66 protein-coding genes, 1 pseudogene and 1 riboswitch (2 of these 68 only partly in view) are annotated in these 115,343 nt (G+C 47.4%); of the genes and pseudogenes, 54 read left to right on the top strand and 13 right to left on the bottom strand.

The window, feature by feature from the left end; all coding sequences use genetic code 11:
- Positions 1-728 carry the 3' portion of an EcsC family protein gene (locus ACXHJ1_RS01175; RefSeq protein ID WP_457905442.1) on the top strand. 196 nt of this gene lie to the left of the window's left edge, so 728 of the gene's 924 nt are visible here — the last part of the coding sequence; its start codon lies beyond the left edge, outside the window; it ends in the stop codon at positions 726-728.
- A gap of 84 nt (positions 729-812) precedes the next feature.
- On the opposite strand, the gene ACXHJ1_RS01170 is transcribed toward ACXHJ1_RS01175, so the two are convergent.
- Entirely contained in the window at positions 813-2,081 is a 1,269-nt protein-coding gene (locus ACXHJ1_RS01170) for an MFS transporter (RefSeq protein WP_025679454.1), read from the bottom strand.
- 416 nt (positions 2,082-2,497) lie between these two features.
- Here ACXHJ1_RS01170 and ACXHJ1_RS01165 point away from each other — a divergent pair, with 416 nt between their 5' ends.
- From ACXHJ1_RS01165 to ACXHJ1_RS01145, 5 genes are all read left to right on the top strand, one after another.
- Entirely contained in the window at positions 2,498-4,267 is a 1,770-nt protein-coding gene (locus ACXHJ1_RS01165) for a phosphatase PAP2 family protein (protein WP_457905441.1), read from the top strand.
- Between the two features lie 276 nt (positions 4,268-4,543).
- The gene (locus tag ACXHJ1_RS01160; RefSeq protein ID WP_457905440.1) at positions 4,544-5,950 is read left to right on the top strand and encodes a sucrose-specific PTS transporter subunit IIBC; all 1,407 of its coding nucleotides are present in this window, start codon (positions 4,544-4,546) and stop codon (positions 5,948-5,950) included.
- Positions 5,951-5,979: 29 nt separating this feature from the next.
- Complete coding sequence (bglX, locus tag ACXHJ1_RS01155; RefSeq protein ID WP_457905439.1) at positions 5,980-8,238, top strand: beta-glucosidase BglX; 2,259 nt, start codon at positions 5,980-5,982, stop codon at positions 8,236-8,238.
- Entirely contained in the window at positions 8,231-9,622 is a 1,392-nt protein-coding gene (locus ACXHJ1_RS01150) for a glycoside hydrolase family 32 protein (RefSeq protein WP_457905438.1), read from the top strand. The genes bglX and ACXHJ1_RS01150 overlap by 8 nt, the downstream gene beginning before the upstream one ends.
- A 214-nt stretch (positions 9,623-9,836) precedes the next feature.
- On the top strand, positions 9,837-10,670 hold the full coding sequence (locus ACXHJ1_RS01145; protein WP_457905437.1) for a helix-turn-helix domain-containing protein: 834 nt from the start codon (positions 9,837-9,839) through the stop codon (positions 10,668-10,670).
- Positions 10,671-10,801: 131 nt separating this feature from the next.
- On the opposite strand, the gene queF is transcribed toward ACXHJ1_RS01145, so the two are convergent.
- From queF to ACXHJ1_RS01115, 6 genes are all read right to left on the bottom strand, one after another.
- Positions 10,802-11,299, bottom strand: coding sequence for a preQ(1) synthase (gene queF, locus ACXHJ1_RS01140; protein WP_017426398.1), 498 nt, complete (start codon positions 11,297-11,299; stop codon positions 10,802-10,804).
- A gap of 430 nt (positions 11,300-11,729) precedes the next feature.
- On the bottom strand, positions 11,730-12,593 hold the full coding sequence (gene queE / locus ACXHJ1_RS01135) for a 7-carboxy-7-deazaguanine synthase QueE (RefSeq protein ID WP_107734070.1): 864 nt from the start codon (positions 12,591-12,593) through the stop codon (positions 11,730-11,732).
- A complete protein-coding gene (gene queD, locus ACXHJ1_RS01130; RefSeq protein WP_107734069.1) occupies positions 12,586-13,077 on the bottom strand; it encodes a 6-carboxytetrahydropterin synthase QueD in 492 nt (163 codons plus the stop codon). The genes queE and queD overlap by 8 nt, the downstream gene beginning before the upstream one ends.
- On the bottom strand, positions 13,070-13,753 hold the full coding sequence (gene queC / locus ACXHJ1_RS01125; RefSeq protein WP_107734068.1) for a 7-cyano-7-deazaguanine synthase QueC: 684 nt from the start codon (positions 13,751-13,753) through the stop codon (positions 13,070-13,072). The genes queD and queC overlap by 8 nt, the downstream gene beginning before the upstream one ends.
- 135 nt (positions 13,754-13,888) lie before the next feature.
- A riboswitch (PreQ1 riboswitch) is annotated at positions 13,889-13,932 on the bottom strand.
- Between the two features lie 85 nt (positions 13,933-14,017).
- Positions 14,018-14,722, bottom strand: coding sequence for an AIM24 family protein (locus ACXHJ1_RS01120; protein WP_318300955.1), 705 nt, complete (start codon positions 14,720-14,722; stop codon positions 14,018-14,020).
- Between the two features lie 25 nt (positions 14,723-14,747).
- Positions 14,748-15,188, bottom strand: coding sequence for a hypothetical protein (locus ACXHJ1_RS01115; RefSeq protein WP_457905436.1), 441 nt, complete (start codon positions 15,186-15,188; stop codon positions 14,748-14,750).
- 309 nt (positions 15,189-15,497) lie between these two features.
- Here ACXHJ1_RS01115 and ACXHJ1_RS01110 point away from each other — a divergent pair, with 309 nt between their 5' ends.
- The 3 genes from ACXHJ1_RS01110 to ACXHJ1_RS01100 all read left to right on the top strand — a co-directional run bounded on the left by ACXHJ1_RS01110 (position 15,498) and on the right by ACXHJ1_RS01100 (position 17,699).
- Positions 15,498-15,653 (top strand): hypothetical protein, encoded by a 156-nt coding sequence (locus ACXHJ1_RS01110; RefSeq protein WP_016821329.1) that lies wholly within the window; start codon positions 15,498-15,500, stop codon positions 15,651-15,653.
- Positions 15,654-15,876: 223 nt separating this feature from the next.
- The gene (locus ACXHJ1_RS01105) at positions 15,877-16,644 is read left to right on the top strand and encodes a hypothetical protein (RefSeq protein ID WP_016821328.1); all 768 of its coding nucleotides are present in this window, start codon (positions 15,877-15,879) and stop codon (positions 16,642-16,644) included.
- Between the two features lie 71 nt (positions 16,645-16,715).
- Positions 16,716-17,699 carry a helix-turn-helix transcriptional regulator gene (locus ACXHJ1_RS01100; protein ID WP_016821327.1) on the top strand — a complete coding sequence of 328 codons (984 nt, stop codon included), beginning with the start codon at positions 16,716-16,718 and terminating at the stop codon, positions 17,697-17,699.
- 41 nt (positions 17,700-17,740) lie between these two features.
- Here ACXHJ1_RS01100 and ACXHJ1_RS01095 read toward each other — a convergent pair whose 3' ends face one another.
- From ACXHJ1_RS01095 to ACXHJ1_RS01080, 4 genes are all read right to left on the bottom strand, one after another.
- Positions 17,741-18,412: a 3'-5' exonuclease gene (locus ACXHJ1_RS01095; RefSeq protein WP_016821326.1), complete on the bottom strand. Its 672-nt coding sequence runs from the start codon at positions 18,410-18,412 to the stop codon at positions 17,741-17,743.
- Between the two features lie 244 nt (positions 18,413-18,656).
- Complete coding sequence (locus ACXHJ1_RS01090) at positions 18,657-20,555, bottom strand: 5'-nucleotidase C-terminal domain-containing protein (protein WP_457905435.1); 1,899 nt, start codon at positions 20,553-20,555, stop codon at positions 18,657-18,659.
- A 194-nt stretch (positions 20,556-20,749) separates the two neighbouring features.
- Positions 20,750-21,175 (bottom strand): ImmA/IrrE family metallo-endopeptidase, encoded by a 426-nt coding sequence (locus tag ACXHJ1_RS01085; protein WP_017426406.1) that lies wholly within the window; start codon positions 21,173-21,175, stop codon positions 20,750-20,752.
- 11 nt (positions 21,176-21,186) lie between these two features.
- Positions 21,187-21,660 (bottom strand): helix-turn-helix domain-containing protein, encoded by a 474-nt coding sequence (locus tag ACXHJ1_RS01080; protein ID WP_013369769.1) that lies wholly within the window; start codon positions 21,658-21,660, stop codon positions 21,187-21,189.
- 275 nt (positions 21,661-21,935) lie between these two features.
- Between ACXHJ1_RS01080 and ACXHJ1_RS01075 the strand changes: the two genes are divergently transcribed.
- From ACXHJ1_RS01075 to ACXHJ1_RS00980, 20 genes and pseudogenes are all read left to right on the top strand, one after another.
- Positions 21,936-22,412, top strand: coding sequence for an ArpU family phage packaging/lysis transcriptional regulator (locus tag ACXHJ1_RS01075; RefSeq protein WP_017426408.1), 477 nt, complete (start codon positions 21,936-21,938; stop codon positions 22,410-22,412).
- A gap of 116 nt (positions 22,413-22,528) precedes the next feature.
- Positions 22,529-23,377 (top strand): annotated as a pseudogene (gene ant(6) / locus ACXHJ1_RS01070) (aminoglycoside 6-adenylyltransferase).
- A gap of 345 nt (positions 23,378-23,722) precedes the next feature.
- Complete coding sequence (locus ACXHJ1_RS01065; RefSeq protein ID WP_457905434.1) at positions 23,723-24,691, top strand: hypothetical protein; 969 nt, start codon at positions 23,723-23,725, stop codon at positions 24,689-24,691.
- Between the two features lie 10 nt (positions 24,692-24,701).
- Positions 24,702-24,920 (top strand): hypothetical protein, encoded by a 219-nt coding sequence (locus tag ACXHJ1_RS01060; RefSeq protein WP_016821321.1) that lies wholly within the window; start codon positions 24,702-24,704, stop codon positions 24,918-24,920.
- Between the two features lie 2 nt (positions 24,921-24,922).
- Positions 24,923-26,389, top strand: coding sequence for a phage tail sheath family protein (locus ACXHJ1_RS01055; protein ID WP_457905433.1), 1,467 nt, complete (start codon positions 24,923-24,925; stop codon positions 26,387-26,389).
- A gap of 122 nt (positions 26,390-26,511) precedes the next feature.
- Positions 26,512-26,919, top strand: coding sequence for a phage tail tube protein (locus ACXHJ1_RS01050; RefSeq protein ID WP_016821317.1), 408 nt, complete (start codon positions 26,512-26,514; stop codon positions 26,917-26,919).
- 100 nt (positions 26,920-27,019) lie between these two features.
- Positions 27,020-27,454, top strand: a complete 435-nt coding sequence (locus ACXHJ1_RS01045) for a phage tail assembly chaperone (protein WP_250267639.1) — start codon at positions 27,020-27,022, stop codon at positions 27,452-27,454.
- A gap of 23 nt (positions 27,455-27,477) precedes the next feature.
- On the top strand, positions 27,478-27,609 hold the full coding sequence (locus ACXHJ1_RS01040; RefSeq protein ID WP_016821314.1) for a hypothetical protein: 132 nt from the start codon (positions 27,478-27,480) through the stop codon (positions 27,607-27,609).
- 21 nt (positions 27,610-27,630) lie between these two features.
- Positions 27,631-29,382, top strand: a complete 1,752-nt coding sequence (locus ACXHJ1_RS01035) for a hypothetical protein (protein ID WP_457905432.1) — start codon at positions 27,631-27,633, stop codon at positions 29,380-29,382.
- Positions 29,383-29,418: 36 nt separating this feature from the next.
- Complete coding sequence (locus ACXHJ1_RS01030) at positions 29,419-30,060, top strand: LysM peptidoglycan-binding domain-containing protein (RefSeq protein WP_164964690.1); 642 nt, start codon at positions 29,419-29,421, stop codon at positions 30,058-30,060.
- Positions 30,057-31,034 (top strand): XkdQ/YqbQ family protein, encoded by a 978-nt coding sequence (locus ACXHJ1_RS01025; RefSeq protein WP_102998618.1) that lies wholly within the window; start codon positions 30,057-30,059, stop codon positions 31,032-31,034. The genes ACXHJ1_RS01030 and ACXHJ1_RS01025 overlap by 4 nt, the downstream gene beginning before the upstream one ends.
- Positions 31,027-31,434, top strand: a complete 408-nt coding sequence (locus ACXHJ1_RS01020; protein WP_013369781.1) for a hypothetical protein — start codon at positions 31,027-31,029, stop codon at positions 31,432-31,434. The genes ACXHJ1_RS01025 and ACXHJ1_RS01020 overlap by 8 nt, the downstream gene beginning before the upstream one ends.
- On the top strand, positions 31,421-31,891 hold the full coding sequence (locus ACXHJ1_RS01015; RefSeq protein WP_081338585.1) for a DUF2634 domain-containing protein: 471 nt from the start codon (positions 31,421-31,423) through the stop codon (positions 31,889-31,891). Before ACXHJ1_RS01020 ends, ACXHJ1_RS01015 begins: the two co-directional genes overlap by 14 nt.
- Positions 31,891-33,042 carry a baseplate J/gp47 family protein gene (locus ACXHJ1_RS01010; protein ID WP_457905431.1) on the top strand — a complete coding sequence of 384 codons (1,152 nt, stop codon included), beginning with the start codon at positions 31,891-31,893 and terminating at the stop codon, positions 33,040-33,042. The genes ACXHJ1_RS01015 and ACXHJ1_RS01010 overlap by 1 nt, the downstream gene beginning before the upstream one ends.
- Positions 33,035-33,709 (top strand): YmfQ family protein, encoded by a 675-nt coding sequence (locus ACXHJ1_RS01005; RefSeq protein ID WP_457905430.1) that lies wholly within the window; start codon positions 33,035-33,037, stop codon positions 33,707-33,709. Before ACXHJ1_RS01010 ends, ACXHJ1_RS01005 begins: the two co-directional genes overlap by 8 nt.
- 1 nt (position 33,710) lies before the next feature.
- Positions 33,711-36,254: a hypothetical protein gene (locus ACXHJ1_RS01000; RefSeq protein WP_457905429.1), complete on the top strand. Its 2,544-nt coding sequence runs from the start codon at positions 33,711-33,713 to the stop codon at positions 36,252-36,254.
- Between the two features lie 13 nt (positions 36,255-36,267).
- Complete coding sequence (locus ACXHJ1_RS00995) at positions 36,268-36,879, top strand: hypothetical protein (RefSeq protein ID WP_457905428.1); 612 nt, start codon at positions 36,268-36,270, stop codon at positions 36,877-36,879.
- A gap of 58 nt (positions 36,880-36,937) precedes the next feature.
- On the top strand, positions 36,938-37,204 hold the full coding sequence (locus ACXHJ1_RS00990; protein WP_126666100.1) for a hypothetical protein: 267 nt from the start codon (positions 36,938-36,940) through the stop codon (positions 37,202-37,204).
- Between the two features lie 84 nt (positions 37,205-37,288).
- On the top strand, positions 37,289-37,735 hold the full coding sequence (locus ACXHJ1_RS00985; RefSeq protein WP_016821295.1) for a phage holin family protein: 447 nt from the start codon (positions 37,289-37,291) through the stop codon (positions 37,733-37,735).
- Between the two features lie 152 nt (positions 37,736-37,887).
- Positions 37,888-38,853 (top strand): glycoside hydrolase family 25 protein, encoded by a 966-nt coding sequence (locus tag ACXHJ1_RS00980; RefSeq protein ID WP_457905427.1) that lies wholly within the window; start codon positions 37,888-37,890, stop codon positions 38,851-38,853.
- A gap of 177 nt (positions 38,854-39,030) precedes the next feature.
- Here ACXHJ1_RS00980 and ACXHJ1_RS00975 read toward each other — a convergent pair whose 3' ends face one another.
- Positions 39,031-43,521, bottom strand: a complete 4,491-nt coding sequence (locus ACXHJ1_RS00975) for an amino acid adenylation domain-containing protein (RefSeq protein ID WP_457905426.1) — start codon at positions 43,519-43,521, stop codon at positions 39,031-39,033.
- Between the two features lie 587 nt (positions 43,522-44,108).
- Between ACXHJ1_RS00975 and ACXHJ1_RS00970 the strand changes: the two genes are divergently transcribed.
- The 21 genes from ACXHJ1_RS00970 to ACXHJ1_RS00870 all read left to right on the top strand — a co-directional run bounded on the left by ACXHJ1_RS00970 (position 44,109) and on the right by ACXHJ1_RS00870 (position 106,860).
- Complete coding sequence (locus ACXHJ1_RS00970) at positions 44,109-47,204, top strand: cyclic peptide export ABC transporter (RefSeq protein WP_457905425.1); 3,096 nt, start codon at positions 44,109-44,111, stop codon at positions 47,202-47,204.
- 39 nt (positions 47,205-47,243) lie between these two features.
- Entirely contained in the window at positions 47,244-50,159 is a 2,916-nt protein-coding gene (gene uvrA, locus ACXHJ1_RS00965; RefSeq protein WP_457905424.1) for an excinuclease ABC subunit UvrA, read from the top strand.
- A complete protein-coding gene (locus tag ACXHJ1_RS00960; RefSeq protein WP_457905423.1) occupies positions 50,156-51,187 on the top strand; it encodes a class I SAM-dependent methyltransferase in 1,032 nt (343 codons plus the stop codon). Before uvrA ends, ACXHJ1_RS00960 begins: the two co-directional genes overlap by 4 nt.
- A gap of 12 nt (positions 51,188-51,199) precedes the next feature.
- Complete coding sequence (locus ACXHJ1_RS00955; RefSeq protein WP_457905422.1) at positions 51,200-52,606, top strand: condensation domain-containing protein; 1,407 nt, start codon at positions 51,200-51,202, stop codon at positions 52,604-52,606.
- Positions 52,607-52,608: 2 nt separating this feature from the next.
- Positions 52,609-53,757 carry an archaeosine biosynthesis radical SAM protein RaSEA gene (locus ACXHJ1_RS00950; protein WP_016821281.1) on the top strand — a complete coding sequence of 383 codons (1,149 nt, stop codon included), beginning with the start codon at positions 52,609-52,611 and terminating at the stop codon, positions 53,755-53,757.
- A gap of 73 nt (positions 53,758-53,830) precedes the next feature.
- Positions 53,831-61,453, top strand: a complete 7,623-nt coding sequence (locus ACXHJ1_RS00945) for an amino acid adenylation domain-containing protein (RefSeq protein WP_457905421.1) — start codon at positions 53,831-53,833, stop codon at positions 61,451-61,453.
- On the top strand, positions 61,450-66,372 hold the full coding sequence (locus ACXHJ1_RS00940) for a condensation domain-containing protein (RefSeq protein ID WP_457905420.1): 4,923 nt from the start codon (positions 61,450-61,452) through the stop codon (positions 66,370-66,372). Before ACXHJ1_RS00945 ends, ACXHJ1_RS00940 begins: the two co-directional genes overlap by 4 nt.
- A gap of 31 nt (positions 66,373-66,403) precedes the next feature.
- Entirely contained in the window at positions 66,404-67,615 is a 1,212-nt protein-coding gene (locus ACXHJ1_RS00935; protein WP_017426436.1) for a pyridoxal phosphate-dependent aminotransferase, read from the top strand.
- A 5-nt stretch (positions 67,616-67,620) separates the two neighbouring features.
- Positions 67,621-69,645, top strand: coding sequence for a non-ribosomal peptide synthetase (locus tag ACXHJ1_RS00930; RefSeq protein ID WP_457905419.1), 2,025 nt, complete (start codon positions 67,621-67,623; stop codon positions 69,643-69,645).
- 3 nt (positions 69,646-69,648) lie between these two features.
- Complete coding sequence (locus tag ACXHJ1_RS00925) at positions 69,649-73,683, top strand: type I polyketide synthase (RefSeq protein WP_107734048.1); 4,035 nt, start codon at positions 69,649-69,651, stop codon at positions 73,681-73,683.
- Positions 73,684-73,725: 42 nt separating this feature from the next.
- The gene (locus ACXHJ1_RS00920) at positions 73,726-75,360 is read left to right on the top strand and encodes a carbamoyltransferase N-terminal domain-containing protein (RefSeq protein ID WP_090888125.1); all 1,635 of its coding nucleotides are present in this window, start codon (positions 73,726-73,728) and stop codon (positions 75,358-75,360) included.
- Between the two features lie 37 nt (positions 75,361-75,397).
- Positions 75,398-82,531, top strand: a complete 7,134-nt coding sequence (locus tag ACXHJ1_RS00915) for an amino acid adenylation domain-containing protein (RefSeq protein ID WP_457905418.1) — start codon at positions 75,398-75,400, stop codon at positions 82,529-82,531.
- 13 nt (positions 82,532-82,544) lie between these two features.
- Positions 82,545-83,792: an ACP S-malonyltransferase gene (fabD, locus tag ACXHJ1_RS00910; RefSeq protein ID WP_017426440.1), complete on the top strand. Its 1,248-nt coding sequence runs from the start codon at positions 82,545-82,547 to the stop codon at positions 83,790-83,792.
- Positions 83,793-83,825: 33 nt separating this feature from the next.
- Positions 83,826-95,144, top strand: coding sequence for an amino acid adenylation domain-containing protein (locus ACXHJ1_RS00905; protein ID WP_457905417.1), 11,319 nt, complete (start codon positions 83,826-83,828; stop codon positions 95,142-95,144).
- Positions 95,145-95,148: 4 nt separating this feature from the next.
- On the top strand, positions 95,149-99,018 hold the full coding sequence (locus ACXHJ1_RS00900) for a non-ribosomal peptide synthetase (RefSeq protein WP_457905416.1): 3,870 nt from the start codon (positions 95,149-95,151) through the stop codon (positions 99,016-99,018).
- A 501-nt stretch (positions 99,019-99,519) separates the two neighbouring features.
- Positions 99,520-101,175, top strand: a complete 1,656-nt coding sequence (locus tag ACXHJ1_RS00895; protein WP_025364248.1) for an ABC transporter substrate-binding protein — start codon at positions 99,520-99,522, stop codon at positions 101,173-101,175.
- A gap of 29 nt (positions 101,176-101,204) precedes the next feature.
- Entirely contained in the window at positions 101,205-102,209 is a 1,005-nt protein-coding gene (locus ACXHJ1_RS00890) for an ABC transporter permease (RefSeq protein WP_340864387.1), read from the top strand.
- Positions 102,210-102,244: 35 nt separating this feature from the next.
- Complete coding sequence (gene nikC / locus ACXHJ1_RS00885) at positions 102,245-103,156, top strand: nickel transporter permease (protein WP_019686396.1); 912 nt, start codon at positions 102,245-102,247, stop codon at positions 103,154-103,156.
- 264 nt (positions 103,157-103,420) lie between these two features.
- Positions 103,421-104,836, top strand: coding sequence for a deoxyguanosinetriphosphate triphosphohydrolase family protein (locus ACXHJ1_RS00880; protein WP_430210774.1), 1,416 nt, complete (start codon positions 103,421-103,423; stop codon positions 104,834-104,836).
- Between the two features lie 71 nt (positions 104,837-104,907).
- Positions 104,908-105,852 carry an MsnO8 family LLM class oxidoreductase gene (locus ACXHJ1_RS00875; RefSeq protein WP_107734041.1) on the top strand — a complete coding sequence of 315 codons (945 nt, stop codon included), beginning with the start codon at positions 104,908-104,910 and terminating at the stop codon, positions 105,850-105,852.
- A gap of 21 nt (positions 105,853-105,873) precedes the next feature.
- A complete protein-coding gene (locus ACXHJ1_RS00870; protein WP_107734040.1) occupies positions 105,874-106,860 on the top strand; it encodes a TRM11 family SAM-dependent methyltransferase in 987 nt (328 codons plus the stop codon).
- Positions 106,861-106,864: 4 nt separating this feature from the next.
- On the opposite strand, the gene ACXHJ1_RS00865 is transcribed toward ACXHJ1_RS00870, so the two are convergent.
- Positions 106,865-107,821 (bottom strand): D-2-hydroxyacid dehydrogenase, encoded by a 957-nt coding sequence (locus ACXHJ1_RS00865; protein WP_107734039.1) that lies wholly within the window; start codon positions 107,819-107,821, stop codon positions 106,865-106,867.
- Positions 107,822-108,048: 227 nt separating this feature from the next.
- Here ACXHJ1_RS00865 and thpR point away from each other — a divergent pair, with 227 nt between their 5' ends.
- From thpR to gltB, 4 genes are all read left to right on the top strand, one after another.
- Positions 108,049-108,615, top strand: coding sequence for an RNA 2',3'-cyclic phosphodiesterase (gene thpR / locus ACXHJ1_RS00860; RefSeq protein WP_447249916.1), 567 nt, complete (start codon positions 108,049-108,051; stop codon positions 108,613-108,615).
- 111 nt (positions 108,616-108,726) lie between these two features.
- Positions 108,727-109,539, top strand: coding sequence for a cell wall hydrolase (locus ACXHJ1_RS00855; RefSeq protein WP_457905415.1), 813 nt, complete (start codon positions 108,727-108,729; stop codon positions 109,537-109,539).
- Between the two features lie 169 nt (positions 109,540-109,708).
- The gene (locus tag ACXHJ1_RS00850; protein ID WP_025364253.1) at positions 109,709-110,392 is read left to right on the top strand and encodes a metal-dependent hydrolase; all 684 of its coding nucleotides are present in this window, start codon (positions 109,709-109,711) and stop codon (positions 110,390-110,392) included.
- Between the two features lie 461 nt (positions 110,393-110,853).
- Positions 110,854-115,343 carry the 5' portion of a glutamate synthase large subunit gene (gene gltB / locus ACXHJ1_RS00845; protein WP_044785745.1) on the top strand. 109 nt of this gene lie beyond the right edge of the window, so the window shows 4,490 of its 4,599 coding nt (coding positions 1-4,490); the start codon lies at positions 110,854-110,856; the stop codon falls past the right edge of the window.

Genomic DNA, 115,343 nt, shown 5'->3' with positions numbered 1-115,343 from the left:
GCTTCATTCAAAATGGTGGCAAATATTTGGTGAAAGAAGAAACAGTCCTGAGTAAGCTGAACAAGACGGCCCGTGAATATATGATTCAGCAAAATGGTGCAGCTTCCGCCTCGGATACGGAGAATCAGCCCCATTCCGGGGAAAATGCAGATGCAGAACATAGTGCCGAATCCACGTGGGATTTGAAGCAGGCGGCTGAGCTTCCGCTAACGATCATGGATCAGACTGCGGACGAGATGACGTCGGGTCGCATTACCTTTGCCACCGCTCAGGGAGCAACCACGGGAATTGGCGGTGTATTTACAATTGCGGCGGATATCCCTATTTTGCTTGGCTTGTCACTCAAGGTGCTTCAGGAAATCGCTTCGTGTTATGGATTTAACCCCCATGATAAGCAGGAGCGCATTTTTATTATTAAATGTATGCAATTCGCTTCATCTGATATTGTGGGGAAGAAAGCTGTATTAGAGGAACTGGCCTTATTCGATGATCCTTCACGTCAGGCACAGGTTTTTTCCCAGATGCAGGGTTGGAAAGAGGTCATTAACACCTATCGTGATCAGTTTGGATGGAAAAAGCTGCTGCAAATGGTCCCGATTGCGGGCATTTTGTTTGGCTCCATTGCCAATCGAAGCGCTATTAGTGACGTAGCTGAAGCAGGGAAAATGCTATATCGGAAGCGTCGTATTTTGATGCGTTTGGCAGAAGAAGAGAATGAATTGGAGTAGAAGTGGGGAATTACGTTACTTTGCTACAAAACCTTTGCTATAAAGGTGTGCAGCGGCCAATGATGGCCGCCACACGGTTGCCTGTTATACTTCGGCTCCATTTTCTTCCGCCCAGCGATTCAGGGTTTTATCTGTAGGAAGCAGGAATGTTAAAATGCCGAGCAGTGGTAAAAAGCCACACAGGAACATGATGTTGGTGATGCCTACTTTGTCGATCCAATTGCCGAGCACGAGTGCGCCCACACCGCCCAGACCAAAAGCCAGGCCTGTAATGAGACCGGACACCGTCCCGATTTTGCCAGGCACGAGCATCTGTGCATATACGACTGTGACCGAAAAGCTGGACAACATAATAAATCCGATAATCGCCAGCAGGATCGCCGTCCAGAATTGGTTGGCATAAGGCAATAGCAGCGCCAGCGGTGCAGCTAATACCATGGACAGAAAAATCATATTGCGTTTACCAAAACGGTCTGCCAGCGGGCCGCCAAAAAAGGTGCCCAGCGCTCCAGCTCCGAGGAACAGGAAAATGTACAGCTGTGCGTCAGCCAATGGCATTTTAAATACTTCCATCAGGTAAAACGAATAGTAACTGCCGACCGAGGTCGAATACCACGAACGAACAAATACCAGCAGAATGAGGACAATCATGGCAAACATAATACGGCTGCGCACTTCGGGTTTCATGCGGCGTGTCGCCGTTTTTTTGCGTGCAATGCCTTCTGTACGCAGGACGTTACCGTACCAGCGGGCAATGAATGATTGCACTACAATCCCGGCTGCCGCAATACCTGTGAACCAAATAGCGCCAAATTGCCCCAACGGAATAAAAATCCAGCTTGTGAGCATCGGTGCCAGCGATTGACCTGCATTGCCGCCAACCTGGAAAATGGATTGTGCCAATCCCCGGCGTGATCCTGCCGCCATATGGGACACGCGCGAGCCTTCCGGGTGAAAGGCTGCTGAGCCCAGACCTACGAAGATGACTGCGATCAGCACCGCTTTATAATCGGCAGCATAGGCGAGCAGCAGCATGCCGGTCAGCGTAAAGCCCATACCGATGGGAAGGATAGCGGGCGTAGGTCGTTTGTCCGAAAACAAGCCAATGACAGGCTGCATGATCGAAGCTGTAAAGTTGATGGCGAATGAAATCCAGCCGATCTGCGTGTAGCTCAGGCTCATAGATTCCTTCAGGATCGGAAAGATCGCTGGAATGACCGATTGAATCGAGTCATTGAACAGATGGACGAAACTGATCGCAATCAGAATCGCAAAAACGGTACCTTTCGCTTGCGGCCCCTGGAGGGGGAGCGATTGGCCCGTTTCTTTTTTTGTAGCAGATTTAGTAGTCATGGCAACCTCCGGATATGTATGTATATTTTAAGATATAGGAAGCAATCCATTTGCAGCAAATGGCTGAAAGTGGGATAAAGTCCCTATTTACTCATCGCTGCTTGCCCATCCTGCTGGATACTCTTTATTGCTCGATCCTTTAATTTACAACAGATTATCTCGCTCTGAGTGTATGGTATCTGTATAAGATATCCTTTACTTATCATTTTACTCTCTAACATGCATGAGTTGGTTCTCGGTTGAATGTTGTTGATATTCCTCTTACATATAAATAAGCAAGAAGAATTTAACAAAACTAGGCTCTTTATTTAACAAACTTAAGATATGATTCTTTATGTCATACAACTTGTTGTATAGATAATAGCTCCGTAGAAACAGGATGAAGAGCACAAGAGAAGAGAGGATCTGATTTGAGAATGAAATTGCTAAGAAAACCACTATCAGTTGCATTATTATCTGTACCATTACTTCTAGGTTCTCTGGGTGGAAATTACGCGAGTGCAGCAACCTTGCCAACAACAGTAACTCCAACAGAACCGTCGTGGGGATATTTCGTAGATCATTACAAAAATAATAGTTCTGCTAATAAGACGGAAAGCTCCAATCCGACTCTCGGGTTGCTCTCTGAATTTAATAAGCTTTGGACTCCTGGCGCTACCTGGGACACAGGTACCAAACTAAACAGCAGTGTACTGGACGCTAATATTCAAAAAGTGATTGATATTGCTGCCCGTCGAACTTCCAGTGAGGCCGATGCGGCTTATTTGGACGACCGCCGAAATCAGAGCTACAGTGTAATCGACGGTCTGGGTTTGCTGACTGATATATATCGAAAGAAGGCAGGTGCCACGACAACAATCAACGACGTTCCGGCCGATGCCACAACTAAAAAATATGAAGATGAGGGAACGAATGCAGGGGATATAAGCTCCAGTCTCGGCAACGTTGTGAATCTGGTCAATACCTTGCGCGGGGAATACTCTACGACGAACCCGGCCAAATCTTACTTTAGTTATCCTCGTCCGTTCCGTTGGAGCGATAATTCGGTGGTTGTCCCAAGTCTGATCCCCGCTCTCAAATCTGATGCTACTAATGATGGCGGCTTTCCTAGCGGTCATACCAATGCTGCATATCTCAGTTCCATAGCTATGGCCTATGCCATGCCGGAGCGTTATCAGGAATTGCTGACACGAGCTTCGGAGCTGGGCAATAATCGTGTTGTTGCTGGCATGCATTCCCCGCTTGATGTTATGGGAGGACGCGTCATGGCAACGGCGATGGCTGCTGCCATCCTGTCTGATCCAGCCAATAGCAACTTGAAGAAAGCAGCTTACCAGGATGCTCATAAACAATTGCTGTCCCAAAAAGGTACAGCCCCAGATCGTTTCAGCAATTATGCTACGAACAAAAAAAATTATAATGAACGATTAACGTATGGATTTAATCAAATTAACCCAACCACGACGCCAATGACAGTACCTAAGGGAGCTGAAGTGCTGTTGGAGACACGTCAACCTTACCTTGACAGCACACAACGCCGTTGGGTATTGGCCACTACAGGCCTTCCATCCGGTTATCCTGTGCTTGACGATGCCGAAGGATGGGGACGCTTGAACCTGTTTTCCGCTGCGGATGGCTACGGTGCTTTTGCCAATAATGTTACAGTGAATATGGACGCTTCCAAAGGCGGTTTCAATGCATTGGATCGCTGGCGCAACCATATTTCTGGTGTTGGAAAGCTGATTAAAAAGGGAACAGGTACGTTGAAGCTTATGGGTAGCAATACGTATTCCGGTGGTACACAGATCGATCAAGGTATACTTGAAGGTAATTCGGAGACAGCTTTCGGAAGTGGTACAGTTACAAATAACGGGGGAACTCTTCTTAAAAACAATGCTGGAAAGCTGATTGTTGGCAGCAATTACAAACAAACTGCCAAGGGAAAACTTGAACTCAACCTGGGCAGTAAAAATGACGTGCTCAAAATTAAGGGAACCGCCCAACTTAACGGGAAATTACGCCTGAATTTTGCTAACAAATATGTACCAGCTAGCGGTTCGACCATTTTAACCTACGGTAAACGGACTGGAGCATTCTCTTCCATTGAAGTAGCAGGTTTGCCAAGCAACTATAAAGTGAAGGTTGTCTATACAGCTGATCATGTTCAGTTGAAAGTCACGAAGTAACCGAATGGGGCAATAAAAAGTGCACCTTTGGAATACACCGGATAAACCATGAAGTTATCCAGTGACCATTCTGAAGGTGCATTTTTTGTTCCAGTACAAAGCCTATTTTTCGGAGTTATTTATAGCCAAGGGTATAAAAAGGTCAAAATTTGACCTTAATGTAGTAAAATAATCGCACTGTTTGAAAGCGCAGTCATGTTATTCTTAAGAAGCATATTAGTCCAAGTTTTAAAGGTTCAGACTAACTAAGAGGAACAGAGGAAAGGAAGAAGACTGATGAGTCTTGAGAAAGAATACGCTAAAATAGCCCAGGATGTCATTACAGGGCTTGGTGGAGAAGACAATATTATTTCTATGGCACATTGTGCTACACGGTTGAGATTGATTGTAAAAGACAGGGATATTATTGATGATGAATTTATTGAAAATATTGATAAGGCAAAAGGGGTCTTTTTTACCTCCGGACAATATCAGATTATTTTTGGAACCGGTACCGTGAACAAAGTTTACGAAGCGATGGTCGGCCAGAACGTATCTGCTACATCAAAGGCAGAGCTGAAAGAGAAGGCCTCCACGCAAGATGATAACTTTTTCAAAAGAATGATCCGGGTTTTCGGAGATGTATTCGTTCCCATTATCCCTGCATTGGTAGCTACCGGCTTGTTTATGGGAGTTAGGGGCTTGGTAACTCAGCCTGCACTGCTTCAGTTATTTGGACTTACACCGGATGATATTTCTGCGAATTTCATATTATTTACGCAAATACTGACCGATACCGCGTTTGCATTTTTACCCGTGCTGGTCTGCTGGTCTGCATTCAGAGTGTTTGGCGGGTCGCCGATCTTGGGAATTTTGCTCGGACTCATGCTGGTAAGTCCTTCTTTACCTACTTCCTGGGATGTCGCTCAACATGTGAAGGAGCCTCTTTTGTTTTTGGGCTTTATTAAAATCGCAGGCTATCAGGGTTCCGTTCTGCCGGCGTTCATTATAGGGATCGTGGGAGCGATGATGGAGAAAAGAATTAGAAAATCCGTTCCCGAGGCATTGGACTTGATTCTAACACCGTTTCTGACATTGTTGCTCACACTGGTACTGGGCTTGTTCGTGATTGGTCCCATCTTCCATGAGGTAGAGGTTTTAATATTATCGGCCGTTACAGCTATTTTGAAATTGCCATTTGGCATTGGCGGATTTATTTATGGCGGCATTAATCAGATTATTGTCGTTACCGGACTGCACCATGCGCTCAACCTGATCGAAATACAGATGCTGGTGGATGGCGGCTGGAATATGGTTAACCCGATCAGCTCGGCCTCTATTTGTGCACAAGCAGGTGCAGCGTTAGCTGTCGGCCTGAAATCGAAAAGATTAAAAACCAAATCTATTGCCTATCCTTCTGCCGTGTCTGCACTGCTGGGCATTACAGAACCGGCAATTTTTGGGGTGAACATTCGGTATGGTAAACCATTCGTGATGGGCTTGATTGGAGGAGCGGTTGGAGGATTCTTCGCACGTATCTTTAATGTTCAAGCCACAGGCATGTCGATTACAGCTATACCTGGCTTGTTATTGTATCTGAATAATCAAATTTTTCTGTATGCTTTAGTTTGTTTAATCGGTTTTGGTGTAGCATTTGCGTTGACGTGGATCTTTGGATTTAAAGAAAAAATAGAGAACAAATAGAGAATAAATAAAATTTGGTGGAGAAAATCATGGACAACAAAACATTGCTTGAAAAATTGAATAGTCTTTCAATAGAAGAGAAGATCGGCCAGCTCATCCAACTGACTGGTGATTTTTTTGAAGGAGACATGGATACGGTTGTGACGGGTCCTTTAAAAAAATTAGGGCTAAACACGGACTATAATATTTATAACACGGGCTCCATATTAAACATTACCAACCCGGAAAAAATAATCCGGTTGCAAACCGATTATTTGGAAAAATCGGTTCATAAAATTCCACTGTTATTCATGGCGGATATTATCTATGGCTATCGAACCATTTTCCCAATTCCGATCGCTCAAGCATGTAGCTGGAACTATGAGGGGATAGAGAATGCGGCTTCGATTGCTGCTCAGGAGTGCTACGAGGAAGGCATTCATGTAACCTTTTCCCCCATGGTAGATATGGTTAGAGATCCTCGCTGGGGGCGGGTGATGGAATCGCCTGGAGAAGATACCTTGCTGGCGCAGAAATATGCGCAAAGCGTAGTGCTGGGAATCCAGGGCAGCAACTTGGAAGATGGAGCCGTACCAGCTAATAAAATTGCTGCTTGTGTCAAGCATTTTGCCGCTTATGGAGCACCTGTAGCGGGACGTGAATACAATGCCGTGGATCTATCGGAGCATGCATTGCGAGAATATTATTTACCTGGATATCAAGCTGCAATAGAAGCGGGCGCCAAGCTTGTCATGACGGCTTTTAATACCTTGAATGGTATCCCTGCGACTGGAAACGAGTGGCTTAACCGTGACGTACTAAGACAGGAAATGAAGTTTGACGGTGTATTGATCTCGGATTACGCCGCTATTGAAGAGTTAATCATGCATGGTTATGCCGAAGATGAGACTTCCGCCGCCAGACTGGCACTGTTGGCGGGTGTGGATGTGGATATGAAGACGGCAGTGTACGCTAATCAATTGAAGAATGTAATATCTGGTAACGACTATATGCTGGAGCTTCTGAATGAGGCTGTATACCGTGTCTTACAGCTGAAAAATGATTTGGGGCTGTTTGAGGACCCGTTCCGCGGATTACAGGAAATCGTTAAACGTTCAACCAGCAGCATTCTGTCAGACGAACATAAACAAGCGGCACTGTCCTTGGCAGAAGAATCCGTTGTGCTACTGAGAAATGAAAATAATGTATTGCCATTCTCAAAGGAAACGAAGATAGCTTTAATGGGTCCCTATGCAGAAGAAAATTCCACCCTGGGTATGTGGGCGATCAAGGGAGAGCAGACAGACACTATTAATTTGAAAACGGGGTTGTTACAGCTTGTTGGCCCCGACAATCTCTCGGTATGTAGAGGAAGTTATCTGCTACCTCTTGATGCAAGGGAAACCTTCGATAAATATGCGGACAAACTGGCGGTTGAAACAGGCTCCGAGGAAGATCTACTGCAAGAAGCCATTAGGCATGCAAATGAAGCAGAGGTCATTGTCCTTGCTTTGGGAGAAAGTATTTATCAGAGCGGAGAAGGTGGATCACGAACGAATCCGACGCTGCCAGAGCCGCAATTGAGATTACTTCATGAATTAAGCTTATTGGGCAAAAGGATCGTTCTGATCGTATATAGTGGAAGACCTTTGATCCTTACCGATGTTGTTGAAAAGGTTGACGCTATAGTTCAGGCCTGGTATCCAGGAACGATGGGTGGAGAAGCACTGGCTAATATATTGTATGGGAAAGTAAATCCGTCCGGGAAATTAGCAATGACCTTTCCACGTAGCGTCGGTCAGATTCCGGTCTACTACAATGAGCTGAATACAGGGAGACCGAATTTAAAGGAAAATGGATCTTACCGCTTTGCGTCCCGATATATAGATGAAGTGAACGAACCCTTGTATCCGTTTGGCTATGGCCTATCCTATACCTCATTTGAATACAGTCTATTAGCCGTCAGTCAAAAGGAAATAAAAACAAATGAGTCAGTGGATATCCGTATTTCTGTATCCAACACTGGAACGTATGATGGAAAAGAAACGATTCAATTATATATTCGCGATAAATTTGCAAGTGTTGCAAGGCCAGTGAAAGAATTAAAAGACTTTAAAAAAATATTTTTACAAAGCGGCGAGACTACAGTTGTGGAATTTTCAATTGATGAAGACATGCTCAAATTTTATGGGCGTGAAATGGAATACAAGAGTGAGCCAGGTGAATTTGAGGTTTATATCGGTTCAAGCTCACAGGACATTTTGCTAAGCTTTAGTTTTACTTTGTTACCGGAGGATAAACATGAATAAAAGCGACGCTTATCATCTTAAATATCATATTACTCCTCCTTACGGGCTACTAAACGATCCTAATGGACTTGCCTTTTTCAATCAACAATATCATGTGTTCTATCAGTGGAACCCCAAAGGAACCGAACATCGAAATAAATGCTGGGGCCATGTTGTTTCGAGCGATCTGGTGCATTGGCAAAGAAAGGGTGTAGCGCTGGAGCCTTCGGAATGGTATGACAAGGACGGCATTTATTCCGGAGGCGCCATAGTCCATGATGAAAAGCTGTGTCTGTTTTACACAGGAAATGTAATCAGGGATGATGGAGTCCGAGAAAGCTATCAATGCGTAGCCATTTCGGAAGATGGGGAGCATTTCGAGAAAATGGGTCCTTTGTTTGAACATCCACAAGGCTATACCAGACATGTCCGAGACCCGAAAGTATGGAGAGATCGGAACGGGAACTGGTGGCTGATCGTTGGCGCTCAAAGAGAGGATTTGACTGGAGATACGCTTATCTACAAATCTATAGATTTGTCTGATTGGGAATGCCAAGGATCATTTTTGGACCATGATCATGAATTCGGATATATGTGGGAATGCCCTGATCTACTTCAATTTGCGGAAAATGATATTTTTGTGTTCTCTCCTCAGGGCTTACCAGAAGCAGGCGAATATTATAGAAACCCTAACCAATCGGGATATGTTGTTGGGAAATTAACGAGTACAGGAAAATTCAACGGAAACCTTGCCCATTTTAAAGAGCTTGATCGGGGGTTTGATTTCTACGCGCCACAATCATTCAAGGTAAATGATAGAACCATTATGTTCGGATGGATGAGCGCCATGAATGAAGAAGCAGAGAGGGCTGTTCCAACCATTCAGGAAGGCTGGATTCATGCGCTGACTCTTCCTAGAGAAATCGTATTGTCTAACGGTGTGCTATACCAGAAACCATTGCCGGAATTACAATTGCTAAGAATGGACGGTGTGCATTCCAAGGAGAACATTCACAAAAATAGGGTTTGGCTGCTGCCTTCTCTACAGGTGGAGTGCAATGTTCATTTTTCGAAGCTTACAGAGAACTTCAAAATGATAGTCAGAAATGCGGTGGAAATTGACTATGATTCGGAAGAAAACAGTTTAACCGTATGGAGAACCAACTGGTTGACGAACCAGAGAGAGTACAGAAAAGCAACGTTAGCCAGTCAAGTTGCAGGCATGCAAATATTTATAGAAAGCTCAAGTCTGGAGATCTTTGTGAACGAAGGCGAGGAAGTATTTTCTCTGCGTTATTTCCTGGAAGATACGGAACAACGCAGTATGGTGCTTGAAGCAGGAGACAATGAAGGAGAAATTGAGATTTATCAGTTGCAGGAATGTGATGCCATAATCAATCATTAAAACTTTATTCTTATCTTTTACCTGAGAGCTACAAGTAGGCAAGGAAAGGCTGTTCATTTCTCCGTTTGCGAGAAGAACTGCCTTTTTTTGTCTTAGTCGACTGAAGAGATTTCAGCTTGTGTAGGCATTTTACTATCGGTATAGTATGAGTATTAGAGTATATGACTGAATATAATTACTGTTGATTACTCATAGCTGGTTGATGAGGTGTCGTATGAAGAAAATATATGAACATATTGAAATAGACAGAAGAAAAATGATTAACCTCTTTATGTTTCAATCGACAGATACAGAAAGAGTCATCCCTATGCATTTTCACAGTAATATGGAATTAATCTACTGTACAAGTGGAAGTCTTAAGGTGTGGCATGAAGGAAAAATAACCATTTTGATGGAAAAGGATGCACTGTTCATTAATAGCAATGTACCGCATTCCACCCAAAGTATTACGGAAAACCAGGTCGTTGTACTGCAATTTCCAGCTACCTTTTTTTCCAATGAACAAGTATCCATCCAATTAAACACGCAAGAGCAACAAGTTGAACATACTATACTTTCTAAATTAAGAGAGTTATTTATGGATATATATAACCTGCATATTTCCAAAGGGAAATATGACTATATTTTAGAGCAAAGCCGAATTATTGAACTTAAGTATTTGCTTGTTAATCATTTTAGTCAGGCAGCAGACCTACAGCCGGAGGTATTTAGTGAAAAGCAGCAAAAGATAAAGACGATCATGGACTTTATTAAAGAACATTACGCTGAAAATATTAGCCTGGCAAAAACAGCCCGAGTTTGCGGCTATTCAGAGGCCTATTTGTCGAGAATGTTTCATGAATATACAGGTCAGACGTTTACGGAGTACAAGCAAATTCTTTGTCTAGAAAAAGCAATCGATTTATTGGAAACAACGAATAAGTCACTTACAGAAATTTCTTACGAGGCAGGCTTTCCCAACGAAAAATCGTTTAGAAAAGCTTTTAGGGAAGTTATGGGTAAAACCCCTTATGAATATAAAAAATCAAAATTTGATCTGAGTGTGTAAACGACGCCACAAGCGCTATACTCTTATGGATGATTTCGATAGACTAAAAATATGAGGGCTGTCCTTGAGTCATTTTATGACTATTGGGACAGCCCCTTATTTATATTTGTTTGCGAATAGAGGGGATCAGCCTATCGATTATCCACCGTCTCTGGATACATATCATGGTTCATCATACGATGTTCTGCGATTTGCTCATACTTCGTTCCCGGCTTGCCGTAGTTGGTGTACGGGTCGATAGAGATGCCGCCGCGTGGCGTAAATTTGCCCCATACTTCAATGTAGCGAGGGTCCATCAGCTTAATCAAGTCATTCATGATGATATTGACGCAGTCTTCATGGAAATCACCGTGGTTGCGGAAGCTGAATAGGTACAGCTTAAGGGACTTGCTTTCAACCATTTTAATATCAGGAATGTAGCTGATGTAGATGGTCGCAAAATCAGGCTGTCCTGTAATCGGGCAAAGGCTGGTGAACTCTGGACAATTGAATTTTACAAAATAATCGCGGTACGGGTGTTTATTATCAAAGCTTTCGAGAATGGCGGGATCATAGGCAAATGTGTATTGTGTGCCTTGATTGCCAAGTAGGGTAACGTCGGTCATTTCTTCAGGTTTTCTTCCGGTCATGTTGAGTGAGGCTCCTTAAAGTTGGTTTAGTCTGGTAAAAGAGAGAGGGAGTTATGGTGGTGGGGAGGTCGCTTCGCGAAGGATTTGAGCTTCCGATCGCTGTTGAAATGGGATTCTTTCTGATAAAAGATCTATAGGTTAGAATCCCATTTCAAAGGCGAACGCTAACGCTTCTCCAGCTTCAAATCCTCCGCTCCGCTGCTGACCGCCGTCAACACCATAAAGTCCCTACCCGTTTACATGTGGGTTGGGCGGAAATGGAATTTCGCTCCTTATATTTAAGGAGCGATATTTTATTGTGAAACCCCGTCCTCGCGGACGAGCGTTTCTCTCTTTTTATATGGCTTTGGGTGTCGAGGGTGTACTTCGACTAATTTGGTGTATCTTGTGTATCACATACAGACCATCTGGAATATATTGTATATGCATGTTATACACCGCGTTTGTTGCCCCATACGAGGGTGTGGAGCTGCGGGAGTACTCTTACATCGTTGAGCCGGGAATCGTCCATGACGCGGTCGATAAGCCATTCATAACGATGTAAAAGAGACTCTGCGATCTGCCCGGTGTTCTCCGTGTTCACATCTGGATTACCCGTCTGGAGGAACAACGGTACGTGTGGATAGCGCTCATGAACGGTGCGGGCATAGGCGAGATCGGTGTCATCGAAGATGACGACCTTCAGGCTGCATGCTCCAGCATATAGTCTGACCGATTCATTATTTGATTCCTGGGTGCACGTTGTAACTGAGACGTTTGTTGTAGACTTGGACGCTCCAGCCATTTTCCGGTTGGTCAGACGGGCCACGATATCATCCAGCACGTCCCAGTTGGTCGTCATGCCAGAGCTGGGCGGCTTCGGGGATAAGGTCACCTCATCAATATCATACAGCCATTCCTGCCAACGGGAGCCTTGTGTTTCGACAGCTGTGGCAATGCCTTGACTGCGTAACAGGGTAATCAGCGTCCCGAGCTGTGGCAGCAGGGCGGGATTGCCTCCGGAAAGGGTCACATGCGAGAACTGTTCGCCGCCGATGGACTGTAGTTCCTGCCAAATATCAGTGGCACTGAGACGACGGATTTGATCCTTGGCGCTGCCGTCCCAGGTAAAGGCGGAGTCGCACCATGAGCAATGGTAATCGCAGCCTGCGGTACGCACAAACATCGTTTTACGACCAATGACCATACCTTCGCCCTGCACGGTGGGACCAAACACCTCCAGCACAGGAATAGGGGCTGCTTTAGCCCTGTCGGGGGTTGCCATAGGTTGGTGAGTAGTTACAGTATTACTCATCGTACATCCACTCCCGTCGAAATTCGGCGTAGCTGGTAGGTGTTTCGAACAGTCGTACAAATTCGGTACGTCCGCCTTCAACACGATTGCAGTATGCATCCGAGGTCAAGGCTGACTCCATTTGTTCAAAGATCCAGACGACCATATTTTCCGCCGTTGTATTCATTGGAGGAAGCGTTTCATTCAAGTAACGGTGGTCCAGAAAAGGCTCAATTCGCTCTTTCCAGATCGTTTTGATATCACCAAAATCCAGCGTCAGACCTATTTCGCTCGGTATACCGCTTATGCCAAATACGACGATATAAGTATGTCCGTGCAGATTTTTGCATTTGCCTTCGTAACAGTGCAAATGGTGGGCTGCATCGAACGTAAATTGTTTGCTTACGAGTACACGCTTGCGGTGATAACGCAACTGAGAGCGTTCAATGTCTGTCTCGAACTGCTGGAGCTTGTCGACAATACGAAAGGTACCTGGCTCACGCATGGCCTTCAGCTCCTTGGGACGAAGCGCCGCGAACTGCAAGATACTGCTCCAGTCCAGCACGACGAAGATTGCAAGCAGGACATTCGCCACAGCCATCGCCAATGATGCCGTTATAGCACGTTAGTGTACGGGTTCTTACAAATTCAAAAGCTTTCAGCTCATCGGCCATTTGCCAGGTTTCGGCCTTGTTCAACCACATGAGCGGGGTATGAATTACAAAGGGATAGTCCATCGAAAGGTTCAGTGTGACGTTCAGCGATTTAATAAAGGAATCCCGACAATCGGGATAGCCGCTGAAATCTGTCTCGCAAACGCCTGTAATGATGTGGCGCGCTCCTTTTTGCTTGGCGAGAACTGCTGCAAAGCTCAGGAACAAAAGATTACGACCGTCTACAAAGGTGCTAGGCAGTTCGCCTTCCTCTTGAGTAATGTCAATGTCGGTGCGTGTGAGGGCATTCGGGGCAAGTTGGTTGAGCAGGCTCATATCCAGTACCGTTTGCGTAACACCCAGCTCGCTGGCGATTCCGGCGGCAACTTCAATTTCCTGCTTGTGGCGTTGACCGTAATCGAACGTCACAGTTTCTACTTCGGCAAAATGTTTTTTTGCCCAAAATAAACAGGTTGTACTGTCTTGGCCGCCGCTGAATACGACGACTGCTTTTTCGTTTGTAAACATAAAAAAACCTCTCGATCTTCTTGGAATGGTGTAAGACACAGAGTCTTGTCACGTGGAAGAAGGAGAGTTCTTGAACCGGCTTCAACAAAAAACAGGCCTTGCCCCGCAAATTCATTTTTCAATGCGGAGGACAAAGCATCGTTAGTTTTTTATAGAGGGAGTTCGCGAACCTCTCCCATGCGTTATGCATGGATTTTCTTCATTAGCAGCTACCACAAGGACAGACAGCTTCCTTGATAGCATTGCCATTATAGCATGGCAGGGCTATTTGATAAACACTCCACCAAATGGAATGACTTCCCTTAAAAATCGTTTGATCACGCCATCGTCGTTCATATCCTGCTGAAGTCGCCGATGATGCTCACCAGCATGAAATAGTACGGTACCGTGCCCCGTCATTTTAAAATGATAGTTCATATGCTGGCTGGCCAAATGGTTACCATATACGGTTAACTCCAGCTTGGCGTTTTCGGGATAGGCAATGACGCTGCTCGCATCGACGTAGATCGGCTCCGACGGATGAAGCTGTTCTTGACATACCAATCCCTGCGTCAAAATGCCAATGTGGCCGATACCGTCAAATTTCATTTTAATGACATCACGGCTAAACAACATGTTTTTCATGCTTAGCAGCTTGGTACGCATTTGGATGCCGGAGCTGTACCAGAACAGGTTGCGGAAATCGTATAGCAAATCGTCGCTTCCTTCCAGCTTGATCATCTTCAGACTAAAGCCAGGAGGAAGTGCGGCAATTAGCCGGCAAGCGCCTGTGAAATCGGCCTGAATCAGTTTGTGCTTGCGATACATGCCTTTAATATTCATCAGCTTATCACTGCGACCTGAGTTGGGTCCGCGATAGGCGATGATTTGCTGCGGATGCAGAACGTGCAGCTTTTCCCCTTCAGCCAGGTCGAGCGTTACGACCGAACCGACACTTTCATCATGGTGTTGTCCTGCTTGTATGTCCATTCAGACCCTTCATCCTTTCAGGCAGTTAGTATCTTCCCGAGCGTCGACGCATCCCGTAACGTAACAGTCGGATACCTATAAAATAACCGGCCAGCAGAATGACAGCCGTGATGATGAGCATTTTATTTCGGTGTGAAGCCTGATCGCGCTGGGTTTGAAGATTTTTTAGTTCTGTAACGGTGTCGTTCAGCTTGCGATTTTGCTCCAGCAGTTGGGCGTTTTGCTTCTGGTAGGTCTCGATGCTGGTACGGGCCTTTTCCAGGTCTTCCTGTGTTTGGCGGTAGCTTTCCTTGAGCTGATATACATCGCCTGGCAAACGTGAAAACTGCTCAAAGCCTTGATATACATCATCCCAATAAGCAGCATGAGCTTCGGGTACACGGGTTACTCCAAAAATAAACAAAAGCGCTAAAGCAGCGCAGACAATGCGGCGGTACAAAGCAAAGCGATAAGTTGCTCGTGCCAAGTGATGTTCCCCCTTTTGAGAAACCAAGATGTTAGATGTTACAGATCATTACCCACATCACATGGTTACGTACAATATAATGATTTGGATGCAGCTTTTAGAATATATAGACGACAAATACGGGAAAAGATTATCAAAAAAACTCGATTATTAGTTTAAGTGTAACCTAAAACGGGTATATCAAGGAAGCGGCAACATTCCGGCATTTTTCCCAACAAACGAGTTAAGAACCATCCGCACCTGATCAGGGCTTGAACAAAATATATGAACTAGAAATATTAAAATAGATATAGAAGGAGATCTTGAAAGATGAATGAGAGAGAACAAAACTATACAATTTTAAAAATCACTGTAAATGGCAAGCCATTATCGAAGGAGCTTATCGTGGATAGCACTACTTTTGCTCCAATATCCGATATTTGCACAAATACGAAAGTATCTTTAACAGAAACTACGATTTCATAATTTTAAATATAGAAGCAGACTATCATGTAGCCCGGCAAAAGCCGGGCTATTTTTGCGTATTTATGTAATTAGAATGGATGAAAATGTTATTTGCCGAATTAGGTCCCCTTTCATAAAGATTACCATGTATAATTTTCACAATCAAACATATGTTCCCTGACAATATAGTGTCAGATAACACTGTTAATTTAGAGTTACATGTTCTTTTAGGGGGAATTTACCAGTGGTGAAGTCAATGCTCAATGTAACGTACACATGGGACAAAGAGTCTATATCGGCGAATGGGTCCAAACAAGTAAATCTACTGATAGAATGGGGCTATGGGGCTATACGTAAAAGAAAAGGGAATCTAATACCGAAGGCAGCGGGATGTGACCTTCAACTTCAGTTCATTCCAGAAAACGGGGTAAATCTATTAAAAGCTGAAGGGGTGAGGCTCGGGTTTAAACAATCAGAAAACGGAGATTGCATGCTGGTTCACTGTGGTGATGTGCGACGGGGAAAATATAGACAAGCTATTTTAACGTTTTCTATACCGGCTCACGCGTCCGGAAGACATACGATTGGAATGATCGAGTGGAGCTGGCGCAAGCCATCGCAGGAAAAGCGAACGCTGATCCGCACAGACCAGCTTTATATCCATTACACGCATCATCTTGGTCTGCTGAGCATTCCATCCAACCCGAAGGTGGAAAAATACATAAAGCTGAATGAGACGTCCCCAATTGTAAAAAAGGCATTACGTATGTATGAGAAAGGGGAGCCTGAGCGAGGGGCGTTCATCCTTACGAGACAAGCAGATGAATTGCTTATATGTGCAGCTAGAAGCGAAGACATGGATTATCTTGAGGAAGCCGAGTTACTTCTATCCATACGCAATAAATGGAGTGGGTCTTTTGTATCGTTTACTGCGTATAGTTCTAAGGTCTTTTTTAATAAGGAAATATCGTTAGGAGATGTTCGTTTTACGAAGAATAATAGGTTGAGATAGGTAATTGTGCTAGTTTATTTGTGCAAATTAGTGAGTCTAATTTACTATTTTTTTGTAAAGGAGAGACTTCCTTGACTGATCGGTTGATACGTTTAATGCGGATTATTACTATTGTTCAGGCAAATCCAGGAATATTGGCAAGAGAGCTTGCCGAACGTTGTGAAACATCAGAACGTACCATATACCGAGATATGGAGGCGCTAAGCGCTATGCATATTCCGATTACGAATATGGGGCATGGCAAGGGGTACATTTTTATTAGCAATTTTGCTTTGTATCCTCTGAATTGGACAGAAGAAGAGGCAGAGGCTTTTACCAAGCTGGGAGAGATGATGGAAACGATAAAGCCTCTTCTACCGCCAGCTTTTGAAAGTGCTTATGAGAAAGTGATGGCCTCTAGTCAGAAAAAAAAGATGGACCAGACGAGCTTCGCGCAGGAAATGAAAAATATCATCCGGCTCGGCTCGACACTTGATCGGGAAAACCAGCCCTATCTGCTCAGGCTGATTGTTTTGGCGAGTCTTACGCAGCAGACAATTGAAGCGGAATACAGCTCGCCTCAAAATGAAGATGTATCATTGGTGCAAGTAGATCCTTATTGTTTGGTTCCTCAAGATCGGCGATTCTATATGCTTGGTTTTTGTCATAAGCAATCCGCCATGAGAACCTTTCGGATCAGCCGTTTTCGGAATATGAGGATTTTGCCGTATACGTTTCAAAAAAATACATCTGAAATGGAAATGTTTTTTAAAGGCACCTGGTCGGTGACCAAAGGAAATCAAAATATTCGGTTTGTCGTACGTTTCTCTGCCGATTCTGTATATCGGGTCAAAGAAGAGGAGCTGTTCATCAAGCCTCTTCTCAAGGATTTGCCAGATGGAAGTTTGTTGTTTGAGGTGACGGTCAATCATGACCGTGAATTTCTGGATTGGCTCACATCCTATGGAGCTGAGGCCGAGATTCTGGAACCTTTACGGTACCGCAAACGTATGCAAGAAATGCTGCGAACCTGGGGGGCGTTTTACTTCGATAAAAAGGCAGGAAATCAAGAATAACAGGGGGGAGATCCCCCGGAACGGGCCGGGGAGCTATCTGCTTAACGGTCCTTAAACAGGTTGGCGAGATTGCCGAAGGGACTGTACTGCTCCTGTTCTTCTTCTGGTGAGGAGTAGACGAGCTTCGAGCCGCGACTTTCCTCATCGTCGGCAGCATTATGAACTAATGTAAGACGATCAAAATGGTACATGAAAACCTGAGCGGTGTTCACGGCATCATCCAGTGCCCGATGCTGTTGACCGTCAAAGTCAATGTTGCACAATTCCAACGCCTGAGACAGGCTCAACTGACGATATTTTCCATTGGAACTAAACAGACGGGAAATTTGCTTCTGTATATCATTTGTATTATGAATCCAACCGAGATCTACATGATGGGTACGACAATGGGATACCAGCTTCTGACGGTCATCCGGTCCCCATGCGCATAAATAATAGGGCGAATCTGTACCGAGCCAGGCAATAAATTGCTTCACAGCTTCAGGAAAGAGTGGAGCGGCATCAATGTCTCGTTGAGTAATACCCGTGAATTGAACGGTATCTGTAGAGATCACAGGTCGATTCGATGGTCTCACAAAACTGTGAAATGTATCCGCAACGAATAGGCCATCGTCTCCCTGAATAACTTTGACGGCACCGATATCAATAATTTCGGAGGAATATCTGGCGTTACGGCTAACGGTAAATTCAAGATCATAAATAATGTATTGCATATAATGGACTCCTTCCACACACATAACTGATCCCGATGGATACCGGGACAAATGTTCTCTGCCCGAATAACTCTTCTCCATCATACCTCTCGGTTCACAACTTGTCAGCGGTTAAAAGGCTTGCTTTCAAAAAAAATATGCGATGTCCAAATGAGCTTGGACTATCGCATATCTAAAAAATCCTGACATATAGCAGCATCCGAAACCACTTGGATTCCGAATGCTGTTTATGCAAGCTATTGAATTAGGCCGGGAGGTCCAACTTTTGCCCCGGATAAATGCGGTGAGGATTCTTCAACTTATTCAACTGCTGAAGCTGTTGCCAGGTAGTACCGTGTTTGCGGGAAATGTCATACAGTGTATCCCCGGATTTTACAACATATACATGGCTATTTGCAGCTTGTGCAGTAGCCGATGCCTGCTGTGACTTGCTAGTTTGAGACTTCGCAGGTGCCGATTTCACAGGTGCTGGTTTCGCAGCCGATGTGGAATCGGATTGCGGTATCTCCTGCAGAGGTGCTGGCGTCGTGGCTGGAGCAGACGGTACAGCTTGTGTGGCAGGGACAGAAGTTTTTCCGTCTGCCTTGGCTTCTTGAATACGGCCGTCTGCTTGTACTTGCAGGCTGGCAGAGCCCACTTTTTGCATATAGCGGATTAACGCTTCATCCAGCGATCCGAACATACCTGCCTGTGGATATTTAGCGAACATCGTATATTGGTCACCACCTACGGCAGTAAAATCATTGGTAGCCAGTGTGTATGTTGCCTCAGGATCAAGGGCTTTTCCAGCAATCAGAATGGAGTGAACACGGTTGCCTTTGGCTGCTGAGGTGTCTATTTTGAACGAGATACCGGACACTTGCGGGAAGCCCCCGCTTGGTTCCGGGTAGGAGGCTGCGCCATTTTCCAGTGCGGCCTGAAGGTCAGAGCCTTTCACTTTCAGGGTAACGATTTGGTTGCCGAAAGGCAGTACGGTGATGATGTCTCCCTTGGTAACCGTTCCTGCTTTGATGGAAGCGCGGATGCCGCCACCGTTCGTTAAAGCCACGTCTGCTCCCGAAACGTCACGCATAGCATCAGTGAGCAGGTCGCCGAGATTAGTTTCACCCGCACGTACCTTTTCGCGCGCGCCTTCCAGATCTACACTGGTTTGTGCTACAACCTCTTTAAGAATTGGTTCTTGCTCCTTCTGAATGGAGGCGATTAATGCAGCAATTTCAGCGTTGGGCTGCACGTCAGCAGCTTGAGTCGAATCGATCAGCTTCGCTTGCTTTTGGATAACCTTGCCGCCATCGACCCACAGATCCACCACACCTAGATACTTGGTGTATTCACCTGCACTAGCGATTAACGTGCCATGGTCACCGACCAGGCCTTTTTCCAACACGGTATGGCTGTGTCCATCGATGAAAATATCAATGCCAGGCACTTCCTTCACAACCTTGAGGCTGGTGTCTTTGCTGGACGCATCTTGTCCCAGGTGACCCAGAGCAACGACGACATCTACTTTGCTGCGGATTTCGTCTACTGCCGCTTTGGCTTCAGCCGCAGGGTCGGTGAATTGAATGCCCTCCACATTTTTAGGATTGGTTTTATATGCTGTTTCAGGCGTAGTTAGGCCGATAATACCGATTTTAACGCCATCGACTTCTTTAATAGTATACGGTTGGAACAAGCGTGTTCCGTCGGTTTGCTTAATGTTGGCGCTCAGTACAGGGAACTGAATCTCTTTACTCAGCTCAACCAGATGCTTCCAGCCGTAGTTAAACTCATGGTTACCTGGAACCATTGCATCATAGCGCAGCTTGTTGATTACTTTTACGATACTCTCACCATTGACCAAAGTAGCGAAGGTCGTTCCATGAACGGTATCCCCATCATCCAGCAGTAATGTATTGGGATTGGCAGCGCGATATTGATCGATGATACCCGCCAGCTTGGCGAAGCCCATTTCCTTGTCGTTAGCGACCACGTGAGCATGGGTATCATTCGTATGTAGGATGGTGATGTGTTTACCGCTGACTGGAGTCGTTGTTGTCCCCGTTCCCGCAGTAGTAGCTGGGTCCGCTGCTGCTGTACCGAGACATCCGAACAGAAGCGCGGCGGTCGTCAAGATCGACGAGAGTTTTTTCCATGAGTTCATGTTGTTCCTTCAACCTCCCATAAAATGAATGAATTAGAGAAACCGCTTACGTCCACATTTTATCAGATGATTGTAAAAATAACTCTTATTTTATATCAAAGCACTACATTTTTTTGAGATATCGGTTGTTAAACACACCGTCTAGTTACCTATATTGTAGAGGCAGTAATAGACAGCAACTCATAGAATAGGAACTATTGTTCTGTTTTGTGATCAAAAAAAAGGGCAGTCTCTTTGGGCAGCCCGATTCGGGGTAAATAGTGATCCAATGTTTCGTCAGCCAGCGGCGGATTGCCTGCACTCAGCAAAAGCACGGCAAAGCGATTAGCCTGCTGTTCAAATTTTCCTGGAGAAAAGTAGGAATGCTCCTCCATAAAAAAGCGACTAATACCTTTATGCAGTCGGTCATGTCCCAATTCATGCGCACAGACGAACCGTTCCCATTCTGGTGTAAGGCCATTGTGAATGACGATGAATCTTCTGCGCAGCTTGTGATAATACAACCCTTTGGTTGTGGAACCCAGATCGCAGTATCGGATATGGATGCCTAAGGCTTTTGCGATATCAAAGGGGCAATTGGTACGGTATTTTCGGACAAGTTGGTGAATGAGTTCCTTCATACGATCACCTACTATCCCTGATCTTTGCTCGCACCGGGATCTGCGGGCTTTTTATGTTTGTTCATTTGCTTGGCTTCCCAGAACAGGCCTGTCAGTACGTCCTTGATTCGTTGTCGGTCTTTTTCATCCAGCGGAATGCCATCAAACATTAATTCGTCGTCTTCCTCCAGCATTTTTTTAAAATCCCGGCGGTCTTTGGAGTTTGCCCATTCTGGTACAGTAGAACGATAAAGTTCGTGTGGGTTTTGCTCTATTGAATCATCGTCCGCCCAATATCCGGCGGCCTTCATCATTTCGGTATAGGATACGCTGAGCGCGTCCGCTATTTTGCGGAGGGTGGAGGGTTTGGGCACTCCGCGCAGCCCATTTTCGATGCGGGAAATTTGTGAATTACTAATACCTGCGGCATCTGCTAATTGGTTGATGCTCAATTGCTTGTGCTCACGCTGCTGTTTTAGGTAAGTTCCGAATGCTGGCTGTTCCACAATGGAGCTCCTTTCTGCAATAGAATCATAGAATTAGCTTTATTATACCATTAGGCAAATAGTAAAAGCACGTAATATGCCAAAAGGCATAGAAAAGTAGAGCGAATATCCTGTTTTTGGGGCTATATTGCTTTTTTTCACGATGGATACCTATCCTAAATAATGTTATGTTATACTCGAGATACGAACAAAAGGGGAACGAAATGTAAACAAGTGCATTTTTATTTGAAAATACATCATTGTCAAAAGGCATAATATAAGGAGTGTTGCTTTTCATGAGAAATAACTTACCCGAATTAGACCGTCGCAAAACGCAGAATGCATTGGAGGGTGTATTTGAGAAATACCGGATTTATAAAACAATAACCTTTATGGATCGGGAAAGCTTTATTACTGCTGGCTATACGGATCGCCCGAACGGACCCACGAATGTGACAAGCGACCCAACGGCCCGGACTGCTGTATATAATGTAGATGCTCCTGCCGCCCGCTTGGCCTATTGCCAAATGGTGGATGCCGTAGTGAGCCGCTTGAATGAACGTGAACAGTTGCTGATCCGTGAACGTTATTTAAAGGATGATGATGTGTTCGATTACAAGGTTTACAATTATGTGCTGGACCCGCCAGTCAGCAAAGATACGTATACGAAGCTTCGCACACGTGCTTTTTACAAAATGGCGCTAGCGCTGGCAGACCAAGGCGTTCTGAATCTGGCAAACTTGCAAAAGGGTGCGGATCGCAGACTGGGGTAGGTAAATGCATAGGGGTCACAACCTGTGGCTATTAACCTAGACAGCAAGGAGTATGAACCGCAACGGTGAATAAGAAGCATAGGTCTCAATTAAAATAGGAACGGAGGACGGATGTATTGAGAAGTGAACCAGAAATGATGAATATCCTTATAAAGTTTGCTGATAAAAGAATACGATTGGTCACGATGGAAGGATCACGTACAAACTTCAATATTCCTCCTGATTCATTTCAAGATTATGATATTTCTTACTTTGTAACAGATATGGATTCTTTCAAGGAAAGTGATCAATGGCTCCACGTGTTTGGGGATAGGCTTATGATGCAAAAACCCGAGGATATGGAACTTTTTCCATCAGAACTAGGTAACTGGTTTTCATATATCATTCTTTTTGAGGATGGAAACAAATTAGATCTGACACTGATCCCTATAAACGAGGTAGAGGATTATTTTACGAATAGCGATGGCTTAGTTGAGGTTCTGCTCGACAAGGATGTGCTGATCCAAGAGGAAGTGATCGCAAACGACCATCAATATTGGATTAAAAAGCCTACGGCAAAGGAATTTGATGATTGCTGTAATGAGTTTTGGATGGTTTCAACTTATATCGTAAAAGGATTGGCGAGAAAAGAAATCCTGTTTGCTATTGACCATTTGCACGAGATAGCACCACCTAATTTGCTGCGAATGATGGCTTGGAAGATTGGCTCAGAGCAAGGGTACACCTTTAGCGTAGGAAAAAACTATAAATTTATAAATCAGTACCTTCCTAATGAAGACTGGGAAAGTTTACTATCCAGTTACTCTTAAAATGGCTATCGAGAAATGTGGGAGTCTTTACTTACTTGCTATGCATTGTTTAGAAAATACGCTAAGGCTGTGGCCAGAAGTTTGGAGTATGAGTATCCAGATTACGATGAAGCCATCACTAGGTATACTGCAAATATTTATAATTCATTGAATTGAACGATGTAATAACCGCCTTTTTTAAAGGGCGGTTATTTTTTTGTGTGCACATCAACAATGAGATTAAACGCATTTTTAATATAAGAACAAACGTTCGCGATATACCATCTAACTTCATCCCTAGTCTCTACTTTTATCGTCCATTTCCCCGGCAACGCATTCGTTATAAGGGTGTAAGATTATATCATCGGGAATCAAGACAAGAGGACATACCGAAGACACACACCGTCAAACGTTAGCCGGCCAATAGGGCCGGTTTTTTCATGCGGTCATCGTCTTTGTCACTTCCCGGGAATTCGATGTATAGAAAGGAGGAGTCGTGTTGCCTAAGCAAGGGATGCTGCAATGTATGAGTACAAGGCTACGCCGGCTGAGAGCATGGAAGTGGAAAAAAGCCTGGCTAAACAGCCACAGCATGCGAGCACAGGATACGCAAGGGTGGCATGCCACAGGATGAGACAAGCCTTTAAGCAAAAGCTCATTGACATTATTCCGGCGCTGCAAGGGCGTGTATACGATGTTCAACCCCCGTCGCAGACGGCAGAGGAGCCGTATGCGGTTATGGTGCTGGGCGAGGAAATCTGGAAGTCTTCCTGGGCCGGTTACCGGCAGGTTGTCCGCATCAAGCTGTACGCAGGACAAGCGGGGCTGGCGCAGGCCGATGTATGGGCGAATACCCTGATTGCCGGACTGCACCGAGTATCGGTGACAGGTAAAGGTGAGGACACGTCTGCTTTTACCGCGCACTATTTGGGCGTACGGGATGCAGAAATGCTGGACACGGTTACGGGCAAGGCCTATAGAACGCTGCGTTTTGGCGTGTATGTGCCTGAAACAGAAGGTGGATCGGCCGCTTCAGCACCTGGTGCAGCACAGCCGGAAGAATGGCTGGCAGCACTGGTCGGCTGGACGCAGAAGCAACTGGGCGAATTATGGTCGATATACGCCGACGCATGGCCCGCACAGCCGGGAAGCCACGCGGTATTATGGCGGCTGAGCGGCTGTGAAACCCGGATGGCAGGAGCCTCCATGTATGAGCTCCGCAAACGGTTCATCGGGCATATCACTGCTCCGGTCACCACCGAAGAGAACCGCGCAGCTTCCGCGCTGGTCGAAGGCTTTGCCGCTCAAATCCAGCTTCCTCTGGAGCAGGACAAGGGCCGTTATATGTCTACGGCTGAAGCCTCAGCCGATTTGCAGGCGGATGCCATTTTAGACGGTCAGCTTCGGCTGACGCTGGTACAGCGGCGTATGCGTCCGGCTGAGGAAGCGGCATTGATTCGCAGAGTGGAAATTCATCCTATTTTGAAATGAGGTGGTCCGAGTGACCTTGGAAAGCCATGAGAAGACCCCGCTACATAGCGGGCAGGAAGCAAGTGGCCCACGCTATACGCTAGAGGAACTAAAGGAACACGCAGAACAATTGTTTTCTGTAAAAGTAGAAGTGCTGGCAGGCGCCTTTTTTGGCACACAGGACAAGCTGTTTACGGTAGCAGAAGCACACACTAAAATCGAACAATTTATGAAAGCGAAGGTGGATTAATTATGGCAGGCGGAACATGGGAAAACACGAATAAACCGGTATTACCGGGTTTGTATATGAATTTTCAGGCAGCAGCAGCTTCAGCGATTCAAGGTGGATCACGTGGTACGGTCGTTGTACCCGTCAAGGCGAATTGGGGCCCTGTACGTGAGTTTGTAGAGGTGGGCAGCGAAACGGCTATTAGCCAAATCTTCTCCGGCGGCAGTGAGAATGGTGCGACAGCATATTCCACGTTGTATCTGGCTTTGCTGGGCGGTCCGAAAAAACTGCTCGCTTATCGCTTGGCAGATGACACGGCTGCTGAGGCGTCTGTAACGCTGAAAAGTGGTGGCGAGACCCCAACCGACGTGCTGCGTTTGAAGGCTTTGTACACAGGTAGCCGTGGTAATGGTTTTGCCGTAACGGTACAGCCAACTTTGGGCGACGAGCAAGCTCGTGAGGTGCGCCTCTATGAAGGAACCAAACTGCTGGGTACGTACAAAGGCAGCGACGGTACGGCTGCTTCGATTGCCAAAGCGCTGAACGAAAACAGCGAAAACGTATGGGTGAAAGCTGAGGTTGTCGGCGAAGGCGGCATTCCAGCGGATGTCAGCGGCGTACATCTGACAGGTGGCAATAGCGGCAATAGCAAGCTGGTTAATGCCGATTACATCGCCATGCAGGAAGCATTGGAAGGACAGGAGTTTAATGTGCTGGCCCTGGATTATGCAGCCGATCTGGCATTGCTGCAAAGCTTTGCTGCCTGGATCAAACGTGTCCGGAATGAAGGCAAAGGCGTCATCGCTGTATTCGGCGGTTCTGCGGCAGATGATGTGTCCAAAACGGCTGTCAGCTTGGCTTCTGCACGTTCTTTGGCACTGAACCATGAAGGCATCGTAAACGTGGGCACAGGCGTACGTCTGGCAGGTACGGACTACAGCTCCGCCCAAACGGCTGCCTATGTAGCCGGACTGATCGCAGGCCAACGGTTGAACCAATCCGCAACGTATGCAGTTACGCCTTTTGAGGATGTAACCCGCCGCTGGACACGTTCCGAGCAGGAACAGGCTGTCCGTAACGGGGTGTTCCTCATGTTCTTCGATGGCCGTCAGGTCAAAGCGCTGCGTGGAATCAACAGCTTGGTGAACCCGTCTGCCGGACAAAACAATGCGTGGAAGAAAATCCGTTCCATCCGTGTCATGGATGCCATTAACGCTGACTTGCAGCGTGCAGCCGAAGAGACTTACATTGGCAAAATCAACAACACAGTAGAAGGCCGTCTGGCACTCATCGGTGCGATCAAAGAATACCTGGCACAGCTGTCGCTGAGCAACGTGATCGAGGCGGATGGCTACGATGTCATTCTCGATCCGGCTTACTACGGTGATGCGCCAGTCATCAAACCGGAGCCGGATCAAGTGTTCCTGCAATGGAATGTGAAGCTCACCGACGTGATGGAGCAGCTGTTCGGCACATTTTACGTGCAATAAATAAGCATTTTACGTGCATAAGCATTTCGGTGGCGATCAGTAGGATTAAGGTAGCTTTTTAACAACGAGGATTTTGTGAAATCCCGAACTATATTATGAATTATTTTGAGGAGGAAAAAGAAATGTTGGATGCTTCAAGAGTTATTTTAGGTACGTTTGGTCAGGCGCATGTGGACGGGGTGTGGCAGACGAATATCAATAAGCTGGAAGCCAGTGTGGAAATGGAAAAACGCGAACTGAATCTCGTGGGCAATGAGTGGAAGGTGCATAAGCGCGGCATCAAAAAAGGGACGGGGACGATGAGTGGCTACAAAGTTACGTCCGATATGATTCGTCGTGGTTTTAATCGTTTTGAGATTATTACGAAGCTGGATGATCCAGAAGCTTTTGGACATGAAAGTATTCGTCTCATCCGTTGCACTGCTGACAAAATCCAGCTAGCCAACTGGACAGCAGGCGAGGAAGTACAGGAAGAAACGACCTTCACCTTCGAAGGCTATGAGCTGCTGGATCCGATTGTAGCGAACTAAATTGGTTAACGGGGAATTGGGATGCTGTCAGGTGTCCCGTTCCCCAAATATAAATAAGGATTTTTAAAATTCTGAAATTAACAATAAGGGAGAATGACCTATGAGTTTGAATGAGAATATGACAGAAGAACAAATTTTGGACAGTCTGTTTGAAGCCGCTGAGAAACTACCGGAAGAAACGGTTCGTATCAAGCGCCTGGATATGAAAATTGTGCTGCACGGACTGACCTCTAGTAAGGTGGACAGCATTCGTGAGCGTTGCACGATTCGCCGAACCGTGAAGGGTGCTGTAGACGAAAAGATAGATACCGAAACGTTCAACGCCTTGTTGATTTCGGAAGCCACCGGAAAGTTGGAAGTGAAGGGCCTGTCCCTTAATGGTTGGGGAGATCCCCGGATTACAAGCCGCTTGAAGCTGTCCGGTGGCGAACAGTCTGTCCGCCGTATGCTGCTGGCGGGTGAACTGGATGCAGTGGGAGATAAAGTGCTGGAACTGTCCGGTTTTGGCGTTGAGATTGCTGATCTAAAAAACTAATCAGCTCCGGGGGAATGACGACGATGCTGTACCACTTGTGGGTCCGGCACCACCTTCGTCCCGGAGACTTTTGGCGGCTTCCCCGCGGTGAGCGCATGCTGCTGCTGGCGTTTGCCGAACAGGAAATGGATAACATAGCAGCTTCAAAAGTATAAACAAGGAGGTGAACATGATAGATGGCAGAAGCATTAAATTACCGCATGAACCTTGTGATTGATCCTAAAAACGTCATTAAGGCGAACAGAGAATTGCGCGCAATGGAACGCTATTTTGAGCGAATTCAAGGACGTGTTTTGAAAATCGGCCGCACTCGCATGGCCCCGGAAATTGTGCTGAACGATATGGCTTCCAAAGGCTTGGATAATCTGTTGAACAAGATTAACCGGGTTAAATCTCAGATTATTAATGCCTCTGGGAATGTGAATGTGAAGGTAAATAGCGGCACTGCTAAAGCAGACCCGGTCAAGTCTGATAACAATCTGAGTACGGTTTTGAAAGCAAATACTACTGCTGTAGAGGCCAATACGAAGGCTATTGCGGATTTGAGTACTAAATTAGGTTCTCTGAAGATCGGTGGTGAGGCGAAAGAAGAAGAGCCTAAGGGTTTTTTTGAAAATCTTAAAGATACCCTGGGGGGTGTCAAAAAATTTGGCGAAGGTATGAAGGGATTTTCCGAAACAGGATCTAAATGGAGGGGATTGAAGCAAGAATGGTCTAATGCTGGACCAGTTACGGGAAATACAAGAAGGAAAAAATTAGTTAATGGAGCGAAAAAAATATGGAATAATAAAGGCAGTCTAGGTAAGGCTGCTGGTGAACTTATAGAAAGTGTCGGGGGTACTGGAGACATGTTAGAAGGGGTGATGGATTTTTTTAAAGGCGGTGGCGGAATGATTGGGAATATTAAAAGCGGTGGCAGTGCTGCTATAGATGCAGTTTCTAGCGCGGCTTCTAGTATTATAAACCCTAGCACTGCAGGTGCAGCTGAGGAAGCCGGATCAGGCTTGTTCAAAAACCTTTTAAAAGGCGGCGCAAAAAAACTGTTGGGGCCTTTAAGCTATGGAATGGATATTGTGAACATCGCGAAGGCCACCTCTGGTAAAGAACGCGCAGAAGCTATTGGTTCCACGGTAGGCGGTACTGCTGGTTCTGCGTTAGGTGGAGCTATAGGTTCATTTTTGCTGCCGGGTATTGGTACTGTGGTTGGTTCAACACTTGGGGGTATGGCGGGAGATTTTGTCGGAGGTAAAATTGGCGGATTAGTCTCAGATTATGGTCCAGCTATGATGGAAAAAGCGAAGTCCGCCGGTAAATTTCTTGGAGAAAAGGCTTCACAGGTCAAAGGCTGGATTTCGGATAAGGCTGGAGACTTTGGTAAAAGTTTTTCTGATTTCTTTTCTTTCGGTAAAAAAGACGAACCTAAAAAAGAGCCAACTAAGCCACCTGAAGTTCATAAACCTTCAATCCCACCTAATTCAAATATAGGTGCGTCTCTTAAGCCCTTAGCAACTATGCCGCCTTTATATAGTGCATCCGCATTCGTGCCTCCACAACCGGGCGCCAAAGGCGTTCCTAATCCTTACGGACCGATGGCTATCGCTAACCAAGGGGTAAACCCAAGCCCAATGTTGAATACTGCGGCGCATGCTAACAATGGCGCCAAAGCTAAAGGTAAGGCCAACGGTAATCCCACTCCTCAAGTAGTACAGATCAGTCCTGAACAAATGGGAACATTGTCTGGCTTTTTGAAGGATTTTAAAACCGAAACCACCAATCAATTTAATCTTCCTGCGGGGGCTGTACAGGTCACTGTGCATGAGAACAAGCTGGATGTGGATGGTCTTATTACGCAGATTGGCTACCGCCTCAAAGCTGAAATTTTGCGTGCAACGCAGAATACCAAGCCAACGGGCGCTGGAGCTATGTAATGCAGTAAATGGTAGCAGTAGGGAAGGAGGATAAAGATGGAGTTTAGTTTGACGGATGGTAAAGGGAAAAAGTTTCAGTTTCCAGTAAATCCTGAGGAAGTGACGATCTCACGGCAAAAGGGATTTGATACAACGACAATTTTGTCCTACGGGGAGTTTGACTTCCCACAAGGGGAGAAGGTGAAGGAAATCTCCTTCTCTTCTTTTTTTCCGAAAGAATACAATCCAGCATATTGCACATATGAAGACATCCCTGATCCGCAGGAGGCCATGAACACGTTGAATGGCTTTTTGTTATCCAAGAGTCCGCTACGTTTTATCATTACGGAGACAGCTGTGAACGTACCCGTAATTGTAGCTTCTCATAATTCGACCTTTCGGGGCGGGGAATATGGGGATGTGAATTTTGATTTGTCACTGCGAACTTGGAGCGAAATGAAAGTAGCCAAAAAAGCTGGTACCGGTTCGAAGTCTGTGACAGTCAACAAAAAGCCTCGCACGGATATGAAAGAAAAAAAGAAAACGTACACGGTTAAATCGGGAGATTCCTTGTCCAAAATTGCCAAGCTGGAGCTGGGAGATAGTTCGCAATGGAACCGCATTTATCAGCTTAACAAAAAGGTCATCGGGAAAAATCCGAATGCGATTAAACCGGGGCAAAAGCTGGTGCTGTCATGAGCTATAAAGTCATTTTACAGGATAAATATGATCTTTCGCCACTTGTGGAGAACATTAATTTGAGAGATTCGCTGGAGCAAATCGCCTATCAGGGGACGGTCAATTTGGTCGTTACGTCCGATATGCCGACCATTTCTCCAGGGATGTCAATCCGGGTTAGTGGTATTCCTTATGGTAAAAAAGACTATGTTCCTTTGTTATCTCCAGCGGTGATCTGGGAAGTGGAAACCTCCAACAACGGGCTTAAACGTATGACGCTGACGCTATATGACCGTACGGTATATTTGGACAAGTCCGAGGATGAATATTTGCTCCCTGCCAAGCAGACGGCTACCCAGCGTTTTCAGAAATATGCGAGGGATTGGAAGCTGAAAATCGCTTCTTTGCCGGACACAAAAAAGCAGCTCGGGCGCGCCGTATACCGGACGCAGTCCATTTATTCCATGATGCTGGGCGATCTGCGGGAGACGGCCAAGGCGGGCGGCAAGCTGTATCATCCACGTATGATTTCTTCCGGCTTGGAGCTGTACGAACTGGGCACGAACAAAGATGTATATGTTTTGGAGAAAGTGACCGATACGACACAATCCCGTACGTTGGAAGGCGCAGCCACGAGAGTAAAGGTGTTGGCTACGGCGGCCAGTGAAACAGGGAAAGAGGTTCCTTCCAAGGTGATGGCGCTTGAGGAAAAGGACATTGCCAAATATGGAACACTTCAGGTGATCGTACAGGATGACGAGGTGAAATCGGGTGCGGCGGCACGTGAGTTGGCCAAAAGTAAGCTGAGAGGCATACAACAAACGATATCGGTAAATGCGCCAGATATGAATACGATTCGAGCAGGAGACGCGGTAATGTTAGGGAACATGAAGCTGCTGGTGATTTCAGTAAGCAGGGAATTGGGCAACCCTGGCAGTATGTCGCTAGAACTCGGAACGTATGACGATGTAAAAAGGAGGTTTTACCTTGAATAAGGACCCCTACGGGCACTTAGCCACTGCGCTGCAATCTTCATTTCATAAACACACCAAGCAAGCGCTGAGTGGAGTAGGTGCAGTATTAGGTACCATCACTTCCACAGGACTCAAGCTGGATGATTTTAAACATGAGCTTCAGGATTATCTGGTCGCCGAGCTGCCGGGGCTGCTATCTGTACCACGCCATATGTACAAAGGTACCTCAACATCGGTAGAATCAGAAAATTGGGAAGGCAAAGAGCTGAAAACCTCTTTTTATATCGGGGAGGATGAGCTGGAGGATGTAAATCTGAGCCTGAACAAAGGACTCAAGCCCGGGGATCGTGTGCTGGCGGTACGGGTGAATAGCGGTAACGATGTGGTGGTCGTGTGCAAGGTGGTGAATGGACGTGGCTAATTTGTTTCCCGAAACAGATGATATGATCTGGACAGACACAGATATGACCAATCCAGAAGTGCTGGAGGATAACCGTGCGGTATTTGGGCGAAGCTGGAGATTTGATTTTGAAGCTGGGGAGTTTGTAATGAGCCCTAGCCGTAAAATCGTGACTACAGGCGAGAAAGAAGCTTGGGTACAGTGGTGTGAAAAAGCTATACGCACTCCTCGCTACCGTCATGTAATCTATTCGCCTGATTATGGAAGTGAGCTGGAGGAGCTGATTGGCAGCAGCTATGGGCACGGTGTGCAAGAAAGTGAAATTAAGCGCATGGTCACAGAGGCGTTGCTAGCAGATGCACGTACGGCTAGTGTGGATCAGTTCACGTTTCGCTGGGAAGGTGAGGCATGCTATTTTAGCTGCCAAATTACGAACGTGCGGGATGAGACAGAAATTGTGGAAAGTGTGGTGATCTAATGGCAGACTTGCCGGAATATTTGGTAGACCAGACGGAAGAGGAAATTTTAAATCGAATGCTGGAAAAAGTGCCTTCGGACATCGATAAGTCCGAGGGCTCTTTTATTTGGGATGCGCAGGCGCCAGTGGCATTTATGCTTTCTGAAGCGGCAATCTGGGCGCAGGAGCTGCTGCGTCGGGGGTTTGCCAGCACAGCAGCCAGTGATAACCCGGATTTTCGCTCGCCGGAACTGGATTTGCGTACAGCAGAGCATGGAGTGACACGGCGGGAAGCCGTTGCGGCCTCAGGGAAGGTCAAGTTCACAGGCACAGCTGGAACAATCGTCCCGGCGGGAACGTTGGTGGCGACTCCAGCAGATGATGTATCCGGGGAAGCCTCTATTGAATATGCGACCACGGCATCGGTCACGCTGGATGAACAGGGCACCGGGGAAGCGGCCATTCGGGCGGTTAATCCTGGACGCAGCGGCAACGTGCCAGCGGGTGTCATTCAGGTGATGGCTACTCCGATTATCGGGGTTTCCTCCGTGATCAATACGGAGGAAACCAAAAGCGGCACAGACATTGAAAGCGACCAGCTGTTGCTGGAGCGTTTTTATGCCAAGGTGCGGAACCAGGGTACAAGCGGTAACAAGGCGCAGTATACCCAGTGGGCGAATGAGATTGCTGGAGTGGGTGGCGTGGAAGTTGTTCCACTCTGGAAAGGGCCAGGAACAGTGGGGTTATATGTGCTGGATACGGATAAACGCGCTGCCAGCCCGGAAATCGTGGCTGCGGTGCAGAAGTATATCGATCCGACCCAGGATGGGCAAGGCGAAGGGTTAGCACCAGCAGGTCCTGTGGTGACGATCATGCCAGCGGCAGAAGTGGAAATAAACATTTCGGTCAAGGTACAGCGCACCAAAGAGAAGCCGTCCACACTGGATGAAATCAAAAAGCTGATCGAAAACGGTGTGCGGACGTATTTGAAGCAGCTTGCTTTTTACAAGGCAGATCCGTTGGTAAGGTACACCCGGATTTCTGCTGTGCTGTTAGACATTCCAATTATTATTGATTTCTCTGAGCTGAAAATCAACGGACAGAGCAATCAGAATATTGAGATTGGATCAGGTCAGGTGGCCGTGCTGGGGACGGTGAGCGTCAGTGAGTAACAACGGAATAGACAGTTTTGAAGAGTTTTTGAATAACTCTGACGAGGGAAAACGTGTAAACCGTGGTGACACCTTTGCTAACCGGGTAGCAATAGCGAGAGATACAGTAAGCCAAATGAGCAGCCAGCGGGGACGCGAGCTGCTTTCCTATTTGCCTGCCTATTATGAAACCTCACGTGTGATGCGTTCCGATATGGATGCTAAAGGAAGCGAACTGGATGCCTTGTATCTTGCAATGGATGCAACGGTGGGACAGTTTTTCGTACGTACCGCCACCTGGGGGCTGGAACGCTGGGAAACGGAGCTAGGGATCGAAACCGATCTGGGGAAGCCGTTGGATCAGCGGCGCGCAGTGGTGGAATCGAAGCTACGGGGGGCAGGAACCTTTTCAGGCAAGCTTGTCAAAAATGTAGCTGAGGCGTATGACGGAGGCACGGTAGATGTTACTTTTCACCCCGCCGAATGGGGATTTACGGTCAAATTTATGGATACCATCGGAATTCCGCCCAACGTGGAGGATCTTAAAGCAGCCATTGAGGAGATCAAGCCTGCTCATATGGCGGTAGAGTATAAATTACGCTACCTGACCATTGCCGAAGTTGAGTCTATGACACTCTATGAAAATGAACATACAACACAGGATAGATATTTAGGAGGTGGCGCATAACATGGCAAGCGAAAAAACACCGAATCTTGGTTTAAATCAAATTGACCGCACATCGCCCAAAACAACGTATTTTGATCTGGAGAAGTACTTGGATGAAAACTGGCGGTCTGTAGATAAATTTGCAGGTGACGTGAATGACGGTGTAAATGAGATTAAGAAGCGCCTGGATACGACGGAACGTAAGGCAGTCACTTTGGAACCCGGAGTACAGATTGTTCATGCAGAAAAGGCTGCGCCATTTTCGTTGACGGGAATAAGCGGACGTATGTTGGTGAATTTGTTGGGGCGGGCAGGCTCTTGTGACCGAATCGACAGCCTTTTAGGTTGGGAAGCTGATCTTGCAGTGGATACATCTAATAAGGCGCAGGGTACGGGATCTATCAAGGTTACTGCGAAGAATGCTTCCGGTGTATATAACGTGTATAGTACCGGATTAAAGCTTACTGGTGGAAGATACTATATCGCCCTAGCTGATGTTAAAAACATCAATGCCTCAAATAATATCTATGTAAACTTTTCTACAGGTGGTAATAAGGCGCTCAAACAGTCCAAAGATCAGAGTCGATTTGTAACGATTTATACAAAATGTGCACCGACAAACGATACTGCTATCAACTTGGAAGTTGCATCAATTTCAACAGCAACTGGCCAAACTTTTTATGCAGACGCTATTCGTCTTTATGAGATTAGCGCTTCAGATTATGCTGCCTTAGACAGCATGACCGCTGAACAGGTAGTTACCAAATATCCATATGTGGACAGCATAATGCCTGTTCGTAATCCGTATGCGATTAGATATGGGGAGAATATGTTGCCTTCTCTCTTTGAGTGGTCAGCCAAACAGGGAACACCTATTATAGTGGACGAAAAAAGCATTACTGTCACGTTGGATAACAAAATAGTACACACTGTGTCGCCGCTAGTGCCCGGACAAAAGTACACTGTATCAGTTCAATCGGGTGGGGCGACTGGTAGGGTTACGGTTACGGACGATCCTGAGTCCGCTATTATAGTTGAGGCAGTGGGTTCGGGGTTGTTAAGCGCCACATTCACAGCAACGAGTCGAGCTGCTAATATTCGATTGCTAGGGACATCATCAACAGCCGTTACCATGACAAAGCCAATGCTCAACATGGGCAGCACAGCTAAAGCATTCAAGCCGCGCGAGGATTCCATGTTGGCATTGCAAACAGACCTGTACGCTGATCCAGTTATAGGAGTTAATGCGGATACAGTTTTTGAGCGTGATGGTCAATACTTCAAAGTGAAAAGGTTTGAAAGTGTCCTACTAGATGGTAGTAAAATAACTAAAGTGAATAATGTAGTGTCGGGGACAGGCTTCAAAGCCCTTTATCCTGTAGTGCCCGATGTAAATTATGCGTTTGTCGGCAGTGGATCGGCAGTAAAGTTTGACGGTAAGATACTATTGTGGGGTGGTCAAGACACAACAGCCGACAGATGGGGGATAGATGCGACTTCGCCCAATTTTGCCATCTCTGTATCTGTTTCAGACAGTGGATGGGCTGATAGCTACCCACCTACATTAGACGACATCAGAGCCTACTTTTTCGGGTACAAGGCTTATGACGCTAATACCCTAACACCAGCACAAGCACAAGCAGCAACTACGGCAACTTGGAACGGTACGGGTACAAAGTATTGGGTTCAGCGTGTGGGCGCACCTAACTTCACGCAATCCGTACCGCAACAATCCTATGCAGGGTATACGCCGTATCAACTTGTATTCCAGCTTGCAACGCCTACCGTGGAACCTATTGTATCCGAGGGGCAACTATCATTTGTTGAGGGCGACAACCAGGTTGAAGTAGGTACAGGGATGATTGTTAGGGAGGAATCTAAACCATCAATTTCAAGTAACCAATACTGGATTAACGGCGCTTTAGGTGGACTTGGCAAACTTCGTGAAAGACCCAATAAAATTTTCGTTGTTTATAAAAACAGCAAGAACGATAGATGGGGAATAATTACTCATGCCGATGCTGACAAGAGCACATATGGTCTTGTTCAGGCCTATGCTCCTGCCGCTAAGTTTGACCCGTCTGCATCTTACAGCACGACCTATACAACTACCGAAGCCTCGCCAGTCGTACCATTTGTGGGCACATACGCAGCCAACGAAACAACGCTGCTTGTGGACTTGGTAGACAGCGTACAGCAAAACACCGCGCGTGTGAGTGTACTTGAGAACAAGAAGGCTGAAAAAGATAATCCCGCGTGGCTCAAACCTACGTTGATTAATGGGTGGGCTTCTTCATTGTTCGGTTTCATTAAACTTAGCGATAACGTAGTCTATTTCAGAGATTCAATTTCAGGGGGAATTACAACACCTGGAACTATATTGTTCACCCTTCCTCCGCAGTATAGACCTGCTATAAGAACGGAGATACGGGTAAGATCAAACGGCGGAGGTAACGAATCCAGCAATTCCACCGTAGTTATAAACACGAACGGAAATGTACTGATCCAGAACACTATATACACGGCTGTTTGGCTGGATGGGGTTTCGTTTATAGCTGAACAATAAGGAGGTCTAACAAATGAAAGCAGTACCTAAAGTAAATACAAACGGCCTCTATCTAGAGGACGAGCTGGTGGACGATGCCTTTTCAGGTGTCGTCCCTTTTTATACTCTATCTTCGCCTACGCTATCTGATACAAACCAGCAACTAGACACCCATCGGCTTGCTGACAGTAGCTCTAGTACAATAGATGTAACCAATTCAAAAAGCACCCCTGCTGGTTATACAGTAGGGATTCCAGTGCCATCTGGTCTATACCATCCTCGTTTTGACATCCAAGGTTGGCTGGCCTACGAAGCAGAATATGCAGAAAATCTGTTAGAAGCGCAAAAGGCTTTTGATCAGTTAAACAACGAATCCCAAACTTTATTTCAGAAATTGCATGATGAATGGCAAAACAAGCTGGAAAATGAACGCGGGGATGAACCTGTATATTTTGCTCAGACATTTACGGTTCCAGAACGAAGAGATCCAGCGACATTCTGGAGTGAAGGATTGAGTGAGGAAGAAATTAAGGAACTGACTCAAAAAGCGGAGCAACAGCCAAGCGAGACAGATCAACTGAAGCAGCGTATTGCAGATCTCGAAGTGACACTGACCAATCTCTTGCTCGGGAACACAGGAAAATAAGATGTACTGACAATTATATGTAACAGGAAAATTTATAAAAAGAGGTGGAGTCATAACCATGGCAGCTTTAACAGAGGCTCAAATGCGTATTTGTGCTCATGCTTGCATCACCCGCTATGATCGTGGAGAAGGTGATATAGTAACGATCATGGGAAGCTACACTTTAAATGAAGAACAGCGGGGACAAGTAATGAAGATTATTTTATCCACTCGTTCCGATCTAGTACCGGATAACGTAGATGATTCATCATCAACCGATGCTCCGAATGAACAGGAAGAAACGGTTAAATGGTATAACTCTATTTTCCGCAAGAAAACAGTATAGAGAACAAAACAGAAATAATGGGTTATGCCCTTGGATCAACCAAGGGCATTCATTTTACACCTAGGTTCAAAAGGGGGAACAAATATGCATGAAAAGATCGATCAGATTTGGCTGGGGTTTTCCACGGGGACCTTGATCGGTTATTTTTTCGGGGGGTGGACCACAATGTTGACGTTGCTGTGGTGGATGGTCGTGATCGACTTTTTCACCGGATGGGCAGCGGCCTGGATTAATGGGGAGCTGAAAAGCCGCCAAGGATATTACGGTATTTTTCGCAAGGTTACCGTGTTTTTGCTCATTACGGTAGCCCATCTAATCGACGGTATTCTCGGGGATGCACACTATTTCCGGGATGCCGTCGTTTTCTTTTATTTAGCGAACGAGCTGTTGTCTATTATAGAAAATGTGGGCAGAATGGGAGTGCCAATGCCGGATATTTTGCGGAATGCGGTCGCCATTTTTGAGTCCAAGTCGAGTGGGGAAAAAATAAAGCCAACCGATCCTTCTGACAAGCAAAATAAAGCTTTATAAAGTGCTGACTGTTGCCATTACAAAAAAGGAAGACTACCTTATCGCCCTTTTTCGGCGTAAAAATGGAAAAGCCCAGACCGTTTACTTGGTCCAAGCATATATAACAGATACAGAGTGCTACAACATTATGAATGACAAGGAGGGAGCGCCTTATGCAAAATCGCATCCCTAATGCTGCCGAAGGCATTGACGTGTCCCGATATCAGGGAACGATTGATTGGAAACGCGTACGAGCAGATGGTAAATCGTTTGCATTTATTAAAGCAAGTCAAGGACAGCGTTACGTTGACCCAACATTTATCACGAATGCAAAAGGGATCAAGGCAGCCGGGCTTCTGCTGGGAGCTTACCATTTTGTAGATGCAACCAGTGTAAACGCAGCCAAAGCGGAAGCCAGACATTTCGCAGAGGTACTGGATCAGGTGGGAGGCGCGAAAGCGCTCGACTTACCAGCGGTGATGGATTATGAAAACAATCCGGGAAAGCTTAGCTCGGCCGCGATTCATGAGGTTGCGCTGGCATTTTTGACGGAATTTGAACGAGTCAGCGGCCGTAAGCCGATGGTATATACAGGGAATGCTTTTGCTGCCCATTTTAAAGCTCCACTGGGTAGTTATAAACTGTGGATTGCGCGTTATAGTACACGACTCCCTAGTGATACCACAGCATGGAAGCGCTGGGATTTCTGGCAATACAGCGATAGTGGACGGGTTGATGGCATTCAAGGACCTGTGGATCTGAATGTATATGCCGGAACAGAGGCCGAGCTACGCCAAGCATTTGCAGGAGAAGAGGGGGATGAGCCAATGACAGCAGAGGAAAAAGCGGCATTTAAGGCCCTGCAGCAGCAGGTCGCCGCCCTTGAAAACAGCAAAGATGTGCTCAAGCAAACATTAAATGAACAGAGTGCTTATATTAAAAAGGTGGATCAGCGAGTAGCTGAACTGGAGGCGCGTCAGGCTATGCCTGTACCGGCCTGGGCCAAGGAAGCGGTGGCTGCTGCTGTTGCAGTTAATCCGTCAAGTCCGATTGTGGATGCGAAACTGCCAAGCAGTTATGATTTTTATCGCTTACTGGTCGTGTTGAACCGTCTGGGTCTGTTTAAAACAACCAAATAACCTTCGCAAGAACTTATACACTGCCCATCCCACTTTTGTATGAAATGAGTAAAGAAACTACGAGCGAAGCCTAAATAGACAGGCGGTTAAATGCAGCCGCCTGCCCTTATGGTTAAGTGATGTTTTTTATGACCTCCAAACAGGCTGAATCCCAAAAAGGTAAATGCAAAGGCATCTTTATTCGAAAAGCAGTTCAATATCCTCCTGATTGATCTGAGCAGTTTCAAAGTCTGAAGGACTGAAATGGATATTCTGCTGACGAACCGTAAAATCAATGATCTGATTGATTGCTTGGACATACATATGCATAAATTTGGTTATATTTTCCACTTCAAACATTTCCGTGCTGTACATCATATCGATTACTAATTGATCGTTAACAACCAGGCAGTTAACTTCGATGGCGGTCGTTAGATGATTGATGTTATCTACATTTTGATTGTCTATAGTATGCCTATATACATAGTCTGAACTTTGACTTTCGTGATCGAATTGTCCCAGATAATTGAAGCGTATAGGACGAGTGTCTGTATGCTTTTCAATAGCCCCTAGCATATATTTTAAGATGCCATAACCTATACCCTGATGGGGAACACGTCTTCGCAGTTCCTTGACATATGCAAGGATACTGCCTATTTCTGTGCCCGGCATTTGAATACGCAAGGGATATAACGCAGTAAACCAGCCAACCGTTCTGGATACATCTATGTGATCTACACTCCTTCCGTGATGCTCAACCTCATAAGTGAAATCGTCCAATCCGATCCATTCCTTGACACTTAGCGCCAAGGCAGCCAGCAGTAAATCTACAGGTTCGGTACGGTAAGTCTGAGGCATCTCATGAAGCAGTTTGTATGTTTGGACAGGAGACAGATGTTCTTCAACCACAGCGCATGAAGCATAGTTTACGGCAGCGGATGGTAGGCATGTGATGGATGCTGGAAAATGACGACTGCCTCCCTCCATTTCATGCCAAAAATCTTGCTCTTTCTGTAGATCCGTAGTCGTAGAATAGTGGTACAGCTCCTTGGCAAAGGCTTGAACTGAGGCTGTTTTTCTTGGGAAATTTACCTCCTCACCTTCTTTTATAGCATGGTATGCATTCAATAAATCCTCCAATATAATTCTCCAGGAAACTCCGTCTACAACCAGATGATGGGCAGTGATGAACAGTTCCCGAGTTTCCTGTCCGTGATCGAATAGAGCTGCGCGGATAGGAAGACGGTGGGACAGATCGAAACCGGATTGCAGGTTATGCACCAGGTTATTGAATTCATGTTGCCGGGCCTCGGCTGAAATATGCATCATATCGTAACAATCCAGCTTGAACGAGACGGTGGCCAGTTCTGGATTATAAAATAACTTGCCATCAGGCTCCAGGCTCATCCTTAAAGCATCGTGATGCTCGATCACCTTCTGAAAGGCCTTTTCCAAAGCGGAACGATCCATTTCGTTTTTCAGCAGAAGCATGATCGATTGATTATAGTGATGAGGATTGTAAAATGTCTGCGCCATAAACCAACTGGAGATAGGAGTGGGCAGAATTTCTCCGCTGGCTGGAGCTGAATCGTATAGCTGACGCTTTGGACGTGTATAATGAGCAAGCTCCGCGATATTGGGATGCGCTAAAATATCCTGTACGCCTATCTCCAGATCATAGTTATTTAATTTGGATGTCATTTGGATCGCCTTAATAGAGTCTCCGCCCAGTGCGAAGAAATTATCATGGATACCTATGTTAGCCATCTGGAATAGCTCTCCCCAAACCTGTACGAGGATATTTTCAACCTCATTATGAGCTTCCTCATATATGCTCGTTAATCCAGAGGACAAGTCTGGTACAGGAAGTTTACGCTTGTCGACCTTACCATTTGACGTTAGTGGTACGGTATCCAGCCGGATTATATGGCTTGGCACCATGTAATGGGGAAGACAAGCATGTAAATAATGCTTGAGAAGCTCGGGAGAGACAGCAGCATCTGATACATAGTAGGCATACAACATAGGCTGGCTATTGTCTTCGTCCGATTCCACTACATTCACAACAACGTGCTGGATACCTTGATATGAGGATAGCGCACCTTCAATTTCACCCAGTTCGATACGAAAGCCTTTGATTTTGACTTGGTGATCTTTCCGGCCAAGGTATTCAATCAGGCCATTTTCCAGCCGTATTCCCAAGTCTCCGGTTTTATACATTCGTTCTCCTGGAACAAAAGGATTATCGAGAAATCTTTCTTTTGTGAGTTCCGGTCTATTCAAATATCCTCTTGCCACTCCAGGACCGGAAATGTAAATTTCTCCTTTTACCTGTACAGGAACAGGTTTTAAGTACGCATCCAGCACATATATAGCCACATTATCACAAGGTACGCCGATAGGAACGGATCTTCGGATATCTCGGTTCGCATCATAAATATGGATCATGCAGCCTACAACAGTTTCTGTCGGTCCGTACTCATTGTACAGAGTAACATTGCCACCAAATATGTCATGAACGTTCCGGGCAAGACTGACTTTGAAATCTTCTCCACCTACAATGAATTTGCGGACGTTCGATGTACGAATATTCGACTCTTGAAGAAGGGACAAATGGGCGGGAGTAAGCTTCACAATGGTTGTACGCTGGTCTTTCAGAATGCGAAACAATACAAATTCGCTGTAATCGTCATCCCTGTAGAGGCTCATGGCATGACCGCTGATTAATGGGGTGAATATGGAAGTGACGGTCAAGTCAAAGGCTATTGATGAATAACAGGCAAAGACCTCACGTGCGGCGGTAAAGTAGGTTTTATTCGCCCAATATATGTAATTCACAAGTCCCTTGTGGTGGACTGCAACTCCTTTAGGCTTGCCTGTGGAACCAGAGGTATAAATGACATAAGCTAGCTGGTCCGATCCGATTTTCGGCTCCAGATTGGAGTCATCACCATCGTACAGGGATGCATCATCCATACGATAGACTTCTCTGGAAAAAGAGATATCATCATCCAATGGTGCATCGGTGAGCAGCAAGGCAGCCCCGGAATCCTCCAGCATAAAGCTAATCCGGTCAGCTGGATAGTGTGGATCTATCGGCAGGTAGGCCCCGCCTGATTTCAATACAGCTAAGATCGAAATGATAAGTTCGAACGAATGCCCCGCCATGATTCCGACGATACTCTCTTGGCCAATCCCCCTACTTTTTAAAAACCTCGCCAGTTGGTTAGCTCGTTCGTTTAACTCACGATAGGTTAACGTTTGCTCTTCAAAGTAACAGGCAATTTCATTAGCTTTTTCAACGACCTGCTGTTCAAATAACTGAGTAATGGTTAGGGACGAAGGATAGGGGGAGTGAGTTTGATTCAGCTCATAGATTAGCTCATTGTGTTCCTGCGTAGACAGCATTTCAATTTCCGCAATCGGAGTGTATGGCTGCTCGATCATCTCGCGAATCATATGCATGAGATGCTCAAACATTTTGGCAATCTGCATCTCGCTGAAAGCCTTCACTCTATAGTCAAAATCCAGCGTAATTTTTCCGCTCCCCTCCCAATCACGTATAACCAGCTGCAGGGCATAAGGCTGATAACCACTGAATACCTCCTGAACTTCATAGGGGCATCCATCAAATTGGGGACTAAATTTCATATTGTAATAATTAACACACATATCAAACAGGCCGTCATATCCTTTTTGGGCAAGCTCCAAATCACCAGCCAGAAGATCATACGGATATTTTTGATGAAAGTAAAAATTCATTAGCTCTGTTCCCACCTGCTTCATCCAGGAGTAGGCATCTAAAGCTTCATCCACTTGGATACGAAACGGCATTGTGCTGGTGAACATGCCAAACGTATTTTTTTGTTTTTTTCCTGATCTGTTCAGGACAGGTGTCCCGATGACTACATCGGTTTCTTGAGTCGTTCGGTAGATGTAAAGCAGAAGGGCGGATACGAATAACACATTTACAGAAAGCTTGGAGCTTTGGATAAAATTCTGGATGATGCGAGAGGTTTCGCTATCGATGGCAAAGGATGAGCGAACGGCCGAAATATCTTTACTTTTGTTGATGGGTATCATATCAGGTAAGGTTTGAAACTTTTCATTCCAGAACATTTTATTTTTGATAAAACGTTCAGATGCTAGATAGGCTTGTTCTTGATCAATGATAGGTATGTAGGAGTATTCTTCATTAACAGGGAGAGGACGGTGGTTGACTAATAGAGAATAATACTGCGAAATTCGTTCCGACACGATATGTAAAGCCCAACCGTCTGCAATAATATGATGAAATTTACCCAAATAACCAACATCATTAGGTCCCAGCTGAAAGATAACAAAAGAATACAGCTTGGAGTTCAACAGAGGCATCGCTTGTCCGCTGACGGCCTTCAGCCATTGTTCAAAATGCTGTAAAGGATCAGTCTCATGACTAAAATCAAGATATTCGATATTCTCCTTTTCATAGGGCTTAACGTATTGTACGGGTTCTCCATCTTGCTCTTCGATCCGGATACGGAGGCCTTCAGTTCTGGAAATGAAGAGCTGAATTGCATTCTCCAGTGTATCAAACTCTAGATCCTTTTGAATACGTACTAGTCCGGTCAGATTATGCATGGCCGTCGTGCCATGTATTTTTTCGTTATACCAAATTCTTTTTTGAGCATGCGTCAATCCATAGAACATACATTAGCCTCCTCCTTATACATGCAGATTTTGAAAAACGTAGAGTCTACATAAAAATGATGCTATCCGACCAAATAAAAACAATCAAGCAGAAAAATTGTATTTTTATGAGGAAAATAAAACGGATTTTCGACAATTGTATACCAATTTAAACATACGAGTTCCCTTTAAAAGGTTTTTGTAGGTTTACTAGGGAATTTCGAAAAAGTGTGAATTAACTCACTACATCCGAACGGGATGAAATGTTAAGGTGTTAATACAAATTCAATAAAATTGATAATTATTAGTTTATTACGTATTTTTGGCAATTGACTCTCCGAATTAAGATCAATACCTGGTAATCTCCCGATTTTTCGTCACATAAACCCATTCCTATTTAATATATATTCATTATAAATTGCTTAAATATCCATAAAATAAATATAAAATTACGCATATTTATACGCCATATTGAATGCTTCATTTTGAATACTATTTATCCTAGTGTTTTTATATAATTACTAGATAATTAGTCTTACATATATTGGTCAAGCATGCTTTGATTACATATTACAAAGAAAGCTGGAGCGATTATGGAATGTAAAAAGATGATCATGAGAAAAATGGCAGCGGTTATTCTGATTTTCGCTTTAGTGGCAGCATGTATTCTGCCTAATCACGCGGAAGCCGCAGCAGGTTTGGATCAAGCCACGACTCAACGTCTAGAAGCATTTATTCATGAGAAAATGCAGGAAGGTCATATCCCCGGAATGACAGTAGTGGTGGTTCGGGGAAAAGAAACGGCTTACCTCAAAAGTTTTGGGTATGCAAATGTGGACAAGCAAGCTCCTGTTACACCTGAGACAAGCTTTGAAATTGCCTCTTGTTCTAAAGGATTCACAGCACTTGCCGTACTGCAGCTACAGCAGCAGGGTTTGTTGAAGCTGGATGATCCTGTTTCGAAGTATTTTCCATGGTTCCAAGCCAAGTACAAACACCAAAATGTCGAGATTACACTACGACAGTTGCTACACCACTCCAGCGGCATTCCATGGTATACGATTACCGACATTCCGATCTCCAACCGCGTCGATTCACTCGAACAGGTCGTGAGGAATGTGAATGGCTTAGAATTACATAACCGTCCTGGCGAACGCTTTGAATATGCCACCATTAACTATGCCATCGTGGGAGCTGTCATTCAAAAGGTCACAGGGCAGCCTTACGAAGATTATATGAAGGCCCATATTTTTCAGCCATTGGGTCTGCATAAGACCACTCTTTACCCCACAGAAGCCGCACCCACACTGGCAACAGGCTACAAGAACGGCTTTTTTCAAGCACGTGAATATCAATCCCCTGTCTTTAGGGGAAATCGTCCTGCTGGTTATATCATGATGGACGGTAATGACCTCGCTACCTGGCTCAAGTATCAACTGGGCAGCCTGAAATCTCCCATGACTCCATTAATTATGGAAACGCATGCGCCTGACCGCACTGTAGCTCCCAGCAAGTTTGATATGTCGTCTTATGCTATGGGCTGGGCTGATTATCAAAGCGGAAATGGAGAGGTGTCGAAGGCGGGTTTAAATCCGAATTTTTCTGCATATATGGTTTTTCGCCCTCAAGATCAGCTCGCTGTAGGGATCATGGCGAATAACGGTACCACTTTAACGTATATTACGGGTCACGGCCTGATGGATATTTTACGAGATCGTCAACCTGTGTCTCCATATGAAGCGGATCAGAAAACAGATAATGCATGGTCCGTCATTACGATTATGCTGGCATGTTATGTGCTGGCTGTAGGAGTTCTGCTAATTACAGTTGTACGGGACATCATCCGTAAACAACGTGTTTATAAGTCTTTAAATCCAAAAAAGCTGCTCACATGGCTGGTGTTTTTACTTTGCAGTACACCGTTTTTGTATGGAGTTTATTTGGTTCCTACTGCGATGCAGGGGGTTTCCTGGACAACCGCGATTGTCTGGTCTCCGTTTAGCTTTCCGTTTGCGATTGGGGCCTTGGGCCTAGGATTGCTCTTGAGCTTTGTCTACTTGGTGCTGGGTACGCTTTTCCCTAATGCAGATGAAACTAAACGCTCGCTTCCTTTATTGGTGATGATGAGCTTGCTGAGCGGTGCGGCGAATGCCTTTGTCATTTTTATCGTCAATTTCTCGATTGGCAGCGAGATTCCGCTCAAATACCTGCTGTATTATTTCGGGCTGGCGCTGGCAGTATATATTTTCGGCCGCAAGCTGATTGAAACCAAATTAGTGAAGATCACCTATAACATGATTTATCGAAAACGGATGGAACTCATTCAACGAGTGCTACACAGCTCTTATGACAAATTAGAGCGCATGGACAATGGCAAAATTTTAGCCACTTTAAATAATGATACGGAGATGGTCGGTTTCTCGGCTAATGTGGCGGTCGGATTCGCAACCAGCTTGCTGACTGTCATCTGCTGCTTTGTTTATCTCGGTACGATTTCGTTTTGGGGAACAATTCTCTCACTGGTCGTGATTGCGGTGATTGCCGCATTTTATAGCCTTGTCAGCGGTACAGCTAACCGTTATTGGGAAGAGGCGAGGGATACTCAAAACGTATATTTGGGATTTATCGATCACATGCTCAAAGGCTTTAAAGAGCTTAGTATGCATGGTCGCAAAAAGGCGGAGTTCGGGAGCGATATTCAGGATAGCTGTGAACAGTATCGGCAAAAACGCTCGGTGTCCCGTATTAAATTTACCAATGCGCTGGTGCTGGGCGAAACGCTGCTGATTTTAATTTTAGGTGTAGTAACCTTTGTGTTCCCGACGATTTTCCCGAACATAAAGGATTATACATTAATTCAATTTGTTGTCGTGTTTCTTTATTTGATTGGACCGATCAACGGCTTGTTGCAGGCTGTGCCGGAGTTGTTCCAGATTCGGACCTCATGGCGAAGAATTAAAACCTTTATTGCGGAAATGCCAACTAATGACAGTGGAGAAGTACATGATACTGCGAGTGGGGTAGATGAAGAGGTTGCTGTGGAACGCATTGGTTTTCACAATCTTAGCTTTGAGTACAGCAACGTGACTGGAGAGTCCAGCTTTGTGGTCGGACCTATTACACTGGAGGCCGCTAAAGGACAGATCATTTTTATTACAGGCGGCAACGGCAGTGGTAAAACAACGCTTGCCAAGCTAATGACCGCTCTTTACCCGCCACAAACGGGAAACATCACGATCAATGGAGAAGTCATTGACCCACGTACCTCGGGCGAGTATTTCTCCACCGTGTTCTCTGATTTCCATTTGTTTGAGCGTTTGTACGACATTGATTATAAGGAAAAGCAATCTGACATTGAGCGTTATCTGAAAAGGCTGGGATTGGAGGATAAAGTAACGGTTAAGGATGGATATTTCAGCACGCTCAAGCTTTCTGGCGGCCAGCGGAAGCGGCTTGCGCTATTGATCTGTTATCTGGAGAATCGACCTGTATATTTGTTTGACGAATGGGCTGCGGATCAAGATCCAGAGTTCCGAAAGTTCTTTTATCATACACTTCTGCCTGAAATGAAGGCGGCAGGCAAAATTGTGTTCGCCATCACGCATGATGACCATTATTTTCATACCGCAGACCGCCTGCTGAAGATGGAAATGGGACAGATGAAGGAGCTGGAAGTACTGAGTGCTGAAGTTAGTGGCTCATAACCAATCCATTCAAATTTATAAAAAAGTGTGGGCTTAAACATGCAAAACTACATTGTTGTCAAAGGCGCCAGACAGCATAACCTGAAAAATATCTCTTTGCGGATTCCGCGTGATCAATTGGTCGTCTTCACGGGAGTAAGCGGCTCAGGGAAATCGTCACTAGTGTTCAATACACTATATGCAGAAGGACGGCGACGCTTAATGGAGTCGCTGTCCGCATATGAGCGAATGGGCTTGCGAAAAACGGAAGATGCGGATGTGGACTTGATCGAAGGACTGTCTCCGGCAATTGCGATGGAGCAAAAGACGTTGTCGCGGAACCCAAGGTCTACGGTGGGAACATTGACCGAGCTTTCTTCTTATGTGCGGTTATTGTTTTCACGAACAAGTCAGGCCGTTTGTCCCTATTGCCAGGAAGCATTGCCTGTTCAAAGCAGAAAGAAAATCACAGAGCAGGTGCTCCAATATCCATCTGATACATCTATTGATGTATATGCGCCAATTCTTTCCATGCCACATGGCGGGCCTGTAGCGTTGCTGAAGGAAATACGAAAAAAGGGCTATACCCAGTTAAATTGGAACCAAAAATTGCTGGATGTACAGCAAGCAGAAGTTTTGTTCTCCAGCATGTCTCCACAGGTAGTACACCTAGGAAAAGAGTACAACCGGCTGGAGGTACTGGTTGGTCGAGTGACGATTTCAAATTCCGTGGAGCAAGTCAAAGATATTCAAGTTCTGGTAGACAAGGCGCTGGATGTGGGAGACGGATGGATGCAAATTCGACCTATGGTCGATAAACGATCTGCATGTACTCCAAACTCCGGGTGTTGCCGTTGCGGAATGATGGTCAGTGAAATCTCGGCAGGAGCTTTTTCATCCAATAGTCCTCTGGGTGCTTGTCCGACATGTACAGGACTTGGCACACATTATGAAGTGAATCTCGAACGTGTGATTCCTGATCGATCCAAAAGTGTGGCCGAAGGAGCGATCCACCTGCTTGGCTGGCAATGCGAGAAAGAGAAATTTCATAAAAATCGAAAAATTTTAGAGGGACTGGCGACCCGGTATCATTTTGACCTGAATACGGCGGTAAAGGATCTGCCGAATGAGGCGTTATACGCTGTGCTATACGGTACTCAAGGGGAAAAGATTGCCATTGAGAATCCTGCTACAGGTGGCAAGCCAATGCATGAAAAATTTGCGGGCATTGTGAATCTCATTTATGAGCGCTTCAACGCTAATGCCAAGGACGAAATGAGCGCCATGAAAGCGGAAGATAAGGAAGTCATGATAGAACAAGTGTGTCCGAGCTGCGGAGGAGCCCGTTTGAAGGCAGAACGTCTTCTGTATCGTGTAGGGGATCAAACGATCCGTGATTTTTCGAATATGCCGTTAGTTGAGCTACATGCATACTGCGATGAACTACTGCGAACGGCCCCCCGATTTTTCCAGAGTCTTGCGGCTGTCGCACAGCCTATTTTACAGGAAATGAAGACTCGTCTGGCGTTGCTGCTCGACATGGGACTGGACTACTTAAGTCTGAACCGTCCGGTGACGATGCTCTCGGGTGGTGAATCGCAGCGCGTACGCTTGACCACTCAACTAAGTTCAGGACTGATGGGGATGATCTACATTTTGGATGAACCCAGTGTCGGATTGCACCCGAAGGATACCGGCAAAATGATAGCCATGCTTCACAGGCTACGGGATTTGGGAAACACCATCTTGGTCGTCGAACATGATGAAGAGATTATGGCCCAAGCGGATTATCTTGTGGATATTGGACCTGGTGCAGGAGCGCTCGGTGGTGAAATTGTGGCACAGGGGACGGTGGAACAAGTCATGAGCAATCCCAATTCTTTGACGGGACAATATTTGGCCGGCCGGCGAGGCATTCCGTTGCCCTCAAGGCGGAGAAAAGCTCGTGACGGGAAGTATCTGGAGGTGCTGGGAGCGAGGGAAAATAATCTGCAGAACCTGAACATACGTATACCGCTCGGTTGCTTGGTTTGTGTCACAGGGGTATCCGGATCAGGGAAAACCACGCTGGTTCATAACGTTATTTATGAAAAATTGCGTGCTCATCTGGATGGTAAGCCTGCATATCTGAAGCACGATGTAGAGATGAAAGGAGAAGCGTCGATTGATCAGGTGATTTGTATCGATCAGAAGCCAATTGGACGAACATCGCGATCCACTCCGGCTACCTATGTGGGGGTGTTTGACGCTATCCGTAAGTTGTTTGCCAGGACTGAAAGAGCCAGACAGCTGCAACGGAAGGATGCACATTTTAGCTTCAATTCACCGGGTGGACGCTGTGAAGTTTGTTCAGGACTCGGGGTGATCGTCACTGAAATGCAGTTTATGTCTGACGTTGAAATGATGTGCGAGACGTGCCGGGGCAGACGCTACAGCGAAGATATACTGGCCATTACATATCAAGAGAAGAATATTGCGGATGTATTGGAGATGAGTATTGAAGAAGCTGCAGTTTTCTTTGCTGACCAGCCTGTTATTTACAGCAAGCTGAAGCTTATGAACCAACTGGGTCTTGGTTATATGAAGCTGGGTCAGTCTGCAACGACATTATCTGGCGGGGAAGCCCAGCGTATTAAGCTGGTGGAGGAGCTAGGTCAGTTAAAAAAGGTGCGCAGCCAGTTATACATCTTGGATGAACCGACCACAGGCTTGCATCCTGACGACATCCAGCGCCTGCTAACCATCCTTCAACAGCTCGTAGATGAGGGTAATACCGTCCTCATCATTGAACATAATCTACATTTGATCAAAACGGCAGATTATGTGTTGGATCTTGGTCCCGAAGGAGGGACCAGAGGTGGACAGCTGGTGGTGGCTGGAACCCCTGAGCAGGTTGCAGCCTGTGTGCATTCCCATACCGGCTCATTTTTGCGTAATGTCGGGATGGATTTCAACGAGGACGAGGTGAGAGCATGAGTAACAGATTGGACCATTTACGAATTCTTCCGACAGGCCCCTTAAATTATTATTTGCAAAAGCGATACAACGATCTGCCATGGGTGCACAAGTTTGGCTTGGATCATATCAAGGTGAAAGGTGATTTTCTGCTCATTCATGCGTGGAAGCCTGGGTATGTGAAGCTAACACGGGAGCAGGCGAGTCACTTCAAAGCAGCCATTGAAAAAGGAGAGAATCCAGAGGACAAGCTTCCTAAGTTGCCGGAAGCCTGGTTAGTGGGCGGGGAAGATGAACCTGATGTAGAAGGACTCTTGGCTAAGGTTATCGTGCCCGAGTTGTTTGAACTTCTTTCCCCGGAAAATCTTAAAGAGGATGTAACCAGTCCGCAATCCATCCGGTTAAGAGCTATTTTGGAGCAGGTCGCTGAGCATGTACCTGTTTTTCCAGCCATTCAGAATCCCTATGAGCTGCGTCGTTTTCTGGAGGTCGTGAAGCGCCAAAAGCCTAAAACAGTCGTTGAGATAGGAACAGCCAGCGGCGGCGTATTTTATTGCTTAAGCCAACTGGCCGACCCGGAAGCCCTGCTCGTCAGTATTGATTATCCGGGTGGACCGTATGGAGGTGGTCAGGATGACAATGAGGTGCAGCTTTACTCCAGTTTCGGCAGCGCGAAACAGCAGTTTTCTTTTATTCGCGATCGTTCATTTCACTGCTCGACCAAACAGGATTTGAAAAAGGTTCTGGGAAATCGCCAGATTGACCTTCTATTTATTGATGGAGATCATTCCTACGGTGGTGTGAGTTCGGATTTCCGCATGTATCAAGAGCTGGTGGCACCGGGCGGCATGATTGCTTTTCATGATATCAGCATGCGACCTGAGACGTGGGGAAGAGGATACGATGTTGGTGTTTTTTGGGACGAAGTGAAACAAAGTTATCCGTCCTTTCAGGAATTTGTAGACCCAACAGGCTGTCGAGAACCGTTTATCCGTCACCCGCAAGAGGGACTATTCGCATATGGGATTGGCACTATCATTCAAATGTAAGGGGGAACAACCATGAGCCACCGTCCATTGAACAAAACACGTGTGGAGGATGTTATTGGTTTGACTCCCATGCAGGAAGGGATGCTCTACCACTATTTGCGGGACAAGGACACAGGAGCTTATTTTGAACAATACAGCTACACGCTACGTGGCCAACTTGATCTGTCTGTCTGCTGTGAGGCGTGGAAATGGACGATTCAACAGCATGAAGTGCTGAGAAGCGTATTCCGCTGGGAAAAGATCCAGAACCCGGTTCAGATTATCCTAAAAGGACGCGTACTATCTTTCGCTTTCCATGACCTCACAGAAATGGAGGAGATGGAGCAAGAGACGATAATACAGGAACTGCGCGCGGCGGACCGTGCTGTAGGATTTGACCTGTCCGAGGGTCCACTACTGCGGATTACAGTGTTTAGGCTAATGCATGATCGTCATATCATGATGGTCAGCAACCATCATATCGTGATGGATGGCTGGAGTAATGGCATTGTGCTGGGTGAGTTTATCCGCGCATATCATACGCTGCGTGCAGGCCGAGAACCGGAAAAGATAAGCAAGCCGCATTTCCGAGAGTACGTGAAATGGCTTGGAAAGCAGGATAAGAGCGGAAGCAAGGCATTTTGGCAAGCTTATCTGGCTGGATATGAAGCTCAGCCCCTGTACCTGCTTAATACCACTTCTGCCCCAAAAATAAGCGATACGGCTTGCGAATCGTATATATTGCCGCCAGATCTGGTGAGTGAGTTGGAAGTTGTCGCGAAGGAAGAATCGGTAACGATAGGTACCCTTTTTACAGCGGCTTGGGGCGTTCTGCTACAAAGGGTTAGCGGTCGGCAAGACGTGCTTTTCGGCACAACAGTATCTGGCCGCTCCAGCAGCTTGCCTGGAATTGAACGAATGGTAGGTCTTCTGATGAACACGGTTCCTATGCGGTTGCAGTCTGGGAATAGCGATACGCTGCAACAAGCGCTGCTCGATGTTCAGCAAGCGAGTATAGCGAGGCAGCCTTACGAAACAACACCGCTTGTGGATATACAGTCTTACGGAAATTTCAGAAGCACAGAGCCTCTATTTGATACATTGCTCGTGATTGAAAATTATCCGCTGGAGATCAATCGACAAAGTGAATTGACCTTGGAATCCTTTGCCGGGCATAGCGTAACGGATTATTCACTTCTAGTGAGTATTCATCAAATGGAGCAAACAGCCATCCAAATGTTGTATCAGCCTTCAATATATGAAACATCGACAATAGAACTCTTATGTGAACGTTATGTCGCTTTGCTCAGGCTGATGGTTACAGAAAGAGATTGTGCTATTCAGGATATTCACTCCTTGACGGAGATGGAAAAGGGACTGCAAGAGGTCTGGGCGATTGAATTTGATTATAGCCCGGATACTTTGAAAAGGGGTGTATGAAGATGAGAAAGCCGAAGGACTGGGAACAAATGGATTCCTATCAATGGATGACTACGAAGGAAACTGCCCACTATTACCGACTCATTGCTAATTTAATGAAGGAAATTCACGCCAAAATTCCGGATGAACAGTATCATTTGGACAAAGTAGCGACAGAAACGGATATTCGTGAGGAAAACTTTCAAGGGAAAAACTACCAACGCGCAGTCATGTATTTAATGTCGAACGGATGCGAGTGGGCTCTGAAAAATGGAAACGGCTGCACCATGTGCGGTCATTTAGCCAAGCAAACGCGCAAAGACGGCCCTCTATCCGCCCATTATTATTTGGAGCAATTTCGGAAGGAGTTCAATCGGATTGATTTTACCAAATATCCTTTACTCAATCTGTATAATAACGGCTCCATCCTCAACGACAATGAAGTTCCAGCTGAAGCATTGTGGGAGATCATACGCATGGTTGGGGAAAAGCCCGAAATCAAAATGCTGGTTATTGAAACCAGACCCGAGTTTGTAACGAAGGAAAATATGGCGGAAATTAAGCGCCTTTTACCGGATAAGCATGTGGAAGTCGCCATGGGACTTGAAATGATTGATGATTTTTTGCGGTATGTATGCATAAACAAGGGCTTTTCATTAAAACAATTTGACAAGGCCGCCCGCTTGGTGACTCAGGAGCTAAATTTACGCAGCTATGTGTTGCTGAAGCCGCCTTTTATTACGGAACAAGAGGCTATCGAGCATGCCGTACAAACGATTGAACATGCTTTTGAGATCGGTACGACGACTGTTTCACTGGAAAGCTGTACCGTACAGGATTATACACTGGTTCAGTATTTAAGTGATCAAGAGGCCTATAAACCGGCATGGCTCTGGAGCATCGTTGAGGTGGTAAAACGGACGGCGCATTTGGGGAAGATCATCGTCGGATTGTTCCAATTTTATCCTTCTCCTGTCGGGGTGCCTTACAATTGCCCGCAATGCAGTGATCGAGTGATGGAGGCGTTGAAGGAGTATAATCACACTCTTGATCCAAGCGTTCTGGAGCATCTGGATTGCAGCTGCAAGGCGGAATGGGAGAAAGAATTGAAGCACGTGCATCCTCCTTTTGAGGAGAGACTGAGTATTTTGAATAGTGAATTAATCAAGTAGTCCACCAATTAAAGATCATGTGGATTCGTCAGCTCATGAAGGCCGGGAACGGTTGACAGAGAGGGGAGTGTGTATGGACAAGAGTACGCATCTGAAAGACCGGATCATTGAAGAATATTGGATGAAAAAATGGTCTCAAGATCTGCCGCGGGAATTATTGCCTGTAAGCAAAAGCAAGTCTAACTATCAACCGGGAGCACGCAGAGAAACGCTAGAACGGGTTATTCCCAGGGAGACAATCCGCCAACTGGATCAAATGTCGAAAGGCTCGGAACTGGGACGTTTTATTTTGTTCTTGACGGCGCTGTCTGGGCTGCTTCATCGCTATTCGCAGTCAGAAGATATATGTATTGGCACGACGACGCTTGTACAGGCCCAATCCGAGCCAGGGAGTCTGCTTTTTCTCAAGCCTCGGGTTCAAGGAAGTCGAACGTGGCGTGGGCTTAACGAAGACATGAAGGCCGAGTTTTCCCGAACATTGAACCATCAGGCCAATTCTTTGTCCCTTCTCTATGACAAGTGGACATCTCTTCATGGGAGAGAGCTGCAAGAACTGTGGCAACTGGCATGTGTGGATGAGGGATTACAAACGGCGGTTGATGACCTGGATCGATTCGATCTGATAATCAAGCTTGTACCGAACGAAGAAGAAGGTCGGATACTGCAACTCGTTTATCGACCTGAGGTGTACTCGATGTCCTTGCTTGAATCCTTTGCTGCCAACTTGCTGTATGTTCTGGCTCAATGGCCTAAGAAATCAGCGGTTTCTCTGGAGGATGATGCGGCAGATATGCTGGCTCCACAGCAACGAGAGCTTCTAGTAAAGGGCTTAAATCAGACGGCTGTAGAACTGACGGATGTGAATATGCTGCATCAGTTGTTCGAAGAACAGGTGGTACAAACGCCTGAGCAAGCTGCTGTAGTCGAAGCAGAATATTGCATTAGTTACAGAGAGCTAAATGCAAGAGCCAATCAACTTGCCCGTGCTTTACAACGTCATGGAGTGGGTCCAGATGATATTGTCGGCATCATGACTGAGCCGACGGTGGAGATTATCGTGGCAATCCTGGCGGTACTAAAGGCAGGAGGGGCGTATTGTCCGATAGATCCGGCGTTTCCAGCAGAGCGGGTACAGCAGCTTTTTACGGATAGTCGGATGGAGTTGCTGATCTCACCGCCACAGTATGTGGATGCCCATCCTTTTCAAGGAACAGTGCTTGATCTGTCCAATCCCGCCTTCTATACAGGCGAGACGTCCAATCTGCCAGTTCAAGGCAGACCTGATCATATGGCGTATGTCATATATACATCAGGCTCGACTGGAACGCCCAAAGGCGTGATGATAGAGCATCGACATATTGTTAATCAATTGGCTGGGCTGAAACACAGCTATGATTTCCATGAACAATTGAGACATATTTTGATGGCTCCATTCACATTCGATCCTTCTGTGCAGCAGATTTTTTTGCCTTTAGCTACCGGAGGGACACTGTATCTGGTTCCAAAAGAAGCCAAGACAGATCCAAGCGCCTTTTGGGGATTGGTACGGAAGGAACGGATTAATGTGTTAAATACCGTACCTTCACTAATGGAAGTGCTGTTGGAGCAGGCACCGGATATTGAGCATCCCTTTGCTTTTATCATCATGGCAGGTGAGGTTTGTAGCGGGCAACTGGTACAGCAATTACGCGATAAGCTGAACATAGACAAGCTGTTTAACATTTACGGCCCGACAGAAGCGGCTATTAATACGACTTTGTATGAATGCCAACCTGTAGAGCAACGGGCAACTCTACCCATAGGCAAGCCGCTATTAAATTATCAGGTGTATGTTCTAGATCCACAGCAACGCTTGCTGCCCTTTGGGGCGATTGGAGAGCTGTTCATCGCTGGAGCTGGATTGGCGCAAGGATACTTATACAATCCACGCTTGACGGACGAACGCTTTGTGCCGAACCCGTTTGGAACCCAAGCAGAGCGGATGTATAAAACAGGCGATCTGGTGAGATGGTTGCCAGACGGTAATCTGGAGTTTGTCGGCAGGTCGGATGACCAGGTTAAAATCCGAGGGATGCGTGTGGAACTGGGGGAGATTGAGACTATTCTCAGAAGTCATCCGTCCATCAAAGAGGCTGTGGTCATTCCGCATGGATCAGAGCACACCGAGGAGCTTGCAGCCTTTTATACATTGAAAAGGCTGAAGACCTCTAAAGCATCTCCGTTAGGAACCAATGACATCCAATTGTACCTGAAGCAATATGTACCGGACTATATGGTTCCGGCACATGTAGTTTGTCTGGAGTCCATGCCTGTCACGGTAAATGGCAAAGTGGATAAAAAGGAGCTGCCTTTGCAACGGATTGGAGTAGTCCATACTCGTGCATATGTGGCACCACGTAATGAGTTGGAGGAACAACTGGCGGATATCTGGAAGAAGTTGCTGTCCGTGCCTGCCGTTAGTGTGGAGGACAGTTTTTTTGAAGCAGGGGGCAACTCGTTGTCTATCATGCGACTGCAAAGCAGAATCCACCATTTACTGAAGACTCAGCTGACCATTCCGCAGCTTTTTACACATCATACGATCGCGATGCAGGCCCAAATCATTCAGTCCGGCGGTGTGGAGAAACCTATCAAACCCCTTCGCGAAATGGATACAAGACGGCAACATATCCACAGGGCTGAGCTTGGAGCCAAGGGAAGACACGGTGATGTTGCTGTGATTGGTATGGCTTGTCGATTTCCCATGGCGGACAGTTGCGATGCCTTCTGGGACAATCTGTGTCGTGAAGTGGATGCTGTTCGCGACATTCCAACTCATCGGTTACAGGATATAGTTCATGGTTCAGATAATGTAGCTGGACAGTTAGGGTCGTTGCCGCAAGGGGCATATCTGGAGCGAATTGATGGCTTCGATGCATCGTTTTTCCATATAGCTCCTAATGAAGCACGAATGATGGACCCGCAGCAGCGCCTGCTGTTACAAGTTGTTTGGGAAGCAATGATGAATGCGGGATACTCGGAAAAAGCGGTGTACGGATCGAAGACGGGAGTATTTGTAGGAACAGGTACACCGCAATATTTGGACCTGATGCCACAGATTGAGCCCTCTGCTATACCGGGGAATTTACAAGCTGTGATTGCCGGAAGGATTGCTTATGTCTTTAATTGGACTGGCCCGGCAGAGGTCATTAACACGGCCTGTTCCTCTTCACTCATGGCTGTGCATCATGCGGTACAGGAGATCACGTCTGGTAGCTGCGAAATGGCCGTGGCTGGCGGTGTCAATCTGTACCTGTCGATGGTAGATGAAAATCTCTTCAACATGGGAATCGCAGCGCCTGATGGCAAGACGAAAGCGTACGACGCATCGGCGGACGGTACAGGTGGTGGCGAAGGAGTAGGTGCTGTTGTACTCAAGTCACTGGAGCAGGCCGTGGCTGATGGTGATTATATTTACGCAGTGATCAAAGGAAGCGCGGCTAACTCGGATGGGCGATCCAACGGAATGACCGCTCCTAATGCCGCTGCGCAGGCTGATGTGATTGAGGAAGCCTGGAAGCGCGCGGTGATTGATCCAGAGACAATTTCATATATCGAGACACATGGAACAGGCACCAAGCTAGGCGATCCTATTGAAATGGAAGGCATTGCGCGGGCTTTTGGACGTTATACAAATCGTAAACAGTTCTGTGCGGTAGGATCGGTCAAGAGCAATATCGGGCATCTGGATTCAGCAGCAGGGATTGCCGGGTTTATGAAGGCAGTGCTGGCCATGACCAAACGCCAGATTCCAGCATCCCTTCATTTTAAAGTGCCTAACCCGCATATTGATTTTGTCAATTCTCCGGTTTATGTCGCTCCGTCACTTCAGGAATGGATGCCTGAATGCGGGATTCGTCGTGCAGGTGTAAGCTCATTTGGTCTGAGCGGAACGAACTGCCATGTTGTATTGGAGGAATATACGCTCCAAAGAGAAGCTCCGCCTCCGGGCGAAGAATATTTGTTCACTTTGTCTGCCCGGACCGAACAAGCGCTCTACGCTTATGCCGAGAGGTTTGCGGCTTATTTGGGAAATAACCACGAAGCTTTGGCAGACATTTGTTACTGCACCAATATCAGTCGTGGAAACGATGCTTATCGTTTGGCTACCGTCGTCAGCTCGCAGGAAGAATTACAGCGTAAACTCAAGCTGTTTGCAGAGCAGGGCGATCAAAATGCGGCTTCCATATTACTAGATCGCGAACGAATATACGTAAATACGATAGGCAAAACAGGGGGAAATCCAGCGCCGTACAGAGTCCAGCCTGCGGAATCACTGGAACGTTTGGTGGAGGCTTATATGCAGGGCAGTGAGCTGGAGTGGGATGACTATTATCGCGGACAGAACCGGGTGCGTGTCCCTCTTCCAGGCTACCCGTTTGAAGAGAAGCGCTACTGGGTTGAACCTAAAGTTCAGCAATCACCGGATGTACCAGCCAGTGCGGAATTGATCGCTGACACGCAGAAGGGAGCTCCCGATTTCTGGCAGGCTACCGAGATGGTTTTTCAATTCGGTGAACGGTTATTGGAGGAGAGCGGATTCGCGGTAGTCCAGGGATATAAAGAGGCGGTTGATGAATTTGCGGCCCAGCTTATCATCGAACTATTCAGGCAATGGGGGACGCTCACAGAACCTGGAAAAGTATACAAAGAGTCTGAAATGCTGCATACGATAGGGATCACCTCCACATATCAGCGTCTCTTCCGGTTCATGCTGCGTTTCGTAGAGAAGCAGGGCCACGTACGCTTGGACGGTGAAAATATCATGCTGACCGTTGAACAGTCTGTTCCCGACCTGTCGGTGTTATGTACCCAATACATCGAGCAATATCCGGCATTTGCTGGAACCTTCAAGGTGTTGAAGTATTGTCTGGACGCCTATCCGGCTGTGTTAACGGGGAAAAGATCGCCTTTGAGTGTATTGTTTCCCGATGGCACACCGCAATTTCTGGCGGGCTTTGCCAATCAGGGACGTACCCTGGGCGATCTGTGTGAGACGATGGCGCTGGACGCATTAAAGCAGCATATTTTAGCACAAGCGGGAAAACGACTCCGCATTCTGGAAGTCGGGGCTGGCTCGGGAACGGTGGGTAAGGTCCTTTTTCCAGCCATAGCAGGTCTCCAAGTGGAGTATTGCTATACCGATTTGGGACGAGGCATCATTTTGGAAGCACAAAAGCAGTTTGCAGCCTATCCGTTTGTTCAATATCAAACTTTTAATATTGAAGAAGATCCTTTGGCGCAAGGCTTTGTGCCGGAACAGTTTGATATCATTATTGGTCTGAATGTGATTCATGCCACGAGCCGTTTGCGAACCTCCTTGTCCCAGTTGAAAAAGGTACTTGCCCCTGGTGGAGCCCTGTTTATGATCGAAAAGGTGCAGAACGAGCCTGCGGAAAATCTCGTTTGGGGAATGACAGAGGGATGGTGGCTGTTCGAAGATCAGGATATACGAAAGGATTCTCCACTGGTTCCGACGGAAACATGGGAGCAGTTGTTGAAGGAAGAGCAATTCACGGAAGTACGGACCTTCCCTGTGCGTTTGCCAAACCGTACTAAGGCTGAGAACGCACTGATTATCGGTCGAATGAGTGAACAAGCACAGGTGAGTACAATCGAAGATTTAATGTACCGTGTTCGCTGGACTCCAAAAGAACTGAAGAAGACAAGAGAAGGTGCACTAGTTCAGGGAAACTGGCTAATCTTTAAAGACAAGCTGGGAATTGGTGACGAGCTGGCGCTTCGCTTGACGCATTCTGGTCATCAGGTGGTGATCGTAGAGACGGGGCAAATGTTTGAAAAACAGAGCCATCATCAATACACCATCCGGGCGGGTGTAGAAGCAGATTACCTTCAACTCATGAGTGAACTGAGACAACGGAATCAGCGCTTGAACGGTATCGTTCATCTCTGGACCTGCACAGATCCCCCTTCAACTCCAGTCAATATTGAAACTGTTGATGTTGCTTTGGAGTCAGGTGTCTATAGCCTTTATTTTCTGACAAAAGCATTACTGCATCAGGGTTTACATGAAACGCTCGATTTGCGAGTGGTCTCGAACTTTACACAGCGGATTTCGGATGAACAGTATATATCACCTGAAAAATCTGCGATTCACGGTTTAGTGAAGGTTATTTCTCAGGAGCATCCACAATTGCAATGTTTCGGACTGGATGTTGATACGATCCACCACACGAGGGAGCAAGTTGCGGATCTGATCATGACCGAGCTGCAAGAAAATAAAACAGATTCGTTCGTTGTCATCCGTCAGGAACGATATATCCAAGGCATGGCCCGTCTGGAATCGGACATGGTAAGCACCCCGGATACTCGGAATCATCCGAATATTCCAGCTCGGCGTTCCGTCACCATTCGTCCGGGTGCGGTGTATATCGTGACTGGTGGTGCAGGAGGCTTGGGACTTGAGGTCTGCCGGTATTTGTCCCAGCAAGCCCCGATCCATCTGGTCATTCTGAATCGGACAGAGCTGCCGGAAAAAGAGCATTGGTCACAAATTATACATGATCCGGTGGAAAGACAAGCTGATGCTGCAACTTATCGTAAGTTGTCAGCCTTTGTAGAGATGGAGAAACACGGCTCACAGGTCCATTACTACGCGGGAGATGTGTCTGATTTTAGGCAGGTGCAGCTGATTTTTGAAGATGTGCAAGCTCGTTTTGGCCCCATTAAAGGAGTGGTTCATTGCGCAGCAGCTAGCGGCGATACCAGCCGTCCGCTGGAAGTTCAGAATAAGGATGACTTTGGGAAGGTACTTTGCCCCAAAATTCATGGCACGTTAGTACTGGATAAGCTTCTAGCTGAGCGAGAGACAGATTTCTTCGTTCTCTTCTCTTCGGTAGCTTCGCTATGGGGCGGAGCTGGCGGTGGGGATTATGCGGCTGCCAACACTTTTATGGATGCCTTCAGCGCACAGCGGAACATGCGGGGGCAAACGACGTTGGCAATCAACTGGTACGCATGGGAGGGACTTACAGGACCAGGCTGCATGGATTATATGCCTGTACCGGATGCACTGGTTGCTTTCCACATGAGCTTGTCTTGTCCGCTGGATCAAGTGGCCATCGGCAAGTTTGATACACAGAAGCTCCGTGAATGGGCGCCGATGATGAAAATTCAGCTTGCACCGGATATGCTGACGGATCGACATCGAGCTGTACCGCAATCCACTAAGGAGGTAGGAGCTCCGTCATTCGTCAAGCCTAACCGTTTGGTGACAGATGTGAAGGTCAGTCTGAAAGGGAAACCGACAGAACCCTACACAGAATTGGAACAGCAGATTGCTCAAATTTGGGCCGAGGTGCTGGGATACGAGGAAATTGATGTGAGTCAACATTTTTTTGAAATTGGTGGGGATTCCCTGCTTATTTTAAAAGTGCTGAGTCTTCTGAATGAACGGGTTGATCCTGAAGTGGAGGCCGGAGACCTGTTCTCATACGGTACAGTTTCACAGCTGGCGCAATTTATAGAAGGCAGGCTTGCTGCCAGTACGAGAGAAGTGATAACCGAAGGCCCGCAATCATCGGTCAAAGCTTCTGACCTTGACCATGCGGATGAGGATTTGCGGAGTCTGATCAAGCGGGTAAAGGAGGACGCTATTTCAGTGGATGAAGCTATGAAAGGATATGAAAGCATATGAGGGATACGTTTGTTGAAGCCATTTTGCAGCTTGTAGCCAAACAGGAATTATCTGAAGAGCATGCGTATTCTCTGATCAAGCAATATCAAGTTCAGCTCAAAGCTGCGGCATCGTCTGCAGTCCACGAGGGGATAAACCGCAACAGGGATATAGCCATCATCGGCGTAGCTGGACGATTCCCGCAGGCAGATACCAAGGAGCAATATTGGAACAATCTGGTTCATGGTCTGAATGGGATACGAATGTTTCCAAGCTCACGTTTGGAGCAGATCCGACCTTTTTTGGATGAACACAATCAAGGGCCGTATATGCCAGCAGGTTATCTAGACGAAATTGATACGTTTGACGCTGCATTCTTTAATATCCTCCCAGGGGAAGCCAAATATATGGACCCGCAGCAGCGTATGTTTATGGAAACCGGTTATGAGGCCATTGAGGATGCAGGTTATGGCGGAGAACGTATCCGTGGCTCACGGGTGGGCGTATATGTCGGCTATAGTGAAGCGAGGTACAAGGAGCTGATCGAAAGTGATTCATCCACCGCTTTTGTCGGGAATTTTCCGCCCGTGATCGCAAGCCGTCTGGCTTATGCCTTGAATCTATCTGGGCCTGCACTCAGTGTAGCGACCGCCTGCTCTTCCTCTCTTGTCGCTTTGCATCTTGCATGTGAAGGATTGCTTGCTGGAGATTGCAGTATGGCTTTGGTGGGCGGAGTAGCCATTGGCGCTTTACCCACCAGATTGGAACCGGGAGGGCTTGGGATCACCTCGTCGCAAGGACAATCACGCAGCTTCGACGCTGATGCCGATGGTACGGGATGGGGTGAAGGTTGTGGCGTTGTTCTAATCAAGCCATTGGAACAAGCTGAGAAGGATCACGATTATATTTACTCGGTGATTAAAGCAAGTGCTATCAATCAGGATGGTGCTTCCAACGGATTGGCATCCCCGAATGCCCGAGCCCAGGAAGAAGTGATTGTAGAGGCTTGGAAGCGTGCAGGCATTGATCCGTCGACGATCTCTTACATTGAGGCTCATGGAACAGGGACCAAAATTGGAGATCCGATTGAAATCAAAGGGATTACAAATGCTTTTCGCAGGTATACGCAAAAAAGACAATTTTGTGGAATCGGCTCAGTCAAAAGCAATATCGGTCATCTGGATTCGGCCTCGGGCATGGCAGGGCTAATTAAAATGATTCTGGCTTTACAGCATAAAAAACTTCCGCCTACCCTGCATTTTGCGTATCCCAATCCGTTGATGAACTTGCATAGTTCTCCGGTCTATATTCATACAAAGCTAGCTGATTGGCGAAGTGAGGACGGGATTCCGCTGAGAGCGGGTATCAGTTCATGGGGATTAAGCGGTACAAATTGTCACGTGGTGCTGGAGGAGTATCCGGTCAGCAGGCCCTCATTATCATCGTCCTCCGATGTACCCTGCAGTGAGGAACGAGTATTTACGCTTTCGGCATATAGTGAGGATTCACTGCGAAGATTGACTGCCCGATATATTGATTTTTTGGAGAGTGACGATATTCCGTCTTTGGAAAATATCTGTTATGTCCTGAACACGGGCAGAGAGCATCATGCTTATCGATTGGCAATTCCAGTTTCGGATCGGATCAGTCTTTGCTCAAAGCTGCGCCAGGCTTATAACGCATTGGTCTGTCAGGATGGAACAGGGCTGGAGCAACAGGGGATTTTTTGCACTATATATAGCGAGCCCCTGCCCCTGGCAGAAATGACGCTGGATACAGATGCACGAATGATTGCCCGGCGATATGTTAACGGAGAGAACAGACGCTGGTTGGAGGATTATTCGGCAGACGGATGTGCCAAAGTTCCTTTGCCTACATACGCCTGGGACAAGCAGCGCTACTGGGTAGAGCCGCCGATCGAACGTCGAAGCCGTGGTCGTAACGAACAGTTGCCAGCCTATAACGAAGTACGTGTTTCCTTTCGTGATGGGTATGTTCCGACGGAAACGGAAGACAGGCTGGCACGCATTTGGGGACGGATTTTGGGTATTGACGAGCTGTCTATAGATGCTGATTTCTTCGAATTGGGTGGAGACTCACTGCTGGCTACGGATCTGATTACAGCCATCAGTCAGGTGTTCCACACGAGAATTACATTGGTTGATTTGTTTGGACACCCTTGTATTCGTGAGATTGCCAAGCTTGTTTCAGGAGGAGAAACAACGGATTACCCGTCTATTGAACCAGTGTCTCCACAAGCATTTTACCCCGTATCCAACGCACAGCGGCGTCAGTTTATTCTGAAGCAGCTGGCAGAAGATAATTTGAGCTACAACATGCCCGGAGCGGCTATGATCACTGGGCGTTTGGACGTGGAGCGCTTAAAAGACGCATTTGCTGCGATCATTCATCGTCATGAATCCTTTCGGACAGTGTTTGATGTCGCAGAGGATGAAATTGTGCAAATTGTTCTTCCGGAAGCTGAGCTTGCGATATCACTGGGAGTGGCTTCAGAAGAAGCCGATGTGCAAAAGCTGATGGAAGAATTTGTACAGCCGTTTTCCTTGGGAGAGGCGCCTTTACTTCGTGTATGCTTGCTGCGATTAACGGATCAGCGTGATGAAGAGGACAAGCATTTGCTGATGTTTGACATGCATCATATTGTTTCAGATGGTGTTTCCATGGAAATCCTCATTCGGGAATTTACCAGTCTTTATAGCGGGCAGAGCTTGCCACCGCTACGTATTCAGTATAAGGACTATGCAGTATGGCAAAATGCTTTTCTGCACAGCGAGCAGATGCTCCAACAGGAGAAATTTTGGCTGAAGACGTTAACGGAAGGGCGGGAGGCAGGACTACCGATTCTGAATCTGCCCAGTGATTATCCACGGCCGCCTGTGATGTCTTTTGAAGGGGGCATGTATTCGTTCACGATTGACAAGGTAGCTGCTGACCGCTTGCGAGCCCTGGGACAAGAACACGGGGCTACACTATATATGACGCTTCTGGCTGTATACAATGTGCTGCTGTATCAATACACAGGGCAGGAGGATGTCATTGTAGGTTCTCTCATTGCTGGAAGACGTTATACGGGGGTAGAGCATACGATAGGTCTTTTTACGAACTATTTGCCTATTCGTAATACTCCGGCAGGAGAGCGCTGCTTTACAGACTTTTTAAAGGAGGTGGCTCATCGGACTATAGCTGCGTATGATCATCAGGATTATCCATTTGAAAAGATGGTGGAGCACCTGGATCAGAAACGTGATCTTTCGCGCAACCCTATTTTTGACACCATGCTTATTTTACATAATCAGGGGATGCAGAGGACCCAATTTACGATGGGAGATGTGACGCTGGACATGGTGGACTGGGCCAAACACAGCTCAACCATGGATTTGAAGCTCGACATTTTTCAAGGGATGCAGGGAGAGCTAAATTGCACCTTTGAGTATTATTCCCGGTTGTTTCACCAACAGACAATCACTACACTTGCAGGACACTTGCTCAGCCTGATCGACCAGATTCTGGACCAGCCTGAACAAGCTTTGGCGGAGTACCGGATTTTTTCACCTGAGGAAGCGGACAACATGAAGCGGAAACGACGAGCAAAGGACTCCACTTTTGCGATTCCTCCGATTTGCCCTCCACCAGTGACTGAGTGGTATCCTTTATCTTTTTACCAAAAGCAGTTATGGCGACATCGGGGATCAACTCCTCATGTGATCGTTCGTGCAGCGTGGACAGGCAAGGTGGATCAGACGTTATTTGTCAGGGTATTGGAAGAACTGCAAGCCGAACACAGTACGCTCAGAATAATCTTCAGGGAAGAGACCTCCGAGCCGACTCAGCAGGTGAAGACACATCTTCCGTTGGATTACACATTCACGGATGTCATAGAGGAGGATGCGGCTTCTTGGGCGGATTCTAGTGTGGCTGACGAGTATCGTAACCCGTTTGAGCCACGACAAGGGCCGCTGTATCGGGTGCGCTTGGGGTGTGACAACAACGAACGGTGCCAATTGATCGTGGCTGTTCATCCATTACTAATGGAATGTCTGGACATGAAAGGGTGGCTGGAACGACTGTTTATCCGCTATTCCGCCGCTGTTACGGATTCAGTAGTGGATGCAGTCCACACGTTTCAGCCCATACCGCAGATTGACTTTACCTATTGGCAGCATCAGTTGTTGCAGGAAGGATATTTGGAGCCGCAAAAATCGTACTGGACCGAAGCTTTACGAAATCCGCTTCCTCAAATCGGGTTGCCGTTCAAGCGGGGAGAAGATGCTTCTGCAACGTCTGAGTGGGATTCCGTCGAGTTGACCCTCGCCACACAGGAGGCCGAAGCTCTGCACACTTTTGCCTCCAGTCATGATAGTAGTGTTACGGACATTTTATTCGCCTGTTATTTCCTGCTGCTGCGGCAATTGACGCAAGCGGAGGAGCTTTTGATCCATGTCGTTCATCCCGAGGGACATCCGGTGCAGGGGAGCGAAACATCTTTACGTATCCAGCATCCTGTGCCAGTCAGAGTTTCAATGGAGGGGCTTTCGTCGTTTAATCCTTTGCTAGACAAAGTGAAGGACAAGTATCAAGCCGCACTTCAAGCCGTTTTATATCCGTTTCATTTGCTGCTGGACCCTAATGTATTGAAGAGCGGGGCGGAGAATTCCACCCGTTTTAACGTCATCTTTTGCGAAGAGGACTGCACGAGCTCTTTACCTGTGGTAGGGGAAGTGGGATTACGTGTATATCCCTCAGAACCAGCAGCACTGCAACTGTCTGTTGTGAGATTAACAACCGGACTGACCTGTTCCCTGAGGTGGAATACCGCTTTGCTGGAATCTTCCTATGTTCACTCTATGTTGGAGAGGTATCACAAAATAATCAAGACCATTGCGGGTAGTGTGTCTAGCCTGTCCAAAGTATCCCATTAACGTGCGTTTCATTCAAAGGAGGCAATTACAAATGGAATTGAGATCATCTATTGAATTTTACGACAATCGGTTTTTAATGTTCGTTCTGGATCAAATGGCTTATGAATTTGAGAAAAACGGCTCCAAGGAGGTCATTCGGATGACCTTGGGAAAATCCGAGCTACCTTTGCACGAGGATATTATTCAGTCGATGAAGGATGCATTAGATACCTTTGAAAAAAGCTCGCTTGTATTCCCACCGGGCTTGCCGGAATTAAAGGAAGCATTGGCGGAGGAATACAAGAAAACCTACGATCTGGACATTAATCCCAACAATATCTTGATTAATGTGGGCACCAGTGCCTTGTTCCGGAATTTGTTTTATTTATTAGCGAAAGAGGGGGATGAGGTTCTGCTGCCGCGTCCGTATTATTCCCTATATCATTTCTGCGCTCAATTGGTAGGGGCGAACGTTCGCTACTATGATATTAATCTGGATACGCTAGCACTCGATCTGGATTCCTTTAGGGAAAACTTCACGGATAAAACCAAAATTGTGGTGATTAATTCACCTGGCAATCCGTTAGGCAATATTTTAACGAAAGAAGAACTGTACGCCATTGATGAAATCATCGACGGACAGGCTGTAGTCATTAATGATGAGATTTATGCCAATGTTTGCTTTGATGAACGAAGCACCTCGGTACTGGAGCTGACGGATACCAAATCAGCTTTTATTACGACGAATGCTTTCTCCAAAGGATACCGGATGTACAGTCGGCGCGTTGGCTACTGTATCGTTCCTGACGAGCTGGTCACACCGCTTACGGTCATACAGCATCATACCTTGTTGACAGCCGACCCTGTCGTGCAGTTTGGCGCGCTCGAAGCATTGGCGCATCCTGAAGAGATTGAGCAACTGGTCAGCCTGTACAGAGCAAGACGGGATTATACGGTGGAGCGGTTCAATGAGGTTCCACTCGTACGTGCCATTCCTGCTCAAGGCAGCTTTTACTTCACACTCGATTGTGAAAAGTACATGGACGAGCACGGCATTGAGACGAGTTTGGAGTTGGCGGAACAAATTATGAGAGCCAAACAAGTGGCGACAGTGCCGGGTTCTGATTTTGGATTACCGAAAATGCTGCGCCTGTCTTACTCTACAACGCGATACAACGAAGGCATAGACCGATTAGTGGACTTTTTCACAAATAGCTTGGTAGGTCAATCGGCTGGATCTGCTGCAATTCCGGTTCAGGAGTAGCTCCTATGGATCTAGATTTTGATGCATTTGAAATTCTATCGGCAGATGAGGAACGCGTCATTGCGGAGATGAATCAGACCAGCAAGGCTTATGAGGAACAGCTGACGATTCCTGATCTGTTTGTCCGTCAGGTCGCGAAAACCCCTCAGCATACTGCTATCGAAGAATATGGTTCTTCCATCACATATGCCGAACTGGAGGAACAAGCGAACCGAATGGCCCGCCTACTGTACGCAGTAGGTGTGCGGCCTAACCAGCGGGTAGCGGTGGTAGCGGAACGGGGAATTGAGCTTTTGGTGGCTGTTTTCGGTGTATTAAAAGCAGGGGCGGCCTATGTACCTATTGATCCGGATTATCCGAAAAAACGGATTCAATATATGCTGCGCGACAGTGCCTGCAGTGTGCTGATCACCGAGTCTGCCAAGCTGCAGACGATGCTGGAAGATTTGCCGGAGAGTATGACGACCGCTGTCTGCCTCGACGAAACAAAGGTGCAAACAGATAAGCTGACTGTGTATCAACGATCGGATTGGGAGCACCAGGGAAAGGCTTCATGGCACTGTCCTGCCTGTGAAAATGATCTGGCATATCTGATTTACACCTCAGGCTCCACGGGAGATCCCAAAGGAGTCATGATGACGCATAAGGCTGTGCTGAACACGCTTTTTTGGTTGCAGGATACTTTCTGTCTGGCCGCAGCAGATGTGATTGCGCAGAAGACTTCCGCCAGCTTCACCGACTCGGTATGGGAGTTCTTCTGGCCCTTGATTTATGGAGCCAAGCTGTCCATTTTCAGTTCGGATACGGTCAAAGATCCACAAAGGCTCTATGAACAGCTGCGAGATGACAAGGTTACTATTACCCAGTTTGTTCCAGCCCAGATGAGTCTCTTTTTGGATGCGATTCCGACCGATGAGACAGACCATCCGCTGCCGGAACTAAAGTGGGTATTCAATGGAGGCGAAGCCTTGCTCGTCAATGGGGTGCGAGACTGGTACAGCACGTTCCGGGAAGCCAAGATTGCCAACATTTACGGCATGACCGAGTCAGCTATTTATGCAACCTGTTACCTGATTGACGCATCTCCGGCTGAAGGTGAGTTGAGTATTCCATTGGGCAGGCCGCTTGCGAACACGCATGTCTATATTTTGGATAAGGAGGGGCAGGTGTGCCCCTTTGAGGTCAAAGGCGAAATTTGTATCGGCGGCATTGGTCTGACGGCGGGGTACTGGAATAAGCCGGAAGCCACTGACAAGGCTTTTACCCAGCATCCCAAAACGGGCGAAAGATTATATCGTACGGGAGATCTGGGCTTGTTACGACCAGATGGCATCCTGGAGTACAGCGGACGTAAGGATGATCAGGTTCAGGTGCGAGGATATCGTGTAGAACTGAAAGAAGTGGAACGGGCTGTATCTGTCTTTCCAGGGATTAAGGAAACGGCTGTAGTTGCCCAAACTGATGAGTTTGGTGTAACCAATCTTTTATGTTATTTTACATCGCTGGAAAAAGGGCTTGAAGTGGATGATCTGACAACTCACCTGCGTGAATTATTGCCTGAGTATATGATTCCAGGATTTTTTATGGAACTGCTGGAGATGCCGCTTACTCCTAACGGAAAGATTGATCGCAAAAATCTGCCACAGCCGGAGCGGCGAGTTCATCGTTCAACCGCATATGTGGCGCCCCGTAACGAGAGAGAACATATGCTGGCCAAAATCTGGGCCGGAATTTTAAATATAAGTCCGGAGGACGTCGGCATCCATGACAGTTTTTTTGAAATCGGCGGCAACTCCATCTCGATTGTTCGACTGCATCGTAAGATGCAACACGCGCTGGGCAGCAAGGCGACGGTCGCTGAGCTATTCTCCTATCCTACGATTGCGGCGTATATGAATCATTTTGAAAATCAGTCCAAGGATGACGAACAACTGGATCAGGATCTCATGAGCCTGCTGGATCAAATTGAAGATGGCTCACTGGATGTAAGCCAGTCTATACGGGCGCTGGACCATCTGAAGGAGGGATAACATATGAAACGGGTTCAGAATTACTTGCTAGGCCAGGTGGCTGCAAAACATCTCTCCAAAACAGAAGCTCTGCCGATGCTAAAAGAGCTATTCGAAAATGAATCCAAAACGGTAAAAGTCGATGATATTGCTGTTGTGGGGATGGCTTGCCGTTTTCCAGGGGCGAACGGAACGGATGAATTTTGGAATAATCTCGTAAACGGCATGGATGCTGTAAGAGAATTCCCGGAAAGTCGCAGGGCGGATGTAGATCGGCCTATTCGAGATTATTTTAAAGGCAAACGATATGCGCCTGAGATTAAGTATCGCAGAGGAGCGTATTTGGACCATATTGACCGTTTTGATGCGGAATATTTTAATATTACGCCAGCGGAAGCCCGTTGTATGGACCCTTTGCAGCGCATTTTCCTCGAAGTTACCTGGGAAGCACTGGAGGATGCTGGATACGCCGAAAAGGAATTGTATGGCTCACGGACCGGGGTGTACGTAGGGGATACGGATGCCGACTACTTGCAGTTGATACAGAACATGGAGCCTTATGCTTTACCCGGCAATACCATTTCGGTCGTAGCCAGTCGGGTGGCCTACTTGCTGAATCTCGCCAGCGGTAGTCATTTGATTGATACTGCTTGCTCGGCATCTTTGGCCGCTGTACATCATGCGGTTAAAGGGCTGATTACTGGAGATTGCGACATGGCTGTAGCTGGAGGACTAAACCTAACCCTGTTTCCTGTAGACGAGGGGCTGGTGGATATCGGCATTGCTTCTCCTGATTCTGTCGCTCGTACCTTCGATGCTGCAGCGAATGGAACTGTCTGGGGCGAGGGATTTGGAGTCATTGTACTGAAGACGCTGGAAAAGGCCAAGAAGGATCGGGATCATATCTACGCCGTTATTAAAGGGAGTTCCATGAATTCAGATGGAAAGTCCAACGGTATTACCGCCCCAAGTGCCTTGGCTCAGACGGAGCTGATGAAGGAAGCTTGGCGCAATGCGGGCATACCCCCTGAAACAGTAACCTACATCGAGGCTCACGGTACAGGAACTCGTCTAGGTGATCCGATTGAGATCGAAGGCATTACCAATGCCTTCCGCAGCTACACGGACAAGCGGCATTTTTGTGCTCTGGGTGCGGTAAAAACAAACATCGGTCATTTGGACACCGCAGCTGGTATTGCGGGTCTGATCAAAACGGTGCTGTTGTTGCAAAAGAAGGAGATTCCGGCAACCCTACATTTTAACGAGCCGAATCCGCACATTAATTTCATCGAATCGCCTGTATATGTGAATACAGAGCTGGTTCCATGGGAGACGGAGGCAGGAGTACCACGGCGGGCGGGGGTCAGTGCTTTTGGTCTGGCAGGGACCAACTGCCATGTCATATTAGAAGAATATGAGCAGGATGAGTGGAGCCGGTCCGCCAGTGTAGAAGACGTGCCGTACGTATTTACGTTGTCTGCGAAGAGCAAAGCTTCCTTCAATGCTTTGGTTGACCGTTACCGTACATTTTTGGACCGTACAACTCATACACTGCCAGATATTTGTTTCACAAGCAATCAGGGACGCGGGCACTATGCTTATCGGCTTGCAATTGTAGCTACAAGCCTTGATGAGCTTAGGGAAGGGATAGAGCGTTTTGCAAACGCAGATGAAGCTGTGCGTCCAGCTTTGGCGGGAGAGAGGATTTATTATACCCGTCTGACAACCCGTGAAGAGAAAAGCTTTAAGGTGCAGCCCGACACCAGTCTGGAGAAGGTTGTAGATGAATATATGCAAGGTAGCGAGATCAATTGGGCTGCCCTGCATGATTTGGAGCAAAGGCGCCGTGTTCCTTTGCCTGTCTATCCATTTTTAGGAAAGCGGCATTGGGTGGAGTATATTCCCGAGCATGCGCTAGAGCACGAAGCGACTTCTCCAGCCATGAAATCTGAACCGGAGAAACAGGTGGATCATTGGTTTTATGAACTGAATTGGATAGCCAATCCTCTCACGGATTCTACCCTCCCAGAGCGGCCTTCTGCCGGGAAATCTTGGCTTATTCTGGCGGATGAAGAAGGGGTCGCTGATTCACTTGGTGAGTTGATGAAGGCCCAAGGAGAAACGCCGATCATTGTAGAGGCTGCATCTGCTTTTTCGGCCGTAGATCCGGGACATTATCGGATTCGTCCCGGCTTTGCGGAGGATTATGCCAAACTGCTTGCAGCCGTGGCAGAGACCGAAACGCAAGGAGGAGCAGAGCTTACCGGAATCGTGCATCTGTGGACATGTACCGAAATTCGCAGTCGCATGCGACAACTCGATGACTTGAATGAAAGTCAGGAGCAAGGAGCTTTAAGTCTTTTTTATTTAATGAAGGCAGTGCAAGCAAGTTCGATTCATCGCTCGTTAGAAATCAAAGTCGTCTCGAACTACGCACAGCTGGTCGTAGCGGAGGATACATATGTGTTCCCGGAAAAAGCGCCTCTGTGGGGATTGATGAAGGTCGTTTCACAGGAATATAGCCAGCACCGTTGTAGCTGTATGGATGTAGAAACGATCGGACGGGAGAATTCCGACATCGCTCGGGAAATCATGTTGGAATTGAATCGGGATGAAGCAGATCAAGGTTCAGCATGGCGTGGCGGTCAGCGGTATACACAACAGCTGGAACGGATGCGGCTTGCAGCCCTTCCACGTCGCAAAATTACGCTACGCGAGGGCGGTGTCTATTTGATAGCCGGGGGAGCCGGCTCGGTAGGATTAGAAACTTGCCGCTATTTTGCCCGCCAGGCCAATGTAAAGCTAGTGCTGGTCAACCGGACAGAGCTTCCAGACCGGGGAACTTGGCAGGAACGAGCTACGGGACCGGATACTTCTGCGATTGCGAAGAAAATCCGCCGACTGTTGGAGATTGAAAGCCTTGGCTCCGAAGTTAGCTACTACGCAGCAGATATCACGAACCTGGCTTCCATGAAGAAGGTCGTTGAGGATATACAAGCACGTTACGGTCCAATTCATGGGGTTATTAATGCCGCGATGCATTTGGAGGAAATTCGTCTGGAGCAGATGGATACCGCCGCATTTCAGCGAACCATGGAAGCCAAGGTGACCGGAACATGGGTGTTGAACGAGGTGACCAAGGAGCAGACGCTGGACTTTTACATTCTGTTCTCGTCAGTGGCTTCGCAACTGGGAGGCACAGGTTTGGGCAGCTATGCTGCTGCGAATGCATTTCTGGATCAGTATGCCCACTATCAGAGCCGTCGCGGCATGGAAGTGATGGCGATCAACTGGTCGGATCTGGAGATGGGGGATACACCGAACGAACTGATGGATCAACGGATGTTATCTCAGCCGATTTCGTCCGAGGACTATGGAAAGCTGCTTGATCGGCTTTTGCAATATAAGCTGACCCAAGCGGTCATCGCCAACATTCACAGCCAGAAGCTGGCTCAAGTGCTGACGCTGCTCAAGATTCACTTTTCCCCAGACTTAACAAAGGAAATTACAGAGCAAGCACAGGGACATAACGAGCAAGAGTCAGAAGTCTACAGCCATCTGCTGGAGTCCTATCAGGAGCTGAAGCAGTTTATTACTTCAAATGAGGCTCTGAACGATATGATTCAGCGAAATGTGAAGCTGGGTGCTAAATTTGTTTCTTTTGAGGAAGAGCTATTTCATACGCTACAGCCCAAGTCACAGCTTGCGAACACTGGAGTGCATATGCGGCCTCACATCCAAGTGACCTTGATCGGTCGTGACGGAGAGGTCTATTCGGAAACGGAACGGCAGCTAGGTCAGATTTGGGGCGAGGTGCTAGGACATGAGGAAATTAGCATACACCAGGACTTTTTTGAAAATGGAGATTCCCTGATGCTGATGAGTGTCATTGCTAAAATCAAAGACCAGCTGGCCATAGATGTGCCGATTCAGGTCTTTTTTCAGGAGCCGACAGTGGCCGGGCTGGGAACTTGGATCGATGAATCCAATCGCAGCGGTTCTGAAGAGGAAGATATCATTCCGATATTACCACGTCATTTTGCTGAGGCTGAACAATAAAGCGGCTTTGTGTTGGGCTAACAGGTGAGGAGTGAAAGGAACATGTTATTCTGCGGACTGAAATTAACGCATGATGGTAGTGTAGCCTTGATTGAGGATAACAAGCTTATTTTCAGCTATGAAGTTGAAAAATTCAATAACAACAAACGCTACAGCGAAATTCCTGATTTAGATTTTGTTGAAGAAGCACTTAACCTGCATGGCTATACCTCGGCAGATGTGGATCGGTTTGTTATTGACGGCTGGGCCGGATTGAAGGAAAGCAGGGTGGATACGCGTTCTCATGGGCAGGAGCTGTCCCTTTCGGTTGCGCCTTACCGCGAAGTATCGCTTTCAGCGGACGCACTCCAAGCCTATTCGGGCAGTGGACTTGTTATTGGAGAGAAATCCTTCGATTATACCAGCTATATGCATGCAACCACACATATCGCCAGCACCTATTGTGCGAGCCCTTATGCGGTGAACAAGGAGCCGTCTTACGCGCTTGTATACGATGGAGGTATGTACCCGCGTTTTTATTACTTTGATCCAGCGAACGAAAGATTAGAAAACCTGGGCCCTCTCTTCATGTACATCGGCAACATTTATTCACTGTTTTCGCTGCACTTTGAGCCTTTCCTTCGCGGAGGACAAGGACCACGTGTGGATGATCTTTCGGTAGCGGGCAAGGTTATGGCCTATATAGCCAAGGGGCGGGTACGTTCAGAGCTGCTCGAACAGTTTGAGTTGACGTATGCGCGGCATTTTTCACCCTCCATGGAGTTTAACTGGACCTTTTCCCAGGAAATCAAGCGATATGTAGATGAGCATCATATTCCGCATGCAGACGCTTTGGCGTCTTTCCATCAGTATTTGGAGCAGCTTCTTGTAACCTCGCTGGAGGCGAGTGTGACCAAGCATGGGCGCAAAACAAAGAACTTTTGCTTTATAGGAGGCTGTTCTCTGAATATTAAATGGAACAGTGCGATTCGAGAAAGCGGGTTATTTGATGATGTGTTTGTTTCTCCATTTACGAATGACACAGGCTCGGCCATTGGTGCTGCTTGTTGTGAGATGATTCATCAGACAGGTCATCCCCATTTGAATTGGTCTGTATACAGCGGGCCGATGGTCATCCAAAATGATCCAGCGGAAGGCTGGGAATCACGTGCTTGTACGGTGTCACAGCTCGCAGAGCTGCTGCATACGACAGATGAGGCGGTTGTCGTGCTGAATGATCGGGCGGAACTGGGACCACGTGCGCTGGGGAATCGCAGTATACTGGCAGCTGCCGTTCGACCGGATATGAAAGACCGCCTGAATGCCATTAAGCAACGGGAGGACTATCGTCCGGTCTCACCAATCTGTATAGAGGAGCATGCGCCTGCTATTTTTTCGCCAGGAACCCGCGATCCGTATATGCTGTTTGACCATATGCTACGTGACGAATGGGTGGAACGCATTCCGGCAATCCGTCATCTGGATGGCACAGCACGCTTGCAAACAGTAAGTCGGGAGGACAATCCGCTAATTTATGATTTGCTGCATGCGTACGAGAAATTAAGCGGCATTCCAGTTCTGTGCAATACCAGTGCCAATCTGCTTGGCAGCGGTTTTTTCCCGGATGTGCGTTCTGCAACCGAGTGGAACGGAACCCGATATGTCTGGTGCAATGAAACGTTATACGAAAAGCAGTAGCCTATCCTCGAATAATGTACAAGATGGAGGTTTAGACATGGGAGAGAAGCAGACCTATGATCTGTCTCATGGGCAGAAGCGGTTCTGGGTTCAGTCCCAACTGGACGCTCAGAGCAGCGCCTTTAACCAATCGGTAGCCGTTCGGATCAGACAAGCCGTGAATACCGCGTATTTACAGCAGGCCCTCCATATCATCGTTGAAAGGCATTTTATCCTTCGTACAGTGATTACAGTGGTCGAGGGTGTGCCGAAGCAAGTGGTGCTGGAGCAAATGACCTTAAACGTGCCTGTCTCGGATGTGTCGGACAGAGGGGAAGAAACAGCGTGGGCAGAGGTGCAAAAAGAAATACAGACCATGATGGATCAGCCTTTTGATCTGGAGCAAAGCCCGTTATGGCGGGCACAGATCTATAAACTGGCGGAAGATGACTATATTTTTCATATTTGTATGCATCACATGATTGAAGACGGTTGGTCTATGGATCTGTTTTTCCAGGAACTATTCCATATTTATCAGGCGTTGGAGCAAGGAACAAGCCTCCGTTTGCCAGATTTGCCAATTCAGTATATTGATTATGCACACTGGCAAAATCAGCAGGTGCTTACCGGAAAATTAAACTCACAGGAGCAATACTGGAAATCCCGATTGAATGGCGAATTACCAAGTCTTCAATTACCACTGGATTTCCCGCGTCCAACCGTCCGGAATGCTCCGGCAGCAGTAGAAAAGGTCACTCTGGATACGGAATTATGCGCGGGCTTGGAGCAGTTGAATCGTAGGTACGGAACCACCATGTTTATGTCGATCGTGGCCAGTCTGAATGTGTTATTGGCTCGACTAACTCAGCAGGAGGACATTATTATCGGTACTCCTGTGGCGGGGCGGAATCAAAAGCAGGTGCGCAATCTGATCGGTTTTTTTGTAAACACGCTTGTGCTTCGGAATCGACTTTCACGTGACATTTCTTTTTCCCAATTGTTACAGCAAGTTAAAGATGAATGCGCAGGAGCATATGCCCATCAGGACTATCCTTTTGATCAGCTATTGCAGGTATTGAACCGTCCGCGTCGCTTGAATCGTGCTCCGCTGTTTGACGTTCTGATTAATTTTGCAGCTGGGTCTAAAAGTGAAGAGAACTTCGGGGGAATCCCGATGGAGCGAATCAAGCTAGGGAATGGTGCGGAAGCGAATGAATTTGACTGGACTGTGATTGTCGAGTCGGTGAACGACGAAATGGTCATCTCACTCAGCTATGGAACGGATCTATTTACACCTTCAACGATGCGCAGGATTGGAGCATACTTCCGTAATATTATTGCAGGTGCCATTCAGGAGCCGGAGCAGCCCGTTTGGAAAATGGACTATATCGGGGTAGAGGAACGGACCGAAATGAACCGCATTAATGATACGCAGAAGACATATCCGGCTGGAGTCACGATTACATCCTGTATCCAGGAGCAGGTTGCCCGTGCCCCTTATGCAGTTAGTGTCGTGGACGGTAGCAAAGCGGTGACCTATGAGGAAGTGCACCTTCGTTCCAACCAATTGGGCCAATTGTTTAGCCGTTATGGAGTTCGTCCCAACTCGCTGGTTGCCATAATGGGAGATCGGGATGTACCATTGCTCACCGCTATTTTGGGGATTATGAAGGCAGGCGGGGCCTATGTGCCCATTGATCCCGATTATCCGCAATCACGAATAGAGTATATGCTCAACGACAGCTCGTGCCGCGTGCTTGTTACGGATACACGCTATTTCGGGCGGATGTTAAACCATTTGCCTGCCAGCATTGAAACCGTCATTTGTCTGGATGAAACGGTATGGGGAGAATCGGAGTGGATCGTTAGGCTGCGTGAGGTGCGAGGACATGAAGCTTCATTTATTCCTGTTAAGGTGCAAGACATCCCCGTTCATGATCTAGGTTTGGGAAACATTCCAGGCGAGGATGATCTCGCTTATATCATGTACACATCCGGCTCGACGGGACAGCCCAAAGGGGTGATGATGACCCATAAGGCTGTGCTGAATACATTATTTTGGCTGCAGGATACCTTTGCGCTGGGTGCAGACGATGTCATTGCGCAGAAGACGTCTACCAGCTTCACAGACTCGGTGTGGGAATGGTTCTGGCCGCTGATGGTGGGAGCCAAATTAACCATTGTACCCACCGATATCGTCAAGGACCCTGCACAGCTATATCCATTTATGAAGCGGGAAAAGGTAACAGTCACTCAATTTGTTCCCGCGCTTATGAGTGTTTTCTTAAGTGCTGTACGCAGTGCGGGAGAAGCTCATCCATTGCCCAATTTAAAGTGGATTTTTAACGGGGGCGAAGCGCTTCCAGTGAACGTCGTGCAGGAATGGTATTCCCTTTTTCGTACAGCTAAAATCGCCAATCTGTACGGCATGACGGAATCGGCTATCTATGCGACCCAGCATATCATTCAGCGCAAGCCAGATGAAGGTACATTACGTATTCCGTTGGGATTTCCGATTACGAATACTCGTGTGTATGTGCTGGATCAGGACGGACAGCTTGCTGGGTACCATGTTCAGGGCGAGATTTGTATCGGCGGGACAGGACTCGCGAGCGGATATTGGGGCAAGCCGGATTTGACAGCCAGGGCTTTCACTACGCATCCGTTGACTGGAGAACGGCTCTATCGGACAGGAGACTTGGGCTGTCAGACGCCGGACGGACAATTCCAGTATTTTGGGCGTAAGGACGATCAGGTTCAGGTACGTGGGTTTCGCGTCGAAATGAAAGAGGTTGAGCAGGCGCTGGTCAGACTTCCATGTATTCGCGAGGCAGTGGTAATTGCACATATCGAGGAAACGGGATTAACCGGGTTGATCGGCTATTACACATTGCAGTCGCCCGAAATAACGGCAGAACAGGTGCGCGAATATCTAAAGGAACGGCTTCCGGACTATATGGTTCCCGGTCTGTTGGTCCCGCTCGAAGCTATGCCTTTGACCCCTCACGGTAAAATCGACCGTAAGCATATGCCAGAGCCTGAGGGAAGAAGTCTCGCAGGAACAGAATATGTACCCCCAAGGGACGATATGGAGCAAGAATTGTCCGCTATTTGGGGAGAAATTTTGGACATAGCACAAGTGGGTGTGCAGGACCCCTTTTTTGCATTGGGTGGACATTCGCTCAAGATGGCAAAAATGATTTACCGGATTCAGGAGCGCTTGCAAGTGAATGTGACGTTCAAAGAACTTTTTGACCATCAAACGATTCGTGAACTGGCAGATTTACTTCGTCAGAAGACCTCTGTTCATGCGGCTTCTATCGAACCGTTGCCTGATCAGGAATATTACCCCGTTTCTGCCGCTCAAAGACGATTATATGTACTGCATCAGCTGGAAGGAGAAAGCTTGAGTAATCACGTGTTCACTGCCTGGCAATTGGAGGGAGTGATCCAGCGAGAGCAGCTTGAGCGTATTTTTCATACATTATTACTCCGCCATGAGGTGTTTCGGACGGGGTTTACCTTGCTGGAGGGTGAGGTAGTACAACGGATTCACACAGACGTGGCTTGGAAAATGGAATATACCGAAGGGGCGGCGGCTGATATGCCGCGAATTCAGCAATCGTTTTTACGTCCGTTTGATTTGCAACAGCCCCCGCTTTTACGAGTAATGCTCGTTCGACTAGCGGGGCAGAGCCACGTGCTGCTGCTGGATGTACATCATATTATTTTTGATGGTATATCTGCGACAGTGCTTATTGATGAGTTTATCTCCCTAATGGAAGGAAGCCATCTGGAGATACCGCGCATTCAGTATAAAGATTTTACTGCATGGCAGCATACACAGCTCAGCGGGGAACATCTGAAAGAACAGGAAGCATACTGGGTGGGATTGTTCGATGAGCAGCACACTGGACAGGAAGTCCCACTTCTGAATCTGCCAGGAGATTATCCAAGACCAAGGCAACGGAGCTTTGCCGGAGGCTCGTTGGAATTTAGCCTTCCTTCAGCAAGTGCAACAAGCTTGCGAGAGCTGGCCATGGAGAGTGGCGCCACGTTATTTATGGTTTTGCTTGCAGCATACAATGTATTTTTGTCCCGCTACAGTGGACAGGAGGACATCGTGGTGGGTACGCCAGTAGCCGGGAGATCACATGTCCAGCTGGAACGGATGCTCGGTATGTTTGTGAATACACTTGCGTTACGAAATGCTCCCGTACAGGAAAAGACCTTCCGGCAGTTTTTGAACGAGGTTAAAGACAATGCATTGAACGCGTTTGAACATCAGGACTACCCCTTTGATATGCTTGTCAATCGCTTGCATCTTCAGCGGGATTTAAGCCGAAATCCGCTGTTTGACACCATGTTTCGGCTGCAAAACTTTATGGATGTCAGCAGGGAGGTACCAGGGCTACAAGTAAAGCCTTATCCGCTGGAAAGCTCTTTTGCTTCATTTGACTTGATGCTGACCGTTGTGGAGCCGATCGCCCAGAACGAAGGCAATGATGGACAGGCTGGTCTGCATTGTACCTTTGAATACAGCTCGGAACTGTTCAGCGAGCAGACTGTTCGCCAGATGGCGCAGCATTTCATTGAATTGGCGGCTCAACTGGCTTCACAGCCAGACCGTCCTCTATATGCTGCCAGCCTGCTGACTTCTGCGGAGCAATCGCATATTCTTGTCGCTCGCAATGCGACTGAGTTTGCGCTTCCGGCTGACAAGCTGATGCATCATCTGTTTGAAGAGCAGGCTGCACGGATACCGGATGCCATAGCGGTAGAATGTGGGGACCGCCGTATAACCTATGGTGAGCTCGATATGCTGTCCAATCAGATGGCGAGAACCTTGCGTAGCAAAGGAGCGGGCGTGAATACGGTGGTTGCCTTGCTGCTAGAACGATCAGTAGATTTGCTGATAGGGATGCTCGGGATCTTAAAGGCAGGAGCCGCCTATTTGCCGATCGACCCCGATTATCCTGCGGCCCGCATTGCCTACATGCTGGAAGAGAGCGGAGCGAAATGGCTTATAAGTCGGGACACGTTACTGAAAGGACTTGATTTTAGAGGCGAAGTCATTTCATTGAATGATGAGAATATATATCGACAGGATGGAAAAAGGCTGGAGATTACACAACCGGGGCCCAATGACTTGGCGTATATGATTTTCACCTCAGGCTCGACTGGAAACCCGAAAGGCGTGATGATCCGTCAGGAAGCTGTCGTTAACTTGATCTATGGGATTACCGAGCGTATTCCGTTTGCTGAAGGGCAGACCTTCTTTTCGGTAACGACAGCCGCGTTTGATATTTTTGTATTGGAAACGTTGCTGCCTTTGGCAAAAGGGCTAAGGGTAGTGTTATCTACAGCAGAAGAGCAGGCTAATGCTGAACTGCTCCTGGAAGCTATTCGCCGAACAGGTCCGCATTTGCTGCAAATGACGCCTTCGCGGCTCCAGCTTTTGCTTATGCACCCGGCAGCCCAAGAGGGTCTGCACACATTGCAGATCATGATGGTGGGAGGCGAGGCTTTACCACAGTCGCTGCTACGTCAGACACAGGATATGACGACTGCACGCATATTTAACATGTACGGCCCAACTGAAACTACAGTCTGGTCAACTGTGCAGGAGCTTACCCAGCAGGAGCGAGTGACCGTGGGTACGCCGATAACGAACACACAAGTATATATCCTGGATGGTCAGCTTCAGCCTGTACCTGATCTTGTAGCGGGTGATCTTTGGATTGGGGGCAAAGGGCTGTCAGCCGGTTATGACAAGCGCCCTGAACTGACAGCGGAGAAGTTCAAAGCTAATCCGTTCCGATTCGGTGAGCGAATGTTTAAGACTGGAGATCTGGCGCGGTGGCTGCACCATGGCGAGCTTGAAGTATTGGGCCGCATGGATGACCAGGTCAAAGTCCGTGGTTACCGGGTAGAGCTAGGGGAAATTGAACAAGCGCTGCTGGCTCATCCCAGCATTCGGGAAGCTATAGTCATTCAGGACAAATCGGATGAACAGGGGAGCAGTCCTCTTAGTGCCTATTGGATAGGTGAACAGACTTTATCGGTGAGTGAGCTGCGTAATCATTTGCTTGCCCGACTGCCGGAATATATGATTCCGTCGCATTTTATTATGTTGTCGGAGATGCCTTTAACGCCGAATGGAAAAATAAACCGTCGAATGCTGCCTAAGCCGGATCATAACCGCCCTCTTCTCGAAGTGGAATATGCGTCACCTGCTACAGAGGTGGAATTGCAGGTCAGCCGGATTTGGGAAGAAGTATTGCACAGAAGCGAACTTGGCATCCACGATAATTTCTTTGAGCTGGGGGGCAATTCGGTTTTGCTCATTCAAATGAATGTTCGTCTCCAGCAAATCTATCCAGGGAAAATCAATGTGGCGGACTGCTTCGCCTATCCGACGATTGCGAGACTTTCCGATTTTCTGGAACAACAGCAAAAAGAACAAGTATGGACAGATGCAGAACAAGAACGCTATGAGCGTCAGGAGCGCTACTGGCGTCGTTATTTGGTCGAACCGTTACCTTCTATTCTGTGGAATGAAGCGATGCGAGCAGATGGAGGAGCAGATGGTCAGGCTACGTTCACTTTTACCTTACCTGCTGACCTGCTGAGCGTGTTACAGAAAGCCGCTTGGCGTCAGGATTTTGCCCTATCAGACTTGCTACTGGCCGTTTATACGTATGTATTGTCACAAATGACAGGCCAGTCTGAGCTTATAGTGCTTATCGGGGAAGGACACCCATATCCCAATAAAAAACCATCAATGCAACGTGAACCTTCTGTTTACACGGCTGTACAGCCTACCGGGGAGAGCTTGTATCCACTGCGTGTACGATTGATGGAAAATGATGATTTTAGCGTCCTGTGCAAAGAGGTTGCGAGTCATCGCCAAAAAGCGAAAGAGACAGACCTTTACCCGATCCCCGTCATGTTGCCGAATGGGGCAGGAAACGCCGATCCATCTGCTTTTCATCCTTGTGTGTTTTTGAATCACACGCCATCGGGACATGAAGTGACCCGACAATTGGACTGGGTGATTTATATGGATGTGCGTGCAGAGCAGGTACGGTTCCTGTGCGAATATCAAGCTGGAAAACTAAACAAGACTTGGGCGGAACAATTGATGAAGGCCTATGTCCACGTCCTGCACAAGATTGCTGACCTACTATAAGGAGGATGGAACGATGAAAAAATTAGGTTTTTTATTCCCGGGACAAGGCTCCCAATATGTAGGCATGGGTCAAAGCTTATACGATGAATATTCAGTAGCGAGAGAGACCTTTGAAGAGGCCGAAGAAGCACTGGGGTTTGATCTGAAGTCCCTATGTTTCACAGGTTCCATGGATGAGTTGACTCAGACCGCTAATGCGCAGCCCGCCATTTTGACCGTGAGCATTGCTGCTTATCGTGTACTGATGCAGGAATTGAAGCTTGCGCCATCCCTGGTAGCGGGTCACAGTCTGGGAGAATTTTCGGCATTGGTGAGTACAGGGGCGCTTGCTTTTTCGGATGCGGTGAAAATAGTACGTCAGCGAGGTATTCTGATGCAGGAAGCCGTCGCTCCCGGTGCAGGAGCGATGCTGGCGGTAGTCGGGAGTCATGAGCGTGAGGTGGAGGAGGTGTGCCAACAAGCCTCTTCAGGTGGTGTGTCGGTCGGCATTGCAAATTATAATTCCTCCGAGCAGCTTGTTATTTCGGGCCATACTCCGGCGCTGGAAAAGGCCGAAGAGGAATTAAACCGAAGAGGAATCAAAACGATTCGTCTCAAGGTGGGCTTTCCGTTCCATACGAATTTAATGCGGAGCGCTGCGGGCAAGTTTCGGGATGAGCTGGAGAGATATGATTATGGCCGTTTTCAATGGCCTGTGCTCTCTAATGTTACAGCGACACCCTATACGGATCGTCGTTATATCATATCTAACCTAACGTCGCAGATGGCCCAGCCTGTGCAATGGTATAAAAGCGTTCAATACATGTTGAATCAGGGCGTGAATCATTTTATAGAAATCGGTCCCAAAACTGTGCTGAGAAATTTAATGACAGGTATCACTTCCACAGCTCAATCCTTTGCCTTTGAGCATCCCTCCGGTCTGGAGTTGCTAAGGAATGCTGATATGGAGTACAAGCCGGATGGGTTGGGGCTTGTGACCTCCTGCATTGCGATTGCTGTTTCAACCCAAAATCGGAACTGGAACAATGATGAATATGAGCAGGGTGTAGTTGTTCCATATAAAGAATTGCAAAACATGCGCGAACAATTGATCGCGACCGGGACCGAGCCGACGATTGAACAAATGCAGCAAGCTCTGGACAAGCTAAAGTCCATTTTTGAAACTAAATTAACGCCTGCGGAACAACGGGCTGAGCGGTTTGAGCAAATTTTCAGCAATACGCATACACGCGAATTATTTCCCGCGTTTCAGGTCAGCTAATTGCAGCGAACATGAGGAACGGAAGGGGGTACGATGATGACCAAAACAGGATTCAATCTGGCGGCTCTTCAATTTAGTGAACAAGATTTTCTGGATGCAGGTCCGATCGCGGTCAATGAGCTGCGAGATTCGGATATTGCAGTCATCGGAATGAGCTGCAAAATTGCCGAAAGTGAAAATGTAGCTCAGTTTTGGGAGCTTCTACGGGCGGGGCAGGACGCTATACGTCCTTTTCCTGCCAGTCGCAAAAAGGAGCTGGAGAGTCTCTTCCAAGTCGGACTGTTGAATGAACAAACGGCACTAAATGAAGGTGGGTTTTTGGATGAGATCGACAAGTTTGATTATCCCTTTTTTCAACTTTCTCCAGCAGAAGCACGGTTAATGGACCCGAACCAGCGGTTATTTTTGGAGTCTGCTTGGACTGCGATCGAAGATGCGGGATACGGGGGCAACAAGCTCTCTGGTAGCCGGACGGGAGTCTATGTGGGCTACAGTAGTGATTTTGGCGAGGAGTACAAGCGTTTTGTAGCAGAAATGGCGCCTTCCTTAGCTTCCTCAGCGATTCCAGGCAATATCCATTCTATGATTGCCAGTCGAATCGCCTATCTATTGGACTTAAAAGGACCCAGTCTGTTGGTGGATACAGCGTGTTCTTCTTCTCTGGTAGCTATTCACCTAGCCTGTCGGGATTTGCGGCACGGGGATTGCGATACGGCGATTGCTGGGGGAGTAAAAGTTACACTCGTGCCCGTAAAAGAGGGGAAGGGCGGGGGGCTGGGGGTAGGCTCCTCGGATGACCGGACGAGAACATTCGATAGCATTTCGGATGGCACAGGCGGGGGAGAAGGTGTAGCTGCTGTTCTGCTCAAGCCCTTGAAGCGGGCCATTCAGGATCACGATCATATTTATGCTGTCATTAAAGGAAGTGCTGTGAACAATGACGGGACTTCCGCCGGGATTACGGCGCCCAATTCGCTGGCCGGAGAGGATGTCATTGTACGGGCCTGGAAGGATGCTGGGATTGACCCGGATACCATTACATATATCGAAGCTCACGGGACAGGCACCAAGCTGGGTGATCCAGTAGAGATTGATGGTATACGGAGAGCCTTTCGACAGTATACCGACCGGAAGCAATTTTGTGCCATAGGCTCAGTCAAAACTAATGTGGGTCACTTGGATAACAGTGCGGGAATCACGGGCTTTTTGAAAGCAGTACTTGCTTTGAAGCATACAGAAATCCCGGCGAGCCTGCACTTCACTTGCCCGAACCCGAACATCAACTTTATTGATTCACCTGTATATGTGAACGATAATCTGCAACCTTGGCCTAAGGAGAATTTTCCGCGACGCTGCGGAGTAAGCTCCTTCGGTCTAAGCGGTACGAACTGCCATGTCGTTCTGGAGGAAGCCCCGGCTTGGGCTGACATGCAGGACGGTGGTCAGTTGGGACAGGGAACCGCAGAGACGATTCAGCTTTTTACGTTGTCCGCCAAAAATGAAACCGTGCTTGCAGCCTATGTGAAGCAATATCAGAAATATGTCACAGAACCCCAAGCCTATCCGTTACGCGATCTTTGTTACACCGCCAATACGGGACGGGGGCACCATAGCTATCGTTTGGCGATTTTGTGCCAAGACTGGGCTGATCTGGGGGCAAAACTGGATCAGATTCAGACCTCTGCCTTCGGCTTCAGCGGACAAGCACAACAAGGAGAGCTTATACCGGGCGTATATTTTGGGCGTCATAAGGTGGTATCTGCCCAAAAGGAAAAAGAAGCGGGTGAGCTTACGCTAGAGGAAGCCAGAAATCTGACAGCTTCAGCCCAAGAGAAACTGACCCAGTCCCCAATCGAATTTTACACCCTGAATTCTCTGTGCCGTATGTATGTTGAGGGGGCAGATGTGGAATGGGAGAGGTTATATGAAGGCAAAGCTTGCCACAGACGCAGCATTCCCACCTATCCTTTTGAACCTAAGCGATGCTGGGTGGAAGTAGAGGAAAAAGCTATAGCCTCGCAAGCTTCCCAAGTTCGTAAATTCACAGAGTTGGAAAAAATGCACCCGCTTTTGGATCGTTGTTTGGCAGAAACCGAGGGACAGGATATTTATCTGACACGCTTCTCTGTGGGGAGTCATTGGGTACTAAGCGAGCACAAGATAATGGAAAGCTGTATTGTACCGGGAACCACTTATCTGGAAATGGTTAGATCAGGGCTGGAAAAATACAAGCGTCCAGGCAAGGTGCTGGAACTGTATGACGTTCAGTTTATTTCTCCGCTCATTTTGGAAGTAGAGGAAGAAAGAGAAGTACACACCATTTTGCAGCAGGAAGGTGAGACGTTTTCGTTTAAGGTGATAAGCCGAACGGGACTCTCAACTCAGCCGTGGGAACAGAATTGGGTAAGACATGCACAGGGGCGGGCGATGTTTGTACAGGCTAGCCACCCTGTTATGAATCTGGACGATATTCGGACTGAATGTAACGACCAGGAAGTAGTAGTGGGCGAAAATCACGCTGAAGCAGCCGCTGCCTTTTCATTCGGACCGCGATGGGAGACATTGCGTACGATTGCAATTGGAACAGACCAAGTGCTGGCTAGACTGGAGCTGCCCGCAGCCTATCATATGGACTTGAGACAATACGTGCTCCATCCGGCTTTGTTGGATGTGGCAGTCGGGGTAGCAAGCCAGAGCTTGGGAAATGGTCTGTTCTTGCCATTTTCATATCAAAAGCTGCGTATTTACGACTCACTCCCACAGCATTTTTACAGCTATCTGCGTAAAAAAAGCAAGGTTAGAGAAAGTGGAGAAATTTTAACGGTAGATGTGCTCATTCTGGATGCTGAAGGTCAGGTACTGGTGGAAATTGAAGACTATGCTGTCAAACGAGTGCACGAGGCGGATTTCAAACGAAATCGGTACACAGAACATCATAAATATCATCAGCTTGTATGGAAAAAGAAAGAAGAAGCACACGCCAGGCAAGAAGCAGATACAGTAACCCGGACCACAAATGATTCGGTATTCCCCACGCCGCTGGAAACGATTTTATTATTCACAGATAACCGTTCAATCGGTGTAACGCTGCGTGGACAGTTGGCCCAAGAAGGGTATGATGTGGTCGAAGTAAAGCGGGGAGCCAGCTTTGCTAAACTGTCAGACCATGCTTACTTTTCTAATGGTACCGAGGAAGATCATATACACCTGTTGACAGAGGTGCGATGCCGGAACGCTAAGAAACTGATATATCTCTGGAGCGGGCAGTCTATGGTTCAGCTATTTCATCTGGCCAAGGCAATCACACAGACCAAGCCTGCTGTTCAGGAACTGACAGTGATCGCTGAGCAGGCTTATCAAGTGAACGGATTGGAAAATGAATTAAAGCCGGAACATGCGGGCTTGTTTGGACTGGCCCGGGTCATCGGTCAGGAATATCCCGATTTGACTTGCCGTTGTCTTGATATAGATACGAACACCCGGATTTCCGACATCACTCACTCCTTATGGCACGGAAATGATGATACATTTCTGACCGCTTGGCGTAACGGAGAACGTTATGTAGAGCAAATTGAGCCCGTGGATTTGATGGAAAGTAAGGCTGACCCGATTACGATCAGACCACAGGGAGTCTATGTTATTACTGGTGGTACTGGCGGGCTGGGGTTGGCAGTCGGCCAATGGCTTGCTACGAAAGGGAAGGTCACGCTGGGATTACTGGGTCGCACACCATTGCCACCCAAAGAGCAATGGGAAACCATTGCATACGCAGATTCGAACATCAGTCCAAGCTTTAGACAGAGTTCAAAGCTGAATATGGATACAAGAATGCTGAATACGATTACCGCCTTGCTGGAATTGGAGCGGCAGGGAGCTCAGGTAGAATATTATGCTGTCGATGTAGCTGACGAGGCGGCTATGAAGCAAGCCATGAATGAATTTCGCCACAAGTATGGGGCTATTCACGGCATCATCCATGCTGCGGGTGTGGCAGGAGACGGTTATATGGCGCTCAAGAGTCAGGACCGCTTCAACGAGGTATTGGCTCCCAAGATAACAGGCACACATGTGCTTGACCGAATTACAGCTTCGGATACACTGGACTTTTTTATTCTTTTTTCATCCGTCACTTCGCTGACGGGTGGACCAGGACAAAGCGACTATACGGCGGCCAATGCTTATCTGGATGCCTTTGCCGAGTGGCGGAATCAATCCGGCCATCGCACACTTTCCATCAACTGGGCTCCTTGGCAGGAAACCGGGATGGCTTTTGAGCACAAGGTTGATTTCCAGGAGAGCTTATTCCATGCTCTGTCCACACAAGAAGGACTGGCCGCTCTTGAACAATTATTGCTTCATCCCGTTTCGCGTGTCATTGTGGGTGGCTTGCACTATGCTCAGGTGGCCGCGCTCGATTCTACTGCCATTCCTTTCGGCTTATCTCATGAAATGCGCGCTATTTTGGAACGTCATCGTCGGCTTCTACATAATCATGTGGTCATGTCATCCGATGCTGTGCGTCGTCCTGTACAGCTTCATGGTCGAGGGACAGGAGAATACAGCTCATCGGAAAAGGTGATCGCGAGCATATGGGCGGATGTGCTGGGGCTTGATGAGCTGAACATCTATGACAGCTTTTATGAGCTGGGAGGAGACTCCCTGATTGCCAGTAAAATGGTGGGACAGATGAATCAGAGCTTGTCTACAAAAGTGGATATCAGCGATATTTTCAATTATATGACGGTCCACGAATTAGCCCTGTATACGGATGGAGAAGCGAAGCAGCCCCTTCTGGCAGAAACGGAGCTGCCTTCACCCCGATCAGCCGGCTCAAATCTGATTATTCGTCCGCCGCAACAACGCGAGGTGTATCCTGCTTCATCGACACAGCGTCGATTTTATATGATGCGTCAGATGGCAGGGCACAGTACTTTGAACAACCTATGCAGTGCGATGACCATCACGGGTGATCTGGATCATCATCGGTTGGAGGAAGCCATATATGCGGTGATTCGGCGTCACAGTTCTCTGCGCACCGCTTATGAACTGCGGGATAACGAACTGGTACAGATCGTGTATCCAGAGGTAGATTTTTCGCTGGAATATAGTGAAGGGGATGGGCGCGAGTTGGAGGCGTATGTGGACGAATTTATCCGTCCCTTTGATCTGAAATGCGCGCCGCTTTTAAAGGCAAAGCTGGTCCAGCTGGAGGAGAGTGTTCACCTCTTTCTGTGTGATGTTGACCATATTGCAGCCGATGGAGCCTCAATTGGTATTTTATTAAGTGAAATGATACAGGGCTATTCGGGATATGATCTATCGCAATTGCCTATGCAATATACCGATTTTATACTTTGGCAAAATCAGCGTCTGGACAGTGCCGAGATGAAAAAGCAGGAGGAATACTGGCTGGACGTATTTAAGGGAACGCTGCCTGTACTTGATTTGCCTACAGATGAGCCGCGGGCCGCGCAAATGAGCAATGCCGGGGATGTTTATACATTTGAGCTAAGCGAGGAACTAACAGCTTTGGCAAAAGAAACAGCGGTACAGCACGTGGTTACGCTTTTTATGCTTCTGTACGCTGTTTATAGTACATTATTGGCAAAATATGCGAATCAGGAAGATATCATCATTGGCACGCCAAGCGCAGGCCGTCAATCCGAAGAGACTCAGCACATGATTGGGCTGTTCATCAATACACTGGCCCTGCGGACTGTACCATCCGAAGATAAGCCGTTCTCGACCTATTTGCAGGAGGTTAAGAAACACGCGCTTGAAGCATATAAGCATGAGGATTATCCCTTTGAAATGCTGCTGAATCAGCTTGACGTGCCGCGAGACCGGAGCCGAAATCCGCTATTTGATGTTCAGTTTATTTCCCAGAACTTTAAGGGGGAACCGATGAGCATCGACGGGCTTTGCTTTACTCCGTTGGAAGCTAAAATGGAGGCTGTACAAGTTGATCTAACGGTCATATGGCTTGAAAATGAAGGCAGGCTGCGTTTTCACTTTGAATATGCGACCCAATTGTTCAAGGAAGAGACCATACGTCGACTTGCCACTTATTACGAAAATCTTTTACAAGAAGTCGTTGCGGATGCTACACGCCCGATTGGCCTCATTTCCATGAATCATGCGGAAGAAAAGCAGCGATCCCTGTACGAGTGGAATCAAACCCAGGTGGATTATCCGCAGGAAAAGCTGGTTCACCAGTGGTTTGAAGAACAGGCTGAACAGCACCCTGATCGGATTGCTGCCGTTTATGGGCAGCATTCACTGACATACAGACAATTGAATACTAGAGCGAATCAGCTAGCGCGGCACTTGCTTGCCTATCAGTTGGCACCAGACCAAGCTGTTGGTATTTTGGTCCCCCGTTCGCTGGATATGCTGACCAGCATGCTTGCTGTACTTAAAGCAGGAGCAGCCTATGTCCCTATGGACCCGGAACATCCGACGGAGCGGGTGGCCTACATGATGGAGGACAGTGGCGCAACTGTGCTCCTAACTTCTGTGGAAAGTGTCAGCATAACCTCACTTCGTTTTACAGGGGCTGTCGTTGATGTAAGTGATCCGGCCTTGTACAGCGGAGATGCGGATAATATAGCTTTGGCGGGCAAGGAGCTTCTGGCCTCTCACCATCTGGCGTATATTTTGTACACGTCGGGATCATCCGGTAAGCCCAAAGGTGTGATGGTAGAGCACAGAAATGTAACGAATTATATCACGGCTTTTCAGCATGAGTTCCACTTAACGGCTGAAGACGTGGTGCTCCAGCAGGCAGCCATTACCTTTGATGCATCCGTGGAGGAAATATACCCTACATTGGCAGCAGGGGGAACGCTGGCTATGGTTTCACGGGATGAACTGAAGGACATCCAATTGCTCAATCAATTCATTCGCCAGCAGCAAGTGACCGTGGTCAGTGCCTCGCCATTTATTTTGAATGAGCTGAATCAACTGCCTCCTTTCCCGCATATTCGCATTTATATTAGCGGTGGGGATGTGCTGAAAAGTGAATATGTTACCCGCTTGCTGCGCTCCGCAAAGGTCTACAATACGTACGGACCGACAGAAGCGACCGTCTGTGCGACCTATTATCGTGTGCCGGATACTCCAGATGTTCATCCGCTGCCTATCGGACGACCTGTTGCCAATGCTGCGGTATACATCATGAATCGCAATAGTACGGATGTTATGCCTATCGGGGTACCCGGTGAAATCTGTATCTCAGGCCGGGGGGTTACACGCGGCTACATGAACCGCCCCGAACTGACGGAGCAGCAGTTTGTAGCAAACCCATGGATACCAGGCGAGCGGATGTACAAAACGGGTGATCTGGGCAGATACCTCGAAGATGGGCAAATTCAATTTTTAGGAAGAAAAGATCAGCAGGTTAAAGTGCGGGGCTACCGTATCGAACCGGGCGAGATTGAAAAATCGTTGCTCCAGCACCCGCATATACAGGATGGGGTTGTGCTGGTGCAGGAAGTTCTACCAGGTATGCAAGAGCTATGCGCCTACATCGTGACGGATCAGGAGTTATCGGTGGCAGAACTGAAGACCCATCTGTCGGCAACCTTGCCTGATTATATGATTCCGTCTTACTTTGTTCGAGTCGATGCAATCCCGTTAACACATCATGGAAAAATCGATCGTCATGCTTTACCGCAGGTAAATGAAAGCATCAAGGTCGGCACGACCTATGTACAGCCAGCTACACCTCTGGAAGAGCGCCTGGTTGAGCTTTGGTCGGAAATCCTGCACCGGGAGCAGATTGGTACACAGGATGATTTTTTCCTGCTGGGTGGACAATCCTTGCTGGCAACCAAGCTGGTCTATCTTATTAATCAAGCATGGAATGTAAATCTGTCGCTGCGTGATTTCTTCCGGGCAGGTACGGTTCAAGGATTAGCGAAATGGATAGAAGAAATTCAATCAGGCCGTGAACATGGAGTATTAGTGGAACAAGACGGATTAATTAAGCCCTTTGATCTCCGGCAAAAGCCGTTGTTCCGCATTCAGGTTATTCATCAGCCCGCAAACCGTCATTTGCTGTTCATTGATATGCATCATATTATTACGGACGGTCTTTCTCAGGAGATTATCGTCGAGGAATTCGCCCGTTTATACGGTGGCATGAACTTGCCGGAATTGATGATCCAGTATAAAGACTACGCTGTGTGGCAACGTGAGTTTATGAACAGTACCGAATTCCGGCAGCAGGAGCAGTTTTGGCTAGAGCTTTTTCAAGGGGAAATTACAGAACTGCAATTGCCTACGGATTATTCACGCCCCGATGTGAGAAGAGGTGAAGGACGAGCCGTTCATTTTGAGCTGGATCAGGAATGGACGTGGAGATTAAAACGCTTTGCCCTGCAACAAAATGCCACAGTATTTATGGTTTTATTGGCGGTCTACAACCTATTGCTGGCCAAAGCCAGCGGGCAGGAAGATATTATCGTCGGTATTCCGGTATCCGGCAGAACCCATGCGAGTCTGAGTCCCCTGGTGGGTATGTTCGTCAATACGTTAGCCCTTCGCAACACGCCGAAGAAGGACATGACGGTGCAGGAATTTTTAATACAGGTCAAGGAACATTCTCTTCAGGCTTTTGAGCATCAGGACTATCCATTTGAGCAACTGGTTGAGAAGCTGAATTTGGCTGGCCGAACAAGCCGTAATCCGCTGTTCGATACCATGTTTGCAATATTGAACGAGTCTTCCCGTACCATCGTGGAATTACCTGGCCTGAAATTGACCCCATGTGATGAGGTGGAATATACAGGAGCACAATTTGATTTAACATTTACCGCAGCCATGACCGACCAGCATATCGAATGTATCCTTCAATACGATGTAGATCTCTTTACTGAGGAGACGGTTGAACGCTTGAGCCGGGAATATCTTCAAATTTTACGTTCGATCCTTATCAATCCACAGCAAAAGATTGGAGAGCTTCGAATAGAAGAGGTGGCTGTTAACCCGAATGAGCATTACCAAGAGAAAGAGCTTGAGCCCGCAGGTATCCATAAGGAAGAGGGCTGGACGAATGAGCTTGCGGTTGCACTTTCGGATTCGGTGAGTGAGGCAGAATGGAAGACGCTCGTCCACGATTTCAACCAGACAGAGATGGATATGGGATCTATAAAGCTATTGCATCAATACTTTGAGGATCAAGCAAGTCGTAACCCTGAACAGATCGCTCTTATTTCCGGTCAACAGCAGCAGATCAGCTACCAGGAAATGAATCGGCGGGCGAATCTGGTCGCACATACTTTACTAGACTCCGGCACCCAGCCAGAGCAAGTAGTAGCTATAGTTATGGAGCGCTCACCGGAAATGATTGTTGCTTTGTTAGGCGTGTTAAAAGCAGGGGCGGCATATCTTCCCATCCATCCAGCCGATCCGAAGGAACGGATTCGCTATATCCTGGCAGACGCTGGTGCCGAGTGGATTCTGACCCATCAGCGCTGCCATGACAACTGGATGGATGAAGAAATTCAGCGGGTCATCGACGTTGATTTATTGTGTCAGGATCAGCAAGAACGCGATAATCCAGAGCTTGCCATTCAGCCTGATCATCTGGCCTATGTCATCTTTACCTCCGGCTCAACCGGGCAGCCCAAGGGGGTAATGGTGGAACACCACGCCTTTAGTTCACGAGTGGTATGGCTAGCACAACAGCTTGAATTAAGTGAGCAGGACACAGTGCTGCAAAAAGCATCCTATACCTTTGATGGTTCCATCGTCGAACTGTTCAGCTGGTTTATGGGCGGAGGACGATTGGTATTACTGGAGGCTGGTGCAGAAACGGATACCCGTCAAATGCTGGATACCATTTACCTGCATCAGGTTACGGTGGCTTTCTTCATTCCTACTGTGCTGCAGATGTTTTTGTCAGAGCTTTCAGTCGAGGATACGCTTCAGGCAGCCACTTTGCGTTGGGTCATGTCAGGGGGCGAACCGTTAGGCCAGGAGCAAGTGCGAAACTTTAATCTAAAGTTCCCGGAGGCAAAATTACTAAATCTGTATGGACCTACGGAAGCCAGTGTGTTTGCAACAGCCTATACGTGTACATCTGTATCCCCGGAAGATCCGATTTCCATCGGACGACCCGTGGGCAATACTCGGGCCTATATCCTAAACCAGGAACTGGCATTGGTAGGTTTGGGACAGGTAGGAGAGCTTTGTCTGGGAGGGCGCCATCTGGCACGCGGGTATGTACATCTGGATGAACTTACGGCAGAGCGTTTTATTCCCAATCCTTTTGTACCGGGTGAGCGAATCTATCGTACAGGCGATCTTGCCCGTATGCTGCCTAGCGGCGAGATTGTTTACTTGGGACGGTCGGATCAAATGGTGAAAATCGGGGGCTACCGAATTGAGACGGGCGAGATTGAAACAGCTCTTTTGCAAAATCCGGCGATTCAACAGGCAGCTGTGCTGGATTGGATAGATGAGCAGGGCAACAAGTATTTGTGCGCTTATCTGGTTGTGCAAACCGACTGTACCGTTCGAGATTTAAGGGCATTTTTGCTGGAACGATTGCCGGAATATATGATCCCTTTACGTTTTATGAGGGTCGAGAACATGCCCCTTGGTTCAAGCGGAAAGCTGGACCGTAAGGCGTTAGATGCCTTGGGGATAGAGCTGCCTTCCGGCAAAGAGCTTACACCGCCACGTAACGAAATGGAACGGAGACTGGTCCTGTTGTGGGCGGACATTTTCAAAACAGGTGCAGTAGGTATAGATGATCATTTCTTTGAGTTCGGTGGAGACTCGTTGCTGGCTCACCAGTTTATTTTGCGTGTGCGTCAAACGTTGGCCATTGAGATGACTTTAAAAGATCTTTTTGCAGCTCCGACCATTCGACAACTTTCGGATCTCATAAGCTCCAGAAGAATTGAATACCATCACGAGGTTGAAGAGACGGTCTGTTCCTTGATTCCTGCCGCCGCTCCGAGTGCCTATTATCCAGCCTCATCTGCTCAAATGCGTCTTTTTATGATGCACGAGCTGAATCCAGAGGATCTGAGTTACAACCTACCAGGCGCTATTATGCTGGAAGGAGAGCTGGACATCGCCAAACTTCAAGAAGCCTTCCAAGCGCTTATTCAGCGTCATGAAGCTTTTAGGACAACATTTGATGTGATCAACGGTGAAATTATCCAGCAGATTCATGAATCTGTTCCATTAAATATTGAGTTTTTTAAAACAGAGGAAACGGAGATTAGCAACATACTACGGGGCGCTGGAAAGCTAATAAAGGAAGTCGTCCCTGTTCAGCAGCATGCACTGTCATCGGTAAAAGTAGAGAAAAAAGAACGCCGACGGAGGGAGATTTAGCATCATGCATTATGAAGGATATGAAACATCTTCGGCGCAAAAGCGGCTATATCTGATAGATGATCTTCTCGGACCTAACATTATCTATAACATGCCCAGCATTCGAATGATCAAAGGACCGCTGAAGCCGGAGCGATTGTACAGGGCATGGTGTAGGCTGACAGAACGTCATGAGGGCTTGCGAACATCGTTCCTACAAAAGGACGGTGAGGTTTTGCAACTCGTCCATGAATCCATTGACGTATCCATCCCTTATAGAGAACATTCGGGTCAGAGTACGGATAAGCTTGTTAACGAGTTTATCCGTCCATTCAGTCTGCATGAAGTCCCTCTATGGCGGGCTGAGCTAGTACCCTTGGCTGATGAGGAGCTCCTGTTCCTGTTTGATATCCACCATATCATTGCAGACGCGGTAACCATCAACATTATATTTGAAGAGCTGATGGCTCTGTATCACGGGCAGGAGCTTGCTCCATTGGAGTTTCAGTATGTCGATTATACGATTTGGCAAAACGATCAATTAAGCGACATTCATATTCAGAAGCAGGGTGAATTTTGGTTGAACCAATTTACAGAAGATGTCCCGCTGCTGTCGTTGCCTACGGATGGAAAAGGGCTAAGATCCGATTACAGCGGCGGGGTTGTACCGTTTTCTATTAAGGCTGATACAGCTCACTCCTTGCGGGCATTATGCTTGCAGCACAATGTTACGTTGTATATGGTTCTACTCGCCGCATACAGCATCCTTCTGTCCAAATATGCCGGACAGGAGGATCTGGTCATCGGAACACCTGTCGCTGGAAGAACTCATTCAGAGTTTGAAGGGATTGTGGGCATGTTCGTGAACACGCTCGCCTTGCGCCAGAAGCCGCTGGGAAGCATGCGGTTCTCTGTTTTTCTGGAAGAAGTGGCAGACCGAACCTTCGCTGCTTTTGATCATCAGGATTATCCCTTTGATATGCTGGTGGAGCAGGTCAATCCTGAACGAATCAGCGGCCGCAATCCCTTATTTGATGCATGCTTTGTATTGGAAAATGTACCGCAGCCTGTCGTGCAGGCAACAGAGGTCACGTTTTCTCCTTATAGCTTTGAGCATAAAATCTCAAAATTTGATATCACCTTGTATGCATACGAAATGCAGGAGGGTATAGGGCTGGAATTGGAATATCGCAAAGCGTTGTTTAAGGAGGAAAGCGCCAGCCGCATGCTGCGGCATTTTGCCAGAATTGTCGAGATCATTGGCGAACAACCCGATATTCGGATTGAAGATATTGATATGGTTACAGAAGAGGAACGCACTGTTCTCCTTCATACTTTTAATCAGACCAGCAGCAAAAATGCATATGAAAAAAAATTGCATGGAGTACCCATCCATCGTCTGTTCGAACAGCAAGTGATACGGACGCCTGACCATCCAGCTGTGAACTGGAAAGAAAAGCAACTAACGTATGAGGAATTAAATGAACGTGCTAATCAATTAGCTTGGGTTTTACGGCAAAAGGGGGTTCAGGCTGAGGATGTAGTTGGAATTTTAGCTACGCCTGCGCTGGAAATGATTGTCGGTATATTGGCTATTTTGAAGGCGGGGGCTGCTTATTTGCCGATTGATCCGCTCTACCCGGATGAACGGATTCAATACCTTTTACAGGATAGCCAGGCGAAAATATGCCTTCTACCAACTGCCAGCACCAGACGTTTTCCTCAGGCGGAAACGCTGCTGCTCACAGACCCGAGTCTATATACGGGAGAGTCCTGTAATCTGGAGGACAATAATCAGGCGCGCAATGTGATGTACATTATTTATACTTCAGGGTCAACAGGACAACCGAAAGGCGTAATGATTGAACATCAATCCTTTGCCCGCCTGGTACTGGAGCCGGGACCGCTGAAGATTACGCCAGAGGATCGAATATTGCAGACGTGTTCCCTGGCCTTTGATGTGTCGGTTTATGAATTGTGGGGAACGCTGCTGAGTGGAGCAACCTTGTATCTCATTGAAAAAGAAGAGCTTTTATCTGCCGACATACTCGGAATGAGGATGGCACAGTATCAAATCACCATGGCATGGTTTACGGCCCCGCTTCTAAATCAGTTGATTGATGACAAACCATCCATCTTCACTGGACTTCGTCTGATCATGACTGGAGGAGATGCCCTGTCTCCACAGCATATGAAGCTCCTTCGCGCCGCACAGCCGGATTTAACGATTGTGAATGCGTACGGTCCTTCGGAAAATACAATTTTTACGTCGTTTCATACGATTCAAGAAGACTATGACCATAACGTGCCGATTGGCAAGCCTGTCGCCAACACGCAGGTCTATATCTTGAACGCGTCCAATCAACTACAGCCCATTGGTGTGCCGGGTGAACTGTGTATTGGTGGTGAAGGGCTAGCGCGTGGCTATTTGGCTCGTGAGGAATTAACGACAGCCAAATTTGTTACGCATCCGTGGTTGCCGGAAGAGCGAATGTACCGTTCCGGAGATTGCGCTCGATGGTTGGCTGATGGAACGCTTGAATTTTTGGGTCGCATGGATCACCAGGTCAAAATTCGGGGCTTCCGTATTGAAACTGGCGAGATCGAGGTTCGGCTTGCGCACATCGAGGGGATTCAGGAAGCAGTCGTTCTTGTTCGCCAACACAACGATGGGATCAAATACCTCTGTGCTTACTTTGTCTCCGATGCAGAAATGTCACCAGCGGAAGTTCGATCGGAACTTGCAACGTATTTGCCGGATTACATGATTCCTACCTGTTTGATTCGGCTTCCTCGTTTGCCGCTGAACGTGAATGGCAAAGTGGATCGGAACGCTCTGCCGGAGCCTGATCTTGAAGCACTGCGAGAAAATGAATATGTACCTCCTTGCAACGAACTGGAACAGGAGCTGGTTCGCATCTGGTCGATGGTTCTGCCCTCGAACCTCCCCATGGATCGCATCGGGGTAATGGACAATTTCTTCACCCTGGGAGGGAGCTCGCTCAAGGCGACCAAGCTGGTTTCACTGGTTTTGCGTGAGCTGGGCATCGACCTGCCACTTACCAAATTATTTACTTACCCTACCATTCGCCAACTGGCAGATGTATTGAAAGGAAGGGCGAAAAGTGTGTTTCCAGCCAGACCAGACACGCTAGTCCTCTTAAAGCCTGGTACATCGCAGGATAAACATCTTTTTTTCATCCATGATGGAAGTTTGGATGTCAGTTGCTACATGGAATTGGTAAACGAACTTACGGCTACATGGAATTATTGGGGCATAAAAATGGATGCTTCGATTCTTGCGGGAAATAAAACAGCTGGAATGAAGGAAGCCGCACATCGGTATGTAGGTCAAATCAAAAGTATTCAAGAGAAGGGTCCCTATTATATTGCCGGGTGGAGTATGGGGGGAACGATTGCTTTTGAAATGACCCGCCAATTGGAAGAGCAGGAAGAACGTGTTGAGCTCTTGACGATTCTGGACACACTGCCGCCTTTGAAGTATGGCAAGGAAGATCATTGGGACCGTCATATTCAAGAGCTGGAAAGAATGGACGAAGATTTGGATTTATTGCTGTGGAAGCGCGCATTTCCAGCCAGTGTACTTCCCTTGCTGCCTGAATTCAATGAGTTGGGACGGAATGAATTACTAGAACGCTTTAAAAGCGTAAATCATTGGGTGAAAATGCAGCATGTTTACCAGCCAGATCGAGCTGTAACAGCCCCTGTATGTTTGTTTATTTCAGAACATACCTGGGAATTGGGATATAAAGGGTGGGAAACGTATTGTAAGGGGGAAATGTGTACCCATAAAGTGCCTGGCGATCATTTTTCCATTGTAAAAGGGGCTCAAGCTGTGTCTGTAGGTTTGGTGCTGAATACATTTTTTAGGTAAAAACATGCTTCTGCTTGGAGGTTGAGGACCACAAGCAGGAGCTTTTGTTTAATATGAACATGTGAGTTGATTTGTAATATTAATTAACATGATGTATAAAAACATATGGTAATGTATGAAAAACCCCCTTGTCTGCTTCCAAAATTTATAGTAAAGTATCCAATAATCAACTTTGTATGAAACTAATATTTACTATCTGTGAGTATTTATCACACATTCTCCATGACCTAACACAATCCTCTTCCCTTTTATGACATTACATCTATTCCATTATCCTACTGCATCTCTTACACCACTAGATTATGAATGCTTTCTGTGCCTGTATTCTTCAAAAAAAGCCTGTCCAGAACCTCCATACCTTCCCTACTACATACCTATTTGATGAACTCGGAACTTGGGACTACAGCTTGAGGACAAGCTTGTCATGCCAAACCAAAGGAATTGGTATTCATCCGGTATCAACGAATTAACAATATATAAGGTGTGAAAGGGGTTCGCTGCATGAGCAAAAAGTACGTAAAACACAAAATCTGGACCGTACTGCTGGTACTTGCGCTAGGAACTGTTTTGGTGCTTTCCGGTTGTGGGGGATCAGGTGAAGGTGCAAAACCAGAGGCAGGAAAATCGCCAGGTGGAGCGGGAAAAGGCGCGCAGGACACCTTGATTTATGGGCGTGGCGGGGATTCCGTGGCGCTAGATCCTGCCATTGTAACTGAAAGCGAGTCGTTAAAAATTGGAATGCAGGTGTTCGATACACTATTGGAATACAAGGAAAGTACCACGGAGATTCAGCCGGGGCTTGCAGAGAGCTGGGAAGTATCACCGGACGGACTTGTCTATACGTTCAAGCTGCGTCAGGGCGTAAAATTCCATGACGGAAGTGACTTTAACGCAGAAGCAGTTGTATTTAACTTTGACCGCTGGGTTGATCCGAAAAGTCCATACAAATTTGAGGGTGACTCGTTTGATTATTATGATTCTATGTTTGGGCCAGATGGAAGCAGAGTGATTAAGGAGGTTAAAGCGGTGGATGCGAATACCGTCCAGTTTACACTGAACAAGCCGCAGGCTCCTTTTTTACAAAATATCGCTATGCCATCCTTTAGTATTGCAAGTCCCAAGGCTATTAAGGAGAAAAAGGCTGATTTTAAAAATAATCCGGTCGGCACAGGGCCGTTTGTATTTAAGGAATGGAAACGTAACGATACGATCACCTTGGAGAAGAATCCTACTTATTGGAAAGAAGGACAGCCAAAGCTGGCTAAGGTCATCGTTCGTTCGATCCCAGACAACACTGCTCGATTTAATGCTCTGCAAAACGGGGAAATTGACCTGATGGAAGATTTGAATCCGGATGATGCGAAGCAGTTAGAAGGTAACAGCGAGTTGGTAAAAATCGAACGTCCCTCCTTTAATGTGGCATACATTGGATTTAATTTAAAGAAAAAGACATTTAGTAATCCCAAGGTACGGCAAGCACTGAATCACGCAGTGAACAAACAGGCCATTATTGATGCATTGTTTGCGGGCGAGGCCAAGCCTGCGGTCAATCCGATGCCGCCCACGTTATGGGGATATGACGAAAGCATTCAGGACTACACTTATGATCTAAACAAGGCTAAATCTTTGCTAGCGGAAGCGGGTTTTCCTAACGGACTTCCAGAGCCGCTAACCTTCTATGCAATGCCTGTATCTCGCCCATACATGCCTGACGGCAAAAAGGTAGCAGAGGCCATTCAAGCTGATTTTGAAAAAATAGGAGTCAAAGTCAACATTCAATCTCCAGAATGGGCTACGTATCTGGATGATCTTAAAGCTGGAGAGAAGGATGATCTATACATGTTGGGATGGAATGGGGATAATGGCGACCCGGATAATTTCCTTTACACATTGCTCGACAAGGACACGATCCCAGGCAATAACCGCAGTTTTTATGTGAATGAGGAACTTCACAAAATACTGGTAAAGGCGCAGGTTGAGGTTGATCAAGATAAGCGTGCGGAATTGTATAAACAAGCACAAGTCATTATTAAACAGGATGCGCCTTGGATTCCCTTGGTTCACAGCACGCCGTTGATGGCAGGCAAAGCCAATCTTAAGGGTTTTGTACCTTGTCCGGCAGGTATTGAAGCGTACGGTAATATTTATTTTGAATAGCCTAAACGCAAGCAGGCGGTGAATAGCATATGAACTCATATATTGTAAAAAGGCTGGCCATATTGATTCCCGTATTGCTGGGGATGACGCTTATCGTGTTTTCGATTATTCATGCTATTCCTGGTGATCCGGCAGAAACGATACTGGGGGACAAGGCCACGGAACAGTCCAAACAGGCGCTGCGTGAGCAACTAGGGCTGGACAAGCCGTGGTTACAGCAATATGGGACCTATCTAAGTGAGCTGGCACGAGGGGACTTGGGCGATTCTATTCGCACCCGGCAGCCGATTGCCCGGGAAATGGTCCCTTATCTGGCGGCTACGCTGGAGTTGACGGTAGCAAGCATGTTGTTTGCCGTTGTCGTGGGTATGAATGCAGGCATCGTAAGTGCCTGGAAGCGAAATTCCTGGTTTGACTATGTCAGCATGGTCATTGCCCTGGTCGGAGTATCGATGCCGATTTTTTGGCTGGGCTTGATGGAGCAATGGATCTTTGCTAATAAGCTGCATTGGCTTCCTTCCATCGGACGTATGAATTCCCGTGATCCGGTGGAAGCTGTGACACATTTAGCCGTGATTGATGCGTTCATAGGTGGACGTATGGATCAGGTATGGACCGTCATCAAGCATTTGATCCTGCCCAGTATCGCACTGGGAACGATTCCAATGGCGGTCATAGCGCGTATTACCCGTTCCAGCATGCTGGAGGTGATGGATGCGGACTATATCCGCACGGCTCGGGCGAAGGGGCTGGCATCTTTTCAAGTCGTGTACAAACATGCGCTTAAAAATGCTGCGATCCCTGTGCTTACTGTCATCGGTCTTCAGACCGGATCGTTACTGGGAGGCGCCGTACTGACAGAGACCATATTTGCCTGGCCCGGCATCGGACGGTACATTTTTGAAGCGATCAGCTCGCGTGACTATCCGGTTATCCAAAGCGGAATTCTAATCATTGCGTTCCTGTTCGTCATCATTAATCTGATTGTCGATTTGCTGTACGCTGTTCTCGACCGGCGTATTCGTTATCAGTAATCAAGTCGTCAATTGGTCAAGGGGGAGCATGTCCGATGTCACAATTTTCAATCGAACCCAATAACATACCGACAACACGCAATACATTGGCGCATTTGCCTGTGGTGTCGGGCCCTTGGAGAGACGCGTGGAGAGCTTTCCGTCACAATAAAATGGCGTTCGTCGGTCTCAGCATTATTATCTTCTTTGTCATCATTGCTTTGATCGCGCCCTGGATTGCTCCTTTTGACTATAAAGAGCAAAATTTGGTGAGCCGCTTGCAGCCTCCTTCCGCAGAGCATTGGTTCGGTACCGATGATCTTGGCCGAGATTTGCTGACTCGTACGCTGTATGGCGCCAGAATCTCGTTATGGGTCGGTTTCTTGTCCGTTATTGGTTCCATGATTGTAGGAACTGCCTTAGGATTAATTGCTGGATTTTATGGAAAATGGGCTGATATGATCATCTCACGCCTATTCGACATTTTACTGGCATTTCCGGGGATTTTGCTGGCAATTGCAATTGTGGCCATTCTGGGGCCTTCGTTGGAAAATGCGTTATACGCCATTGCAATTGTCAATGTGCCAACGTATGGACGATTGGTTCGCTCCAAGGTGCTGAGTGTCAAAACGGAGGAGTATATTACGTCTGCCAGAGCGCTTGGAGCTAATAATCGGCGAATCATACTCCGTTATATTTTGCCTAATAGCCTGACGCCGATCATCGTACAAGGAACATTGGGGATCGGAACGGCCATTATTGAAGCAGCAGCGCTCGGATTTCTGGGCTTGGGTGCACAACCTCCTGAGCCCGAGTGGGGCAAAATGTTGTCCGATTCGCGGCAATATATCCAAAATGCGCCGTGGACAGTTATTTTTCCGGGGATATCTATCATGCTGACCGTATTGGGCTTTAATCTGATGGGTGATGGCCTGCGGGATGTTTTGGACCCAAGAGCGAAGCGTTAGAACTTCGTTTCGTGTTTCTAATATGTTTTTACAAGTTTAGATAATATACTTCTATTTTAATAGAAGAAAAAGAGGTGTTCCCTGGCCTGAATATATGGCTGGAGGACATCTTTTTATTATGATATTTCTCGCTGTTTCGGAAACACCATCCGACTGAGCAATGGTGCCAAAAGTAGTTTTTACTTGCTGAAAGTCATGTAAACTTTCCTGAGGCGTGAAAAAAATGTATAATCACTCCAATTGAGTACGTAGGGAGTGGGCTTTATGACATGGCAAAATAAAAGAGAGCATCGACAATTTGCAGAGCAGACACGGAGCGACGCTTCACGGGCAGCATATGAACGAGATTATTCTCGATTGATCCATTCACCGACCTTCCGCCGGTTGCAGGGTAAATCACAAGTATTTGGCGCAGGCACAGGAGATTATTATCGCACACGGCTGACACATTCGTTGGAGGTAGCGCAAATTGCGCGTGAGGCAGCACGAAGCTTGCTGCGCCGTCATCCAGAGGTAGAGTTGGAACAGGCGGATAACGCAGGACTGATCATTGACCCTGAGGTGGTGGAGTGTGCTTCGATCGCGCATGACTTTGGGCATCCACCGTTCGGACACAAGGGAGAAGAGGTGCTGGACGGGATTTTGGATCAACTGATTGAGACGAAGGTAGAAAAGATATCCGCTGCTGGTAGCTTTACGCCTGAGTCCAAGCGTGGACAGGAGGCCTATGCACGCGAGCGACAAATTTATGAGCATTTTGAAGGGAATGCGCACAATTTTCGGCTGATTATGTTTTTGGAGAAGCGTGAGAATGTGGATGGTTTGAATTTGTCGGACGCTGTATTGCTCGGAATCAACAAATACCCGTATCCAGGGATTCTGAACAAAAAAGGGTTGTACCTGCATGAGTGGGAATATATACGTTCGATCCGCGAGGATTGGGGCATCCCTGACGGTAAAAAAACGCTGGAGGCCCAGCTCATGGATCTGTGCGACGATATTGCTTATTCCGCGCATGATTTGGAGGATGGGATTAAGGCAGGGAAAATTGAGGTGCACGAGCATTTCTTATATGACCCATATTTAATTCGTCTGATCACGGAAAAAATCACTACGTTGGAGGATAGCTTCTGGCAAGGCTGGCAACTGGCTGAGATTGAGCAGAAGGTCGCAGCGGTACTAAGCGAATTTTTGAAGGTGTGGAATGGGAAGATGCCGATATGTGAACACGATTATTCTCGCACCCGCCGGGAGGTCAAAGCATACTGGGTCAGCCTGTTTGTCAGCAGCTTAGGTGTAATTGATGATGGAAACTGGAAAAAGGTAACCTTCGTACGGGATGGAAGCGAGGATTTGGATATGCTGCGCACGGTGAGTGTATTAAAAAGCTTTGCTTGGGTCACCATGATCCGCGATCTGCGCGTACAGCGTCTGCAAAAACGCAGTGAATGGATGCTTAGACGGTTATGGTTGGCTTTTCTGGACCCTGAAACATCCAAGTCCATTATTCCGACCGATTGGCTCCAGCGCTACGAGCGGGACCAGGCCAAGGCCAAACCAATCTGGACATGGGAGCATATGGTCATTGACTATATTGCAGGCATGACTGATGCTTTTGCTGAAAAAATTTATAATGAGTTATATGGCCTGAAGGTAGGTTCCATTTATGACCTGGACTAACGTTTTTATTTAACCCTATATAGTAGAAGAAACTTGTTTAGAACGGATAGAAGGGAGAGGAGAAGGCGTATATGCAACCTCAGTCTTTAGCTACTAACTCGTTGAATCTCGGTGTGCTTGATATGGTACCGCTGCTGCCCGGCAATCGTCCGGAGCAAGCAGTTCAATGGGCGGCAAAGCTGGCGAAACAGGCGGAAGCATGGGGATATACACGCTACTGGACCTCCGAACATCACGATATGGAGGGGCTGGCTTCCTCCAGTCCGGAAGTGCTGTTGTCTCATATCGGGGCGGTGACGACGACCATCCAACTGGGGGCGGGGGCTATATTGCTCCCGCATTATAGTCCAGTCAAGGTCGCCGAATGGTTTCATCTGCTGGCTGCTCTATATCCAGGCAGAGTCGAATTGGGTCTGGGGAGGGCCCCTGGCGGGGGGCCTCATGCTTCGATGGCACTAAGCGGCAATTTTCTTCAACATGTGACTGAGCTGCCACAGAAGATGGAAGCTCTATTGGCTTTGTTGGAAGGCACATATGAATATGAACAAACCCCCGTGTGTGCCCGTCCAATGCCAGAACAGCCGCCAGTGCTGTGGATGCTGGGTACCAACCGAAAAAGTGCCGAATATGCTGCGCAGTATTCAACGGGCTATGTATTCGGCCAATTTATGAGTGAACAGCAAACGGAAGAAATGCTAAGCATTTACCGCTCTAGCTTTCAACCGTCCACACGGATGGACAAGCCCCGTACTATGGTTGCTGTAGGAGCAGTATGTGCGTCGACAGATGAGTTGGCGCAGCAATGGGCTGCTCAGATTTCATTAGGCGGTCCAGCGATCCGAGCCAGTTGGCTGGTGGGAACACCATCGGTTATTGCCGAACGGTTGCGTAGCTTGCAGATCAAATATAATAATGATGAGTTTCTGTTGGTCACGCCCATTCCCGATTATGAGCAGCGGCTTCATTCCTACCGACTAATAGCGGAGGCTGTGAATGGTAGTCTTGATTCCAAATGAAAAGATGAAAAGAGAACTGACATGAATAAATATAAAATCGATACAGATAAAATGAAGCCTCGCTACATATATACCTATGCGTGTCATGAGACCGAGCGTGAATTGTGTCTTTTGGAACTAAAGTGCTTGTTCGGTCAACAGCCTGTGCATAGTTCCATGCTGTCGTCCCATCTTCGGCTGGAGCCGGGGATCAGCCCGTTTATCCATCTTCGTCTGGATATCATCATCGAGGCGGACACGCTGGAGGAGCTATGCGAGGCAGCTTCCATGTTACAGCTTGAGGAAGGAAAGACCTTTAAGGTGCTGTACCTTAAAGAAGGGGACAATGAGGCTGATTATGACGAGCGGCGCGAGATAGAACGCCGGATTGGCGCACGTATTCAGGGGCAGGCGCAAATGAAGACACCGGATGTAATCCTAGGAGTCATACGATTAGGAGAACGATGGCTAATGGGCATATGCGAGTATAGCGACAGATCGTGGCAGGAACGTCGTCAGAAGCCGCAAAACTATTCTACTGGACTACCCGTTCTGGTAGCCAGAGCACTTGTGAATTTGGCAGCAACGGATCTAACTGCATCTAAGGGAAAGTCAGACTCCTTGAAACTGCTGGACCCGTGTTGTGGGATGGGCAATGTAATGATTGAGGCATTGAGTATGGGCAAGGATATTCGCGGCTGTGATATCAACCCGTTGGCGGTGCGTGGGGCACGAGTGAATTTACGCCATTTTGGATATGAAGAGGATCTGGTGAAACTGGGGGATATGAACATGCTCACAGGTAATTATGATGCAGCTATATTGGATATGCCTTATAACCTGTGCTCCGTGCTCCCTGCTGACGAACAAAAAAAGATGCTGCGCAGTCTGAGACGCCTGGCCGCGCGGACAGTGATTGTGAGCACGGAGCCGATGGCAACATTGCTATCCGAGTCAGGCTGGACCGTTATGGAGCAATGCCGTATCTATAAGACAGGTATGAGTCGGGAAATCTGGATCTGTAAGTAGCTTGTTAATACTGAGTTTTGTAGTTAACCAAATTCAGCGGTAGCTTCTGACCAGTAGCATAGGCTTTCAAATTAGTGAGAAAAATATCTACCGCTCGTTCAGCATATCGGTCTGTATCCCCTGCAATATGCGGCGTAATCAGGACATGCTCTAGGCCCCATAGTGGATGTGACGCAGGTAGCGGTTCTTCCTCGAATACATCCAGTCCGGCAAAGGCAATATGTTTTTGTTCCAGCGAGCGTACCAGCGCATCTGTATGAACAGTCTTGCCGCGACCGACATTAATGAAGAAGGCGCCTTTACGCATCGCTGCAAATGCTTTTTCGTCAAAGAAGTGATGGGTCTCTTCAGTGAATGGCAAAATATTAACCACAATATCCGCAACGCCCAATGCTTCATGTAGTTGTTCGTTTGTGTACATGTGTTCTACATGGGGAGCTTCCTTGCCGGAACGGCGAACCCCGATCACTCGCATGCCAAAGGCTTCTGCAATCCGAGCTGTTTCACGGCCAATTTCGCCAACGCCTGTAATCAACAGCGTTTTGCCACGTAATTCCGTCAGTTGACCTTCCGGTGGCTGCCATGTTTTCTGACGCTGCAAGAGAGCCGCTTGCTGTAAATAACGGGTATGTGATAGCAGCATTCCAAAGATCTGCTCTGTAATTGGAATCGCATGTACACCACTCGTATTCGTGAGTGCAATGTTGCGCTTTTCCAGTTCGGTAAGCGGGAGCTTATCAATCCCAGCCGACCAGGTTTGTATCCACTTTAGCTTGCTGTCTGGATGTAATGCTTCCTCGGCAATATGCTTGGACCAGCCTAGAATAACCTCGGCCTCACGGATCTGTTCAGTCTCCAATTCCTGGGCTTTGCCAATAAGCAACTCGTAGCCTGGAGCCGCTGCACGAACCTGTTTTTTTTGATCATCCGTCAATTGATGTAAACTTAAAATGCTTCCCATGATTCATAGCCTCCTCGATGTTTGATTCCTTGGAGTTTCCAATATATTCTGGCGAACCATCCCTTCAAGGATAACAGATTGTCGGAAAATTTGCATAAGAAGGGTAGAAACAAGCCCGCGGTGTCATCATATATAACAACAAGTGGCTTTACCCTGATTGGGGACCAACCAAACAGCTACTTTTTGGGATATCCACGGGATATTCATTAAGAAAGGAGAAGAGGTAGATGAAAGGTGAATCGCAAAGACTCTTTACAGCGATAGCTCTCCCGGACCAGCACAAGAAGAAGTTACGTCATTGGGTAGAGCAGGATTTGAGTAATTTGTCTTTCCGCAAATGGAGTGACTTCAGAGATTACCACGTGACACTTCAGTTTCTGGGTGATGTGGCGAATTCGGTTATTCCAAAACTTGAGCAGGCTCTAGTTCATGCTGCAGCTGAGCATCGCCCGTTCACGCTTGACATGGGTCAAGCAGGCTTTTTTGGACGCGAAGATTTTCCGCGTGTACTATGGAGGGGAGTGACCGGGCAGCGAGAGTCACTGGATCAGCTGTACCAGTCCATACTTCGAGCTACCGAACCGCTGGGTTTTAAACCCGAGGAACGACCTTATCGACCTCATATCACTGTAGCACGTTCATATACAGGAGGGGAGCCTGTTTCAGCGTCTGTGTGGCAGTCAGATGACCAAAGCGGCGAGCCTTGGGAAGTGGGGGAATTTGTATTATATGCAACCCGAATGGGACAAAAACCGATGTACCAAATAATTCAAACATTCCCATTAATGAGGTGAAACCCTTGATCTATCAGCGAATTTAGTGATATAGTGTTTCAGCGTTATTCAAAAAGCGCATTTTGGGTTACATATCTGAGGAATGTGCTTAAAGTTAACGGGAGGAACATTATGGAAATCGTTAAAGAACATCGTTGGTTTGCACCTCTTTTGAGTGTGCTGCTTGTTTGTATATTGGGGATAGGCCTCTACGCTGAGGTTCAGCAAACACAGAATAATCATAAAAATGCACCTATGCAATCTCTGAGCTGGTCAGGGAACACTTCGGTTCCTACATATGGCGACAGGATGGGGACCCATAACGGGTCAAATAGGACAAGCCCCATCTTTGTCGCTGCTCATGGGCAGCCAAGCTGGAAAGAAATCATGCCGACTCCGTTACCCGCTTCCCAGATGAGGCAGGTGGAACAAGCTCGGAATAACGCTGTTACAGGCAAGAAAAAGCCTGAGGTCCAGCATAGCAAGTCCGCAATCCTAACCCCTCCTACAACCATCTACTTTACGAAGACAAAAATGCTCACTCAGGATGACAAGGCGTTGTCTACCTGGAGCTATCCTGTCTCCGCTAAAGAACTGCTCCTGCTGCAAAAAATAGTGATGGCAGAAGCAGAAGGCGAACCGTACGAAGGCAAAGTGGCAGTTGCCAACGTTGTCTTAAACCGGCTGCGGTCAGCCTCATTTCCCGATACGATTCAGGCAGTGATTTATCAAAAAGCGCAATTTAGTCCGGTTGCGAACGGGCGTCTTCGTCGTGTTCAGCCTAACCAGGACTGCATACGTGCAGTTACGGCCGCTTTGAATGGCCATAAAGCCGTGCCTGATAACACCTGTTTTTTCCTTTCGCTTACGTTGGCCCAGGACCTTACGGTTCATCATTCGCGTACCAAGGTGAAAACTATCGGTCATCATACCTTTTATAAATGAGCATTTAGTATAAATCCCATGAGCGACAAATAACAGCCCTTTCTAAACAACAGGGTTCAGCTTTGTGAGCGTATTTTGTGTGCGCAGGTGAAGCCGGTATGCAAAAGAGGTATAATAGGTAAAGGAAAGTAACCTAAATAATGAAAGTGACAAAGGAGGCGTAAATGTTATGAAAATCACATATTATGGACATTCAGTTGTGTTGGTGGAGGCAGAGGGGAAACGGATTATTGTCGATCCTTTTTTGACGGGGAATCCTAAAGCAACCGTACAGGCCGAAGATATTCAGGTGGATGCAGTACTGTTGACACACGGTCACGCCGATCATTTTGGTGATGCAGTTGAAATTGCCAAGCGCAATGATTGCCCTGTAATCGCGGTGGCGGAACTGGCTGAATATTGTGCATCCTTGGGAACGAAAGCTCACGGTATGAATCTGGGTGGTGGTCACCAATTTGACGGTTTTCATGTGAAATTTACGCTGGCGTTTCACAGCTCCTCTTTGACAGTGAACGGACAAACCATCTACATGGGAGAGCCAGCAGGTATCTTATTGACTATGGGGGGCAAAACATTTTTCCATGCAGGGGATACCGGCTTGTTTGGCGATATGCGTCTCATTGGAGAAACCAACTCCATCGATGCCGCAGTATTGCCGATCGGAGATGGTTATACAATGGGACCGGAGGATGCTTTGCTGGCAGCGAAATGGCTACGGGCAAGCCGCGTGATACCGGTGCATTACAATACTTTTCCCGGCATAGAGCAGGACGGAGACGGCTTCTGTGACCGTCTTCATAAAGAAGGTATTGAAGGGAAAGCATTGAAGCCAGGCGAAAGTCTCGAATTTTAATACGGTTTGTCGATTTGCGGGAATGTACATGATGGTCCGTATGTACATTAAACTCCTTTGTCAGCCTTTTCTGTTCCTTGGGAATAGAAAAGGCTGACTTTTTTAATGAATATTTATACATAAAAATGATATATTTTTGCATTGGTACGTTGAAGCTGTAATGTAAAAGATTTATTATCACAACCATAAAAACTTTGAATTGCTAACACAATAGGTCAATGATAAAATGATAGAACTAATTAGATTCATCAGTGGAATCGACGTGTTTTTCAAGTCAAGCCATTGCATAATTATTGAAAAACATGCGCATTCGGCGGACCGTACCGCCTTGAATACGTCTTATGTTTTTTGTCCCCCATTCCTCGTAGTTGTTCTTTGATTTACCTCTTGTTGCCACTGTCTTCTATTCGGCCGCCTGTATTTCAGGCCAGCATGACTTTATAACAGAAAGGTTGCGTTCCATGAGACAGACAGGTTTACCACCCAAACAGGGACTATATGATCCCCAATTCGAAAAAGACGCCTGCGGCATGGGCTTTGTTGCCCACATCAAGGGAAAACCATCGCACGATATTGTAAGTCAGGCTTTGACCATGCTCGTAAACATGGAGCATCGGGGCGGTCAGGGAAGTGAACCAAACTCCGGTGACGGAGCAGGGATCATGATTCAGGTTCCGCATCTGTTTTTTCAAGAGGAAGCGGAGCGATTGGGCTTCAAATTGCCAAAGGCCGGACAATATGGCGTGGGTATGCTTTTTGTATCCAATGATCCAAAAGTTCGTGAGCTGCATGAGCAGAAGCTTAGAGAAATCATTGTGGACGAGGGCCAGAACTGTCTGGGCTTTCGCGATGTACCAACGTATGACGAAATGCTGGGTAAATCGGCAAAAGCAGCTAAACCTGGCGTACGTCAGGTGTTCATCGGCCGCAGTAGCGATTTGAAGGAAGAACTGGATTTTGAACGGAAACTGTATGTCATTCGTAAACGTGCAGAGCTTGCTATTCGCTATAACCAAGAGGATATGAATGGTGAGTCGTTCTATATTCCAAGTTTGTCATGTCGCAAGGTTGTATACAAAGGAATGCTGACAACCGAGCAGGTAGGTAAATTTTATCTGGATTTGCAGGATGAGCGGGTGACATCGGCGATCGCGCTGGTCCATTCCCGTTTTAGTACGAATACGTTCCCGAGCTGGGACCGTGCGCATCCTTATCGTTTTATGATTCACAACGGTGAAATTAATACCATGCGCGGCAACGTAAACTGGATGCATGCGCGTCAGGCACAGTTTGAAAGCGAAGCGTTTGGCAACGATATCAAGAAGGTTAAACCTGTCATCAACCCAGATGGCTCGGATACAGCTATGTTTGATAATACGCTGGAGTTTCTGTATCTGAGTGGACGTTCGCTTCCTCATGTAGCCATGATGATGGTACCTGAGCCTTGGAACAAGCATGAGACCATGGACCCGAAGAAGCGGGCATTTTATGAATATCATAGCACCATGATGGAGCCGTGGGACGGACCTGCTGCGATGGCGTTTACAGACGGTATCCAAATCGGGGCGATTCTTGACCGCAACGGCCTGCGTCCTGCACGTTACTATGTGACCAAGGACGATCTGATTGCACTGTCATCTGAGGCGGGCGTATTGGATATTGCTCCTGAAAATGTGCTTTATAAGGATCGTCTCCGTCCAGGGCGTATGCTACTGGTGGATACCCAAGAAGGCCGCATCGTTTCTGATGAAGAGTTAAAGGAGCGCATTGCATCCGAAGAACCTTATCAGCAGTGGCTGGATGAGCATTTGATTGATCTGGATGATCTGCCTGAAGCACTGGAGCAGCCAGAGCCGAAACATGAAAATGTAAATCAGTTGCAACTCGCTTTTGGATATACGTTTGAAGAACTACGCAAACTTCTGGAGCCGATGGCACTTACAGGTGCGGAACCGATTGGCTCAATGGGGTATGATGCTCCATTGGCGGTATTGTCTGACCGTCCGCAACGTTTGTACAATTACTTTAAACAAATGTTTGCTCAGGTTACCAACCCGCCGATTGACGCCATTCGTGAAGAAATAGTGACGTCAACTGCAACGACGATTGGACCAGAGCGCAATTTACTGCACCCAGAACCGGAAAGCTGTCGCCAGATTCGGTTGGATTCGCCGGTGCTGTCGAATGAAGAGTTTGCCAAAATTCGTCACGTACACCGTCCAGGCTTCAAATCCATGACCATTCCGATCTTCTTTGAAGCAAAAGAAGGTGCTGAGGGCTTATACAAGGCGCTGGAAGGACTGTTTGAGGCGGCTGACCGTGTCATTGACAAAGGTCATAACATTCTGATTCTGTCTGACCGTGGAGTGGACGCAGAAAATGCAGCCATTCCGGCGTTGCTAGCTGTTTCCAGCCTGCATCACCATCTGATTAAGCAGGGTACACGCACACGTGTGAGCATTTTGCTGGAATCCGGGGAGCCAAGAGATATTCACCATTATGCGGTACTTTTGGGCTACGGTGTGAGCGCGGTTAATCCGTATCTGGCGTTTGAAACGCTGGATGTCATGATTCAACAGGGCTTGCTGCGCGGCATCTCGCACGAAAAGGCAGTTAAAAATTATATTAAAGCGGCAACCAAGGGTGTCGTTAAAATATTGTCCAAAATGGGTATTTCCACGATTCAGTCGTACCGTGGAGCGCAAATTTTCGAGGCCGTAGGTCTGAAGCAGGATTTCGTTGACCGTTATTTCACATGGACACCTTCCCGCATTGGCGGTATTGGTCTGGAGGAAGTGACGATGGAAGCGCTGGCCCACCATAACCGTGCTTTCACTGATAAGGACGGCAATGACAAGGTGCTCGATTCGGGCGGCGAATACCAATGGCGCAACGATGGAGAAGAGCATTTGTTTAACCCGCAAACAGTGCATTTGCTCCAGCAGTCGGTTCGCTCGGGAGACTACGAGCTTTACAAGAAGTATACCAAGCTGGTACAGGGTGAATCTGAACAACATTTGACGATTCGCTCCATGCTTCAATTGAAGCCTGCTGGTGAGCCTGTGCCGCTGGATGAAGTGGAATCTGCTGCATCGATTATGCGTCGCTTTAAAACAGGGGCTATGTCTTTTGGCTCCATTAGCCAGGAAGCGCATGAAGATTTGGCGATTGCGATGAATCGGATCGGTGGCAAGAGCAACACGGGTGAGGGCGGGGAAAACCCTGCGCGTTTCATCCCGGATGCTAATGGTGATTCACGTCGCAGTTCGATCAAGCAGGTGGCATCTGGCCGATTTGGTGTCACGTCGAACTACTTGGTGAATGCTGACGAAATTCAGATTAAAATGGCGCAAGGCGCGAAGCCGGGCGAAGGTGGGCAACTACCAGGACGCAAGGTGTATCCTTGGGTCGCCGAGGTACGCGGTTCAACGCCAGGAGTAGGCCTGATTTCGCCACCACCGCATCACGATATTTATTCTATCGAGGATTTGGCAGAGCTCATCTATGATCTCAAAAACGCCAATCCACGTGCTGATATTAACGTAAAGCTGGTATCAGAGGTAGGTGTAGGCACGATTGCTACAGGGGTAGCCAAAGGCCGTGCTGACATTATTCTGGTCAGCGGTTATGACGGTGGTACAGGCGCTTCCCCGCAAGGCTCCATCCGCCATGCGGGTATGCCTTGGGAGCTGGGGCTGGCTGAGACGCATCAGACGCTCATGCTGAACAACCTGCGCGACCGCGTGGTACTGGAGACAGACGGTAAGATGCTGTCTGGACGTGATTTGGTCGTAGCTGCCCTGTTGGGTGCGGAAGAATACGGCTTCTCCACAGCGCCGCTTGTGGCGTTGGGCTGTATTATGATGCGGGTATGCCAAATGGATACCTGTCCGGTTGGTGTGGCTACGCAGAATCCAGAGTTGCGCAAAAATTATATGGGTGATCCAGCCCATGTGGTGAATTTTATGCGTTTCATCGCAGAAGATGTCCGTGAAATTATGGCGGAGCTGGGATTCCGCACGATTCAGGAAATGATTGGCCGTACGGATTGTCTGGATACCGTGAACGCCGATTCGCACTGGAAGAAGAAGGGCGTAGACCTGAGCTTGCTGCTGCATGTTCCTGAGTTGGAAGATGGAAGTGTACGTTACCGTGTACAGCGCCAAAACCACGGTCTGGAAGAAACACTTGATATGCAGAAGCTCGTACCGATGGCTGCGGAAGCACTGGAGAGCGGAACGCCTGTGGAGGGTACCTTGCCTATTACTAACGTGAATCGGGCGGTAGGTACGATTCTGGGCAGCGAGGTTACACGTAAGTATGGAGCGGCAGGTCTGCCTGAGGATACGATTCGCTTTAACTTCATTGGATCGGCAGGTCAGAGCTTCGGAGCCTTTATTCCGAAAGGTATCACGTTGAGCGTCGAAGGCGATAGCAATGACTATGTCGGTAAAGGGCTATCTGGCGGTAAAGTTATTGTAAAGAAATCTCACAAAGCGACCTTTAAGGCTGAAGAGAACATTATTATCGGAAATACAGCCTTGTATGGAGCGACCAGTGGTGAAGCTTATATTAACGGAATCGCAGGCGAGCGCTTTGCCGTTCGGAATTCCGGCGCACGTATTGTTGTTGAGGGCGTTGGTGATCATGGCTGCGAATACATGACGGGCGGACGTGTAGCTGTATTGGGTGGAACCGGACGGAACTTTGGAGCCGGGATGTCCGGAGGTATTGCATACGTCTATGATCCTGAAGGAACGTTCCTGAGCCGTTGTAATCTGGAGATGGTGTTGCTGGAAGATGTGGAGGACCCTGCAGAAGCAGCGGATTTGCGCGGCTTAATTCAGCGCCATGTCACTTACACGGGTAGTGAAGCAGGACAACGTATTTTGGATGAATGGCAGACTGCGATTCAGCAATTTGTACGGGTGATTCCAAAGGATTACAAGCG

The sequence above is a fragment of the Paenibacillus sp. ALE2 genome (assembly GCF_054113385.1).
This window is presented reverse-complemented; position numbering and strand designations above follow the sequence as displayed.

Coding starts and splice junctions, on each gene's coding strand:
- ACXHJ1_RS00850 (WP_025364253.1), top strand. CDS start 109,709: ATGAAAATCACATATTATGGACATTCAGTTGTGTTGGTGGAGGCAGAG.
- ACXHJ1_RS00895 (WP_025364248.1), top strand. CDS start 99,520: ATGAGCAAAAAGTACGTAAAACACAAAATCTGGACCGTACTGCTGGTA.
- ACXHJ1_RS00930 (WP_457905419.1), top strand. CDS start 67,621: ATGGATCTAGATTTTGATGCATTTGAAATTCTATCGGCAGATGAGGAA.
- ACXHJ1_RS01050 (WP_016821317.1), top strand. CDS start 26,512: ATGTTGGATGCTTCAAGAGTTATTTTAGGTACGTTTGGTCAGGCGCAT.
- ACXHJ1_RS01150 (WP_457905438.1), top strand. CDS start 8,231: ATGAATAAAAGCGACGCTTATCATCTTAAATATCATATTACTCCTCCT.
- ACXHJ1_RS01030 (WP_164964690.1), top strand. CDS start 29,419: ATGGAGTTTAGTTTGACGGATGGTAAAGGGAAAAAGTTTCAGTTTCCA.
- ACXHJ1_RS01120 (WP_318300955.1), bottom strand. CDS start 14,722: ATGGACATACAAGCAGGACAACACCATGATGAAAGTGTCGGTTCGGTC.
- ACXHJ1_RS00865 (WP_107734039.1), bottom strand. CDS start 107,821: ATGGGAAGCATTTTAAGTTTACATCAATTGACGGATGATCAAAAAAAA.
- ACXHJ1_RS01170 (WP_025679454.1), bottom strand. CDS start 2,081: ATGACTACTAAATCTGCTACAAAAAAAGAAACGGGCCAATCGCTCCCC.
- ACXHJ1_RS01035 (WP_457905432.1), top strand. CDS start 27,631: ATGGCAGAAGCATTAAATTACCGCATGAACCTTGTGATTGATCCTAAA.
- ACXHJ1_RS00905 (WP_457905417.1), top strand. CDS start 83,826: ATGATGACCAAAACAGGATTCAATCTGGCGGCTCTTCAATTTAGTGAA.
- nikC (WP_019686396.1), top strand. CDS start 102,245: ATGTCACAATTTTCAATCGAACCCAATAACATACCGACAACACGCAAT.
- ACXHJ1_RS00990 (WP_126666100.1), top strand. CDS start 36,938: ATGGCAGCTTTAACAGAGGCTCAAATGCGTATTTGTGCTCATGCTTGC.
- ACXHJ1_RS00920 (WP_090888125.1), top strand. CDS start 73,726: ATGTTATTCTGCGGACTGAAATTAACGCATGATGGTAGTGTAGCCTTG.
- ACXHJ1_RS00915 (WP_457905418.1), top strand. CDS start 75,398: ATGGGAGAGAAGCAGACCTATGATCTGTCTCATGGGCAGAAGCGGTTC.
- ACXHJ1_RS01090 (WP_457905435.1), bottom strand. CDS start 20,555: ATGAACTCATGGAAAAAACTCTCGTCGATCTTGACGACCGCCGCGCTT.
- queC (WP_107734068.1), bottom strand. CDS start 13,753: ATGTTTACAAACGAAAAAGCAGTCGTCGTATTCAGCGGCGGCCAAGAC.
- queE (WP_107734070.1), bottom strand. CDS start 12,593: ATGAGTAATACTGTAACTACTCACCAACCTATGGCAACCCCCGACAGG.
- ACXHJ1_RS01010 (WP_457905431.1), top strand. CDS start 31,891: ATGGCAGACTTGCCGGAATATTTGGTAGACCAGACGGAAGAGGAAATT.
- ACXHJ1_RS00975 (WP_457905426.1), bottom strand. CDS start 43,521: ATGTTCTATGGATTGACGCATGCTCAAAAAAGAATTTGGTATAACGAA.
- ACXHJ1_RS01095 (WP_016821326.1), bottom strand. CDS start 18,412: ATGCAATACATTATTTATGATCTTGAATTTACCGTTAGCCGTAACGCC.
- ACXHJ1_RS01045 (WP_250267639.1), top strand. CDS start 27,020: ATGAGTTTGAATGAGAATATGACAGAAGAACAAATTTTGGACAGTCTG.
- ACXHJ1_RS00855 (WP_457905415.1), top strand. CDS start 108,727: ATGGAAATCGTTAAAGAACATCGTTGGTTTGCACCTCTTTTGAGTGTG.
- ACXHJ1_RS00950 (WP_016821281.1), top strand. CDS start 52,609: ATGAGAAAGCCGAAGGACTGGGAACAAATGGATTCCTATCAATGGATG.
- ACXHJ1_RS00980 (WP_457905427.1), top strand. CDS start 37,888: ATGCAAAATCGCATCCCTAATGCTGCCGAAGGCATTGACGTGTCCCGA.
- ACXHJ1_RS01055 (WP_457905433.1), top strand. CDS start 24,923: ATGGCAGGCGGAACATGGGAAAACACGAATAAACCGGTATTACCGGGT.
- ACXHJ1_RS01075 (WP_017426408.1), top strand. CDS start 21,936: ATGAGAAATAACTTACCCGAATTAGACCGTCGCAAAACGCAGAATGCA.
- ACXHJ1_RS00995 (WP_457905428.1), top strand. CDS start 36,268: ATGAAAGCAGTACCTAAAGTAAATACAAACGGCCTCTATCTAGAGGAC.
- ACXHJ1_RS01000 (WP_457905429.1), top strand. CDS start 33,711: ATGGCAAGCGAAAAAACACCGAATCTTGGTTTAAATCAAATTGACCGC.
- ACXHJ1_RS00960 (WP_457905423.1), top strand. CDS start 50,156: ATGAGTAACAGATTGGACCATTTACGAATTCTTCCGACAGGCCCCTTA.
- ACXHJ1_RS01160 (WP_457905440.1), top strand. CDS start 4,544: ATGAGTCTTGAGAAAGAATACGCTAAAATAGCCCAGGATGTCATTACA.
- fabD (WP_017426440.1), top strand. CDS start 82,545: ATGAAAAAATTAGGTTTTTTATTCCCGGGACAAGGCTCCCAATATGTA.
- ACXHJ1_RS00970 (WP_457905425.1), top strand. CDS start 44,109: ATGATCATGAGAAAAATGGCAGCGGTTATTCTGATTTTCGCTTTAGTG.
- ACXHJ1_RS00955 (WP_457905422.1), top strand. CDS start 51,200: ATGAGCCACCGTCCATTGAACAAAACACGTGTGGAGGATGTTATTGGT.
- ACXHJ1_RS01025 (WP_102998618.1), top strand. CDS start 30,057: ATGAGCTATAAAGTCATTTTACAGGATAAATATGATCTTTCGCCACTT.
- ACXHJ1_RS01165 (WP_457905441.1), top strand. CDS start 2,498: ATGAAATTGCTAAGAAAACCACTATCAGTTGCATTATTATCTGTACCA.
- ACXHJ1_RS01015 (WP_081338585.1), top strand. CDS start 31,421: ATGGACGTGGCTAATTTGTTTCCCGAAACAGATGATATGATCTGGACA.
- ACXHJ1_RS00940 (WP_457905420.1), top strand. CDS start 61,450: ATGAGGGATACGTTTGTTGAAGCCATTTTGCAGCTTGTAGCCAAACAG.
- ACXHJ1_RS01065 (WP_457905434.1), top strand. CDS start 23,723: ATGTATGAGTACAAGGCTACGCCGGCTGAGAGCATGGAAGTGGAAAAA.
- ACXHJ1_RS00925 (WP_107734048.1), top strand. CDS start 69,649: ATGAAACGGGTTCAGAATTACTTGCTAGGCCAGGTGGCTGCAAAACAT.
- ACXHJ1_RS00945 (WP_457905421.1), top strand. CDS start 53,831: ATGGACAAGAGTACGCATCTGAAAGACCGGATCATTGAAGAATATTGG.
- ACXHJ1_RS00890 (WP_340864387.1), top strand. CDS start 101,205: ATGAACTCATATATTGTAAAAAGGCTGGCCATATTGATTCCCGTATTG.
- ACXHJ1_RS00880 (WP_430210774.1), top strand. CDS start 103,421: ATGACATGGCAAAATAAAAGAGAGCATCGACAATTTGCAGAGCAGACA.
- ACXHJ1_RS00870 (WP_107734040.1), top strand. CDS start 105,874: ATGAATAAATATAAAATCGATACAGATAAAATGAAGCCTCGCTACATA.
- queD (WP_107734069.1), bottom strand. CDS start 13,077: ATGCGTGAGCCAGGTACCTTTCGTATTGTCGACAAGCTCCAGCAGTTC.
- ACXHJ1_RS00875 (WP_107734041.1), top strand. CDS start 104,908: ATGCAACCTCAGTCTTTAGCTACTAACTCGTTGAATCTCGGTGTGCTT.
- queF (WP_017426398.1), bottom strand. CDS start 11,299: ATGACCGGAAGAAAACCTGAAGAAATGACCGACGTTACCCTACTTGGC.
- ACXHJ1_RS01145 (WP_457905437.1), top strand. CDS start 9,837: ATGAAGAAAATATATGAACATATTGAAATAGACAGAAGAAAAATGATT.
- ACXHJ1_RS00985 (WP_016821295.1), top strand. CDS start 37,289: ATGCATGAAAAGATCGATCAGATTTGGCTGGGGTTTTCCACGGGGACC.
- ACXHJ1_RS00900 (WP_457905416.1), top strand. CDS start 95,149: ATGCATTATGAAGGATATGAAACATCTTCGGCGCAAAAGCGGCTATAT.
- ACXHJ1_RS01110 (WP_016821329.1), top strand. CDS start 15,498: ATGAATGAGAGAGAACAAAACTATACAATTTTAAAAATCACTGTAAAT.
- ACXHJ1_RS00935 (WP_017426436.1), top strand. CDS start 66,404: ATGGAATTGAGATCATCTATTGAATTTTACGACAATCGGTTTTTAATG.
- ACXHJ1_RS01085 (WP_017426406.1), bottom strand. CDS start 21,175: ATGAAGGAACTCATTCACCAACTTGTCCGAAAATACCGTACCAATTGC.
- bglX (WP_457905439.1), top strand. CDS start 5,980: ATGGACAACAAAACATTGCTTGAAAAATTGAATAGTCTTTCAATAGAA.
- uvrA (WP_457905424.1), top strand. CDS start 47,244: ATGCAAAACTACATTGTTGTCAAAGGCGCCAGACAGCATAACCTGAAA.
- ACXHJ1_RS01040 (WP_016821314.1), top strand. CDS start 27,478: ATGCTGTACCACTTGTGGGTCCGGCACCACCTTCGTCCCGGAGACTTT.
- thpR (WP_447249916.1), top strand. CDS start 108,049: ATGAAAGGTGAATCGCAAAGACTCTTTACAGCGATAGCTCTCCCGGAC.